We start from the raw sequence: 106,814 nt of genomic DNA, 5'->3' as shown, positions 1-106,814 counted from the left end.
CGACGGATGTCACCGTCACGCAAACCCGCACGTCACGACACGATCGTCGGCATGGTCACCATCAGCGAACGCCCCAAAGAAGCCGAGGATCGGGCGGTGCCCGGCTTCTGGGAAGGCGACCTCATCCTCGGCTCCGCCTGCAAATCCCAGATCCTGACGTTGGTGGAACGACAGACCCGGTTCGTGATGCTGCAACGCGTCCCCTACGACCGCGCCGCCGATCGGGTCGCGGCGTTGTTGACCCACCGCATGTCACATCTTCCGGGGTTCCTGAAGAACTCGATCACCTGGGACCAAGGCAGGGAAATGGCCGACCACGCGAAGTTCACCATCGCCACGGGGATGCCCGTCTACTTCTGTGACCCGCACTGGCCTTGGCAGCGAGGAACCAACGAGAACACCAACGGGCTCTTGCGTCAGTACTTTCCCAAGGGAACTGACCTGTCGGTCCACTCCCAAGCCCATCTCGACTTCGTCGCCCGACAACTCAACGGGCGACCCCGCATGACCCTCGACTGGGCGTCACCCACCGAGAAGATGAACGAACTACTGATCAACCACGGTGGCGCACCCATCACCTGAAACCAAGGCCCCGCGCAAAACAAGTTCGCCCCATCGAGCCGACCGCACTGCCGCGGATCGGGCCCGATTTTGCCGCTAGGCAACGAGGCGTCCGATCCGGCTCGCGATGCCGCAGGCGAGCCGAGCCGCTCCCCCGCCCTCACCCCTTCAGCGCAGCAACCTGCCGCTCATGCACCCCACCCACCCACTCCCACCCAGCCTTAGCCCCCGGCCCCACCCGAGAATCCTCCACTGCCCCATCCCGAACCCCATCCCGAACCCCCACCACATAAGCCCGATCCCGCTCAACCCGCTCAACCACCGCCCCACCAACACCCCCATGCCCCGGCACAACAACCCCCACCCCCTCAACACCCTCAAGCGCAACCAACGCAGCGAGATAATCCCCCACCGGATCCTCAGCCCCGCTCAAATCAAGCATCGGCACCAACACATCCGACAACATGTCCCCCGCGACCAGCACCCCCCGCTCCTCGATCACCAACGCGGCATGCCCCGCAGCGTGCGCATCATGCTCAATGATCCGCACCGCAGGCCCATCCCACGGCACATGCGTGGCCCCCGCGGGCAACCCCGTGATGTCCCCCAACAGATCCCACGCCAACCGCTCCACGATGTCCGCGGGCACCACCCCGCGCACGCGGTCCTGCCACCCCGGCCCCGACAACCGCGCCCGAGCAGTCGCCGCGCAGCGCGCGGTCCCGTACCGAGGCGCCGCGCCAAGATCGGCGTGCCAGAGCAGGTGGTCCCAATGCGGGTGCGTCGAGAACCCCGCCACAACCGGCTGACCCAGTTCGCGGAGGTCGCGCGCCAACGCGACCAACTCGTGCTCGTGCACCCCCGGGTCGATGAGCAGCACCCCGTCCCGCCCCTGCACCACGACCGCGTTGCTCTGGAGGAACTCGCTCTCGTGGACCAGCACACCCTCGGCGACCTGAGTCAGCATCGGCGTTCCTATCGCTAGTGGTTGCGACCGCTCGTACCCGTCGGGGCCGCTCACCAGCGCGAACATGATCAACTGGATGAAGAGCCCCCGATCGCAGAGCCTAGGGGCGGGCACCGACAATCCGGCTGGGTGAAAAGTCGGGGTGTGGACAGTCGGGGGCATTGTGGACAAACAGACCAGCGGGGCTCAGGCGCCGCGGAGTTCTTGATCCGCGACCCACCGGGCCAGTTGCGCGCGCCTGCGCAGGCCCAGTTTCGGTAATAGCCGCCGCACGTGCGTCTCCACCGTGCGGACCCCGATCCGCAGCAGCTCGGCGATCTCCCGGTTGCTCAACCCCTGTGCGGCCAACTCCGCGACCTCCCGTTCGCGCGCCGTCACCTCCACCCAGGGGTCGTCCACACCGGACGATTCGCCCAGTGCCGCCCGCTGCCCGGCGGCCAACGTCAGGGCGGCGCCCGCCTCGAAGGCCGCGCGGTACCCGGCGGACCCCAGTGCCCGCAAGCACACCCGCTCGACCTCGGCGTGCACCTCGCCGAACGGGATCATCCCGATGATCTGCACGCCCGTGGCCGCGCGCGAGGTGTGGCTCACGCCCAGGACCCGCACGGCCAGCGCGTGCTCCCCGGCGGCGGCCAGTGACCAGGCGATGCCGTGCACGCTCCACACCGCACCCCACCGCTCGTCCCAGGAGCGCTGTTCGACGAGGGACTGGCGGAACAGCGCCACGGCGCGGGTGGGTGAGCCGTGCCGGAGTTCGGTCAGGGCCTGGACCCAGCGGGTCCAGCTGGTGGCCCAAGCGGCGCCGTGCGCGCGGGCCTCGGTGTGGATCTCGGTGCTGACCGCGCGGGCCTCGGCAGGGGAGCCCAGGAACGCGGTGGCCATGCCCCAGAAGAGGCCAGCCATGTGGGCGGCGCCGGTGCGACCCGCGGCCGCGAGTTCGGCGCGGGCGCGGGCGAGTTGGTGGATGGCCGCGGCGTCGCCCGCGATCACCAGGCGGTGGGTGCCCTCGGCGAAGGCGGTGGCCGGGTCGCGCGGCGCCATGGCCTGACACCGGGCCAGGGCGGCGTCGGCGCGGGCCTTGTCCCCCATGCACACGGCGATCCAGCAGGCGTTGACGGCCGCCTCGATCCGGGGCAGCAACGGGGAGGACGGGGGTTGCACGGCCAGGAGTTGGTTGAGCCAGTGGTAGCCCTCGCGGATCGTGCCCCGGAAGAACCAGACGCGCAGGCCAGCCAACCCGGCAGCGATGCCGAGGCCCGCGACCGCGGTCTCGCCACCGGTGTCGCTGGCGTACTGCATGGCGGCGCGCAGGTTCGCGAACTCGGCGACCGCGCGGGTCACCCAGCTCAGCTCGCGCTCCCCGGGGGCGAACCACTTGCGGGCCGCCGTTGTCGCGAAGTCGTGGTAGTGGCGCAGGTGCCGGTCGCGCACGGCCGCGGTCTCGCCGCGTTCGGCGAGCCGGTCGGCGGCGTACTGCCGGGTCGTCTCGAGCATCCGGTACCTGGCGACCCCGCCGTCGCCGCACCGGTCCAGGACGGACTTCTGGATCAGACCGTCGACCAGGTCGAGCACCCGGTCGCGGGTGATCACCGTGCCGTCCGCGCAGACCGCCTCGGCGGCGTCGAGGTCGAAGCCCGCTTCGAACACCGACAGCCGGTCCCAGGCGAGCCGCTCGGCCTCGTCGCAGAGCTGGTGGGTCCAGTCGAGCACCCCGGTGAGCGCGCGGTGCTGCGGGGCGATGTCGCGCCGACGGGAGGCCAGGACCGAGAACGCGCGCTCCAACCGCAACGCCAACTGGCTCACCGTCAGCGTCCGCAACCGGGCCGCCGCCAGCGTTATCGCCAGCGGGAGACCGTCGAGCCTGCGGACCAGGTGCACCACGTCGACCAGGTTCGCGTCGGTGACGGTGAAGTCCGGGGTGGCCTCGCACGCCCGGTCGACCAGTAGCCGCACCGAGTCGGTCGCCAGCACCTCGTCGAGCCGCGCCCCCACCGCGGGCAGGGCGAGCGGTTCCAAGCGGTACAGGCGCTCCCCCGGCACGTGCAGCGGCGCGATCCGGCTGGTGGCGATCACCCGCAGCGCGGGCGCGCCCGCCAGCAGTGCCGCGGCCAGGTCGGCCACGTCGGCGGCGATGTGCTCGCAGTTGTCCAGCACCAGCAGCGCGGCGTGCGCCCCGAAGTGCTCCAGCAGCGCGGTCAGCGGCGGACGGGCGGAGTGGTCGCGCACCCCGACCGAGTCGGCGAGGACGGTCGGGAGCAGGCGCGGATCGGTGACCTGGGTCAGGTCGGCGAAGTGCACCGGCACCGGGTACTCGCGGACCATCCGCTGCACCAGCGCGGTCTTGCCGACCCCGCCGGGGCCGTGCACGGTCAGCATCCTGGTCGCGCGCACCCGGTCGGCGAGCGCGCGCAGATCGCGGTCCCGGCCGACGAACGTCGAGACCGGAACGCGCCGCGCCGCGGTCAGCTCGTCCCCAGTGGCCACCCGGCCACCCTAAGCCGAGCACCGGGCGGGCCGCCCGACGCCGCAGCCCACCCCCATGTGCGCACAACGGGCTGGGAGCGGGCGACCCGCACTTCCGCACCCGACATCGGGATGTCTACTCCGCACCTGAGACCCACTCCACCGCCGCGACCGCGCGCATCCGGCGCCACCCCCGCTGTCCTGCGGTTTCCGCGGGCGCTGGGAGGCACATCACGTCGCGCGTACGTAGTTTCCCGGACACGGCCGCACCCCACCGCCCCCGTGATCGTCCCGGGGGTGGTGGGGTGCGGACCGGCAGTTTGCCCTAGCGCAGCACGACCAGCAGGTCGCCGCCCTCGACCTGCTGCACCGCGCCGATCGCGAGGCGACCGACGGTGCCCGCCTTGGGGGCGGTGATCGCGGCCTCCATCTTCATCGCCTCGATGGTGGCGACCGTGGCGCCCGCCTCGACCGCGTCGCCCTCGGCCACCGCGAGGGTGACCACGCCCGCGAACGGGGCGGCGACGTGGTTGGCGTTGGACCGGTCGGCCTTCTCGGCGGCGGGCAGGTCGGCGGCCACCGAGCGGTCGCGGACCTGGATCGGCCGCAGCTGCCCGTTGAGGGTGGCCAGCACGGTGCGCATGCCGCGCTCGTCGGCCTCGGCGACCGCCTCCAGCTCCAGCAGCAGGGTCACGCCGCGGTCGAGGTGCACCGCGTACTCCTTGCCCTGCTCCAGCCCGTAGAAGAAGTCCTTGCTGGCCAGCACGCTGGTGTCGCCGTACTGGTCGCGGTGGGCCAGGTACTCCTTGGTCGGGCCGGGGAACAGCAGCCGGTTGAGGGTGCCGCGGCGGTCCTCGGCGAGCCCGGTGCGGTCGGCCTCGGTGAGCTCGGCGACGCCCTTGGGCGCCGGGCGCCCCTTGAGCGCCTTGCTGCGGAACGGTTCCGGCCAGCCACCGGCCGGGTCGCCCAGCTCGCCGTGCAGGAAACCGACGACCGAGTCCGGGATGTCGAAGCGGCCCGGGTCGGCCTCGAACTCCTTGGGGTCGACGTTCGCGCCGACCAGGTGCAGCGCGAGGTCGCCGACGACCTTCGAGGACGGGGTGACCTTCACCAGGCGCCCGAGCATCCGGTCCGCGGCGGCGTAGATCGTCTCGATGTCCTCGAACCGGTCGCCGAGGCCCAGCGCGACGGCCTGGGTGCGCAGGTTCGAGAGCTGACCGCCGGGGATCTCGTGGTGGTAGACGCGCCCGGTCGGCGAGGGCAGGCCCGCCTCGAACGGCGCGTACACCCGGCGCACCATCTCCCAGTACGGCTCCAGGTCCGACACCGCCTGCAGCGACAGCCCGGTCTCGCGGTCGCTGTGGTCGGTGGCGGCCACGATCGCCGAGAGCGAGGGCTGCGAGGTGGTACCGGACATGGACGCGACCGCGCCGTCCACGGCGTCCACACCGGACTGGATGGCGGCCAGGTAGGTCGCCAGCTGCCCACCGGCGGTGTCGTGGGTGTGCAGGTGGACCGGGAGGTCGAACTCCTTGCGCAGCGCGGTGATCAGCCGGGCCGCGGCTGGCGGGCGCAGCAGGCCAGCCATGTCCTTGACGGCCAGCACGTGCGCGCCCGCGCCGACGATCTGCTCGGCCAGCTTGAGGTAGTAGTCCAGCGTGTAGAGCTGCTCGGCCGGGTCGGACAGGTCGGCGGTGTAGCAGAGGGCGACCTCGGCGATGGCGGTGCCGGTCTCGCGGACCGCCTCGATCGCCGGGCGCATCTGCTCGACGTCGTTGAGGGCGTCGAAGATGCGGAAGATGTCGATGCCGGTGTCGGTCGCCTCGCGGACGAACGCGTCGGTCACCTCGGTGGGGTACGGGGTGTAGCCGACGGTGTTGCGCCCGCGCAGCAGCATCTGCAGGCAGATGTTGGGCACGGCCTCGCGCAGCGCGGCCAGCCGCTCCCACGGGTCCTCGGCGAGGAAGCGCAGCGCCACGTCGTAGGTCGCGCCGCCCCAGCACTCCACCGAGAACAGCTCCGGGGTGCTGCGGGCCACGTGCGGGGCCACCGCGAGCAGGTCCTTGGTGCGGACCCGGGTGGCCAGCAGCGACTGGTGCGCGTCGCGGAAGGTGGTGTCGGTGACCCCGACCCGCTTGTTGTCGCGCATCCAGCGGGCGAAGCCCTCCGGGCCGAGCTCGACCAGCTTCTGCTTGGTGCCCGCGGGCGGTGCCGCGGTGAGGTCGACCGCGGGCAGCTTCTCCCTGGGGTCGATCACCTTGGGGCGCGCGCCGTGCGGCTTGTTGACGGTGACGTCGGCGAGGTAGGTCAGCAGCCGGGTGCCGCGGTCGGCGGAGCTGCGCGCGGTGAGCAGGTGCGGGCGCTGCTCGATGAACGCGGTGGTGACCCGGCCCGCGACGAAGTCCGGGTCGTCCAGCACGGCCTGCAGGAACGGGATGTTGGAGGCCACGCCGCGGATGCGGAACTCGGCGACCGCGCGCTTGGCCCGGCGCACCGCGGCGGCGAAGTCGCGGCCGCGGCAGGTGAGCTTGACCAGCATCGAGTCGAAGTGCGCGCTGACCTCGGCGCCCGCGGCGGTGCCGCCGTCGAGGCGGATGCCGCTGCCGCCGGGCGAGCGGTAGGCGCTGATCATGCCGGTGTCCGGGCGGAAGCCCTTGGACGGGTCCTCGGTGGTGATCCGGCACTGCAGCGCGGCGCCGCGCAGGTAGATGTCGTCCTGGGTGAGGCCGAGGTCGGTCAGCGTCTCGCCCGAGGCGATGCGCAGCTGCGACTGCACCAGGTCGACGTCGGTGACCTCCTCGGTGACCGTGTGCTCGACCTGGATGCGCGGGTTCATCTCGATGAAGACGTGGTTGCCCCGGGTGTCGAGCAGGAACTCGACGGTGCCCGCGTTCTGGTAGCCGATGTGGCGGGCGAAGGCCACGGCGTCGGCGCAGATGCGGTCGCGCAGCTCGGGGGCGAGGTTGGGCGCGGGCGCGATCTCGATGACCTTCTGGTGGCGCCGCTGCAGCGAGCAGTCGCGCTCGTAGAGGTGGATCACGTTGCCCGCGCCGTCGGCGAGGATCTGCACCTCGATGTGGCGCGGGTCGAGCACGGCCTGCTCGAGGAACACCGTGGCATCGCCGAAGGCGGACTCGGCCTCGCGCATCGCGGCCTCGAGCGACTCGCGCAGCGCCTTGGCCTCCTCGACCCGGCGCATGCCGCGGCCGCCACCACCGGCGACGGCCTTGACGAAGATCGGGAAGCCGATCTCCTCGGCCGCCACGAGCAGCGCCTCGACGTCGGTGGAGGGCGCCGTGGAGCGCAGCACCGGCAGACCTGCCTCCCTGGCGGCGGCGATCGCGCGGGCCTTGTTCCCGGTGAGCTCCAGGATGGCGGCGTTCGGGCCGACGAAGGTGATGCCCGCCTCGGCGCACGCCCCGGCCAGCTCCGGGTTCTCCGACAGGAAGCCGTACCCGGGGTAGATGGCGTCGGCCCCGGCCTTCTGGGCGGCCTTGATGATCTCCTCGACCGACAGGTAAGCGCGCACCGGATGGCCGGGCTCACCGATCTCGTAGGCCTCGTCGGCCTTCATCCGGTGCGGGGAATTGCGGTCCTCGTAGGGGAAGACCGCGACTGTCCCAGCGCCGAGTTCATACCCGGCTCGGAACGCCCGGATGGCGATCTCGCCTCGGTTGGCGACGAGCACCTTGCGGAACATGCCCGGTTACCTCCTGCTACCTGGAGAAGTCGGTCGCCGGAGAATATCGTGGATGTCCCACGCGTCGGGAGCGTTGTCCCACGTGACGGGCGCCATCCTGATCGATCAGCATTCTAGGTTTTGCGCCCAGGACGCGCGCCGCTGGGAAGATTTCCGGTTCCCGCGCACACCGCGGCGGCGAAAGCTCGACGGCGTCGATTAACGAGCGTTCACCTCGCGGGCCGGACCACGATCTCACGAACCGCGGTCCCCGTCGAGTCGGCGCCGAATTGCACGCGCACCTGCTCGGCCACCAGCCCGCGCGCGGCGACGTCGGTGTACTGCCCGGCGATCCGCCCCACGGTCCGCCAGGTGCCCGCCGGGTCGCGGACCTGGATCGGGGTGCCGGGGCGGGTGCCCGCGTCGGCGAGCACGACGATCCGCTCGACCGGCTGGGCGGCGCCCAGGTTGACCACCAGCGGCTCGCCGGTGACCCGGTAGGCGGTGGTGGCGTCGCCGTCGGTGGCGACGTCGGTCGGGCCGGGCAGCACCGACACCTCGCGCACCGCCAGCCAGTGCCGCTGGCCCGCCGTGGCGCGCAGCCGCAGGTAACGAACATCACGCGGGTCCGGCCCGAGGGTGGCGGTCACGGTGGCCCGCCCGGGCAGCTGCCGGACGGTGACCCAGTCGACGCCGTCGACCGAGCCCTCCAGCACCCCGGCGCGCAGGAAGTCCTTCGGCCTGCTCGAGGTGCCCATGGCGACCGCGACGCCCTCGACCGGGCGGACCCGGCCGAGGTCGAGCACGAACTGGGTGCCCGGCCGGGGCGCGCCGCCGGACCAGTAGAAGGTCGCGGTGTCGCCGTCGGCCATCCTGGCGGGCACGTGGTCGGCGTAGGCGGCGGTCGGCGCCGTCGACACCGGTTCGGGCTTGGCCAGGCCGAACGCGCGGTCGGACGCGGTGAGCGCGGCGGCGACGAACGCGGCGTGGCGGGGCGGGACCGGCACGCCGAGCAGCAGGAGCCGCTCGCACCAGGCGCGCCGCTGGTCGCCGACCGCGTGCGCGACGAGCACCCGCACGGCCCGGCGCACCGGGTCGGCGGGCGGGCCCTCCACGCGCAGCAGGGCGTCGACGATCGCGGCGCTCTTGCGGATGTCGCCGCGGCCCGCGTAGGCGGCCCAGAAGCGGGCCACGGCGCCGGGCAGTTCCGCGGGTGCCTCCCGTGCGGACCGCCGGGGGGCCATGCGGTCGGGTTCCGGGTCGGCCGAGGCGGGGACCGGGGTGGCGCCTAGCGCGGCGCCGACCACGGTGGTCAGCGCGGCGATGGCGAGGGGCACGGCGACGCGGGGCCGTCTGCCACCTGGGGGCACGGTGGGTCCTCTCGGTCGGGACGGCTCTCGTCCCGGGTCTGGCGGTGCGGCGGGCGGTGGACGCGTCCGCGGCTCGGCCCCCAGGCCGGACGCGCCCGCGGGGATGCTGCCGGCACCGACGCGGCCGCGCCAGGGGCCTCACCCGGACGGCCGTGTCGGTGCCGACGACTGGCTCAGTCCCGCGACGGTCCGGTGTAGAGGATCCGATCCGCTGTGTTCGCGGGGAGTTCGCACACCCCGGGGCTCGCGGACCGCACGAGCGCCGCCTGCACCTGCGCGGGCGTGAGGGTCGGCTGCTGCCCCAACCGCAGCGCCGCGGCACCGCTGGTGTGGGCGGCCGCGAAGGACGTGCCGCTCAGGGTGGCCTTGGCGTCGTTGGCGGTGATCCACGGCCCGACGATGTTGACGCCGGGGGCGTAGAGGTCGACGGCGGGGCCGGAGTTGGAACTGCGGTAGGCGCAGTCGGACTGGTTGATGCTCGCCGAGGTGATGGCCTCGGTGACCCGGGCGGGCGAGACGTTGCCCGCCTGGCCACCGGAGGACCCGGCCGGGACGGAGTAGGTGGTGCCCGCGGCGATGGAGCCGCGCACCGCAGCGTCGAGCGCGGCGTTCGCGGGGCCGCCGAGGCTCATGTTCACCACGGACGGGCCGTGCGCGTTGGCGGTGATCCAGTCGATCCCCGCGATCACACCGGAAACGCTGCCGGAGCCGTTCTTGTCCAGCACCCGCACCGGGACGATGGTGACTCCCTTGGCCAAGCCGTACTCCTTGCCGCCGATGATCCCGGCGAGGAAGGTGCCGTGGCCGTGCTGGTCGTCGGGGTTGTCGTCGTTGTCGACGAAGTCGCGGCCACCGCGGACGCGGCCACCGAAGTCGACGTGGGTGGCGCGGACACCGGTGTCGAGGATGAACGCGGTGACGTTCGGGGCGGGGGTCGCGTAGCGGTAGTGCTTGTCCAGCGGGAGCTTGCGCTGGTCGACCCGGTCCAGGCCCCAGGACGGCGGGTTGAGCTGGTCGCCGTACGCCCGCACGGGGCTGTCGGGGACGACGTGGGCGACCGACGGGTCGGCGGCGAGCGCCTTGGCGCCGGACTTGGTCAGGCGCGCGGAGAAACCCGACAGGGCGGCGGTGTAGTGGCGGTCGACCTGGGCGCCGTAGCGGCCCGCGAGGGCGGTGACCCGGGTGCCGTGGTCGGCGGTCGCGGTGGGGTGGAGGACGACGACGTAACCATCGGTGGAAGCGGCGCTACCGGCGGCGGGTGTGGCGACGGCAACTGTGGCGACGACAGCTGTAGTGACGAGAGAAGTGGTGATGACGGCGGCGAGGCAGGCGACGGATAAACCGGCCTTCGTGAACCGCCCGGGAACGCGGTGGAACCGTTCTCGCTGGGAGATGTCCATTTCGAATTCGGTACTGGGGCCGCGCCCGGGCGGCAAGGTTCACCAGTTGCCGGCCCCCGGTCAGCGCGCCAACGGCCACACCCTGGTCCAGACGACCGCGCGGACCAGGTCGCGGTCGGCCCACCCCCAGGTGCGGGAATCGTCGGACCCGCCGGGGTTGTCGCCGAGCAGGAACAGCTTCCCGTTGGGCACCAAGGCTTCCGCCGCGGTGGTGGCCATGCCGTCCGGACCGCAGCAGGCGACCGGTTTCGCGCCCCAGTCGGCGGCGGTCGGCACGACGCGCCACTCGGTCTCACCCGCGGGCAGGACGCGCACCACCGGGCCGGGATCGATGCGCACGCGGTCGCCCTCGGTGGCGATCACGCGCTTGATGACCAGCGGGCCGTTCGCGGTGAAGCGGGTCTCGACGACGTCACCACGTTCGACGTCGTCGGGGCCGAGGAACGGGGCGGGCAGCAGGCGGTCGCCGTCGAGGTAGGTCGGGGCCATGCTGCCGCCGGACACCGGCACGGCGAGCACCGCGACGGCGACGACAGCGACCACGACGAGCGCGGCGAGCACCCCCGCGGCCACGCCGACCACCCGCCAGACCCGGACCCGCATGCGCCGAGACATTACCTGACGGTAGTACTTATCAAAACGTTACATAAACACACACGGTCACACCCGCCGTGATCGTCACGTTCGCCCCGACCTGCCCGCGCGGCGCTGACCATTGAGATCGCTCGCAATCTTTGTCAACCGATCTCACGCACCGTAGCTGTTACGTCGAAGTAACAGTGACCCGAGGTCACGTTGTAGTGCGAACGGCCCCTTGTCGCTGCCCCCCGGCGTTTGCCATGGTGTCCCGACCACCGGGGCCGACGCGTTCCCGCGCAGGTCAGCGCGGGTCTTGGGCCACGGCCAGCCACCACAGTCGGGAGCGCCGATGGCCCACCCCCAGCACCGCCTGTCCGCCGTGCGCGGTTGGAACGACCGGATGCGCGCGGCGGCGGCCGGGCCGCGGTCGGGCACCCGCTGGGGCCGCAGCACCGCCGTGGCGCTGCCCGCGGCGGCGGTCGCGGCGGCACTGGGGGTCGCGATGGCCCAGGGCGCGCTAGCGGCGAACTTCTTCGTGTCCGGGCAGCCGTTCACGCTGCGCTCCGACCAGGTCAACGGCAGCGGGTTCGCCGCGTTCCTGCACAGCAGGCAACTCGCGGACGGCACCCAGGCGGGCAAGGGCGAGGCGATGGCCCGCGCGGGCTTCCAGTCGGCCAAGCTCGACGGCCTGTGCGCGGTGATCCACCAGACGATCCTCGGGCTGCCTTACACGCTCAAGCTCAACGCGGGCTCACCTGTCGACGGCACGCCTAACGGTGGACCGGACGTAATCGATGCCTACAACCTGATCCTTGAGGCGAAAGCGGTGCAGGGCACGCAGAGCCAATTCTCGGAGATGGTGCTGGGCAAGACCGCGCACCAAGTGCAGATGGGTGGCCAACCGCTCGACGGCGGCACTGTCGGCGCGTTCGGACTGGAAGCGGGCGTGGTGCAGGTGACCGGGTTGACCGCCGACGCCTACACCGCCGAGATCAGCGGCAACATCACGCTGCCGAAGCTGAACCTGGGGATCGTGCCCGGCACGGTCAACTGCTGAGGGAGCTGAGATGACGACTCTTAAAGCGGTCTGGCCCGCGGTCGGGTCCGGGTGGCGTTGGTTCACCGACTTCCGGCGCACCCGCCCGTTCTGGGGCGGTCTGTGGATGCTGCTGGGTGGGTGGGCGATCATGTCGCTGACCTTCGCGCCGATCTCGGTGGTGCTGGGGGCCGGGTTCGGCGGCATCGCCGGGTACCTGCTCGGCGGCGGGCTGGTCCTGTTCGGACTGTGCGCGTGGTTCGCGCCGCGGTCGCGGCACCTGGCGGGGTTCCTCGGGGTGCTGTTCGCGCTGGCGTCGCTGGTGGCGTCGAACCTGGGCGGGTTCCTGGTCGGGATGCTGCTGGGCATCCTCGGCGGGTCGATGACCTTCGGGTGGGGTCCCAAGCGGGTCAAGCGGTCCGAAGAGGACGTGTCGGATGTCGAGGCCGTCGCGTGAAGCGGGCGCTGGCGTTCGGCACGGCACTCGCGTTGATCGCCGGTAGCGCTGTCGTACCCGATTTGCCCTATCTGCGCGCCGAGGCCGCTCTTGTCGCCGCGCCCGCACCCGCGCCTCAGATCGGATTCCTGACCACGCCCAAGGACAAACCGCTCAAGGTCACCGCGCGCGCCGGGTACGCGGCATCGATCCAGTACAAGGGCACCGAGACGATCGTGGACGCCAATGGCGTCTCGTTCCAGGCCGCGCACTACACCTTCCGCGCGCTCACCCTCGACGACCTGACGATCTCCGACGGTAGCCGCACCAACTACGCGCTCACCCTCGGCTCGAGCGGCACGACCCAACTCGGTGGCACCAACTCGGCCGGGCAGCAGATGCAGACCGACCTCTGGGCGAACAACCTCTACGCGTCGAGCCCGCTGCTGCTGTGCGTGCTGCCCGCGGCGTGGCTGCTGAGCCTCGGTATTTCGTTAAGCGTGCACCTGTGCGACGTGCGGATGGATCTCTACGCGTTGAAAGCGTTCAACCCGTCCCCCACCTCGGGTAGGGACAATCCGGTACGGCTGCCCGGTGCGTCATTGTCCGTCACCAGCAAGGGCACCTCGTGAGGGGCCGCACGCACTGGCGCAAAGCGGCGGTGTTGGCGCTACCGGCGTTGGCCGTCGCGGGCGTGCTCGGGGTACGTGTGGCCGAAGGCGCGCTCGCCGCGGAGGTGGTGGTCCAAGGCGGCGCTTTGTCACTTTCCACCAGTGGCTTGTATGGGACTGACTTCGGGCTGTCGGTCGGCGACGTCACGCGGCAGAACGCCGACGGCAGCACGACCGCGGTGCGGGTCGGGCGGCTCGGGTTCGCCGAGGGCAGGCTCAACGAACTGTGCTTGTCCTTCCAGCAACAGGTCCTCGGCACCTGGTTCACCGTCTACATCACCGGCGGCGACGGCAACCGGTCCACTTGGGAGATCCAGACCGAGAACGTCGAACTGGACGTGGTGTCGGCGACCGGCGCGCTGGACATGGACGGCGTGGTGAAAATCGGCGTGCCAGGCGAGGACGTCACAACGATCAAGGACGGGGCGGGGAATTCCGTACCGAATCCGCTTCGCGTTCCGGCTGGCGAACACCGGATCGGGATCGATGCGACATTCGCGGAATTCCGCCAGGTGCAAGGACAGATCGCGGTGATGTCGATCCCGCGGCCGTTGCGCATCCCCAACCTGGCGTTGCGGATGGAGCGTGGCAGGGCGCAATGTGGCGCACCGGTGGCACCGCAGGGCAATCCGTAACCGCTGTCCCCCGGCGTGGTGGTCAGCCGGGGGCGTCTCTTACGCTGAGAATTAACTACTCCGGCGGGTTCACTCCCGAGGCGGTCATACTAAAGTGGGGCAATGCCCTCTGGTGACGCCGAGTCCACCGACCGACTTCCGCACTTCGACACCGTTCTGCGCGGGTACAACCCCCGGCAGGTCAACGAACGGGTCACCCGCCTCACCTACGACCTGCGCCACGCGGCCAAGGGCCGCGACGACGCCGCGTCGAAGGTCGCCGAGCTGACCAAGTCGCTCGGCTCGCTGCAGCAGCAACTGCTGGAGACCACGACCCGGCTCAACCGGATCAGCGCCAACCCCAACAGCACCGAGGGCATGACCGAGCGGGTGCGGTTGATGATGCAGCTGGCCGAGGAGGAGATCGCCGAGTTCAAGCGGCAGGCGGACGACTACGGCGCGGCGACCCGCGCCGAGGCCGAGGGCTACGGGGCCAACACCCGCAAGGAGGCTGACGGGTACTCGGCGGCCACGCGCACCGCCGCCGACGACTACGCGGCCCAGACCCGGCTCAACGCCGAGGCGTACGCGGGCAAGACCGCCAAGCAGGCCGACGCGGCCGCCGCCAAGACCCGCGGCGAGGCCGACGCCTACGCCAAGGACCTCAGGGCCAAGCACGACAAGCTGATCGCCGACCTCGAGGAGCGGCGCAAGCAGCTCGAGGCCGACTACACCCGCAACCACGCCGAGCTCGACGCCGAGTACGAGTCGATGCGGGCCACCCTCGCGGGCGAGCACAAGAAGCTCATGGCCGACGCCCGCGCCGAGATCGAGCAGCAGGCCAAGGCGAACGAGGCGCGCATCGCGCAGCTCTACGACGAGGCCGCCGCGCACCGCGACAAGCTCGACACCGAGGCGCTGGCCGCCCGCGAGGCGCTCGACACCGAGTCCGCCGGTCGCCGCGCCGCCGCCGAGGAGCAGGCCGAGCGCGAGCTCACCGCGACCCGCGCCGCCGCGGAGGCCGCGCTGGCGAAGCGGACCGAGGAGGTCGAGCAGACGCTGGCCGCCCGCACGACCGAGGTCGAGACCAACCTGGCCGAGCAGACCGCCGCGATCGAGGCCGCGCTGCTGGCGCAGACCGAGGAGACCGAGCAGGCCCTCGCCGACCAGCGCGCCAGCGCCGAGGCCGCCATCAAGACCCAGCGCGACGCCGCGGAGAAGGCGGCCGCCCGCCTGGTCGCCGACACCGAGAAGCAGAAGGCCGACACCGAGAAGGCCCTCGCCGAGGCGCGCACCAAGGCCGACACCGACATCAAGACCCAGCGCGACGCGGCCGAGAAGGCCGCCGCCAAGCTGGTGGCCGACGCCGAGCGGCAGAAGGCCGACACCGAGAAGACCCTCGCCGACGCGCGCACCAAGGCGGACGCGGAGATCAAGGCCAACCGCGAGAGCGCCGAGAAGCACGCGGGCGACCTGGTCGCCAATGCCGAGGCCAAGCTCGCCGACGCCACCACCCGCCACGAGCAGGCCGACGCCTTCGAGCGCCGGGTGTCCGAGCAGGTCGCCAGCACCTTCGCGGTGCTGGAGGAGGCGCGGCAGCACTTCACCGAGAGCCTCGGCGCCAAGACCGCGGCCGCCAAGAACGGCACCCCCGCCAAGGCGGGCGCCCGCTAACACGCGGACACACCAGTGGGGCGGCACCGGGTACAGGTGCCGCCCCACTGCCATGCCAGAGGCCCGGCACCGGATCGCCGGTGCTGAGTCAGACAGCCACAAGCTGGGCGCAACACCCACCGAGGTGGGCGCCCGTCAGAAGACCAACATGGCTGCCACTGGCGGCAACCGTGGCGCCGCCTGTTGGCGCGCCGCGGCTTAGGCGCGGCGTCGACCTGGGAATGCCGGTGAGGCCGGTCCCCTGGGAAGGGGACCGGCCTCACCGGTGAACTGTGGTGACTCGCCGAACGTCAGCCGCGGACGACCTTGCCCGCCTTGAGGCAGGAGGTGCACACGTTGAGGCGCTTGCGCTGGGAGATGCCCAGGCGAGCGTGCACGGTCTGGATGTTCGGGTTCCAGCGGCGGTTGGTCCGCCGGTTCGAGTGCGAGACCGACTTGCCGAAGCCTGGCCCCTTGCCACAGACGTCGCACACGGCAGCCACGTCAGACACTCCTTCACGTTTGGTAATACCCGCGTCGATCCCGTTCGCCTGACGAACAACCGCTCGCGGACGCACGTACGAGAGCCCAGGCGTGCCCAGGCGCTCGGGACAGGGTAACCGGTGCGCCTGTGCGCCTCCAAACCGGGGCGAGCCTGCGGGCTACCCTCGCGGGAACCGTTGGAGGTGGACGTGCTCGAGGCGTTGGACGCGGCGGAGGTGCGCCGGTGGGTGGCGGCCTGCGCGCAGTCGCTCGACGCGCACCGGGCGGGCATCGACCGGATCAACGTCTTCCCGGTGGCCGACGGGGACACCGGGTCGAACCTGCTGGACACGCTGCGCGCGGCGCTGGAGGCCCTGCTGCGGGCCCCCGCCGAGCAGCGCGCCGACGCCGGGGCCGCGGTGGGGGTCGCGGCGCGGGGGGCACTGGCCGGGGCGCGGGGCAACTCCGGGGTGATCGCCTCGCAGGTGCTGCGCGGGATGGCCGAGGCGCTGCGCGGGCGGGCCGTGATCACCGGGCCCGACCTCGCGCGGGCTCTGCGCTCGGGTGCGGAGCGGGCGGGGGCGGCGGTCTCCGACCCGGTCCCGGGGACCATGCTCACCGTGCTGGACGCCGCCGCGGCCGCCGACGGCGGGCCTGACCTGCACGGAGTCGCCGCGGCGGCGGCCAAGGCGGCGGCGGCCGCGCTGGAGCGGACTCCCGACCAACTGCCCGCGCTGGCCGAGGCCGGGGTGGTGGACGCGGGCGGTCGCGGGGTCGTCGTGCTGCTGGACGCCCTGGTGGCGGTGATCGCCGAGCAGCCCGCGGCGCTGGTGGCCGCGGTGCGCGCGCGGGCCACCGAACCGGTGGGCGCCTCCCTGGTCACGGCCAGGGAAGGCGGGTCGGAGCTGTACGCCTACGAGGTCATGTACCTGCTGCGCGACATCGACGACGCGGCGGCCGACGGGCTGCGCGACGAGCTCGACCACCTCGGCGACTGCGTGTCGGTGGTCGGCGACGGCGACGGGCTGTGGACCGTGCACGTGCACTGCAACGACATCGGCGCAGCCATCGAGGCGGGCATCGAGGCGGGGCGGCCGACGCGGATCCGGGTGGCCCGCTTCGCCGACGCCCCGGCGAGCGCGCCGGAGCGCTTCGCCAGGGACCGCGCCGTGGTCGCCGCCGTGCGGGACGCGGACCTGGCGGAGCTGCTGCTGGCCGAGGGGGTCGCGGTCCTGCGGTCGGCGGACCCGGACCCGTACGCGCTGCTCGAGGTGATCACCGGGACCACCGCGGCGCACGTGACGGTGCTGCCCGGCGACGCTGGCCTGATGGCGGTCGCCGACGAGGCCGCGATCCGGGCGGTGGCGGCGGGGCAGGACGTGGTGGTGGTGCCGTGCGCGTCACCGGTGCAGGTGCTGGCCGCGATCGCGGTGCACGACCCGCGCAGGCGCGCTGGCGACGACGTGGTGGCGATGGCCGAGGCGGCCGCGGCGACCAGGCGCGGCGAGGTCCTCATCGCCGCCGAGGACGGCATCACCTGGGTGGGGCCGTGCCGGGCCCAGGACGTGCTCGGGTTCGCCGACGGGGAGGTCGTGCTCATCGAGCCGGGCCCGCCCGAGCCCGCGGTGCTGGCCAGGGCCGCGATCGGGGTCGTCGAGCGGATGCTGGCCGCCGGTGGTGAGCTGGTGACCGCGCTGGTCGGCCGGGACGCCCCGGACGGCGTGGCCGCCGCGGTGGCCGAGCACCTGCGCCGCGAACGCCCGGACGCCGACCTGACCGTGCACCGGGGCGGCCAGCGCGAGCCGGTGGTGATCTTCGGTGTTGAGTGACGGGCTGTCGGTGGGTGACGACAGAATGCACCCGGCAGGTGGGTGGACGGAGCGGGCTGGAGCGCGATGACTGGGCTTGGCGAGCGGCTGGACCGGCTGGTGGGCAAGAAGTCGGCGGACGCGCTGGCCGCGGCGTACGCGCTGGGGACGGCGGGCGACCTGCTGCGCCACTACCCGCGCCGCTACGCCGAGCGCGGCCAGCTGACCGACATCGCGGGCCTGGAGGTCGGCGAGCACGTCACGGTCATGGCCAAGGTCGTGTCGGTGAACAAGCGGCAGATGAAGACCAAGCGCGGCACGCTGGTCGAGGTGTCGCTGACCGACGGCAAGCGGACGCTGGACTGCGCGTTCTTCAACCAGCCCTGGCACATGGAGAAGCTCAAGCCGGGGATCAGCGCGCTGTTCGCGGGCAAGGTCACCGCGTTCCGGCAGAAGCTGCAGCTGGCCAACCCGGACTACCAACTGCTCGACGGCGATGTCGACGGGGACGGTGACGGCGATGGGGACGGTGCGGCCGGGCCCGGGGCGGTCGAGGAGTTCGCCGGCGGGCTGATCCCGGTCTACCCGGCGTCGGCGAAGATCCAGTCCTGGCAGATCGCGCAATGCGTGCAGCAGACGCTGGCGGTGCTCGACGAGATCGAGGACCCGTTCCCGGACGCGTTGCGCGACAAACTCGGTCTGCCGCCGTACGAACAGGCGGTGCGCTCGATCCACCGGCCCGCGGAATGGGCGGACCTGGAACTGGCGCGCACCCGGCTCAAATGGGACGAGGCGTTGTCGGTGCAGTTGGCGCTGGCCCAGCGGCGCCAAGCCGCGGGCGCCCGCCCGGCCCCGGCCTGCCCCCCGATCGCGGGCGGCCTGCACGACGAGTTCGACAAGCGGTTGCCGTTCACCCTCACCGCGGGCCAGGTCGAGGTGGGGTCCGCGATCGCACAAGACCTGTCCGGCGCGCACCCGATGAACCGGCTCCTGCAAGGCGAGGTCGGCTCCGGCAAAACGATCGTCGCCCTGCGCGCCATGCTCCAGGTCGTCGATTCCGGCCGCCAAGCGGCGATGTTGGCGCCGACCGAGGTCCTGGCCGCACAACACGCCCGCTCCCTGCGCGAATTGCTCGGCGACCTCGGCCAAGGCGGCGAACTCGGCGCGGCGGACAACGCCACCCGGGTCACCCTCCTCACCGGCTCGTTGACGGCGCCGCAACGCAAACAGGCCATGCTGGACGCCGCGAGCGGTGCCGCCGGGATCATCGTCGGCACGCACGCGCTGATCCAGGACAAGGTGTCCTTCGCCGCCCTGGGCCTGGTGGTCGTGGACGAACAGCACCGCTTCGGCGTCGAACAGCGCGACGCCCTGCGCGGCAGGGCGGGCGAGAACCAGAGCCCGCACGTCCTGGTGATGACCGCGACCCCGATCCCCCGCACCGTGGCGATGACGGTCTACGGGGACCTGGAAACCTCGTCGCTGCGCGAACTCCCGGCGGGCCGCTCCCCCATCTCCACCACGGTCGTCCCGGTGTCGGAGAAACCCTCGTGGCTGGACCGGGTGTGGCAGCGGGTCCGCGAGGAAGTCGCGGGCGGACACCAGGCCTACATCGTCTGCCCCCGCATCGGCGACGAGGAAGACGGCCCCGGCGGCAACGACGACGGCCGCCGGCCACCGCTGGCCGTGGTGGAGGTCGCGGAGATGCTGGCTGGCGGACCGCTTTCCGGCCTGCGGGTGGGAATCCTGCACGGCCGGATGGCCGCCGACGACAAAGACGCGGTGATGCGCGGCTTCGCCGCCGCCGAGATCGACGTCCTCGTGGCGACAACGGTGGTCGAAGTCGGCGTGAACGTCCCCAACGCCACAGCCATGGTCATCATGGACGCGGACCGCTTCGGGGTCAGCCAGCTGCACCAGCTACGCGGGCGGGTCGGGCGCGGGTCCGCCCCGGGGGTATGCCTCCTGGTCACCGAGATGATCGGCGGAACGTCCACAAGAGACCGACTGGACGCGGTGGCGGCGACGCTGGACGGGTTCGAACTGGCGCGGATGGACCTGGAGTTGCGGCGGGAGGGCGACATCCTGGGGGCCAGCCAGTCGGGGGCGAAGTCCGGGTTGAAGATGTTGTCGCTGATCCGGGACGAGCAGGTGATCGCGGATGCACGGGTGGTGGCGCAGGCGCTGATCGCGGACGATCCGGAGCTGGGGGCGTATCCGGGGTTGGCGGGGATGGTGCGGCAGGTGGTGGCAGCGGACCGGGCGGAGTACTTGGAGAAGGCCTGACGCCGGCGCTCTCGGGCTATCCACAATGCCTTCCGCTGTCCACAGGGGAACTTTTGCGCTCCCGGTGTGTGTGACCGCTTCGGTAGGCTGTATATCGGGGGCTCTTGTGGTGGATGATCTTGTGGATGCGTTCTGTGGTGATGAGTTGTCCACAACGGGCTCTGCTGTCCACAGGCTGCTGCTTGACGCTCCCGGTTTGTCGGGCTGCGGCGGTAAGCTGTGTATTTGGGGGCTTTGATCAGGTTGATCTTGGCGTAGGCCGTGGCTGGGAGTGCGGGGCAAGGGATTCGGGCCTCCGCCTTCGGCTCCGGTAAACGGCTCGCCTTCGGCATTGCATCTGATCCGCGATTTTCGAGCTTTGCTCGATGCGGTGGACCTGTTTTGCGCGGGGCCCCTACGACACCCGACGCAGAACCGCAAAGCAGGGGCCCAAAAGCAGGCCCTGCCGCGCGAACAACGCTACGGGTGCCGTCCCCCCACACAAAACAGGTCCACCCCATCGAGCACCTGGCACCAGCGAGTCCGACTGTCCAGGCGCTGGGAAGGTGGGCTGACGAGAGCGGGCTGAGATGGCACCGCCAAGTCCGAGTGTCCAGGCGCTGAGTAGGTGGGCTGGGGCAGACCTGACGGCAGCTGGAATGGCACGGTTGGGTTCGAGGCCAGTGGCTGACTAGGCGGGTCGGGGCGGACCTGATGGGGGCTGGGTTAGTGGGTAGGCGCCGGGCCTGGCAGGGGGGCTTGGTGCCGAGTGTCCAGTGGGCGCAGAATCGCGTCCGGTTGCTCCAGCGACCAGGGCAGAGGGCAATCGGATTTGCCCGATCACCAGCTCAAAGGCTATTTCCACCCAGCGGGAACACCACCCGGCCGGACGGCAGACCCCACCCACCCGGGGGGCCACCCACATCCAGCCTAGCTGAATCCGAGGGCTGTCAAGGGGGTCCGGCTGAACCTGTGGATGGGCAGGCAGGTTGTGGACAAACCAAACCGAAGCGAGCGGCGGCCGCGTGGCGAAAAGCACGCGGCCGCAGGTGACCTAAGGGAGTTTCCAGTCCACGGGCTCCGCGCCCTGTTCCACCAAGAGTGCGTTGGCTCGGCTGAAGGGCTTCGAGCCGAAGAAGCCCGCGTGGGCCGAGAGCGGGCTCGGGTGGGCTGACTCGATGGCCGGGAGGGAACCGAGCATCGGGCGGAGGTTGCGGGCGTTGCGGCCCCACAGGATCGCGACCAGCGGGCCGCCTCGGGCGGCGAGGGCGCGGATGGCCTGTTCGGTGACCTCTTCCCAGCCCTTGCCCTGGTGCGAGTTCGACTTCCCCGGTTCCACGGTCAGCGCTCGGTTGAGCAGCAGGACGCCGTGTTCGGTCCACGGGGTGAGGTCACCGTTGGTCGGGGTGGGGTGGCCGAGGTCTTCGACGTATTCCTTGTAGATGTTGATGAGGCTCTTGGGGATCGGGCGGACCTCGGGGGCCACTGAGAACGAAAGGCCCACGGCGTGGCCGGGGGTGGGGTAGGGATCCTGGCCGACGATGAGGATTCGGACGTTGTCGAAGGGTTGTTGGAAGGCGCGCAGGACGTTCTCACCGGCGGGCAGGTAGGTGCGCCCGGCCGCGATCTCGGCGCGCAGGAAGTCGCCCATGACGGCGATCTTGTCGGCTACGGGTTCCAGTGCCCGGGCCCAGCCCGGTTCGACGATCTCGCTCAGCGGTCGTGCCACGGCGGCAGACCATACTCACCCCGACGAGTGGACTTCGTCACGGGGTGAGGATCTTGCCGAGGTGGCGGGCGTTCGGCGAGTCGGCGTAGTGGCCGAACGGGGGGATGGGGGCGTAGCCGCTGGTGAGGTAGAGCTCGATCGCCTCCGGCTGCTTGGTGCCGGTCTCCAGGATGAGCCTGCGCAACCCGCGTTCCACCGCCGTGCGCTCCAGTTCGGCGAGGACCGCGCGGGCGAGACCGCGGCCGCGCGCGGTGGGGTTGACGTAGAGCCGCTTCATCTCGGCGGTCTGCTCGTCGTGCACGCGCCACCCACCGGAGGCGACGGGGACGTCGTCGAGGTAGCCGACGAGGAACAGGCCCGACGGCGGGGTGAACTCGGCGGGGTCGACCGGGGTCTCGTCGACGCCGCCGTAGCGGATGACGTACTCCTGCTGGACCTCGGCGATGAGCTTGACCGCGTCCGGGTGGGCGTAGTCGCGGATGTCGATGCGCACGCCCGCGATTGTCGCTCACCCGCGCGGGAAACCAACCGGCCGGCGGTGCAGAACACAACAGAACACAGCAGAACGCCAGCGGCACAGGGACACAGGGGAAAAGGACAGCGATCAGCGCCAGTGCTGCCAGCCCCCGGCCCCGGCGTAGACGGCGCCGTCGACGGTGACGCCCTGGCCGCGGCCGACGGTGCCGATGACCCGCCAGCCCTCCGGGACCCCGTGCGGGTCGGGGAAGGTCGCGGCCAGCGCGTGGTCCTCGCCGCCGGTGAGCACCCAGTGCCGGGGGTCGCCGCCGAGCGCGGAGGCGACGTCGACCAGGCGCTGGTGCACCTCGATGAGGTCGGAGCGCACGTCGATGGCCACAGTGGAGGCCGCGCAGAGGTGCCCGAGGTCGGCGAGCAGGCCGTCGGAGACGTCGATCATGGCGGTGGCGCCCGCGTCGGCGGCGGCCGGACCCGCGGCGTACGGGGGTTCCGGCGCGCGGTGGGCGCCGACGACGCTGACCGGGGACCGGAAACCGCGGCCGAGGACGGCGAGCCCGGCCGCGCTCCAGCCGAGCTTGCCCGCCACCGCGAGGACGTCGCCCGGGCGCGCTCCGGCCCGGGTCACCGGCGCCCGACCGCGCAGATCACCCAATGCGGTGAGGGAAATCACAAGGGTGGCGGACTGGGTCATGTCGCCGCCGACGATGCCGACGCCCGCCCTGGCCGCTTCCTGCCACATGCCCGCGGTGAGCTCCTCGATCACCGCGGCCGGGGTCCCCGGTGGACACGCGATGCCCACCAGCACCGCGGTCGGCTCGGCGCCCATGGCGGCGATGTCGGCGAGGTTCACCGCGACCGCCTTGCGCCCCACGTGCTGCGGGGTGGACCAGTCGAAACGGAAGTGCACCCCTTCGACGAGCACGTCGTTGCCCGCCACCACCCGCCCGTCCGGGGCGGCCACCACCGCCGCGTCGTCGCCGGGACCCAACAGGGTGGTCCTCGGCTGCGCTCTGCCCCTGGTTACCCGTTCGATGAGTCCGAACTCACCCACCTCGGCAACGGTTTCCGCGCCATCAGGCGTGTTCGGACTCACTGCTTCCTCCGATCACCGACATTCGGAATCCCCAACGAAAGGCAACTGGGGTACGTTGCTGGACACGTTCCTACCTCTAGGGGACTCATAACCGCGAAGGGGCGCGCCGTGGTCCACGCATACATCCTGATCCAGACCGAGGTCGGCAAGGCCGCTGCGGTGGCGGCGGAGATCGCGGGCATCGCGGGCGTCACCACGGCCGAGGACGTGACCGGCCCCTACGACGTGATCGTGCGGGCGGAGGCGGACAACGTCGACCTGCTCGGCCAGCTGGTCGTGGCCAGGATCCAGAACGTCGACGGCATCACCCGCACGCTGACCTGCCCGGTGGTCCACCTCTGAGCCGTGGTCTAGTGGGTCGGTGAGCACCGAGCACGCCGACCCGGGCCAAGCAGGCCTGTCCCGCACCGCCATCGCCGCCGGAGCGGCCTTGGCGGTGCTGCTCGTGGTGGGCGTCGTGGTCGCCAGCCGGTTCCTGCCGGACGAGCCCGCGCAGGCCGCGCCCGCGTCACTGGCCCCCGCACCGCGGACCGGACCGGTGGGCCTGGTGCCGGTCGACGCGCCCGCCGCGGGTGCACCGGAGTGCGCGACCCTCACCGCGGCGCTGCCCGCCGCACTGCCCAACGGCGACAAGACCCTGCCCCGCCTCGCCGTCGCCGACCCGGCCCCGGTCGGCGCCGCCGCCTGGGGCGACCAGGTCGGTGACCCGGTCGTGTTGCGCTGCGGCCTGGGCAAGCCGCCGGAGCTGACGCCGACCGCGGGCCTGCGCGAGGTGTCGAAGGTGCGGTGGCTCGTCGTCGAGGGGGACGGCGCGTCCACCTGGTTCGCGGTCGACCGACCGGTGTACGTGGCGCTCACCCTGCCGTCGGGTCTCGGTACCGGGCCGCTGCAAACAGTGTCCGAAGTGGTCGGTCAGGCGCTCGCCGCGCAAGAGGTGCGGCCATGACCGGTGCGGGTGGGGACCACCCCGATCCCCTTACCGCAGACCGGTTCCCCTGGCCAGCGCGGTGTCGATCAGCACGGTGAGCAGGGTCGGGTAGTCGACCCCGCTGACCTCCCACATCTGCGGGAAGGCCGAGGTGGGGGTGAAGCCGGGCATGGTGTTGACCTCGTTGACGGTCAGCTCACCGTCCTCGCCGACGAAGAAGTCCACCCGGGCCAGGCCCTGGCAGTCCAGCGCGCGGAACGCGGCGATGGCGGTCTCGCGCAGCCGCTCGGCGACCTCGTCGGGCAGCTTCGCCGGGATGTCGAGTTCGCAGACGTCGTCGAGGTACTTGGCGTCGAAGTCGTACCAGTCGATGCCCTCGGCGAGGCGGACCTCGGCGGGCAGCGACGCGCGCACGGAGCCGTCGGGGAACTCCAGCACGCCGCACTCGACCTCGCGGCCGACGACCGCGCCCTCGACCAGCACTTTGGGGTCGATGGCGCGCGCGGTGGCGATCGCGGCGTCCAAATGGTCCCAGGAGGTGACCTTGCTGATGCCGGTGGACGAGCCCGCGCGCGAGGGCTTGACGAACACCGGCAGGCCCAGGTGCTCGCGCTCGTCCTCGGTCAGCGTCGCGCGGTCGCGGCGCAGTTCCACAAAGCGACCGACCGACAGGCCCTCGGCGGCGAGCAGTCTCTTGGTGAAACCCTTGTCCATCGCGACCGCGCTGGCGAGCACGCCGGGGCCGACGTAGGGGACGCCGACCATCTCCAGCAACCCCTGGATGGTGCCGTCCTCGCCGTAGGCGCCGTGCAGCACCGGGAACACGAGGTCCACACCGCTGACGACCTCGCCCTCGCGGCCGGGCTCCAGCACGACCAGACCGGCGGCGGTCGGGTCGGCGGGCAGGGTCAGCGCGGTGCCGTCGGTGATGGTCGGCAGGGCGCGGTCCTGGATGCGCAGCACGGCCGGGTCCGACGGGCCGAGCACCCAGGCGCCCTCGCGGGTGACGCCGACCGGCACGACCTCGAACCGCTCGGGGTCCAGGTTGCTCAGCACGCTGCCCGCCGAGACGCAGGAGATGGTGTGCTCGGTGCTGCGACCGCCGAAGACGACCGCGACCCGCAGCTTCGGCCGCGGCGCGGCCACCACGGCGGGTGACTCGTCGGGGGACAGCGCGTCGGGGGTGGGCACGTCGGTCGGCATGGTGGACGAGACTACCCGGATGGCGTACCCACGGGGTCGCTCGACCGGGACAGCAGCGACAGCAGGTCAGGGATCGCGGCGCGCAGCTGGGGACGCGAACACGCCGCGTAACCGACCGCGATCCCGAACCAGGCGGGCGGCCCGAAGTGGTGACGGGCGAGGCCGTCGAGGGTGATGCCGCGGGCCCTGGCCGCCTCGATCACCGCGCGCTCGACCTCGGCGGAGGCCAGCGGCACCACCAGGTGCGCGCCCGCGTCGTCGCCCAGGAAGCGCACGTCGGCGGCGGTGAGCGCGTCGACGAGCATGCCGCGCCGCTCGGAGAGCTCGCGGCGCAGCTTGCGCAGGTGCCTGCCCAGGTCGCCGTTGCGGGCCAGCTCCACCACCACGATCTGCCCCGCCGCCGACGGGCTGGTGCCGGTGCTGTCGCGGTGGTGCAGCACGGCGGCGATGACCGGGGGCGGCGCGACCATCCACCCGACGCCGAGCGCGGGGGTCAGGATCTTGCTGGTGGTGCCCAGGTGCACCACGACGTCGGGCGCGAGCGCGGCCAGCAGCGGCAGCGGGGCCACGTCGTAGCGCAGTTCGCCGTCGTAGTCGTCCTCGATGACCAGCCAGCCGTCGCGGCGGGCCCGGTCCACCAGGGCCACCCGGCGCGCGGCCGACATCCGCCTGCCGAGCGGGTACTGGTGCGCGGGCGAGCAGTAGACCGCGCGGGCGCCGTCGGGGATCGCCTCGAGCAGCAGGCCGTCCGCGTCGACCGGGGCGGGCACGACGACCAACCCGGCGGCCACCATGGTCTGGACCGCGCGCTGGTAACCGGGTTCCTCCACCGCCACGACGTCGCCCGGGCTCAGCACCGAGGCGGCCAGCTCGGCGACCGCGGCTGTCGTCCCCGCGGTCGCCAGCACCGACTCGCCCCCGTCCCCGCCGTGGTCACCGCCGACCCGCAAACCGCGGTGGCGCAACAGGTGTTCGGCCACCGTGGCGCGGTAGGCGGGCACGCCTGCGCGGGTGGGCCTGGGCAGTGGCGCCACGTCCGCGGCGCCGCGCCAGGCCCGCCGCCACGCGGACCGGTCGATCCCGCTTGCCCACGGCGACCCCGGCCGCAGGTCCACCTCGGCCACCTCGGTCGGCTCGGCGGGCCGCGGCTTGGGCCGCGCGGACGGCGACCCGGGTGGCGCGGTGGTGACGTAGGTGCCGGAGCCGTGCTTGCCGGTGATCCACCCCTCGGCGTGCAGCTGCTCGTAGGCGGCGGCGGTTACCGTGCGGCTGACGCCGAGCTGCGCGGCGAGGGCGCGGGTGGAGGGCAGCCGGTCGCCGCTGCGCAGCCTGCCGTCCCCGGCGGCCGCGCGCAGCTCCTCGGCGAGCTGCACCGCCAGCGGTGTGGGGGACGCCCGGTCGAGGGTCACCGGCAGGGCTGGACTCTCCGACACCAGTGGCCTCCTGAAATCACCGAGCTGTGGCCCTGTCAGGATGCCACTCGGCTGGTGCAGCGTAAACGGTGTGACCGAGACCAGCCCCCCACCGCACGCGGACCTGCCCCCGCTCTCGCCGACCCCGCGCAGCACCGTCAAGCGCGGCGCGCACCGCGCCGCGGCCGACCGGGCCACGCTGTACGCGGTGCTCGACGCGGGCCTGATCTGCCACCTGTCCACGGTGGTCGACGGGTCCCCGATCGTGCTGCCCACCGGCTACGGCCGCGACGGCGACACCCTCTACCTGCACGGCTCGACCGGCGCGCGCAGCCTGCGGGCCGCGATGGCGGGCATCGAGGTGTGCGTCGCGGTGACCCTGCTCGACGGGGTCGTCTACGCCCGGTCGGTGTTCCACCACTCGATGAACTACCGGTCGGCGGTCGTGCACGGCACCGCGACGCAGATCACCGACCCCGAGGAGAAGCTGCGCGGCCTGCGCGTGCTGACCGAGCACATGGCGCCCGGCTCGTGGGACCACGCGCGGCCGCCGAGCACCAAGGAGTTGGCCGCCACGGCGGTGCTGGCCCTCGACCTCGCCGAGGCCGCGGTGAAGACCCGCGACGGCGCGCCCGGCGACGACGAGGAGGACGTGGTCGCGAACGTGGCGTGGGCGGGTGTGCTGCCGATCCGGCAGGTGTGGGGCGACCCGGTGTCGGACTCCGACCTCGAGCAGCCCGCGCACATCACCGCTCGGGCAGCCTCTGGAGCCCGGTGACCGGGTCGATCCGGTAGTTGCGCATGGCCGGGCGGGTGGACCGGTAGACGTGGATGCTCACCGCGGGGTCGGCCGTGTCGTTGCCGACCTGGTGCACGTAGCCGGGGCCGAACACCCGCGACTGCCCCTCGACCAGCGTGTGCAGCACCTCGGCTGGCCGGTGCGCGGCGGCGACCCGCTCGGTGAGGGTGCCGGAGACCACGGTGAACGCGCCGGTGGCGGTGCTGTGGTCGTGCAGGTCGGTGTGCTGGCCGGGCAGCCAGCTCATCAGCCAGATCTCCTGCCCGTCGACCCGCTCGACCAGGGCGGCGAAGCGCCGGGCCGGGTCGTAGCGCAGCAGCGGCGCCCAGCGGGCGCGGTCCTGGGCGTACTGGCGGGCGATGAGCACGGGGTGCGCGGTGGCCGGGGTGGCGGCGAGCGCGATGGTGTTGGGCGGAACGGCGAACATGGCCGGGGGTGTCCTTCGGTGGCGGTGAACACAGCTGGGACGGCCCGGTGACCCGGGTCGGCGGATGGGCTGGATCAACGACACGGACAGAGCGCGCTCGCGACAAGACCGAGGTCGACGTGACCCCGGCGGTCGGCGATGGCGCGCAGCAACACGCGGCACAGCGTGGCAGCGCCCCCCGGGCGGGCGCAACCCACCGCGAAGCGGTCCTACTCCGTGGGACAGTGCCCCACCGGGTGCGGCGGTGCCCCACCGGCGGCGCCCGACCAGCGGTGTTGCGGGTGTCGCCGCCGGTGGGGGCGGTGCCGTCGGCCAATCCGGCGGGGCCGGTGCCCCGAATGACCGGCGACGTGTGGACGCGGGTCCCGCGGGGGTTTGGTCGACGAGAGCGGGTGTTCATGGCCGAGCGGGTTCGGCGGATCGCGGGCGGTGGTGCCTCCGGTGAGGCGCGCCCACCGGAGGCGGAAACGTTGTTGCAGCAGGTGGCCCGGGGCGACGAGGGTGCCTTCGAGCAGCTCTACGACCAGGTGTCGGCCCCGGTGTTCGGCCTGGTCCGGCGGATCGTGCGGGACCCGGCGCAGTCGGAGGAGGTGACCCAGGAGGTGCTGCTGGAGCTGTGGCGCACCGCGGCGCGGTTCAGCCCCGAGCGGGGCAGCGCGATGACCTGGGTGATGACCCTGGCGCACCGGCGGGCGGTGGACCGGGTGCGCTCCTCGCAGTCGGCGACCGACCGGGAGGACCGCGCCTACCGGCGGGAGACCAGCAGGCCGTTCGACGAGGTGGCCGAGCAGGTCAGCACCCGGCTCGAGCACGAGCAGGTGCGCCGCTGCCTGTCCTCGCTGACCGACCTGCAACGCGAGTCGGTGGAACTGGCCTACTACCGCGGGTTGACCTACCGCGAGGTGGCGGAACTGCTCGACACGCCGCTGGGGACGATCAAGACTCGACTGCGCGACGGTCTCATCCGCCTGCGCGACTGCCTGGGGGTGGCCCGATGACCGCAGACATCCACGCGCTGACCGGCGCCTACGCCCTCGACGCGATCCCGGAGATCGAGCGCGCAGCGTTCGAGCGGCACCTCGCCGACTGCGACGCGTGCGCCCAAGAGGTGCGCGAGTTGCAGGCCACCGCCGCCCGCGTCGGGGACGCGGTGTCGGAGGTGCCACCACCGGAGCTGAAGGCGCGGGTGCTCGCCCGCGTCGCCCAGGTCCGCCAACTGCCGCCGCTGGAGCACCACGCCACCGGGCAGGCGCGCCGCCCCCGTTCGGCGTGGGCGCTGCGGTTGACCGGAATCGCGGCCGCCGCGCTGCTGGTCGTGTCGGTGTCGCTCGGTGTCCTGCTGGTGCGCAGCCAGGAGGAGCTCGACACCCAGAAGTCGCAGTCGGTGGCCATGGTGGAGTTGCTCTCGGCCGACGACGCCCGGTTCGTCAGCGGGTCGACGACCTCGGGCCTCAACGGCACCGTTGTCGTGTCCCGCGCGCAGGGCAAGGTCATGCTGCTGGCAGCGAACCTGCCGCCCGCCCCGGTGGGCAAGACCTACCAGGCGTGGCTGATGCAGGACGACGGCAGCCCGCGCTCGGTGGGCCTGCTGACCCCGGACAACACCGGTCGGGCGTCCATCGTGGACAGCTCGGGGATCGGCTCGGCCAACCAGGTCGGTGTCAGCATCGAGGCCGCGGGCGGGTCGGACACCCCGCACGGCGACGTCGTGATGAAGATGGCCCTGCCGGTCTAGGCACCCGGGGCACTAGCCCAGCGCTGTGAGGACATCGGCGACCAGGTCGCGGGTGTCCTCACAGCCGCAGGAGAAGCGCAGCAACCCCGCCGGGACCTGGTCGCCCCAGCGCGCGCGGCGGTCGGCGCTGGAGTGCAGGCCGCCGAAACTGGTGGCCGAGGACACCAGCCGGGACGCGGCCAGGAAATCGGCCACCGCCGCGGCGGGATCCCGGTCAGTGAGATCCGGTCCGGCGGGGCCCAGTTCGAAGGTGATCACCCCGCCGAAGCGGCGCATCTGCCGCGACGCCACCGGGTGCGCCGGGTCGTGCGGGGAACCCGGCCAGCGCACCGACCGGATCCGTGGGTGACCCCGCAACGCCTCGTACAGCGCGGCGGCGTTCTCCGCCTGGCGGGCCAACCTCAGGTCCAGCGTGCCGAGACCGCGGTGCGCCAACCACACCTCGAACGGTCCGGGCACCGCCCCGCTCGCCGTGCGCTCGGACCGCAGCCGGGCGGCCAACTCCGGGTCGGCGGCGGTGACGTGGCCGAGCACGATGTCGCTGTGCCCGGCCAGGGCCTTCGTGTCGCTGGCGAGGGTGAGGTCGGCGCCGAGCTCCAACGGCCGCTGCCCCAACGGGGTCGCCGTCGTGTTGTCGACCGCGACCAGCGCGCCCGCCGCGTGCGACAACCGCGCGATCTCGGCGATGTCGCACACGTCGAGGCCGGGGTTGGACGGGGTCTCCAGCAGCACCAAGCGGGCGCCCGCGACCGTGTCGGCCGTCCACTCCCCCGCTGTCGGGACTTCCCGCACCACCAAGCCATTCATGTGCTCGCGCACGTAAGACCGGGCCAGGTAGTAGCCGTCGGACGGCAGAACCACCGTGTCACCAGGCTTAAGAAGCACCCTCAGCACCGACGACACCGCCGCCATGCCGGAGGCGTAGGCGATGCAGGACCCGCCGTCGAGCTCACCGATCGCTGACTCCAACGCGCGCCACGTCGGATTGCCCGCGCGGCCATAGAAGTCGTCGGCAGGATCATCGGACAAGTGGAACTGCGCGGCCAAGACCGGCTGCGGCGCAACGGCGGCACCCGGCGCGGCAGGAGCGAGTCCCGCGTGCACGCAGCGGGTCCCGTCCCCGAACGGCGCGCTCACCGTTCCGGCCTGGTCTTGCGGCCGATGAGCTGACCGGCCATCTCGTTCGGGTCGAACCCGTCGTGGCAGACCCGGTGCACCACCTCGGTGATCGGCATCTCCACCCCGTGCCGCAGCGCCAACTCGCGGATCGAGGAGCAGGACTTCACGCCCTCGGCGACCTGCCCGCCCACCGCGGCCTGCGCCTGCGCCATGGTCTCGCCGCGACCGAGCCGCGCGCCGAAGGTCCGGTTGCGCGACAGCGGCGAGGAGCAGGACGCCACCAGGTCGCCGAGCCCGGCCAGTCCGGCGAAGGTCATCGGGTCCGCGCCCAGCGCCGCGCCGAGCCTGCTGGTCTCGGCGAGGCCGCGGGTCATCAGCGTGGCCAAGGTGTTGGCGCCGAAGCCGAGCCCGTCGGCCATGCCGCAGGACAGTGCGATGACGTTCTTGCAGGCGCCGCCGAGCTCGCAGCCGATGACGTCGGTGATCGTGTACGGCCGGAAGTAGCCGGTGGTGCAGGCCCGCTGCAGCGCCACCGCGCGGTCGTGGTCGCGGCAGGCGATGACCGTCGCGGTCGGCTGCTCCTCGGCGATCTCCTTGGCCAGGTTGGGCCCGGACACCACCGCGACCTGGTCCTCGGGCACCCCGGCCACGTCGACGACGACCTCGCTCATCCGCTTGAGGGTGCCCAACTCCACCCCCTTGGCCAGGCTCACCAGCGTCGCCCCGCGCGGCAGCAACGCCCGCCACGCGGTCAGGTTGTGCCGCAGGGTCTGGCTGGGCACGGCGAGCACCACCGTGCCAGCGCCCTCGAGCGCCGCCCGCGGGTCCGAAGTGGACGTCAACGGGTCCGGCAGCACCACCCCCGGGAGGTAGTCCCGGTTCTGCCTGGTCGCGGCGATGCCCTCGGCGACGTCGCGCCGCCGCGCCCACAGGACCACCTCGGTCCCCGCGTCGGCCAGCACCTTGGCGAAGGTGGTCCCCCAGGACCCCGCGCCCATGACCGTGATCTTGCCCGCCATGGCTGCGCCCGCCTCAGCCCTCTGCGGCGTCGCGCTTGCCGCCCGCGCGGAAGAAGCCCGCGGGCTCCGGCTCCTCGCGGATCTCGGCCAGCAGCGCGCGCACCCGGCTCATGAGCAGGTCGGTCACCTCGCGCAGCAACTGGTTGGTCACCGGCTTGCCGCGGTAGGCCGACAGGTCGACCGGGTCGCCGACGATGGTCACCACCTGCTTGCGCGGGAACGGCCGGAACTTCTTGTCGTAGCCGTTCCAGATCCGCTGGGTGCCCCACCGCGCCGCCGGGATCACCGGGACGTCGTTGTCCAGCGCCAGCCGCGCCACGCCGGTGCGCGACCACATCGGCCAGCCAGCCGGGTCCTTGGTGATGGTGCCCTCGGGGTAGATGAGCACGAGCTTGCCGTCGCGCAGCGCCTCGTGCGCGGCGCTGAGGCTGTTGCGGGCGTCGGAGGAACCGCGGTAGACGGGGATGCCGCCGGAGCCCGCGAGCATCTTGCCGAACACCGGGATCCGGAACAGGCTGTCCTTGGCCATGAACCGCGGCACCCGCCCGTTGCGGTGCACGAAGACCGCGTCGCTGGCCGGGTCCAGGTGCGAGACGTGGTTCATCACCAGCAGGGCGGCGCCCTCGGTCGGCAGCTTGTCCGCGTGCCGGTAGTCCCGCTTGCCCAACCAGCTCACCGGGTAGAACACGGCCGCGGACAGCCCCACCCAGAACCCGCCCTTCTCACGCTTGCCCAACGCCGCTCCTCCGCATCAACCCCGGCCGGCGAACAACCGGCAGGCCCGCACCCGCACGTGACCCGTGAGTCTCCCTGCCGGACCCGGCCGGGGTCCACACGGGTCCACTAGCGGGTGGGTCGCCGCCCACCGCGGTCGCGGCCGGCAGGATCGGTGCCGTGGTCGACATCGTGGTGCCGGTGAAGAACCTGGACCGGGCCAAGTCCCGGTTGCGCGGTGCGGTGCCCGGCGGGGCCGGGGAGCACCGCAAACTGGTGCTCGCTGTGGTGTTGGACACGGTGGGCGCCGCGCTCGCGGCGCCGGGGGTGCGCAGGCTGCTGGTGGTGTGCGAGGACGCGCGGGTGGTCGCGGCGCTCGCCGGGACCGGCGCCGAGGTCGTGGACGAGCGCGGCCTGCCCGGGCTCAACGCGGCGCTGGACTTCGGCGCCGCGGTGCTGCGCCGCGCGGACCCGCGCACCGCGGTGGCCGCCATGCAGGCCGACCTGCCCGCGCTGCGCCCGGCCGACCTCGCGGCCGCGGTGGCCGAGGCGGACGGGCGGCGGGCGTTCGTCGCCGACCGACCGGGCACCGGCACCACGCTGCTGCTCGCCGCGGCGGGCGCCGCGCTGGACCCCAGGTTCGGGCCGGGGTCGGCGTCGGCGCACGGTGACGGCGCGGTCCGCGTCGGTGAGTCGCTGCCACACCTGCGTTGCGATGTGGACACCCCCGGTGACCTGCGCCTGGCGCTCGAGCTCGGCCTCGGGCCGCGCACCGCCCGGCTGGCCCACGCGGGCTGCCGGGTGCGGTGACCGCCCCGGGGTGGATGTGGCGAGAATTCACGTCCGCGTACCGGCCACGGGTGCGCCAACGGGTACCCCGTACCTGACAATGGGGCCGTGAGCACCGAGAGCACCCCGGACCAGGCCCCGACGACCAGCGGCGAGAGCACCGTTGCCGTGCCGCCGCCCGCGACCGACGGTGTGGAACCGCGGGGTGTGCCCTCGGCACCGCCCGCGGTCACCCCGGCGACCGCGCCGACCGACCTGCCCGACGACCGCTACCTGAACCGGGAACTGTCCTGGTTGGACTTCAACGGGCGGGTGCTCGCGCTGGCCGAGGACGCCTCGCAGCCGCTGCTGGAGCGGGCCAAGTTCCTGGCCATCTTCGCCTCCAACCTCGACGAGTTCTACATGGTGCGGGTCGCGGGCCTCAAGCGCAGGAACGAGACCGGGCTCTCGGTGCGCAGCGCGGACGGGCTGACCCCGCGCGAGCAGTTGGGCTACATCTCCAAGCGCAACCAGGACCTGGTCGAGCGGCACTCGCGGGCCTTCGCCGAGCAGGTGCGCCCGGCGTTGCGCGAGCGCGGGATCAGCATCGCGGGCTGGGCCGAGCTCACCGACGACGAGCACAAGCGGTTGGCGGCGTACTACCGCGACCAGGTGTTCCCGGTGCTGACCCCGCTCGCGTTCGACCCGGCGCACCCGTTCCCCTACATCTCCGGGCTCTCGCTCAACCTCGCCGTGACGGTGCGCAACCCGGAGACCGGGCGGGAGAGCTTCGCCAGGGTCAAGGTGCCCGACAACGTGCCGCGGCTGGTGCCGATCGACCGCAGCGCCGACGAGCAGGTGGCGGTGTTCCTGCCGCTGGAGGAGCTCATCGCCGCGCACCTGCCGACGCTGTTCACCGGCATGGACGTCATCGAGCAGCACGCGTTCCGGGTGACCCGCAACGCCGACCTGGAGGTCGAGGAGGACCGCGACGAGGACCTGCTCAAGGCCCTGGAACGGGAACTGGCGCAGCGCCGCTTCGGTCCCTCGGTGCGCCTCGAGGTCGCCGACGACATGACCGAGCACATGCTCGAACTGCTGCTGCGCGAGTTGGAGGTGCACCCCAACGACGTCGTGGTGGTGCGCGGGCTGCTCGACCTGTCGTGCCTGTGGCAGCTCTACGGCGTGGACCGCAAGGAGCTCAAGGACCCGCCGTTCCGGCCCGCGACGCACCCGGCGTTCGGTGAGCGGGAGACCCCGCGCAGCATCTTCGCGACGCTGCGCGAGGGCGATGTGCTGGTGCACCACCCGTACGACTCGTTCTCCACCAGCGTGCAGCGGTTCGTGGAGCAGGCGGCCAGCGACCCGCACGTGCTGGCGATCAAGCAGACCCTGTACCGCACCTCGGGCGACTCGCCCATCGTGGACGCGCTCATCGACGCGGCCGAGGCGGGCAAGCAGGTCGTGGCGCTGGTGGAGCTGAAGGCGCGCTTCGACGAGCAGGCCAACATCAAGTGGGCGCGGCAGCTGGAGAAGGCGGGCGTGCACGTGGTGTACGGCCTGGTCGGTCTCAAGACGCACTGCAAGACCTCGCTGGTGGTGCGCCAGGAGGGTTCCACGATCCGCCGCTACTGCCACATCGGGACCGGCAACTACAACCCCAAGACCGCGCGGCTCTACGAGGACGTCGGCCTGCTCACCGCGGAGCCCTCGATCGGCGCGGACCTCACCGACCTGTTCAACGTCCTCACCGGCTACGCCCGCCAGGACCAGTACCGCAGCCTGCTCGTGGCGCCCTACGGCGTGCGCCGCGGCATCGTCGAGCGCATCGAGCGCGAGGTGGCGCACCTGCGCGACGGCAAGCCCGCGGGCATCCGGATCAAGATGAACTCCCTGGTGGACGAACAGGTCATCGACGCGCTGTACCGGGCGTCGCAGGCCGGTGTGCCGATCGATGTGGTGGTGCGCGGGATCTGCGCGCTCAAGCCGGGCATCCCCGGGCTGAGCGAGAACATCCGCGTCCGCTCGATCCTGGGCCGGTTCCTGGAGCACTCGCGGATCTTCCACTTCGCGGGCTCCGACGAGCACTGGATCGGCAGCGCGGACATGATGCACCGCAACCTGGACCGCCGGGTCGAGGTGCAGGTCCGGGTGACCGACCCGAGTCTCACCGCGCAACTGGACGCCATCTTCGACTCCGCGCTGGACCCCTCGACCCGCTGCTGGCTGCTGACCCCCGGCGGCGAGTGGGTCCCCGCGCCCGAAGAGGGCAGTTCGGTGCGCGACCACCAAGCCGAACTGCTGGCCCGCCACCGCGCGCTGGGCTGAGCCGTGCTGGTGCGCGCCGCGGGCGCGGTGCTGTGGCGGCCCGCGGCCGCCCCCGGCGGTGTCGAGGTCGCCGTGGTGCACCGGGACGGCTACGACGACTGGAGCCTGCCCAAGGGAAAGCTGGACCGGGGTGAGACCGTCCACGCCGCGGCGGTGCGGGAGGTGGCCGAGGAGACCGGTTCCACGGCGGTCCTCGGCCGCCACCTCGGTCAGGTCGGCTACCCCGTCGTGGGCGGCGACAAGCTGGTCGACTACTTCGCCGCCCGCGCCACCGCGGGCGGTTTCACCGCCAACGACGAGGTCGACCGGCTGCGCTGGCTCCCGGTCGAGGACGCGGCGGCGCTGCTGAGCTACCCGCACGACCGGGTGGTGCTGGAGCGCTTCACCGCAGCGCCAGCCGACACCACGACGGTCCTGCTGGTGCGGCACGCGCACGCGGGCCGCAAGCGGGACTGGCCGGGCCCCGACGACCAGCGGCCGCTCTCGGCGCAGGGGCAGCGGCAAACCGGGGCGCTGACGCGGCTGCTGCCGCTGTTCGGACCGGACAGGGTGGTGGCGGTCCCGAAGGTGCGCTGCCGGGCCACTGTGGCCCCACTGGCCGCGGCGCTGGGGGTCGCGGTCGAGGCCGCGCCGGAACTGGCCGAGCACCACGACCCGGGCACCGCGGTGGCCCACCTGCGCGGGCTCGCCGCCGACGGCGGCACCCCGGTCGTCTGCAGCCAGGGCGGCGTCATCCCGGCCCTGGTGGCCGAGCTGACCGGGCTGGCCGATCCGCAGGCGCGCAAGGGCAGCGTGTGGGTCCTCTCGTTCGCCGGGGACAAGGTCGTGGCAGCCGACCACATCCCACCCGGCTGACCCGACGACCACACCGGACCACCGACGGCGCCACCCCACCCCGGGGTCGGCGCCGTCGTGATCTCGGCGGTCGACCGGACGCACCGCGGTCGCGGCTCTCGTGGATCACCGCACCTGGACAGCGCGCCCACCCGCCGATCCGCAGGCGCACAAGGGCAGCACCGGGATCACCCCCGCGCGAGCGACAACCGACCACATCCCACCCGCACCAGCCACAGCCGACGGCAGCACACATCCGGGCTCGCGGCCGCGGCAACACCCACCCCCACCAGGGCGTCCACCCTCCCACCCAGCCGATCCACCAGCACACAAGGGACCTCGCCACCACCGGCGACCAACCCGCGGCGACAGACCACATCCCATCCCCGGGTGAACCAGCCCAATAGGCCGATCGGGGAGCTGACGCCCGGCCAGCCATTGCCCAGGCACACAAGGGGCGCTTCCTCGCCACCCGGCACAAACCCGGCGCGGCCAGCCCACCCACCCCGTAGTAGCCCGACGAGAGCACGACCCTCAGCAGTGAGCCGACGCTGTCCCAGACCGGCCAGCCCGCAGGTACAAGAGGCCCTTCCGTTCAGCGGGAACAAACCCCCGGCAGGGCCACGAACCCAGCACTGAGGAACCTGCAGGCGAGCGCGAGCGACCAGCGGCCAAGGCGTCTCCCGAACCTGCCCGAACACGCGGGCGCGCAAGGGTGGCACGGGGCGCGCCAGGAGTGCAGTGTCCCAGGTCAGGCGGATCGCCGTGCCCCCACGGGATCCGGGGCCGAGGGCGGCGGAAGCCTGGCTGCCGTAGTCGGAACGAGCTGATTCGCGGGCCTGCAAAGGCCGGGTTGGGCCGCCGCGGGGAAACCATTCGGGCGCGGATCGAACTCCCCGTCCGGCGGTCCTGTTCCGTTCGGCCGCGCACCGACCAGTTCGCCCGGCGGTGCTCAACGCATACCGGCGAGCTCTCTCGACCGTCGTCGAATCCTTACCCGGACACCCGGAACCGGGCCGTTCGCGCACCACCCCGAACGGGTGGAATGGATTGCCGGGAGGCGCCGTCGAGAACCCCGGCGCGGGGCGGGAATCCGACTCGGGAGAAGGTGAAAGCGTTGTGCGCCGCCAGGGCCGGGCGGCCCGGTGCGAAAGACAACGGAGCAGGTCAGCGCCGTGGTGGTGTCGCACTGAGAGGGTTGGCGGCGGGAGTTGGCGGTGTCGTTGGCTGGGGGTTGGCGCGGACACGCGAGAGCCCCGCACGGGGGAAGCGTGCGGGGCTCTCGCGATGTGCTCAGACCGTCATGGACGAAACCTGAACCGCCCTACCGGGTCGGTTCAGGCGCCGGTGGCCGTCGTTACTTCTTGGTGGCCTTGGCGGTCGCCCGAGGCGTGGTGCTCTTGGCGGCCGTCGTCTTCTTGGCCGCGGTGGTCTTCGCCGCCGCGGTCGTGGTCTTCTTTGCCGCGGTGGTCTTCGCCGCGGTGGCCTTGGGCGCTGCCGCCGCCTTCGGTGCCGCCGCCGCGGGCTTCGCCGCGGTGGCGCGGGTCCGCGTGGTCTTCGCCGCGGTCGTGGTCGCCGCTACCGCTGCCGGCTTCGCAGCCGCCGCGCGCGTACGCGTGGTGGTGCTGCGAGTGGTCGCCGCCGCGGGCTTGGCCGCCGCCGCGCGCGTACGCGTGGTGGTGGTCGCCGCGGCGGTGCCGCGGGTCGCGGTGGTGCGAGCGGTTCCCGCGGTGGTCTTGGTGGCCGCGACCTTGGGCAGCTTCTTGGCCCCGCTCACGACCTCCTTGAACATCGTGCCCGCGCGGAAGGCGGGAACGTTGGTCTTCTTGACCTTCACCGTCTCACCGGTGCGCGGGTTGCGAGCGGTGCGGGCGGCACGCGCGCGCTTCTCGAACACACCGAAGCCGGTGATGTTGACCTTCTCGCCCTTGTTGACCGTGCGAACGATCACGTCGACGAGACCGTCGACCGCAGCGCCTGCGGCCTTCTTGTCGCCAAGGCGCTCGGTCAACGCCTCGATGAGTTGGGCCTTGTTCACCCTTCAGTCCTCCGTAAGAGAGCCACACTGCCGTTCACGGCCGATTCAGGCCGACTTCTGGCAAAGATAGGCCTAAAGGCGCGCGATTTCCACGCGACGCGCCCGATTTTTCCTTGCCGCGTGCGGCCTCCACCCCCTGAGGGGGGTGGAATCGGAGGTTTTCGGGCGTCGCGGGGGGCCGTCGACGGGGTCTTGGAGGTTGGGTTGTCCGGCCGCCGAAGGGCCGGGCCGGGCCGGAACCCCGGTGTGCGAAGGGGATTCCGACCCGGGTCGATCAGGCGCCCGCGATGGGCGTTGTGACGGGCAGGTAATCGGCCCTGGCCTGCTCGAACTCGTCGATCACGGCCGCGTGGCGCAGGGTCAGGCCGATGTCGTCGAGGCCCTCGAGCAGCCGCCAGCGGGTGTAGTCGTCCACCGCGAACGGCGCGGTGAACTCCTTGGCGCGGACGGTCTTCTCCCGGAGGTCGACCGTGACCTCCGTCCCAGGCTCGGTTTCGAGCAACTTCCACAACAGTTCGATGTCGGACTGCTCCAGTTGGGCGGCCAGCAGGCCCGCCTTGCCCGCGTTGCCGCGGAAGATGTCGGCGAAGCGGGCCGAGAGCACGGTCCGGAACCCGTAGTCCGACAGCGCCCAGACGGCGTGCTCGCGGGAGGACCCGGTGCCGAAGTCCGGGCCCGCGACCAGCACGCTGCCCGCCCGGTAGGGCTCCTGGTTGAGCACGAAGTGCTCGTCAGAGCGCCAGGCGGCGAACAGCCCGTCCTCGAACCCGGTGCGGGTGACCCGCTTGAGGTAGACCGCCGGGATGATCTGGTCGGTGTCCACGTTGGACCGGCGCAGCGGCACCCCGACCCCGGTGTGGGTGGTGAACGGCTCCATCTGTGCTCCCCCTCAGTTCTGCGCGCTTGCCGCGGTGTTGGTACCTCCGGCGGAGGCGGTGACCAGGTCTTCCGGCGACGACAGGGTGCCGCGCACCGCGGTCGCGGCCGCGACCAGCGGCGACACCAGGTGGGTCCGCCCGCCCTTGCCCTGCCTGCCCTCGAAGTTGCGGTTCGATGTGGACGCGCTGCGCTCCCCGGGGGCGAGCTGGTCGGGGTTCATGCCCAGGCACATCGAGCAGCCCGCCTGCCGCCACTCGGCGCCCGCGGCCAGGAACACCTCGTGCAGGCCCTCGGCCTCGGCCTGCGCCTTGACCCGCATCGACCCGGGCACCACGAGCATCCGCACGCCGTCGGCGACCTGGCGCCCGGCGATGACGGCGGCGGCGGCGCGCAGGTCCTCGATGCGGCCGTTGGTGCAGGAGCCGAGGAAGACGGTGTCGACGCTGATCTCGCGCAGCGGGGTGCCCGGGACGAGGTCCATGTACGACAGGGCCTTCTCGGCGGCCACGCGCTCGTTCTCGTCGGCGATCCGCTCCGGGTCGGGCACGGTGGCCGACAGCGGGAGGCCCTGGCCGGGGTTGGTACCCCAGGTGACGAACGGGGTCAGCTCGTCGGCGTCGAGCACGACCTCGGCGTCGAAGACCGCGCCGTCGTCGGTGCGCAGCCCGCGCCAGTCGGCGACCGCGTTGTCCCACAACTCACCCGCGGGGGCGTGCGGGCGGCCCTTCAAGTAGGCGAAGGTGGTCTCGTCGGGGGCGATCATCCCGGCGCGGGCGCCCGCCTCGATGGACATGTTGCACACGGTCATCCGCGCCTCCATCGACAGCTTCTCGATGGCCGGGCCGCGGTACTCCAGCACGTAGCCCTGCCCGCCGCCGGTGCCGATGCGGGCGATGACGGCGAGGATGACGTCCTTGGCGGTGACCCCCGGGCGCAGCTCGCCGGTGATGGTGACCGCCATGGTCTTGAAGGGCCGCAACGGCAGCGTCTGGGTCGCCATCACGTGCTCGACCTCGGAGGTGCCGATCCCGAACGCCAGCGCGCCGAACGCGCCGTGGGTGGAGGTGTGGCTGTCGCCGCACACCACCGTCATCCCCGGCTGGGTCAGGCCGAGCTGCGGGCCGACCACGTGCACGATGCCCTGCTCCGCGTCGCCCATCGGGTGCAGCCGGACGCCGAACTCCGCGCAGTTGCGGCGCAACGTCTCCACCTGGGTCCGCGACACCGGGTCAGCGATCGGGAGATCGATCCCAACTGTCGGGACGTTGTGGTCCTCGGTCGCTATCGTCAGGTCCGGCCTGCGCACAGGACGTCCGGCGAGCCGGAGGCCGTCGAAGGCCTGCGGACTGGTCACCTCGTGCACGAGGTGCAGGTCGATGTAGAGCAGATCGGGTTCGGCACCACTGCCCCTGCGCACGACGTGCCGGTCCCACACCTTCTCGGCGAGCGTTTTGGCCACCGCTGATCACCACTGCTTCCCACGGACTGGACTTCCCACATAACGGGAAAGTAGTATCGAGACGTGGGACAGCATAGCGGCATCGGAGTTCTGGACAAGGCAATGGCCGTACTGCAGGCGGTCGCGAAGGAGCCGTGCGGTCTGGCGGAGCTGTGCACCAAGACCGGCCTGCCCCGGGCGACCGCGCACCGGCTCGCGGTCGGCCTCGAGGTGCATCGCCTGCTGCGCAGGGGAAGCGACGGCAGGTGGCGGCCGGGTGCGGCGCTGGCCGAGTTGGCGGGCGGCGCGACCGACCCGCTGCTGGACGCGGCGACGGCGGTGCTGCCCCGGTTGCGCGACCGCACCGGCGAGAGCGTGCAGCTCTACCGCCGCGATGGTCTACACCGGATCTGCGTCTGCTCGGCCGAACCCCCCAGCGGTCTGCGCGACACGGTCCCGGTCGGCGCGCGGCTGCCGATGACCGCGGGCTCCGGCGCGAAGGTCCTTGCCGCCTGGGCCGATCCGGCGACGCAGCGCAGCCTGCTGGCGGACGCGGTGTTCGGCGAGCGGGCGCTGCTCGAGGTGCGCAGGCGGGGCTGGGCGCAGAGCGTGGCGGAGCGCGAGCCGGGGGTCGCGAGCGTGTCGGCACCGGTGCGCGACGCCTCGGGGGTGGTGGTGGCAGCGGTATCGGTGTCCGGCCCGATAGATCGCATGGGCCGCCGCCCCGGCGCCCGCTGGGCCGCCGACCTGCTGGCCGCAGCCGACGCCCTCCAAAACCGGCTCTAGCCCACCAATCCACGCTTAGCCCCCGAACCCGCGCCCGCTTCACTTCAGCAGGCGCGGGTTCGCGTCACTCCAGCCAGCGCGGGTTCACGGATCGCTCCGGTGCACGTGAGTCTCGGACTCCGGTCCAGTGCACGTGGGTCTCGGACTCCGGTCCAGTGGACGCATGCCGTTGCTGGGGATGCGGGGCAAGGGATTCGGGCCTCCGCCTTCGGCTCCGGTAGCCGCCTCGTCGCCTAGCGGCAACATCGGCGGAGATCCGCGATTTTCGAGCTCTGCTCGATGCGGTGGACCTGTTTTGCGCGGGGCCCCTACGACACCCGACGCAGGACCGCAAAGCAGGGGCCCAAAAGCAGGCCCTGCCGCGCGGAAACGCTACGGGTGCCGCTCCCCCACACAAACCAGGTCCACCCCATCGAGCACCTGGCACCAGCGACTCCGACTGTCCAGGCGCTGGGCTGGCAGGGCAGCCGAGAGCGGGCTGAGATGGCACCGGACCTTCCGAGTGTCCAGGCGCTGGGTAGATGGGCCGGGGCGGACCTGACGGGGGTTGGTTGGCACCATCGCTTCCGGTCCTACCGCAGCCCCAACTCCAGACAATCAATGCGATGAGAGGGCTAAGCGCCCAACAGAAACCCGCCCCCAGCGCGCTGGCGCACTCCGCCGCTTCGCAACCACCGCACCGTGGGCGACAGCCCCATTGGCTACATACCTTGATGCGACGACCGAAGGTCGAGCGAACCCCGCTGGTTCCGGCGCCTGCCGCACCGTGGGGGTCTGGGGGGTCGCCCCCCAGGTGTAATAGCGAAAGAGGCCTGCGAAGGTGCACTAGCACCGAGCAAGCCTCTTCCACCTCTGTAGCCCCGACGGGATTCGAACCCGCGCTACCGCCTTGAGAGGGCGGCGTCCTAGGCCGCTAGACGACGGGGCCAGGAACTTTTCATTACTTTGTGTGGTGTTGTATTGCTGGTGTTGCGGTCTTGCGGGAGAGACTCTAGCAGGTGGTGATTGTGTCTCTCTGGCTGGGGTACCAGGACTCGAACCTAGACTAACTGAACCAGAATCAGTCGTGCTGCCAATTACACCATACCCCAATGGCGTGAGTTGATCACCGCTGCGGCTTGGGAGTCGCAGTGGTGTTCCTCGGTGCCGGAGAAGATGTTAGACCACACGGGCGCTGATCGAGAAATCGGGCCCTAGGTGCGGGGGGTGGGGAGGGTGGAAGCGCTGGTCACCGTGGGTGTGCGGTAGTCGGTGACGAGGAGGGCTGGCAGGTCGGCGAGGGTGTCGACGACGGGGATGGTGGGGGGTAGGGGTGGGGTTGGGCGGCGGGTGCGGTTGAGCCAGATGCCGTGCAGGCCCGCGTCGTTGGCGCCGTGGGCGTCGTGGTCGAGGCGGTCGCCGATGTGGGCGGTGCGCTCCGGGGGGACGCCGAGGTGGGCGCAGGCGGTGTGGAAGATCACGGGGTCCGGCTTGGCCGAGCCGAGTTCGCCCGCGCTGACGACGACGTCGAAGAAGCGGTTGAGGCCGAGGGTGGTGAGGCGGTCGCGCTGGCGGGGGCCGGAGGCGTTGGTGACTGCGGCCAGGCGCAGGCCCGCGGCGCGCAGCCAGTCCAGGCAGGGCAGCACGTCGGGGAACAGCCGCCAGGTGCGGCTCACCTGGGCCAGGCGGCGGTCCTCGAGCGCGGCGACGGCGGCGTCGTCGAGGTCGCGGCCCAGGCCCGCCAGGAACGCCTTGGTGCGGGCGTGGCGCATGGCGTCGTAGTCGAGTTCGCCCGCCACGACCATGGCGCTGTGCGCCTCGGTGACGCGCTGCCAGGTGGGCCACAGGTCGCCGCGGCCGAGCGGGACCGAGCCGATGACCACCGACAGCGCTGATCTGGCCGAGCCGGTGAAGTCGATCAGGGTGTCGTCGATGTCCAGGCAGATCGCGTCGATGGTTGGCGGTTCGTGCCCGTTGTTGGCCACCACCCGCCCGGGAGTGGCTGATGTGGACGGTGCGGGCACGAGCGCGGAAGTCATCCAGCGAGGCTAGATCTCGCACCGGGTCCGCCGATTCGTCTGCCCAGGTGATGTTTCGGCTTCTGACACGGTCAAGCGGGAAGGCAAGACACAGAGCGAAAACCTGGTCTATCGCGGCGCTACCGGAACTCGTTACCCGGGCCGTCTCCCGCATTCGGGTGAGAGTGCGGTCACGCCGCGGCACCGGCGGCGGAGGGGACACTGTACGGCGCGCGGCGCGGTCGCGTACAGGGCCGAAAGCCTTGCACCACTTGGTTCTCGGCGCCCGGATCGGCCGCGTTCCGCCCTCGGTGGGGGTTCGCCCCTGGTCACACAAAGGAAGCGCGTGGTGGCGCGGCGCGTCCGCGATTGTCCACTGTGGTCCCATCGGGTCGCGGCTGTCGCGGTCCTGTCGCCCGGCTGTCGTCTCGGCGGTCGAGACGACAGCCGGATTCGTCGCGGGTGGACGGTTTGCGACCGCCCGGCGCAATCCGGCGCGGTTGCCCCGAACAGCGCAGCCCGCTTGACCGCGCGGCCCGCCGGGTGCATCCTGAGTTTATTCAACTACCGTTGAAATTGGGGAGGGGATCATGGCAACCACTCGGACGACCGCGTGCGTGGTCGGTGGCGGCCCGGCGGGGATGGTCTTGGGCCTGCTGCTGGCGCGGGCCGGGGTCGAGGTGGTGGTGCTGGAGAAGCACGCGGACTTCCTGCGCGACTTCCGCGGCGACACGGTGCACCCGCCGACGCTGGACCTGCTCGACGACCTCGGCCTCGGCGAGGCGTTCCGCACGCTGCCGCACCGGCGGGTGGAGCAGGTGCAGGTGCCCTTCCGCGGCGGGGCGTTCAAGGTCGCCGACCTCACGGCGCTGCCGGGGCCGAACAACTACATCGCGATGGTCCCGCAGTGGGACCTGCTGGACCTGCTCGCCACCGCGGCGGCCGCCGAGCCCACCTTCACCCTGCGGAGGAACACCGAGGCCGTGGCGCTGCGCTGGACGGGCCGCCGGGTCACCGGTGTCGACTACCGCACCGCGGCCGGGGAGACCGGCGCGGTCGAGGCCACCCTGGTGATCGCCTGCGACGGCCGGGGTTCGCGGCTGCGCGCCGAGGCGCACCTGGTGCCCAAGTCCTACCCCACGCCGATGGACGTGTGGTGGTACCGGGTGCCGCGCCACGACAGCGACCCGGCGGGCCTGCTGCCGGTGCTGAGCAAGCGGCGCGCGGGCGTGCTGATCGACCGGGGCGACTACTGGCAGATCGCGACGATGATCCCCAAGGGGTCGGACCCGGTGGAACGCACCAAACCGGTCACCGACCTGCTGCGGGACCTGGCCGCGGTGCTGCCGTGGATCGCCGACCGGACCGGCGCGGTGACCTCGTGGGACGAGGTGAAGACGCTGCAGGTCAAGCTGGACCGGCTGCCGCGCTGGCACGTCGACGGGCTGCTCTGCCTTGGCGACGCGGCGCACGCGATGTCGCCCGCGGGCGGGGTCGGGATCAACCTGGCGGTGCAGGACGCGGTGGCCGCCGCCCGGCTGCTGGCCGGGCCGCTGCGCACCGGTTCGCTGTCCACTTCGGACTTGGCGCGGGTGCGGCGCAGGCGGCTGCTGCCGACGGTCGTGGTGCAGGCGGTGCAGCGGGTGATGCACGCCAAGGCGCTCGGCCCGGCCCTGGCCGGTGAGATCGACATCGCGGGCGCGGGCAAGCCGCCGCTGGCCCTGCGCCTGATGGCCAAGCTGCGGCTGCTGCAGTGGATCCCGGCGCAGGTCATCGGGCGCGGCGTGATCACCGAGCCGACCCCGGACTTCGCCCGCCGCTGAGCGCGGAGTCCACCCAGTCGGGTGACCGAACCCGGTCACCCGACCCGGGGCTCAGCGGGTGACGACCGGGTTGGTGAGCGTGCCGAGGCCGTCGATGGTGACCGACACCTGCTGGCCCGCGGTGATCGGCCCGACACCAGCCGGGGTGCCGGTGAGGATCACGTCACCGGGCAGCAGGGTCATGACCCGCGACACCCACTCGATGAGCGTCGGCACGTCGTGCAGCAGCAGCGAGGTCGTCGAGTCCTGCTTGAGCTCCCCGTCGACGCTGGTGCGCAGGGCGAGGTCGGCCGGGTCGACCCCGGTGGTGATCCACGGCCCGAGCGGGCAGAACGTGTCGTGCCCCTTCGCCCTGGTCCACTGCCCGTCGGCCTGCTGCTGGTCGCGCGCGGTCACGTCGTTGGCGATGGTGTACCCCAGCACGACGTCCTTGGCCTTGGCCCTGGGCACGTCCCGGCAGGGCATCCCGATGACGACGGCCAACTCGCCCTCGAAGTCCACTCTGGACGAATCGGCGGGCAGCCGGATGGCCGCGCCCGGCCCGATGACCGTGGTGGAGGGCTTCATGAAGATGACCGGGTTGGCGGGCGCCTCGCCCCCCATCTCCTTGGCGTGGTCGGCGTAGTTCTTGCCGACGCAGATGACCTTGCTCGGCAGGATCGGCGCCAACAACCGGGTGTCGGCCAGCGGCCACTTCCGACCGGTGAACGTCGGGTTCCCGAACGGGTGCTCAGCGACCTCGGCCGCGACCTCCGCCCCCTCATCACCCTCAACGGTGACGAACGCGACGCCTTCTGGATGGGCAATTCGAGCGATACGCACCCGCCCACCCTAGGCCCCCACCACCGAAACCTCCGCCGCCCACCCACCCGACCACGGTCTCTACTCGATGGGCGGCCTTTGTTGTGCGTGGCTTGCTCCGGTGGCCATACCCGACCACCGGAGCAGCGGATCAGCCGCCGACGGCCGTCCGCACCCGCATCGCCTTGTGCGCGAGCGCGTCGCACAACGCCAACCAGCTCGCCTCGACGATGTTCCCGTGCACCCCCACCGTCGTCCACTCCCGTTCCCGGTCCGACGACTGCACCAGCACCCGCGTCACCGCGTCCGTGCCGTGGTCCCCGCCCGCGGTGAGGATGCGGACCTTGTAGTCGGTCAGCTCCACGTCGTCGAGCCACGGCAGGTGCGGTGAGAGCGCCTTGCGCAGCGCCGCGTCCAGCGCGTGCACCGGCCCGTTGCCCTCGGCGGTCGCGATGACCCGCTGCCCGTTGACCCGCACCTTGACGGTGGCCTCGGACACCACCGAGCCGTCGCGGTCGTGGTCGAGGATGACCCGGTAGGACTCCAGTTCGAACGGGGTGACCGGCTCGGTCTCGGTGGGGTCGATGCCCGCGATCTCCTCGCGCAGCAGCAGTTCGAACGAGGCGTCCGCCGCCTCGAAAGACCATCCGCGCGCTTCCAGGTCCTTGACCTTGCGCAGCGCGTTGGTGATGGCCTCAGGCCTGCCGGCCAGGTCAACACCGAGCTCGTGTCCCTTGAGCTCGAGGCTGGCCCGACCGGCCATCTCGGTGACCAAGACCCGCATGTCGTTGCCGACGGTGCCCGGATCGATGTGGTTGTAGAGCTCCGGGTCGACCTTGATCGCGCTCGCGTGCAGCCCCGCCTTGTGGGCGAAGGCCGATGACCCGACGTAGGCCTGGTGGGTGTCGGGTGCGATGTTGGCGATCTCGGCAAGGGCATGGGAGACCCGGGTCAGCTCGGCCCGCGCCCCGGTGGGCAGCGCTTCGAGGCCGAGCTTGGTCACGAGATTGCCGATCACGGCGAACAGGTCGGCGTTGCCAGCCCGCTCCCCGTAACCGTTCGCGGTGCACTGGACGTGGCTCGCGCCAGCCTGCACAGCCGCGACGCTGTTGGCCACGGCGCAGGACGTGTCGTCCTGGCAGTGGATGCCCACCCGGAAACCGGTGCGGGCGATGACCTCGCCGACGGTCTCGGCGAGACCGAGCGGCAACTGGCCGCCGTTGGTGTCGCACAGCACGGCCACGTCCGCGCCGGACTCCATCGCGGCGGTGAGCACCCGCAGCGAGCAGTCGGGGTCGAAGGCGTAGCCGTCGAAGAAGTGCTCGGCGTCGAGGAAGACCCGGCGGCCCTGGCCGACGAGGAAGGACACCGTGTCGCGCACCATCTCCGCCGCCTCGGCCACGTCGGTGCGCAGCGCGCGCTCGATGTGCCTGCGGTCGGACTTGGCCACCAGCGTGATGACCGGCGCCTGGGAGTCCAGCAGCGCCTGGACCTGCGGGTCCCGCGCGGCGGTGGTGCCCGCGCGCCGGGTCGAGCCGAACGCGACCAGCGCGGCGTGCCGCAGCGGCAACTCCCCCGCCGCGGCGCGGGCGAAGAACTCGGTGTCCTTGGGCAGCGCGCCCGGCCAACCGCCCTCGATGAACCCGACGCCGAGACCGTCCAGCAGCCGCGCCACGGCCAGCTTGTCGGCGACCGAGTAGGAGATGCCCTCCCGCTGGGCGCCGTCGCGCAGGGTCGTGTCGTAGACGTGGAAGGCGTCCCCGAGTGGGGTGCCCGCGGGGACCGATCGGGCTGTGCTGGTCACGGGATTCGCTCCTAGGTGGTGCCGGGTTCTGGTCGCCGGTGGGGTTCCGGGCAAACAAAAAGACCCCCCGCGGAAGGTGCGAGAGGTCTGCGCGCTGGGCTCGGAAGAGGAGCTACCCAGCGCGCCTGTCAATAATGATGACGACGGAAGCCATGCCGGGATCGTGGCACAGTGGACCGCTCCAGGTCCACTCCACGGACCCCCGGTCCCAGGGACTGGGAGCGGTTAGTGGCCGCAAACGCCGACGGCCGCCCCGGGTGGGGGCGGCCGTCGGGCGGAACGGGTGCCTGGTCAGGCGGTCTTGGCGTTCGAGGAGACCAGCGCGGCCAACCGGTCGCCGATGGCGAAAGTGCCACCGGGCGAACTGTGGTCGCGGGTGGCCAGGTCGAAGGCGACCGAGGCCTCGATGCGCCTGGCCGCCTCCACCTCGCCGAGGTGGTCGAGCAGCAGCGCCACCGACAGCACCGCTGCCGTCGGGTCGGCGATGCCCTGGCCCGCGATGTCCGGCGCGCTGCCGTGCACCGGCTCGAACATGCTCGGGTTGCGCCGGGTGATGTCGAGGTTGCCGCTGGCGGCGAGCCCGATGCCACCGGTCACGGCCGCGGCGAGGTCGGTCAGGATGTCGCCGAACAGGTTGTCGGTGACGATCACGTCGAACCTGGTCGGGTCGGTCACCATGTGGATGGTCGTGGCGTCCACGTGCTGGTAGGCCACCGTCACGTCCGGGTGCTGCAGGGACACCTCCTCCACCACGCGCGACCACAACGAGCCAGCGTGGGTGAGCACGTTGGTCTTGTGGACCAGCGTGAGGTGCTTGCGCGGACGCGCCGAGGCGCGGGTGAACGCGTCGCGCACGACCCGCTCCACACCGAACGAGGTGTTGACGCTCACCTCGGTCGCGATCTCGTGCGGAGTGTCCTTTCGCAACAGTCCACCGTTGCCCGCGTAGAGGCCCTCGGTGCCCTCCCTGACCACGATCATGTCGATCTCGCCAGGATCGGCGATCGGGCTCTTCACGCCCGGGTACAGCCGCGCCGGGCGCAGGTTCACGTGGTGGTCGAGTTCGAAGCGCAGCCGCAGCAGCAGCCCGCGCTCGAGGATGCCGCTGGGCACCGACGGGTCACCGACCGCGCCGAGCAGGATCGCGTCGTGCTCGCGCAACTCGGCGAGCACTGACTCCGGCAGGAGTTCCCCCGTCGCGTGCCACCGGGCAGCGCCGAGGTCGTATCGGGTGATCTCCGCGGTCGGAACGACCTCACCGAGCACCTTCAGTGCCTCGGCGATCACTTCCGGCCCGATCCCGTCACCTGGGATCACCGCGAGCCGCATGCACACACCTCCCGGGTATCGGCCCGAACTGTCAGGGCCTGGTAGTCGAGGGAAGGCTACCGGGAAGTCGTCCGGTCGCCGCATCTCGCCACCCCTCTGGGTGGCGATTCGTGGTCACAACGGCCCACGGGTAACACGAACGGTGCCCGGATCGGTTGTCGACCAACCGATCCGGGCACCAACGGGGCGCACGCCGCGTCCCAGCCCGTGGACCGGGTGGCCGCGTCGGGGCCCGTTGTCGAGGGTCGCTCAGCCGAAGTCGACCGAGCGGACGATGGTGGCGCCGATCGAGGCGCCGATCGACTCCAGCACGGACTGGTCGACCGCGCGGTCCACCCGCAGCAGCATCACCGCGTCGCCGTCGGCGGTCTGGCTGATCTGGGCGGCGTCCACGTTCACCCCGGCCTCGCCGAGCAGGGTGCCCACGGTGCCCATCACGCCGGGGCGCTCCGGGTACTCCAGCAGCACCACGTCGCCCTCGGCGCGCAGGTCGAAGGAGCGGCCGTGCACCTCGACCAGCTTCTGCACCTGGCCGAGGCCGGACAGGGTGCCGCTGACGGTCACCGCGGTGCCGTCCGGGTAGACCCCGCGCAGGGTCACCAAGCTGCGGTGGTTGAGGCTCTCGCTCTCCTTGGCCACCTCGACGGTCACGCCGAGGGTCTCGGCGAGGCGGGGGGCGTTGACGAAGGTCACCTGGTCCTCGACGATGCCTGCGAACACCCCGCGCAGCGCCGCGAGCGGCAGGATCGAGACGTCCTCAGTGGACAGTTCGCCGCGGACGAGCACGGTGATCGAGGTGGGCGCCTTGCCGCCGAGCGCGGAGAGCACGGTGCCCAGCTTCTGGGTCAGCGGCAGGTACGGGCGGACCTCCTCGCCGACCACGCCACCGGCCACGTTGACCGCGTCGGGCACGAAGTCGCCGCGCAGCGCGAGGCGGACCGAGTGCGCCACGTCGGTGCCCGCGCGGTCCTGCGCCTCACCGGTGGAGGCGCCCAGGTGCGGGGTGACGATGATGCCGGGGACGCCGAACAGCACGCTCTCGGTGGTGGGCTCCTTGGTGAACACGTCCACCCCGGCCCCGCCCACCTGGCCGCTGCGCACCGCGTCCACCAGCGCCTGCTCGTCGATGAGGCCACCGCGGGCGGCGTTGACGATGAGCACGCCCTTCTTGGTCTTGGCCAGCGCCTCGGCGTTGATCAGGCCCTTGGTCTCCGGCGTCTTGGGCAGGTGCACGGAGATGACGTCGGCGCGGGCGAGCAGCTCGTCGAGCTCGACCAGCTCGATGCCCAGCTGCGCGGCGCGCGCGGCCGAGGCGTAGGGGTCGTAGGCGATCAGCGTGGTGCCGAAACCGGCCAGGCGCTGGGCGAACAGCTGCCCGATCTTGCCGAGCCCGACCACGCCGACGGTCTTGCCGAGCAGCTCGACCCCGGAGAACGCGCTGCGCTTCCACTGCCCCTCCTGCAGCGTCTGGTGCGCCGCGGGGATCTGGCGGGCGACCGCGAGCAGCAGCGCGACGGCGTGCTCGGCGGCGGAGACGATGTTGGAGGTGGGCGCGTTGACCACCAGCACACCCCGGTCGGTGGCGGAGGGCACGTCGACGTTGTCGAGGCCGACGCCCGCGCGGGCCACGACCTTGAGCGTGTCGGTCGCCTTGAGCACCTCGGCGTCGACCTGGGTGGCCGAGCGCACCAGCAGCGCGTCCGCGCCGGACACCGCGGACAGCAACGCCGGGCGGTCGGTGCCGTCGACCTGGCGGACCTCGAACTCGTCGCCGAACACCTCCAGCACGGACGGCGCGAGCTTCTCAGCGATGAGGACGACGGGGCGGCTCGTAGTGGTCACGCTGCTACTCCTGGGCTGGCTCTGCGGAGGGACGCGGTTACGGCGCTGTAACCCAAGGCCCCGAGTCTAGGCCGGTCTCTGAACCGTTCAACCGCAGGGTGAGCCAGGTGACATGGCAGTGTTGCGACACCGGAGATCACTCCCCCAACACCGGCGGCGCGGTGAACTCCGCATTCCCGAACACCTCGTCGTCATCCCCCTCCACCAGGTACGCGGGCCGCTTGCGCTCAACCGCCTTCGCAATGGGCAGATCGTCCGGTTCGGTCACCCGGACGGGCACGGGGGTGCTGCCGGTGACATAACCACCGGATCCAGTGGGACCGAAGGACATGTCAGCCGAGAACTCGAGCGGTGGGGGTCCGGGGTGGTGCGGGGGCGGGAACGCGGCCATGTCTGCGCGCGGGGCGACGGGGCGGAACGCAGGACTGGATCTGTCCGGCCCCGGCGGCGGGGTGGACATCTCCGGACGCGGGGCAACAGGGTGGAACGCCGGACTCGACCTATTCGGCCCCGGCGGCGGGGTGGACACCTCCGGGTGCGGCGCCACGGGATGGAACGCGGGACCGGACATCTCCGGGCGCGGCACGGGACGCCCAACCGGGCCCGGCACCTCCGGCGGTCGCGGCACGACGGGTTGCTGCCCGGTCTGGTGCGGGCCCGGCAGCGGCCCGGCCCGATTCGGAACGGGCTGCGGACCAGTCGGCCACGGGCCGCCCTGCGGCTGACCAGCCTGCTGGACACCCTGTCGCACAACGGGCTGCGGGCCGGTTTTGTGCGGGAGAGGGTGCTGCGGGAGAGGGTGCTGCGGGAGAGGGTGCTGCGGGAGAGGGTGCTGCGGAAGCGGTTGCGGGCCCGCTTGGCGCACCACGGGCTGCGGCCCGGTGTGGTGCGGCACCGGCTGACCAGCTTCGTGCGCGGCGGACTGTTGGCCGGTCTCGTGCGGGCCCGGCAGGTGGCCGAACTGGCGTCCTGCGGGGTCCGAGTCGCGCTGGGACTCGCTGGGCTGCTGAACGCCCTGGTGCGAGGCGGGTTGCTGCAGGGGCGGTTGCGGGCCTGCTTGGCGCACCACCGGCTGTGGCCCCGTCTGGGACGGCGGCGACTGGGGCCCAGTCCAGTGCTGGCCCACCTGGTGCGAGCCGGGAAGGTTCGGGACCGGCTGCTGTCCGGTCGCCCGCACCTCGCCTTGGTGCGCGGCGGACTGGTGCGGGGGTAGCTGCGAACCGGGCTGTTGCGGAGTGGCCTGGCGCACCGCTGGGTGCACGCCCGGCTGATACGGCACCGGTTGCGGACCGGACTCCTGCGCGACGGTCTGCTGGCCGACCTGGCGCACCACGGGCTGCGGTCCGGTCTGGTGCGGGATCGACTGCCAGCCGGTCGGTGGCACCACGGGATTCGGCTCGCTTTGGGGCGCGACAGGCCGCGGCCCGGTCTGGTGCGAAAGGGGCGGCGGACCGGGGTGGGGTGGGTGCATGCCTGCCTGGCCCACCACAGGCTGCGCCCCAGTCTGGTGCGACCCCGGCTGCGCCCCAAGCTGACCCACCACCGACCGCGGCCCCGTCTGGTGCACAACCGGCTGCGGCCCAGTGTGGTGCGACGGGGATTGCGGGCCAGAAGGATGCGGGGGCGGGTGCACGCCCGCCTGACCCACCACCGGCTGCGGCCCGGCCTGATGCACCACCAATTGCGGCCCAGTCTCACCCACCACCGACTGCGCCCCGGTCGGGCCCACCACCGGCCGCGGCCCGAGCTGGTGCGCGGCTGGCTGCGGCCCGGGCTGGTGTGCAGGGGGCTGGGGGTCGCGCGGTGGAAGCGCCGCGGGCCGCCAGCCAGGGGGTTGTTGTCGGGCGGCCGGGTTGGCTGGGGGATGAGGGGCGCGCTCGGCTGCGGGGGGTTGCCACCCGCCGGGCTGGGTGGGTGGGGCCGTCGCGGGGTGGGCGATGGCCTCGGTGCGGGTCGACTCCTCGGGGGCGGCGAGGGCTTCCGGGGGGATCCAGACCGGGGCGCCGGGTTGGTCGGGGTCCGCGCCGGGTGGGGTCACCACGGCTCGTCGAACTCCCCGGCCTTGGCGCCCTCGACGAAGGCGTCCCACTCCGACTCGGTGAACACCAGCACCGTGTCCTGCGGGCCCGTGAAGCGGGAGTTGCGCATCGCGATGTAGGTCTTGCCGTCGGAGTGCGGGACGAACGCGATCTCCACGTACTCGCCGTCGGGGTCGGCGTCGGGTTCGGCGGCGCGCTGCCACTCGGCCTTGGACAGGTCCAGGTTGCCGCGGACCTCGGCCTTGTCGTCGTAGATGGGTGCGCTTTCCATCTCGTCTCCTCGCTCGGTAGCGGAGTCGGGGTGTGCCGGGGATCAGGTATACCGCAGGCGGCCAGGGCACCCGCGCGCACCGTGTCGCGGACGACTCGCGCGGTCGCGGTGAGTAACGTGACCCCGGTGAGCTCGTACTTCCAGCGCTACCTGCGCGGCGAGCGGGTCGCGGTGTGGGCGGAACTGCGCGCGCTGGGCCCGATCCCCGACGCGCTGGTCGAGGACGTCGCCGCGGTGGCGGACGAGACGATGTTCCGGGCCGGGCAGGACGTGGCCCGGATCGCGGCCGCGTTGCCGGAGCTGGGCTGGGTCTCGGCGAACGGACTCGAACCGCACGAACCGCCCACCGAGGGCGCGCTCGCCCGCATCGACGCGCTGACCGACAAGGTGGCCCTGCCGTTCGCGTTGGAGGCCTGCCTACGCCAAGTGGGTCGAGTGTGGTTCGCCGGTGACAGCGAGGCATTGCTCTTGTCCTACCACCTGGAACCGGTCCCCCGGGGCGAGCCACCCGGCCCGGAGTACCCCGACCCGTTGTGCCTGCCGGGCATCTACAACCTCGCCGCCGAGTGGGACGAGCACGGCACCGAACCGGACTTCTCCTTCCCGCTGGCCCCTGACGAACGGCGGAAGGCGAATGTGCCGGGCGGCACCCAGGACTTGGACCTACCGTCGTCACTGGCCGATCCCGTGGTGCGCGGCATAGCGGGCCGCGAGGGCATCACCTTGGTCGAGTACTTGCGCGAGTCCATTCGCTGGGGCGGTTTCCCCGGGTATTCCTTCGCCCCCGAACTCGCGCCCGCGGTCTTGATAACCCTGTGCATGGAACCGGACTTCTAACGCGAGAAGAGGGGACCGGTGCGCGGTCCCCTCTTCCGGCGAACAGCGTCAGGCGGTCTCGGTGATCGGGCGGTCGACCCACGACATCAGGCCGCGCAGCTTCGCGCCGGTCTCCTCGATCGGGTGCTTCGCGCCCTCTTCCTGGAGCCGGTGGTAGTTCGCCCGGCCGCTCTCGTCCTCGGCCACCCACTCGCGGGCGAAGGTGCCGTCCTGGATCTCGCCCAGGATCTTCTTCATCTCCGCCTTGACCGCGGGGGTGATCACGCGCGGACCGCGGGTGAGGTCGCCGTACTCGGCGGTGTCGGACACCGAGTAGCGCTGCCGGGCGATGCCGCCCTCGTACATCAGGTCGACGATCAGCTTGAGCTCGTGCAGCACCTCGAAGTAGGCGATCTCCGGGGCGTAACCCGCCTCGGTCAGCACCTCGAACCCGGTCTGCACCAGCGCCGAGGCACCGCCGCAGAGCACGGCCTGCTCACCGAACAGGTCGGTCTCGGTCTCCTCGGTGAAGGTCGTCTTGATCACGCCTGCCCGCGCGCCGCCGATCGCGGCCGCGTAGGACAGGGCGAGCGCCTGCGCGCCGCCGGTGGCGTCCTGGTGCACGGCGATGAGCGCGGGAACGCCCTTGCCGTCGACGAACTGGCGGCGCACGAGGTGGCCGGGGCCCTTGGGGGCGACCATGGCGACGTCGACGTTGGCCGGGGGCTTGATCAGGTCGTAGCGGATGTTGAAGCCGTGCCCGAAGAAGATGGCGTCGCCGTCGTTGAGGTTGGGCTCGATGTCCTCGGCGTAGATGAAGCGCTGCTTGGTGTCCGGCGCGAGGATCATGATGAGGTCCGCCTCGGCGGAGGCCTCGGCCGGGGTGAGCACGCGCAGGCCCTGCTCCTCGGCCTTGGCGCGGGACTTGGACCCCTCGGGCAGTCCGATGCGGACGTCCACACCGGAATCGCGCAGGCTCAGCGCGTGCGCGTGGCCCTGGCTGCCGTAGCCGATGACGGCCACCTTGCGGCCCTGGATGATGCCGAGGTCGGCGTCGGCGTCATAGAAGATCTCGACGGACATGGGAGTTGTGTCTGCCTTTCTGGCGGTACCTGGCGGGAAACCAGCGAAACTCGGGGAATCGGTCAGCGGACGGCGGTCGCGGTGATCGAGCGGGGGCCGCGGCCGATGGCGACCATGCCGGACTGCACCATCTCGCGCACGCCGTAGGGCTCCAGCATGCGCAGCAGCGCCTCGATCTTGTCGGCGGTGCCGGTGGCCTCGATGGTCAGCGCCTCCGGGGAGACGTCGACCACCTTGGCGCGGAACAGCTGCACGGTCTCCAGGACCTGGCTGCGCACGGTGGCGTCGGCGCGGACCTTGACCAGCAGCAGTTCCCGGCGCACCGCGGCGGTGGCCTCGAGCTCGACGATCTTGATCACGTTGATCAGCTTGTTGAGCTGCTTGGTGACCTGTTCGAGCGGCAGGTCCTCGACGGCGACCACGATGGTCATCCTGGACACGTCGGGGTGCTCGGTCGGACCGACGGCAAGGGAGTCGATGTTGAACCCGCGCCGGGAGAACAACCCGGCGACCCGGGCCAGCACGCCCGGCTTGTTCTCCACCAGCACGCTGAGGGTGTGTTTGGTCATGGGCTCAGTCCTGTCTGGTCCGCCGGGTCACGCTTCGTCGAACAGCGGCCGGATGCCGCGGGCGGCCATGATGTGGTCGTTGCCGGTCCCGGCGGCGACCATCGGCCAGACCTGGGCGTCCTTGCCGACCACGAAGTCCACCACCACCGGGCGGTCGTTGATGGCCATCGCGCGGTGGATCACCGAGTCCACCTCCTCCTTGGTCTCGCAGCGCAGCCCGGCGCACCCGAGCGCCTCGGCCAGCAGCGTGAAGTCGGGGATGCGGTGCTTGTGGGTGCCCAGGTCGGTCTGCGAGTAGCGCTCGCTGTAGAACAGGTTCTGCCACTGCCGGACCATGCCGAGGTTGCCGTTGTTGATGACCGCGACCTTGATCGGCGCGCCCTCGATGGCGCAGGTGGCCAGTTCCTGGTTGGTCATCTGGAAGCAGCCGTCGCCGTCGATGGCCCAGACCACGGCCTCGGGCCTGCCGAACTTGGCGCCCATGGCGGCGGGCACGGCGTAACCCATGGTGCCCAGGCCACCGGAGTTGAGCCAGGTGCGCGGGTTCTCGTAGCGGACGTGCTGCGCGGCCCACATCTGGTGCTGGCCGACACCGGCGGTGTAAACGGCCTCGGGACCGGCGATGCGGCCGATGCGCTCGATGACGTACTGCGGGGACAGGGTTCCGTCGCTGGGCCACTCGTAGCCCAGCGGGAAGGTGCCGCGCCACTCGTCGAGGGTGCGCCACCACGGGGTCAGGTCGGTGTGCCCGTTGGCCCGCTCCGCCTTCACCGCGGCGATCAGCTCGACCAGGATCTCCTTGCAGTCGCCCACGATCGGCACGTCGGCGCGGCGGTTCTTGGAGATCTCGGCGGGGTCGATGTCGGCGTGCACGATCGCGGCGTCGGGGGCGAAGCTGCTCAGCTGCCCGGTGACCCGGTCGTCGAAGCGCGCGCCGAGGGCGACCAGCAGGTCGCTGCGCTGCATCGCGCCGACGGCGGGGACGGTGCCGTGCATGCCGGGCATGCCCAGGTGCTGCTTGTGCGAGTCGGGGAACGCGCCGCGCGCCATCAGCGTGGTGACGACCGGGATGCCGGTCAGCTCGGCCAGTTCCAGCAGTTCGGCCGAGGCGTCGGCCTTGATGACACCGCCGCCGACGTAGAGGACCGGGCGCTTGGCGCCGCAGATCAGCTTCGCCGCCTCGCGCACCTGCTTGCCGTGCGGGCGGGTGGTCGGCCGGTAGCCGGGCAACCGCAGCTCCGGCGGCCAGGTGAAGGAGGTGGTCTCCTGCAGCACGTCCTTGGGGATGTCCACCAGGACCGGGCCGGGGCGGCCGGTCTTGGCCAGGTGGAACGCCTCGGCGATGGTGCGCGGGATGTCGGCGGGGTCGGTGACCAGGAAGTTGTGCTTGGTGATCGGCAGCGTGATGCCGCAGATGTCGGCTTCCTGGAAGGCGTCGGTGCCGATCAGGCCGCGCGACTGCTGGCCGGTGATGGCCACCACGGGGACCGAGTCCATGTTCGCGTCGGCGAGCGGGGTGACCAGGTTCGTCGCGCCGGGGCCCGAGGTGGCCATGCACACGCCGACCTTGCCGGTGGCCTGCGCGTACCCGGTCGCGGCGTGCCCGGCGCCCTGCTCGTGGCGCACCAGCACGTGCCGCAGCCGGGTCGAGTCGAGCAGCGGGTCGTAGGCGGGCAGGATGGTGCCCCCCGGGATGCCGAACACGATCTCGACGCCCACCGCCTCCAACGACCGGACGAGCGACTGCGCCCCGGTCACCCGGACGGGTGTTCCGGAGGGCGGCGCGGGCTTGGGCCGGGCAGGGTGCGGGGTGGCCGTCCCGTGGTTCGCTGCGGCCGGGGTGGGCCGCGATGTTGCGCTGGTCATCGGTCTGCCTCGTGGGTCGAAGTGTTCTCGTGGCTCTACTGGGGATCCGGGGCGATTGCTGGGAAGTCGGACTATCGGTGGTGCGAGTACGGGCCTGGACACGAAAAAACCCCCGTCGACCACGGAGGTCGAGCGAGGGTCGCGCGTTCGATGCGTCAGGACTCCCGTCAGCGTCGAACGCGCGGCGGAAGTACGAGAATCAGGTGGGCTGGCACCCGTCAGACGCTAGTGCGTTCGGGGTAGAGCGTCAACTCTGCGGGACGGTGCTCCCGGATGCTGGACTGTGATTCGGGACCCGGGGGCGGCCGGTGGTGGGCCGCGGTGCACCATCTAAGGGTGTCTGAGCAGCAGCAAGTGCCGTCCCGGCTGGTCTTCCGGATCCCGGGTGTCGCCGTCCTCGCCGCACTGTTGTTCGCGGTCTGCGCGACACCGTTCGCCTTCGCCGCACCGGGGCTGTTCCTGGTGTACGTGATTCCCATCGCCGCGGTCGTGTGGGTGTTACGCGTGCGCACCGTCGCCGACGCGGACGGACTGGTCGTGCGCGAGGTCACCTCGTCGCGGCCGCTGCCGTGGGACCGGCTCAAGGGGCTGCGGCTGAGCGAGCGCGGGAAGGTGTCCGCGGTGCTCTACGACGACACCGAGGTCGCGCTGCCGCAGGTGCGGGTGCGCCACCTGCCCGCGTTGGCGCTGGTCAGCGGCGGGCGGCTGGACGACCCGACCGAGCCTCCCACGCCCGAGGCCAGGGACACCGACGACGCCGACGACTCTGTCGGTACCGGGGACTCGACCGCCCCCACCGCGGGAGCGGCGGCCGACCCGGGCGTCGAACCCGACACAGAGCCCGCGACCGAGCCCGCGACCGAACCCGGCCCAGAACCCGCCGCCGGATCCGGGGCCGAGGACACGGCACGCCGCGCACCCGCACCGGAGTAACCTGGGCGGCACCGCTCCCCGCACTGGTCGGCGCCGCACCCCGGGCGCCGCGGTTAGTACGTCATCGCAGTTCGACCCGCACACATTGGAGGAGCCGTGCCCGCGCTGCGCTCCCGCACCACCACCCACGGCCGCAACGCCGCAGGGGCCCGCTCGCTGTGGCGCGCCACCGGCATGACCGACAGCGACTTCGGCAAGCCGATCATCGCGATCGCCAACTCCTACACCCAGTTCGTGCCGGGGCACGTGCACCTGCGCGACCTCGGCGACATCGTGGCAGAGGCCATCACCGCGGCCGGTGGCGTCGCGCGCGAGTTCCACACCATCGCCGTCGACGACGGCATCGCCATGGGCCACAGCGGGATGCTGTACTCGCTGCCGTCGCGCGAGATCATCGCCGACTCGGTGGAGTACATGGTCAACGCGCACCAGGCCGACGCGATCGTGTGCATCTCCAACTGCGACAAGATCACCCCCGGCATGCTCAACGCGGCCATGCGGATCAACATCCCGGTGGTGTTCGTCTCCGGTGGACCGATGGAGGCGGGCAAGGCGGTCGTGGTCGGCGGTGTCGCGCACCCGTCGTCGGACCTGATCACCACGATCTCCGCCTCGGCCAACAGCGCCGTCGACGAGACCGCGCTCGACGAGGTCGAGCGCTCGGCCTGCCCGACGTGCGGGTCCTGCTCCGGCATGTTCACCGCCAATTCGATGAACTGCCTCACCGAGGCGCTCGGGTTGGCGCTGCCGGGCAACGGGTCCACGCTGGCCACGCACGCCGCGCGCCGGGACCTGTTCTCCCGCGCCGGGACCGCGGTCGTCGAGCTGTGCAAGCGCTGGTACGAGCAGGACGACGAGTCCGCGCTGCCGCGCTCGATCGCCAACCGGGCCGCGTTCGAGAACGCGATGGCGCTGGACATGGCGATGGGCGGGTCGACCAACACCGTGCTGCACGTGCTCGCCGCCGCGCAGGAGGGCGAGGTCGACTTCACGCTGGCCGACATCGACGCGATCTCGCGCAAGGTGCCGTGCCTGTCGAAGGTGTCGCCGAACTCCGACTACCACATGGAGGACGTGCACCGGGCGGGCGGCATCCCGGCGATCCTCGGTGAGCTGTGGCGGGCGGGACTGCTCAACGAGGACGTGTTCTCGGTGCACAGCCCGTCGCTGTCGCAGTGGCTGTCCGATTGGGACATCCGCGCGGCGAACCCGACCGAGGAGGCGGTGGAGCTGTTCCACGCCGCGCCCGGTGGGGTCCGCACCACGAAGGCGTTCTCGACTGCGAACCGGTGGTCGTCGCTGGACACCGACGCGGCGGGCGGCTGCATCCGCGACTTCGAGCACAAGTACACCGCCGACGGCGGTCTCGCCGTGCTGCACGGGAACCTGGCCGAGCGCGGCGCGGTCATCAAGTCGGCCGGTATCGACGAGGACCTGTTCGTCTTCCAGGGCCCCGCGCGGGTCGTGGAGAGCCAGGAGCAGGCGGTGTCGGTGATCCTGGGCAAGAAGATCCAGCCGGGCGAGGTGCTCGTGGTGCGCTATGAGGGCCCGGCCGGTGGGCCGGGCATGCAGGAGATGCTGCACCCGACCGCGTTCCTCAAGGGCGCGGGCCTGGGCAAGAAGTGCGCGCTGATCACCGACGGGCGCTTCTCCGGTGGTTCCTCGGGCCTGTCGGTCGGCCACATCTCACCGGAGGCGGCGGGCGGCGGCCTGATCGCGCTGGTGGAGGACGGCGACCAGATCCGCATCGACGTGCACACCCGGTCGCTCGACCTGCTGGTGGAGCCGGAGGTGCTCGCGGAGCGGCGGGCGAAGATGGACGCGCGGGAGCGGCCGTGGCAGCCGGTGGACCGGGTGCGCCCGGTGACCAACGCGCTGCGCGCCTACGCGCGGATGGCGACCGACGCCTCGACCGGCGCGGTGCGCGACCCGAGTCGCTGATCGAACGCCGATGGCCCCCGCCGGAGTGCTCCGGTGGGGGCCATCTCGCTGTTCGGTGCCGGTGCTGTTCGGTGCCGGTGCTGTTCGGTGCCGGTGCTGTTCGTCCGGTGTCGGTTTCGCGTGGTCGCCTGCGGGGTCAGCGCAGGACGACGAGGGTGACCACGCTCAGGCCCGCGGCCAGGATCAGGAAGATGAAGCCGAACGCGGGGGCGCGCCGGAACCACGGGGTGTTGCGGTCGAGCGAGATCCGCCCGGCCCCGGCGAACAGCAGCGCGAACGCCGCCGCCGCGTAGATGGCCTCGAGCTCGACGCCCCCGGCGAACAGGTCGATGTCGACCCGCACCCAGATGGCGTTGGCCATCACCCCGAGCACGGCCGCCGCGGCGGCCGGGGTGAACAGGCCGAGGATGAGCAGGGCACCGGCACCGAGCTCGGTGACACCGGTGACCCAGGACAGCAGGGTCGTCTGCTGGAAGCCGAACCCGGCGAGCACCTGGGCGAACCCGCCGATGCCCGGGCCCTCCAACAGGCCGAAGACCTTCTGCAGCCCGTGGCCGACGAACAGCGCGCCGAGGGTGACCCGCAGCACGAACAGGCCGAGGTCGGCACCGAAGTGCCAGGCGTGCGGCTCCGGGTCGAGCACCTCCTCCCGGTCCGATCGCCCGCCGTCGAGGTCGCTGCCGGTGGGACGCGGCAGGGCGGTGGTCGTGCCGCTGCCGTAGGTGTCGTCACCGCTGGTGGGGGTCGCCGGGTACTTGCTCTCCGACGGCGTGAAATAGCCGCTGTCCGCGTATCCGCCACTCTGCCGTGGGCGGTCGTCTTCGGTACTCACGCCCGCACAGTAAGCGATGGGTCAACCCCCTGCCGATCAACTCAGTAGTCGCCGCGGACCAGGTTGCTCGGTTCCTCACCCCGCGCGAACTGGGCGATCTGCTCGGCGATGACCCGGTAGGCGCGCGCGTGCACCCCGGTGCAACTGCCCGCGACGTGCGGGGTGAGCAGCAGGCCGGGAGCCGTCCACAGCGGGTGGCCGGGCGGCAGCGGCTCGGGGTCGGTCACGTCGAGCGCGGCCCTGATGCGCCCGGCGGACAGCTCGCGGACCAGCGCGTCGGTGTCGACCACCGGTCCCCTTGCCGCGTTCACCAGCACGGCGCCGTCGGGCATCCGGCTGAGGAAGTCCGCGTTCGCCAGGTGCCGGGTCTTGGGCGTCATCGGCACCATGAGCGCGACGACGTCGTGGTGCGGCAGCAGCTCGGGCAGCTCGTCGACGCCGCGCACGCCCTCGCGCGCGGTGTTGGCCACCATCGTGACCTCGGCGTCGAAGGCGTCCAGCCTGCGCTTGAGCTGCTTGCCCAGGTCGCCGGAGCCGATCACCAGGACCCGCTTGCCCTGCAGCGTCTCGGTCTGCTGCATCTGCCAGGTCTGGGTCCGGCGGTCGTCCTCGAACTCGCGCATGGTGCGGAACATGGTGAGCAACGCCGCGACGACCCACTCCGCGGTGCTGCCGCCGTGCGCCCCGCTGCAGGTGGACAACATGACGTGTTCGGGCAGCGTGCCCACCCAGGCCTCGGCGCCCGCGGTCAGCAGCTGCACCAGCCGCAGCTTCGGCACACCGGCCACCAGGCTGCCCTTGTCGGCGGTGAGGAACCCGGGCACGAGGACCTCGGCCTCCGCGGCCTCGTCCGGCAGTGCCCCCGGCTCGTAGCGGACCGCGCGCACGCCGTCGATCCCCGCCAAGGCGGCCACACCGTGCTCATCGGGCACCAGAACTGTGATCGTCACAGGTCACACCCTACGTGCCGGGCCCGGTCCGGCCCCAGTCCCGATGCTTTTAATCTCCATCGGTAGACGTAAACGGAGTGGTCGGCCACCCGCCGGTGCTGCGGTGATCGCGCCGAAACCGGTCGCCGGGCCCGGCCGGTGGGGCACACTGGCCGGTGATGCGCGAACACGACGTGCGCGCGGCCGACGGCACCCGGCTGCGCGGCTGGTGCACCGAGTCCGAGGGCCCGGTGGTGCTGCTGTGCCCGGGGCTGGGGACCATCCCCGAGGCCTGGCCCGCGCTCGTGCTGCCGTCCTCGGGTGTCCGGGTGATCAGCTGGTACCACCGGGGCACGATGGGCTCGGACCGCCCGGCCGACCCGGGCCGGATCGCGCTCGAGGACCACGTGGACGACGCCGTCGCGGTCATGGACGCGGCCGGTGTGCGGCGGTGCGTGGTGATGGGCTGGTCGGTGGGGGTGATGGTCGCCGCCGAGCTCGCCCGCAGGCACCCGGAGCGGGTGTCCGGGCTGCTGTTCGCCGCCGGGGTGCCCGGTGACCTGTTCGGCGGGGTGCTCGGGGTGCTGGGCATCCCGGCCGCGGTGCGCAGGCCGCTGGTGCGCGGCGGCGCGCGGGCGGTGCGGGCGGCCGGGGGGTTGGTGGACGCGGTGCTGCACCGGCTGCCGGTGAACCGGCTCACCGCGACGCTGCTGCAGCACAGCGGCTTCATGCTGCCCGGTGCCGACCCGGCGGACGTGGCCAAGGCGGTCCGCCGGTTCCTCGGGCACGACTGGCGCTGGTACGTGACCCTCGCGCTGGCCCTCGCGGAGGTGCCGGGGCGGGACCTGACCGGGATCGGGTGCCCGGTGACGCTGCTGGCCGCCCGGTTCGACGTGGTCGCCGACCCGGGGCTGGCCACCAGGGCGGTGGCGTGCCTGCCGCAGGCGCGGGTGCGGGTGGTGCCGACGAGCCACTTCCTGCCGCTGGAGGCGCCGGAGGTGATCGCGGAGGAGTTGCACCTGCTGGTGGCGCGGGTCGCGGTGGTCGAGCGGGCGGGCCGGTAGCGCTCACCGGGGGTTCACCCCACTGGTCGTAAAGTGGGGAATCATGGCTGGTGGAACCGCGTTGCGCCTGGTCACGGCAGCGGTCGTGGCCCTGTCGGCGTCCTCGTGCGCGACCTTCCCCGAACAGCCCCCCGCGGCGAGCTGGCAGCCGAACGTGCCGCTGACCCCGCAGGCCGCGCCCGAACCGGACACCGGTGGCGGCGGCCAGGCGGAGAGCTCCGCCGAGGGCGGGCAGCCCAGCAAGGTGCCGCCACCGGACGGGTGCACCGACTTCCACCCCGCGGTCCTGGCCACCTGCCTGGACACCGTCGTCGCGGTGGCCGCACTCCCCGGCGACGGCTCCAACCCGACGGCACTGGTCGCCGAGCGCACGACCGGCCGCGTCCTGCTGGTCCGCAAGGGCACCGCCCCCACGGTCTACGCCACCATCCCGGTCGACGCCACCACCGACGGCGGTCTCACCGGGCTGGCCCTCTCACCCACGTACGAAGAGGACCAACTGGTCTTCGCCTACATCACCACAGCCACCGACAACCGCGTCGTGCGCATCGCCCCGGGCGACAAGCCGAAACCGGTGCTCACCGGCATCCCACGCGGCACCTCCGGCAACCGCGGCTCCCTCGCCCGCGACCACCGCGGCGCCCTAGTCCTAGCCACCGGCGACGCGGGCACACCAGCCGACCCAGCCTCCCTCGCAGGCAAAGTCCTCCGCTTCACCGGCGACGGCAAACCCGCCCCCGGCAACCCGACCGCAGGCAGCCTCGTGCTGGCCTCAGGCCTACACGCCCCCGGCGGCATCTGCTCCTCCCTCGACGGCACGCAGACGTGGGTGACGGACCGCACCGCAGCTGCGGACGTGCTTTATCGGGTAAACCCAGGCAAGCCGCTGAGCACGCCCGCGTGGACGTGGCCAGACCGCCCGGGCGTGGCTGGCTGCGCGGCCACTCCCCAGCTGGTGTGGGTGGCGATGGCGACGGCTGGCCATCTGCAGAATCTTCCGCAAGCTCCGGATGGCACTTTTACTGGGAAGCCGCAAATCGCGTTGGCCGCGCCGGATGGCTTCGGCAAGGTGGACGGGCTGGATTTGATGACCGACCAGATCGCTATCGGCGGAACGGTGAACAAGCGATCGACGGCAGCTGTGTCTAGTGACGACCGGGTGGTGGCGATTCTCGTCCAGCCGCAGGGTGGGGGCGGAGGCGCGGACTAGCCGCTCGTTGTCCACAGGGCGCTGTCCGCTGCTGCCTTTTTGTCGAGGCTCGTTGGTAGGCTGTATACCGGGGGCTTCTCAATCAGTTGATCTTGTGGGCGTGGATTGCGGGGGTGGTTGTCCACAATGCGTTCTGTTGTCCACAGGCTGCCGCTCGCCGCTCCCGTTGTGGCGGGCTTCCTCGGTAGGCTGTATATCGGGGGCTCTTGTGGCAGATGATCTTGCGAGGCTGGTTGTGGTGGGTGGTTGTCCACAATGCGCTCGCTTGTCCACAGGGCGTTGTTCGGCGCTCCCGTTGTGTCGGTGCTGCGCGGTAAGCTGTGTATTTGGGGGCTTTCGATCAGGTTGATCTTGACGTCGGCCGTTGCTGGGGGTGCGGGGCAAGGGATTCGGGCCTCCGCCTTCGGCTCCGGGAAACGCCTCGTCGCCTGGCGGCAACATCGGCGGGAAACGCGACAATGCGACAAGCTCGATGGGGCGAACTTATTTTGCGCGGGGCCCCTACAACACCCGACGCAGAACCGCAAAGCAGGGGCCCAAAAGCAGGCCCTGCCGCGCTGAAACGCTACGGGTGTTGTCCCCCCACGCAAAACAAGTCCGCCCCATCGAGCCGGCTTGGCACCAGCGAGTCCGACTGTCCAGGTGCTGGGTTGGCAGGGCCGACGAGAGCGGGCTGGGCTGACACCGCCAGGTCCGAGTGTCCAGGCGCTGAGTAGGTGGGCTGGGGGCGGACCTGACTGGGGGCAGGTTGGCACCGACGGATCCGAGTGGCCAGGGGCCGAGCAGCCGGGCCGAGGCGGACCTGACGGCAGCCGAGTTGGCACCGCTGCTTCCGAGTGGCCAAGGGCTGACGAGGTGGGCTGGGGCGGATCTGGCGGGGGCAGGTTGGCACCGCTAGGTCCGACTGCCCAGGGGGCTGGGTTGGCAGGGCTGGCTCGGCTGGGCTGGGGTGGCACCAACCGTTCCGAGTGTCCAAGTTGGGGCGGAGGCAGTTGGGATGGCACCAGTGGCTTCCGAGTGGCCAGGGGCTGGCATTGCCGTCGGGGTGGAAGGCGTCGGCGACTTTCTGCGGCTCAGTTAGGGAGTACCGCTGCCGGAGGCTGCTGGTGGGCTAAAGCAGGTTGCGTTAGCGCAGCTAGCGCGTGCCTGTCGTCGACACGAGTGGGTGTGACCAGACGGCGAAGGCTGGGTTGTCTAGAAGCGCCATAAAAGCGGCCAAGTCGGCTTCGGTTACGCCGTCGGTGAGTAGGGGGGCGGTCAGTTGGGCCACGTTCACGCGATAGAGCTGTACCTGTCCCGGGCCGCCGTGCCAGAGGGGGGTGTGGGTTCGTGTGCGGACGTCGCGGAGGCCTCTGGTGATGAACTCCTCCGGGGTCGCGCGGGCCCAGCCGAGGTCTACGTCGCGGGCCATGAGCACTCGGAGGAAGGCCTCGTGGACCGCGTCGAACACGGCGCGGTGGTGAGGGGTGGTGGTGCGCGGCAGCAGTGGCTGCTCGAGGTCGTACTCCTCCAGCACCAGCCGCCCGCCGGGTTTCAGGCTGGACACCAGGCGGTCGAGGACGGTGGCTCGTTGGGGGAGGTGCAGGAGCACCAGGCGGGCGTGGATGAGGTCGAAGTCGTGGCCCGGTGGGTCGTCGCGGGTGACGTCGTGGCGCAGGACGGTGGTGCCGTCGTGGGCGGGGATCCACCTGGGGTCGATGTCGGTGATCACCACGGAGCCGGTGGGGCCCACCTGGCCGGCCAGCCAGTGCCCGATCCCGCCGTCGCCGCCGCCGACCTCCCAGCACCGCAGGCCGGGGCCGACACCAGCGGCGGTGAGCTCGCCGTGCGTGGTCGGGTCGAGGGCCGCGCCGAGGACGTCGAACCGGGTGCGGTTGCGGGTGTCGGCGTTGTCGAACACGTAGCGGGTCACGGGCCCTCCTCGGCGCTGAGGCGGCGAGCCTGGCACGGCAGAACGGCGGGTGTCACCGGAGACCACCCGGACGGGCCAGAACGCCTGTGCCGCCCGACCGGGTGGGTCGGGCGGCACAGGCAAAGGCACCCGGTCTGGCTCAGGCGCCGCAGCGCTGCAGGATCAGCTCGCGGACCCGCTTGGCGTCCGCCTGTCCCTTGGTGGCCTTCATGACCGCGCCGACGATGGCACCCGCGGCGGCGTGCTTGCCCTCGCGGATCTTGCCCGCCACGTCCGGCTGGGCGGCCAGGGCCTCGTCGACCGCCGCGAAGAGGGCCGAGTCGTCGGACACCACCTTGAGGCCGCGGGTCTCGACGACGGTGTCGGGCTCCCCCTCCCCCGCGAGCACGCCGTCGACCACGTCGCGGGCGAGCTTGTTGGTGAGGGCGCCGTCGGCGACCAGGGCGATCACGCGGGCCACCTGGGCGGGCGTGATGGCGAGTTCACCCAGCTCGACGCCCTGGTTGTTGGCCTGCTGGGAGAGGTAAGAAACCCACCAGGAGCGGGCCTCGGCAGGCGGGGCGCCCGCGTCGGCGGTGGCGGCGACGAGGTCGATGGCGCCCGCGTTGATGAGGTCCCGCAGTTCCAGGTCGGTGAGGGCCCACTCGGCCTGGATGCGCTTGCGGCGCTCGGCGGGCATCTCCGGCAGGGTTCCGCGCAGCTGCTCCACCCACTCGCGCGAGGGCGCGATGGGGACGAGGTCGGGCTCCGGGAAGTACCGGTAGTCCTCCGAGGTCTCCTTGCGCCGCCCGGCGCGGGTAGTGCCAGAGGCCTCTTCGAAGTGACGGGTCTCCTGCAGGATGGACCCGCCGTCAGCCAGCAACGCCGCCTGACGGGTCATCTCGTAGCGGACGGCGCGTTCGACGCTGCGCAGCGAGTTGACGTTCTTGGTCTCGGTGCGGGTGCCGAACTCGGTGGCGCCGCGCTCCATAAGAGAGACGTTGGCGTCGCAGCGCAGCGAGCCCTGGTCCATACGCACGTCGGACACGTCCAACGCCTTGAGCAGGTCTCGCAGCGTCGACACGTAGGCGCGAGCGACCTCAGGAGCACGCTCGCCGGTGCCCTCGATCGTCTTGGTGACGATCTCAATAAGCGGCACGCCTGCCCGGTTGTAGTCCAGCAGCGAGTGCTCCGCGCCGTGGATACGCCCGGTAGCGCCACCGACGTGCAGGGACTTGCCGGTGTCCTCCTCCATGTGCGCGCGCTCGATCTCGACGCGCACAACCGTGCCGTCGTCGAGGGTCACGTCGAGCCAGCCGTTGAACGCGATCGGCTCGTCGTATTGCGACGTCTGGAAGTTCTTCGGCATGTCCGGGTAGAAGTAGTTCTTCCGCGCGAAGCGGCACCACTCGGCGATCTCGCAGTTGAGCGCCAGCCCGATCCGGATCGCGGACTCGATGGCGACGGCGTTGACCACGGGCAGCGACCCGGGCAGACCGAGGCAGGTCGGGCACACGTTGGTGTTGGGCTCGCCGCCGAACTGGTTCGAGCAGCCGCAGAACATCTTGGTCGCGGTGGACAGCTCCACGTGGACCTCGAGGCCCAGCACCGGGTCGAACCGGGTGACGACCTCGGCGTAGTCCATCAGCTCGGCGGTGGTCACTTGGCCCTCCGGTAGGCGCGCACGGCGATGAGCACGCCGGTGATGGCGACGACGACGCTGCCGATGGCGTTGGCCAGCACCAGCTTGTCCTTGTCGGCGCGGGCCGCGGCGAAACCGCGGGCCGCGCTGGTGGCGGAGGTGACCGCGCTGACGATCCCGAACACGCCCTTGTACTTCGATCCGGCCATCAGTGCACGACCTCCAACTCCGGGACACGGTTGATCAGCGGACCGCCCTGGGCGGCGTCGCGGGCGAGCTCGTAAGCGGCCGCCACCCGGTAGCCGCGGTGGTCCTGCAGCGCGGGCGACATGATCTGCAGGCCGACCGGCAGCCCGTCGGACAGTCCACACGGGACGCTGAGCGCGGCGTTGCCCGCCAGGTTCGACGGGATGGTGCACAGGTCGGCCCGGTACATCGCCATCGGGTCCGCGGTGCGCTCGCCGATCTTGAACGCGGTGGTCGGCGTCGTCGGCGACACCAGCACGTCCACCTTGGCGAACGCGGCGTCGAAGTCGCGCATGATGAGCGTGCGGACCTTCTGCGCGGAGCCGTAGTAAGCGTCGTAGTACCCGGCGGAGAGCGCGTAGGTGCCGAGCATGATGCGCCGCTTCACCTCGGCGCCGAAGCCCGCCGCGCGGGTCAGCGACATGACCTCCTCGGCGCTGCGGGTGCCGTCGTCGCCGACGCGCAGGCCGTAGCGCATCGCGTCGAAGCGCGCCAGGTTGGACGAGGCCTCGCTCGGCGCGATCAGGTAGTACGCGGGCAGCGCCAGGTCGAAGCTCGGGCAGGAGACCTCGATGATCTCGGCGCCCAGCTCGCGCAACTGCTCGACGGCGGCGGTGAAGGCGGCGGCGACACCGGTCTCGTAGCCGTCGCCCGCGAACTCGGTGACCACACCGACCCGCACGCCCTTGAGGTCACCGGTGGCACCTTCGCGCACGGCCGCCACCACGGGCGGGACGGGCGCGTCGATGGACGTGGAGTCGAGCGGGTCGTGCCCGGCGATCACCTCGTGCAGCAGCGCCGCGTCGAGCACGGTCCGCGCACATGGCCCTGCCTGGTCCAAAGAGGAGGAGAAGGCGACCAGGCCGAAGCGGGACACGGTGCCATAGGTGGGCTTCACACCGACGGTGCCGGTAACCGCACCGGGCTGGCGGATGGAGCCACCGGTGTCGGTGCCGATCGCTAGAGGCGCCTCGAAGGCCGCGAGCGCGGCAGAGGAACCGCCGCCGGATCCACCCGGGATCCGATCCAGGTCCCACGGGTTGCGGGTGGGCCCGTAGGCGGAGTTCTCGGTGGACGAACCCATCGCGAACTCGTCCATGTTGGTCTTACCGAGGATGACAACGCCAGCCTCAAGCAACCGCCGCGTCACAGTGGCGTCGTAAGGCGGCTGCCAGTTCTCCAGGATCTTCGAACCGCAGGTCGTCGGTGCGCCCTGCATCGTGAGCACGTCCTTGAGCGCCAGAGGCACCCCGGCCAACGGCGAGGCTGCCGGGCGACCGGCGGCCACATCGTCGTCGACGGCCTTGGCGGCCGCTAGAGCGCGCTCGGTGTCAACGTGCAAGAAGGCGTGCACGGCGTGGTCGACCGCGGCGATGCGGTCCAGGTGTGCCTGGGTGACCTCGACCGCGGAGACCTCCTTCGCGGCGACCTTGGCCGCGATGTCGGCCGCGGTGAGGCGAGTCAACTCGGTCATGCTTCCTCCCCGAGGATCCTCGGCACGCGGAACCGGCCGTCCTCCACCGCGGGCGCGGCGGCGGTGGCCTGCTGCTGGTTGAGCCCCGGGCGGACGACGTCGGCGCGGAAGACGTTGGTCAGCGGCACCGAGTGCGACGTGGGCGGGATGTCCTGGTCGGCCACCTGGCCGACCTGCGCGACCGCGGCCACGATCTGGTCGAGCTGACCTGCGAACAGGTCGAGTTCTGCTTCGGTGACGGCCAACCTGGCCAGGCGAGCGAGGTGGGCCACCTCGTCGCGGGAGATGCTGGGCACTCGACGAACCCCCGGGGTTGTCTGTGATAGGACCCCGCGAGTCTATTTCGCGCGGTCCCGCGACCCCGAACGGGTTGTTCCGGGCGCGTCGCGGTGCTAAACCGGTGGCCGGTGGCAGCCCGCGCAGCGCGGCCCGGGTCTGCGACAATCAGCGGTCGAGGAAATCCGCGCGTCCGCGCGGGGTCGCCAAGCACGGGAGGCGTTCGCCTTGTCGTTCCTGATCCGGGTCCAGCTCCCGGACAGCCCAGGCACCCTGGGCGCGGTCGCGACCGCGCTGGGGGCCATCGGGGCCGACATCCTCAGCGTCGACGTGGTGGAGCGGGCGGGCGGGGTCGCCATCGACGACCTGGTGGTCGAACTGCCCGGCGGCAGGCTGCCGGACGTGCTGATCACCGCGGCCGAGTCGATCGAGGGGGTCGAGGTGGACGCGGTGCGCCCGTACGCGGGCCTGCTCGACACCCACCGCGAACTGGAACTGGTCGAGGACGTCGCCGCCGAGCCAGCCGACGGGCTGGCGATCTTCGCCGCGGGCGTCCCGAAGATCATCCGAGCGGGCTGGGCGCTGATCGTCGCCGCGACCGGCGAGGGCGCGCACCGGCTGGCGGCGAGCACCGCGGCCCCCGACATCCAGACCATCGAGCTGCCCTGGCTCCCGCTGGCCAGGGCCACCGTCCTCGACGGCGAGGAGTCCTGGGTCCCGGCGACCTGGCGCGAACTGGGCACCGAACTGGCGGCCACGCCGCTGGGCAAGCCGGACCGGGTCCTGCTGGTCGGCCGCCCCGGCGGGCCGATGTTCCGCGCCGCCGAGGTCGCCCGGTTGGCCCACCTGGCGGGCATCGTGGCGGTAGTCCTACCGGACTGAGGTTCACTCCTGCGGGTCCCCCGAACCACTGGGCAGGCCTATAGGTCGACCCGGAAGCACTGGCAAGCACATTCACAGCCACCCAAAGTTCGCTCTATCGCGGCGGGGTTAGCCAGCTAGACAGTCCTAAGCACCGGGTGTCGGCCCCAGTCGTCGTCCCGGGCTGGAGTCCACTCCTCCCGCGGGCTCCCGCACCGGGCAAGCACAGCGCCTGCCCGGCCGCCGTTCTGTCGGGCCGAAGGTTCGGCGGCCAGCACGTCCGCCCAGAGGTGTCCGACCAGGCGGCTCGCCCCCGACCCACGGGCTCCACGCCCCGCCGATCACGCCCACCGGCCGACACCCAGCCCCCACCTCACCGGGGGGCGACCCCGGTGCCAGTCTACCAGTTCTGAGCTGCGGAAACGGGGTCGCCGAAAATCTGTGGACAACTCCGGCGTTGTGGACAACTCGGCGCGGGCGCTGGGGTGGGGGGCTAGGTCGACTTCGCGGTGATCAATGTGGCGAGGCCGTCGAGGAAGCGGTCGGGGGACCAGGCGAACTCGACGTCACGTCGGTGTCGAGGATGGCGAGCAGGTGCGGGAACTCGTCCTGCGGTAGCAGTCCGCCGCGTCCCCTGCCTGCCGTCAGGCAGGCGCCATACCTGACCACCAGCCAGGACCGGTGGGCTGGTTGCGCGTCCCGGAGCGTCGAGCCCTATCCGGCCCCGGCCGCGAAGACCGCCCTACGGCGGCTCGCGGCTACCGCAGGACCGCGCGGACCAGGTCGGCGTTGCTCAGCGCCCGGGTGCCGTCGGGGAGGTGGAGGGTGTCTTCCAGACCGATGCGAGTCGGGAGGCCGCGCCGGAGCGCCTCGCGGAGAACCGGCCAGGCGGAGTCGTCCTCGCCGTGCAGCAGTACCGGGAGCGGCGACCAGGTGAGTGCGTCGAGCAGCGGCTCGGCCTCGGCGTCCGGCTGGACCTCGGCCAGCACCCGGACCGCGCCCACCGGGATGCCGCGGGCGCGCAGCGCGTGGGCGGCGGGGACGTCGAACACGCCGAGTTCGACATCGACGCCGCAGGCGTGCAGGGCGGCGCAGACCTCCCACCAGCCGTCCTCGTGGACGTTGACCGAGGCGAAGTCCGGCCGCCCCGTCGACAGCCCCACCCACGCCGCGACCGCCGCCACCCGGCGGGCCGGGTCCGGTTGGGCCCACTCGCCGGTGGTGACGCCGATGGCCGTGCCCGGCGCCGCGGCGCGGATGGCGGCGACGGTGGGGGCCAGTTCGGGGCCGAGCAGCGTTGTCACGCCGGTGGCGTCACGGGGGTGCACGTGCACCGCGGTCACCCCCAGCGCTGCGACCTCGGCCGCGGCCGCCGCGAGTTGGGCCGCGGTCACCGGGGCTCGGTCAGCCGAGCGTTCGCCGTTGAGGCACGCCTGCGGGAGCACGGCTCCAGTGAAGCAGAGTTTCGGTCTCCATTCGTTGTCGCACCGGCACTGTCGCGCCCGCGCGGTAGCCCAGCCAGCTGAGCCGGATGAGCCGTTCGGTGTGGACGGCCTACACGTCCAGGGTGTAGGCGATCAGCAGGACATCCGGACCCGGGTGCCAGTCCCGGTCCGGCAAGCGGGTGAACCCGAGCCGCTCGTAGAGCCGGTGCGCGGCATCGAGCGCGGCCGGGCTGCACAGCACCACCCGGTGCAGGCCCAGTTCCCGCGCCCGGGCGATCACCGCGCGCACCAGCAGCTCACCGACCCCCCTGCCGCGCGCGGGGGCGGCGACGGCGAGCATCCGCAGTTCCAGTTCGCCAGCGCGGGAGATCTCGGCGAACGGCGTACCGGGCAGCGCGATGGTGACCGTACCGACCAGACACCCCGCCCGGTCCGCGGCGACCAGCAGCTCGGCCGAGCGCAGCCGCGACTCGGCATCGGCGAGCAGGGTGGCGTACCCGGACCCGCCCCCCTCGCCCGGGTACCCGACCGCCCGGTAGGCCTCGACGGTCAGCACCCCGACCCGCCGCACCTCGTCCGACCGCGCCTGGCGCACCACCAGGTCAGCCACCTCAGCCACGCCTCGTCCTCCCACGTTCGTCGTGTCGTCGGCGGTGCCGCGGCGCCGTCCGGGCGCAGCGACCCCCACCGGACTCCTGCGACGCCCCAGCGCGCTCCCGGTTGCCTGTCCCGGGCGCGTCTCCGGTCACCGGATCCGGTTGGGCGGCACCGACGACGTCCTCATCGCCGAAGGTCGACCGCTCGTCCCACCCCGGACCGCCAACCGCGGCCATCATCCACAGCGCCCCCTCGCCCGGCCGACCCCGCACCGACCACCCGCCACCCGTGCCACCCCCACCCTGCCAAGGGATCGCGACGCTGCCAACCACCCGGCACAGCGGATTCGCGACGCGTTGCGGCGCGGCGCTGCGCAACCGGCGGGTCGGACTCACACGGATGGCCCAGCACGGGAGCGTTCCCCGTATCCGTCCGACCGAGAAGGTTGACGACACAACCCTTCCGCCGGGGGCGGGTGGATCAGTCCTCGGTGGACACGACAGTCTCCCCGGCCTCCCCGGTCGACTCGGTGTCCGTCGCCACGGCCGCGTCCGGGTCGCCGACCGTGGCGACCTCGGCGGCCGCCGCCGGGCCCTCGGCGAGCAGCACGGCGAAGCCGTCCTCGTCCAGGACGGGGACCTTGAGCTGGACGGCCTTGTCGTACTTGGTACCGGGGGCGTCGCCGACGACGACGAACGCGGTCTTCTTCGACACCGAGCCGGACGCCTTGCCGCCTCTGGCCACGATGGACTCCTTGGCCTCGTCGCGCGAGTGCGTCGACAGGCTGCCGGTGACCACGATCGAGAGGCCCTCCAGCGTGCGCGGGATGCCCTCATCGCGTTCCTCCACCGTGGTGACCCCGGCGGCGCGCCACTTGTCGACCACGTCGCGGTGCCAGTCGACCTCGAACCACTCGAGCACCGCGGCGGCGATGGTCGGGCCGACGCCCTCGGTGTCGGCGAGCTGCTGCTCGTCGGCGGCCTCGATCGCCTCGAGGGAGCCGAACTCGCGGGCCAGCGCCTGCGCCGCGGTGGGGCCGACGTGCCGGATCGACAGCGCCACCAGGACCTTCCACAGTGGACGGTCCTTGGCGGTGTCGAGGTTGACCAGCAACTTGCGCCCGTTGGCGGAGAGCTCGCCCGCCTTGGTGCGGAACAGGTCGACCTCGATCAGGTCGTCCTCGGTGAGGGAGAACACATCGCCCTCGTCGGCGAGCGCGCCGGAGGCCAGCAGGGCCCCCGCGGCCTCGTAGCCGAGGACCTCGATGTCGAAGCCGCCGCGCCCGGCGAGGTGGAATAGCCGCTCGCGCAGCTGCGCGGGGCAGCTGCGCGCGTTGGGGCAGCGGATGTCGGCGTCGCCCTCCTTCTCGTAGCGCAGGGTCGTCCCGCAGACCGGGCAGTCGGTGGGCATGACGAACTCGCGCGCGTCGTCGGGTCTGGCGTCGATGACCGGGCCGAGGACCTCGGGGATGACGTCGCCCGCCTTGCGGATGACCACGCGGTCGCCGATGAGCACGCCCTTGCGCTTGACCTCGCTGGCGTTGTGCAGGGTGGCCATCTCGACCGTGGAGCCCGCGACCTTGACCGGTTCCATCACCGCGTACGGGGTGACCCTGCCGGTGCGACCTACGTTCACCCGGATGTCGAGCAGCGTGGTGGTGGCTTCCTCCGGCGGGTACTTATAGGCGATCGCCCAGCGCGGGGCGCGGGACGTGCTACCCATCCTGCGCTGCAGGGACACCTCGTCGACCTTGATGACGATGCCGTCGATCTCGTGCAGCGCGTCGTGGCGGTGCTCGCCCCAGTACTTGACGTGCTCGGCGAGCTGGTCGGCGGACTGGAGCAGCTTGGTGTGCTCGGACACCGGGAGGCCCCACGCGGCCAACGCGCGGTACGCCTCCGATTGCGCGGTGGGCTCGAACCCGACCCGTCTGCCCAGGCCGTGGCAGATCATCCGCAGCGGTCGGCTCGCGGTGATCTTGGGGTCCTTCTGCCGCAGCGAGCCCGCCGCGGTGTTGCGCGGGTTCGCGAACGGCGGTTTGCCCGCCTCGACCAAGCGGGCGTTGAGCTCGAGGAAGTCCTCCACGCGGAAGAAGACCTCGCCGCGGATCTCGACGAGCTCGGGGATCGGGAACTCGTCGCTGGCGGTGAGCCGTTCCGGGACGTCGCGCATGGTGCGGACGTTGAGCGTGACGTCCTCGCCGGTGCGGCCGTCGCCCCGGGTGAGGGCGCGGGTGAGCCTGCCGTGCTCGTAGAGCAGGTTGATGGCGAGGCCATCGATCTTGAGTTCGCACAGGTAGTGCGCGGCGTCGCCGACGTCCTTGGTGACCCGGTCGACCCAGGAGCCGAGCTCGTCGACGTCGAAGGCGTTGTCCAGGCTGAGCATCCGCTCCAGGTGGTCGACGGCGGCGAACTCGGTGGAGAACGTGCCGCCGACGCGCTGGGTCGGCGACTCGGGGGTGACCAGCGCGGGGTGGCGCTCCTCGAGGTCGGCCAGCTCGCGCAGCAGCGCGTCGAACTCGCCGTCGGAGATCGTCGGCGAGTCGAGCACGTAGTAGCGGAACTGGTGGCCGAGCAGCTCCTCGGCGAGCGCGGAGTGCCGCTCGCGGACGTCGGCGGGCACGTCCTCGACACCCTCGGCCGCGGTCGCGGTCGGCTGGTGCGGCAGGTCCTGGTCAGCACTGGTCACACGAGCAGACTAGCGAGGGGGACCGACAGCCCGCGTCGTCAACCCGCCAGCCTGTGGACGAGTTCGCGCAGCTCAAGCAGGCTGATGGTCTCGGCGGGGGCCTCTTCGGCCGCTTCGACGCGGCGCAGTCGGCGACCGGCCAGTCGCTCACCCAGCGTGGCGTCCAGGGGCAGGAAAGTCATCGCTGAGCGAGCGGCCGGATCGAGCTCCCGCAGCAGCGGGTGGTGCACGGCGACATCGACCACGCCGGCGTCTTCGTCTACCTGGACGTGCACGCGAACGTCGGCGAGACGGATGCGGTGGGGGCCGAGGTTGACGGTCACCTCGGTCGGGTCGGGGACGGGTGGCACGGAGTCGTGGAACTCCCACATGGCGTCATCGGGTGGCGCGGCGGCCTTCCACGCGTCGGTGAAGGGGCGCAGCCGCGGGTCCTCTTGCCCGGAGACGACCAAGGCGTAGATGGACCTACCGCCGCGCTCTAGAGCGAAGTGGAGGTCTGGGTGAAGGTCGGCAACGAGGTCGCAAAGCTGGTTCTCGACGCGCTGCGGTTCACCCTCGCCTAGAGCTACCGCGATCTCCGGCAGCAGTTGGAACCACCCGGCCCAGAACTGCTCCGCGAGCGCAGCTGGCTCTTGGGGTTCAGGTTGAGGTTTGCGGCGCAACCAACTCATCCGCCCATGATGACCTAAGCGCTGCGCATGGCATCTGACAGCACGTCGCGATTAAGGCGGGCGATGGCGGTAAGAGGGATGCCCTTGGGGCAGACGGCGGTGCATTCTCCGGTGAGGGTGCACCCGCCGAACCCGAGGTCGTCTTGCGCCTCGACCATGTTGCGCGCGCGGGTGTACCGCTCGGGTTGTCCTTGGGGCAGGACGCCGAGGTGGGTGGCTTTAGCGGCGGTGAACAGCATGGAGGACCCGTTGGGGCAGGCGGCCACGCACGCGCCGCAGCCGATGCAAGCAGCGGCTTCGAAGGCGGTGTCGGCGTCGAGTTTGGGGACCGGCAGTGCGTGGGCGTCTGGAGCCGCGCCCGCGCGGGTGGAGATGTAGCCGCCCGACTCGATGACGCGGTCTAGCGCGGAGCGGTCGACGACCAGGTCCCGGACGACGGGGAAGGGCGCGGCCCGCCACGGTTCGACGACGATCGGGTCAGCCGGGTCGAACTGGCGCATGTGCAATTGGCAGGTCGTGGTGGCCTTGCCAGGACCGTGGGCGACGCCGTCGATCATGACCCCGCAGGCGCCGCAGATGCCTTCGCGGCAGTCGTGGTCGAACGCGACGGGGTCTTCCCCGGCGAGTTGGAGCCGTTCGTTGAGGACGTCCAGCATCTCCAGGAACGACATGTCGGCGGTGACGTCGTCGATTTCGTACTCGACAAGGCGACCGGGCGCTGTTGGGCCTGCCTGCCGCCACACCCGCACTCGATACTTCACTTGTAGCTCCTCACGGTGGGGCGGACGGCCTCGAAGCTGAGTTCCTCGCGGTGCAGGACCGGGGGCTCACCGACTCCGGTGAACTCCCATGCGGCGACGTAAGAGAACCGCTCGTCGTCGCGGCGCGCGTCGCCTTCAGGGGTTTGGCTCTCTACGCGGAAGTGGCCGCCGCAGGACTCGGTGCGGTGAAGAGCGTCGACGCACATCAACTCGGCCAGTTCGAGGAAGTCCGCTACTCGTCCCGCCTTCTCCAGGGCTTGGTTCAGTTCGCTGCCGGTGCCGGTCACCTTCACCCGTCGCCAGAACTCCTCGCGCAGCGATGGGATGAGTTCGAGCGCCTTACGAAGGCCTTCTTCTGAGCGCTCCATGCCGCACAGGTCCCACATGAGCCTGCCTAGTTCGCGGTGGAAGGACTCAGCGGTGCGGTCGCCGTCGATGGACAGGAGCGTGTCGATCATTTCTCGCACGCCATCTTCGGCTTCGTCGACAGCGTTAGCGTCAACAGCGTCAAACGGACCGTCGGCGAGGTAGTCGCCGATGACCGCGGGTAGCACGAAGTAGCCGTCCGCGAGTCCTTGCATGAGCGCACTTGCCCCGAGCCGGTTGGCGCCGTGGTCGGAGAAGTTGGCTTCACCGATGACGAAAAGACCCGGGATGGTGCTGCGCAGGTCGTAGTCCACCCAGAGGCCGCCCATGGTGTAGTGCACAGCCGGGTAGATGCGCATCGGGACCTGGTAGGGATCTTCGTCGGTGATGCGCTGGTACATCTCGAAGAGGTTCCCGTAGCGCGCGGCAACGGCGTCCCTGCCGAGTCGCGAAATCGCGTCGGCGAAGTCAAGGTAGACGCCGAGTCCACCGGGCCCGACTCCCCTACCGGCGTCGCACACGGCCTTCGCGGCGCGGGAGGCGATGTCGCGAGGAACCAGGTTGCCGAAGCTCGGGTACATCCGCTCCAGGTAGTAGTCCCGTTCCGCTTCCGGGATCTGGCTAGCTGCCCGACCATCTCCGGCCTGTAGCGGCACCCACACCCGGCCGTCGTTGCGCAGCGACTCGCTCATCAGAGTCAGCTTCGATTGGTGGTCGCCGCTGACCGGGATGCACGTGGGGTGGATCTGGGTGTAGCAGGGGTTCGCGAAGAGGGCACCGCGTTTGTGGGCGCGCCAGATGGCGGTCGTGTTGCACCCTTTGGCGTTGGTGGAGAGGTGGAAGACGTTGCCGTACCCGCCCGTCGCCAAGACCACGGCGTCAGCGAGGTGCGTGGTGATCTCGCCGGTGACGAGGTCACGCACTACGACGCCGCGGGCGCGGCCATCGGAGATGACCAGGTCGAGCATCTCTGTTCGCGGGTGGGACCGGACCGTACCTGCGTGAATCTGGCGCGCAAGCGCTTGATAGGCGCCGAGGAGGAGTTGTTGGCCGGTCTGCCCGCGCGCGTAGAAGGTCCTGGACACCTGCGCGCCGCCGAAGGACCTCGTGTCGAGCAGGCCGCCGTATTCGCGCGCGAAAGGCACGCCTTGGGCCACGCACTGATCGATGATGCTCGTGCTGACTTCCGCGAGCCGGTGGACGTTGGACTCACGGGAACGGAAGTCGCCGCCCTTGATGGTGTCGTGGAAGAGGCGGTGAACGCTGTCACCGTCGCCCGCGTAGTTCTTGGCGGCGTTGATGCCACCTTGCGCGGCAATGCTGTGTGCGCGCCTTGGGCTGTCCTGGTAGCAGAACGACAGCACGTTGTAGCCGAGTTCACCCAAGGTCGCTGCGGCAGACCCGCCTGCCAAGCCGGTGCCGACCACAGCGACCGTCAGCTTGCGCCGGTTGGCCGGGTTGACCAGGCGGGACGAGAAGCGTCGGCGCTCCCAGCGAGTTTCGAGCGGGCCTTGCGGGGCACGGGTGTCGGCGATCGGGTCGCCGTCGCGGTAGAGCACTGGGTTACCTCACGATTCCGAAGAGGACTGCGTAGGGCACGGCGAGGAATCCGACGGTGATGCCAACGGCGACGATTAGGGCTGCCGCGCTGGAGGCGCCGGGAGCTTTGCCCAGGCTGCGCAACGCGCTCCACATGCCGTGCCGTAGGTGGAAGCCGAGGGCGACGACGGCCAGTGTGTAGGCGGCCACGACGTACCAGTGCTGGAAGTCGGCGACGACGTTCGCGTGGATCCGTCCCTCGACGCCGTGCGGGTTGAGCACGCCCGCGGTCAGGTCGAGCAGGTGGTAGACCACGAAGAGGGCGAGGATGACCCCACCCCAGCGCATGGTCCGCGCCGCGTAGCCGCCCTGGACCTTCGGCCTGCGCGCGTACCCCACCGGCCGGGCGCGGGCGGCGCGGCGGGCGAGCTGCACCGCAGCGGTCATGTGCAGGACGACGGCGAGCAGCAGGACCACGCGGACGACCCAGACGAACCCGCCGTAGCCCAGGACCGGCGAGAGCAGCTCGCGCAGGAAGACGCCGTAGCCGTCGATGTCGCCGAAGAAGATCGTCAGGTTGCCGACCATGTGCGCGACCACGTAGCCGAGCAGGATCCCGCCGGTGACCGCCATCACGACCTTCTTGCCGACCGAGGATGCCCACAGCCGGCACGGGAACCCTTGTCTGCCAAGTGATCCGCGCTGCAACGTCAGTGCCATGCCCGCCACGCTAGGAGCCGCCGCGACAAGTCGTCCAATACATGAATCGGCTCATCTCGATAGCCTGTGGCTATGACGCTGCAGCAGCTCGTGTATTTCCTGGCCGTCGCGGAGACCCGGCACTTCACCCGCGCCGCCCAGCGGGCGCATGTGGCGCAGCCCTCACTGAGCAAGCAGATCCACAGCCTGGAGACCGAACTCGGCGCGTCCCTGTTCACCCGGGCCCGTGGCAACGTCGCTCTTACCGCCGCCGGTGAGGCTCTCCTGCCGATCGCCAAGCGCATCTTGTCCGATGTGGACTCGGCGAGGCTTGAGGTGGCGGAACTGGTCGGACTGCGGCGCGGCCGGGTCCGCTTGGGCGCGACCCCGAGCGTGTGCGTGGGTGTCCTCGCCGACGTGCTCAAGCGCTACCACGAGCGCTACCCGGGTATTCGACTACAGGTCGAGGAGAGCGGATCTCGCGACCTGACGGCGGCGCTACTAGGTGGCGAGTTGGACCTAGCGCTGCTGATTGTGCCGCCGCAGGCAGTTGAGTCCGCCCTCACGATGACGCCTGTCTTGCGCGAACACCTGATGGTCGCGTCGTCGTCCAGCGCGCCAGCTCTACCGGAGAGTGTCCGACTGGAATCGTTGCGCGATGAGCCAATGGTCATGTTCCGCCGCGGGTACGACCTGCGCGAAACGACGCTGCACGCCTGCCGGGAAGCCGGGTTCGAACCGACACTGGCAGTCGAAGGGGGCGAAATGGACGCGGTGCTGCGCTTTGTAGAGGCCGGGCTGGGCGTGGCACTGGTGCCGAGTCTTGTCCTACCGGGTCGTCCTGGGTTGCGCGCGACCCCATTGGCAGGCACGAGCATCCGCCGCACGATCGCCTTGGCCCACCGCACAGACACCCCACCAACGGCGGCAGCGCGAGCGTTCCGGTCAACGCTGTTCGGCCACATCGACGGACTGGTCGCCGCCAACGCGCTGCCACCGGGCGTAGAGCCCCTGCGGTAGCTACCACCCCTCGGGGGGCTCCACGAAAGACTTGCCCACGTCACGCACGAGAGACATGGCCCGGCGAGCCCAAGTGTCCGTAGCGCCCGCCATCCCGCAGGTTGGGGTCGCGACCGCGCGCTCAGCCAGGATCGAGCGGTTGAACCCGAGCCGGTCGACCAGTCGGAACGCCGGACTCGCCGCCTCGCGGAGGGTCAGCGGCTTGCCCGGGTCGGTGCTCGGGACCACGCCGAGGAACAGGGTCGCCCCGGCGTCCCACACCTCCCCCACGGCGTCCCAGGCGGCCGCTCCAGCCTTGGCGAGCAACCCGACGTCGAACGCGAGCGCACCGGCGCCAGCGGACCGCAGGAGGGCGAATGGCGGCCTGGGAGCGCAGCAGTGGACCACCACGGGCTGCCCGCTCGCCGACCCGGCGGCGTCGATCACGGCAGCCAGCACGTCGCGCGCCTCCGGCTCGCCGACCGCGCGCACCGTGCCGTAACCCGATGGGGTGGACAGCTCACCCGCGAGGACCGTGGGCAGGGTCGGTTCGTCGAGCTGCACGACCACCGGCGCGCCGATCCGCCGCCGCACCTCGGCCACGTGCCTGGCCAGCCCCTCCCCCAGCGACTCGGTGAACTCGCGCAGGGCGCCGTGGTCGGTCAACACCCGGTGCCCGCGCGGCAACTCCAGCCCCGCCATGAGCGTCCACGGTCCGGCTACCTGCACCTTGACCGCGGGAGGTGGGCTCCCCAAGCGCTCCACGGCCTCCTCGACGGCGTCCAGGTCCCGCCGGATGAGGTCGATCGCGCGCCGGTGGTCCAGCCCCGGCCGGGCGGTCACCCGGTACCCGGATGGCACCAGTTCGACGGCCAGGTCGACCAGCAGGGCCGCGGAGCGACCGATGATGTCGGCCCCGAGCCCGCGGGCGGGCAACTCGGGCAGGTGCGGCAGGTCGGGGAGCTCACCGAGAACGGTGGTGGCGGCTTCGAAGGGGTCGGTCCCGGGCAACGAGCCGATCCCGGTGGCGGTACCGGACGGCCAGGGTGTGGTGCTCACAGCGTGCAGTCTGGTCGATCGGCTCAGAGCGCCGCACACCCACCGCCGCGGTTAGCATCGGCGCTCGTGGACCACACCGACGTCGCCGCCGCGGCGGCCCGCATCGCACCCCACGCCAGGCGCACCCCGCACCTCCGCACGGAGGTGAACGGTCGGCCTGTGGTGCTGAAGCTGGAGCACCTGCAGCGCACGGGCTCCTTCAAGTTCCGCGGCGCCCTCAACTCGCTCCTAGGTGGCCCCCACCCCACCCACGTCGTGACGGCCTCCGGCGGTAACCACGGGGTAGCTGTCGCGACTGCCGCGCAGGTGTTGGGCCTACCGGCGACTGTTTATGTCCCCGAGCGCGCACCGGAATCCAAGACCCGCCGAATCGAGGCAGCGGGAGCCAAACTGGTACGCCACGGTGCCACCTACGCGGAGGCATCAGCGGCAGCGTTGACGGAGGCTTCGGAGAGCGGGGCGCGGTATGTGCCTGCCTACGACGACCCGCTGGTGATCGCGGGGCAGGGGACGTGCGCGGCCGAGGTGGTGGCGGATGTGCCCGAGGTGGACACGTTCGTGGTCGCCGTCGGCGGAGGTGGGCTGGCAGCGGGAACAGTCCTCGGCGGCCGCGGGCGATCGGTGGCTTTGGTCGAGCCCGTCGACTGCCAGGCGATGCACGACGCACTTGCCGCCGGGACGCCGGTGGACGCGGTGGTGAACTCAGTCGCGGCCTCGGCGTTGGGCGCTTCGCGGGTGGGTGCCTTGCCGTTTGAAGTGGTGCGGCAGGGGAATGTGCACTCGGTACTAGTGAGTGACGGGGAGTTGTTGGCGGCTCGGGACCTGCTGTGGGACGAGTTCCGGGTAGCAGTGGAACCGGCGGCAGCCGTGCCGTTGGCGGGATGGCTGGGCGGGCAGATAGAGGGGAAACTGCCCTGCCTGGTGATCTGTGGGGCTAATAGCGACTGGGTGCCTGCGTAGGTAGCCCGGGCGGCTGGGCGGGTGGGGTGGATCCACCACCCGCCCAGCCCGGGGGTTAGGCCCGCATCACAGTGGCAATGGGGATCCGTGCTGCGCGGATCGCGGGGAACAGTCCACCGAGGATTCCTGCGACAAGACCCGCGATGACACCCGCCACGCCCGCCTCCCAAGGGAACGCGACGTTCTGGAGGCTGGGGCGCTTGTCGCCGAAGAAGTACCCGGCGGCTTGTAGACCGACTATGCCGGTCACTACGGCTGCGGCCGCTGTTAGAAGACCGGTTAAGAGTGTTTCCGCTAGGACGATGCCTGCCAACAGGAGACGAGGTGTGCCTACCGCTCGGCGGAGGGCCAACTCCTCCACTCGTTCGCCGATGGTTGCCAGGCCCACGTTGAGGATGCCCGCCACGCCGATAAGAAGCACCAAGGCGGCCATGCCGTAGAAGATCCAGCGCATGAGATCCAGTTGGCCGCCAATGCGCTCGCGGGAGTCGACGGTACGGAAGTAGAGCTGGTTACCCAGCTCAGGGCCCAGTTTGGCGCGCAGCGTCGGCCCCACCGTCACTGCGGCGGGAGACATGATGATGGTCATGCTCTGCGAGCCCATGGCCGAAGCGGAGAGCCAGTTGAGCAACTCGTCCGCGCGGACGTAAGCGGTGGGCTGTTGGTTGCCGTCGTTGATGGCGCCGATGACGCGTGGCGTCGGGTGCGGAGAGCCAGCGTCAGCGGAGCCGCTATAGGCCGACCCAATACGCATCTCGGCCGGGAGTTGGTACTGGGTGAAAGCCAAGGCCGCTTCTCGGTTGAGCACCAGCCGGGGTGACATCGACGGCTCGCCCGCGAAGTCGAGCCAGTTGCCCGCCTCGGTGTGGAACGGGCGGAACTGCCGGATGTCGCCGGTGATCCCCACCAACTGCAGTTCGATGGCCATACCGCGCGGCGGCGGACTCTCCTGGGGTTCGGCGTAGCAGACCCCCTGCGGTGTGCAGGTCATCGTCACCGGTGGGCCGCCTTGGTCCGCGTAGCGCAGCGGCACGCCGCCCGGGTTGATGGGCGTCAGGTTGGGCTCGCCGATGATGGCGGAGGTGGACATCATGGCGATGGCGTCGGGCCTACCGCGCACGGTGTCCAGCACCGCCGCGGGGGCGCGGTCCCCCGAGGGGACACCGACGACCACCGTGCCGTCCTTGCCCTCGACCATCTCGATGTCGGCCAGCAGCGCCCGGTTCGCGAGCACCGACCCGGCCTGCACGGCGATCACGGCGAGCACCCCGAGGAACAGGCTGATCATCGACAGGAAGGTGCGCAGCTTGCGCGCGCGGATGCCCTGGCCACCGATGACCAGCGCGGAGCGGAACCGTCCGGAGAGGCCCATCAGCTGAACACCCCCGCCCGCTCCGGCACCAGCAGACCGTCACTGAGCCGCACCACGCGGCCCATCCGGTTGGCGTGCGCGTGGTCGTGGGTCACCAGGATCAGCCCGCAGCCGCGGTCGGTCGCCGCGTGCAGCACGTCGATGACCAGCGCGCCGGTCTCGGTGTCCAGTGCCCCGGTCGGCTCGTCGGCGAGCAGCACCCTGGGCTCGCGGACCAGCGCCCTGGCGATCGCCACGCGCTGCTGCTCGCCGCCGGAGAGCCGCGCGGGCCGGTGCTTGGCCAGGTGCGCGATGCCGACCTGCTCCAGCGCGGTCATCACCTTCGCGCGGCGCTTGCGGCGCGGCAACCAGCCTTGGCCGTTGACCAACGCCATCGCGACGTTCTGCATCGCGGTGAGGTGCTTAAGCAGAAAGAACCGCTGGAACACGAATCCGAACTCCTGGCTGCGCAGCCGGGCGGCGCGCCGTTCCGGGATACGGCTGATGTCACGGCCGTGCAGCAGGTACTGCCCACCGTCCGGGCGGTCGAACAGGCCGATGAGGCTAAGAAGGGTGCTCTTGCCGGAACCGGAGCGGCCGAGGATCGCGACGCTCTCCCCCGCGCGGACGGTCAGGTCCACACCGGACAAGATGGGCCTGGGCTCACCTTGCCCCTTCAACGTCTTGGTCACGCCGCTGAGTTGGATCAGCGGCGGCTGGATCGGGATCGCGGTCACTTGCCCGGCGCCCCGTTCTCCGCGGGTGGGGGCAGGTCCGGGCCGGGCACAGCGAGGGTCTCGGTGCCCGTAAGACCGGATTTGATCTCGATGACCTCGCCGTCAGTAAGGCCGAGTCCGACGTCCTTGCGCTGCCGGGCACCGTTGGGGTCAAGCACGTCGACCTTGCCCGTGCCCTGCTTGCCCGCGACTGCCTCGACCGGGGCCACCAGTACCTGCTTGGCTTGCGCGGTAACGACTTCTAGCACTACCTCGGCGCCGTTGATCAGCCGGATGTCGGTAGGCGGAATGCACACCAGGCGCATGCCAGTCGATTCCGAAGGAGTGCGTGAGTCCTTCTCCGGCTCCGGTTGCGCTACCGGAGCGGGGATGGGCTGCGCAGGATTGGCGGGATTCGGCGCCGGTGGCGCTGCCGGGGCGGGCGGGTCGGGAATCGTGCCCGGCGGAAGCGCGGCGGTAGTGCCGAGCACGGCGCAGTCGAACGGCCCGGGGCCGCTCTTGATCTGCGCACGGACCGCGCCAAGGCCGTCCGCGAGCGCGTAAGCCTGAGCACCATCGATGTCGGCGACGATGCCGTAGCCACCGTACTTAGCGGACACCACAGGCATACCGGCTGTGACATTGACCTTGTCGTCGACGAGCCTGCCCGCGAACGTTGAGCCTGCCGGGACCTCGATGTGCGTGGGCTTGCCGCTCACCCACACCGCGCCGACGCGGGTCGGCTTGGTTGGCGTGCCCTTCTGGTCCTTGACGTCCAGGTAGCGGATCTGGCCGTCGGACGGCGCCACCAGTCCGAAGACCGGGTTGAGCGTGACCTTGCCCTTGAGGCTCACCTTGGTGGTGAGGTCCTTGCGGGACAGCGTCGCCGTGGTCATCGTGCTGCCCCGCTCGGCGAGACCGGGCACGGACGGCCCCGCTGCCGAGGTGGAGCAACCCGCGATGACAGCGGTGACGGCGAGCGTGGCGATGATGAGCCGTGGGTTCACCGGTACCCCCAAATCCCCATGTCGTGACCGGTACTGAGCGCACTATACACACGGTGAATAGTGCGCTCGCGCGGCCCCGCCGACCACCTGGGCGTCGCGCACCCCCACTGGGAAGACTCCAAAACCGGCGCCGGGGTTGCACGATGTGCGGTGTTCGCGACGAAACCGCCGGTTACCGCCGGACTCGCTTAGCGACCGGCCGGGGAGACCAGACCGGTGCGGACCGCGTAGAGGGCGGCCTGGGTGCGGTCGTGCAAACCGAGCTTGCCCAGGATCGCCGTCATGTGGGACTTCACCGTCTTCTCCGACAGCGTCAACACGCGGGCGATCTCCCGGTTGGAGTTGCCCTGTGCCACCTGGGTGAGAACCTCTCGTTCGCGGGCGGTCAAGGCAGACCCGCCTGGCCTGCTCTCCCCCTCCGCGAGCAAGCGCGCCACGTCGGGGTGCAGCAGCACGTGGCCCGCGTGCACAGACCTGATCGCGGCGGCTAGCGCCAACGGGTCGACGTCTTTGAAGACGTACCCGGCAGCACCCGCGCGCACAGCCGGGACTATTCCGACCGGCTCGGTGAAGCTGGTGATGACGAGCACCCGCGCTTTGTTGCCCGCCGCGCGCAGCGCGTTGAGGGCGTAGACCCCGTCGGTGCCGGGCATGCGCAGGTCGAGCAGCACCACATCGGGTCTGAGCTGCTCGGCGGCGGCGAAGCAGGACGCGCCGTCGGCGGCCTCGCCGATGACGGTGATGTCGTCCTGCAGGTCCAGGAAGGTGCGCAGCCCCTGGCGCACCACAGGGTGGTCGTCGACCACGAGCACCCTGATCCGCTCATCCCCCAACGGGCACCTCCAGCCGTACCGTCGTCCCCCCGGGGCTGGTCGAGGTGACCCGCAACCGGCCCCCCGCGGTGCGGGCCCGGTCCCGCATCGAGGTCAACCCCAACTTGCGCTCGCGGCTTCCCGCCACGTCGAACCCGACACCGTCGTCGGCGACCTCCAGCACCACGACCCCGGAGTGCACCCGCAGGTCGACCCGGATGCGCTGGGCGCGGGCGTGGCGCAGCGCGTTGTGCAGCGCCTCCTGCAGCACCCGGTAGACGGCCTCCTCCCTGGTCGTGGTGAGCCGGGGGATCTCCCCGCCCCGGTAGACGATGTCCACCCCGTGCACCCGGTTGAGCAGGTCCGCCTGCTTGCCGATGGCGCTGTCGAGCCCGTCACCGGCCAGGTCCGGCGGGCGCAGCCCCACGACCGCGGCGCGCAGCTCGTCGCTGACCTCGGCGGCCAGCGCGCGCACCAGGTCGAGCTGGTCGGCCGAGCGCGCGGCGTCGCGCCTGGCGAGCGCGGCGGCCGACTCCGCGGCCAGCCGCAGGCTGAACAGCTTCTGGGTGACCGCGTCGTGCAGCTCGCGGGCGATCCTGGTGCGCTCCTGGACGATGGACAGCTCCCTCGCGCGCTCGTGCAGCCGCGCGTTGACGATCGCGATGGCCGCGTGCGCCGCGAGGAGCTCGAGCAGTTCCTCGTCCTGGTCGGTGAACCCGCCGTCGGCGGTCTTGTTCGCCACGAAGATCTCGCCGAGGACCTCGTCCCCGTCGGTGATGGGCATGCCGAGGAAGTCGGTGAGCACGGGGTGCGCCTTCGGCCACCACTCGAACCGGGGGTGGGCGCGGACGTCGTCGATGCGGACCGGGTTCGGGTCGTGCAGCAGCGCGCCGAGCAGGCCGTGCTGGCGCGGTACCGGGCCGATCGCCGCCCACTGCTCGTCGGTGACGCCGTCGGCGAGGAACTCGGCGAAGCCGCCCGCGTCGTCCGGCACGCCGAGCGCGGCGTAGCGGGCGCCGACGAGCCTGCGCGCGCAGGTGAGGATCGTGCGCAGGACGTCGTGCACCGACAGGTGCGTCGCGACCGCCAGCACGGCGGCGCTGACGGCGCGCAGTTCGTTGCTCCCGATCCCGGTCACGGGTTCACGGTACCGAGGTGGGCCGACGAAACCGCTGGTCCTAGGACCAAAGTCGGAGGGAAGTCCCGTCTCGGGTCTGATGGCAGGTCCGGTGGCGGTGCCTACCGTTGGCGGTGGGCCGTTCGGCCGGTTCTTTCGTTGGAGGGAAGGGGAAATCCCGTGCACCAGTTGGCCATCGTCACCGGCGCCTCCCGGGGGTTGGGGCGCGCCATCGCCACCGGTCTCGCCGAGGCGGGGTGGGACCTCGTGCTCGACGCCAGGGGCGCGACCGCGCTCACCACCGTCGCGACCGCACTGCCCGGCCGGGTCGAGGCGGTACCGGGCGACATCACCGATCCCGACCACCGCGAGCGGCTGGTGGCCGCGGCCGACGCGCTGGGCGGCGCGACCCTGGTGGTCAACAACGCTGGCGCGCTGGGCCCAAGTCCCCTGCCCGGCCTGGCCGAGTACCCGGTCGACGCGCTGCGCGAGGTGTTCGAGGCCAATGTGGTCGCCCTGCTCGGCCTCACCCAGGTAGCCCTGCCGGGCTTGCGCAGAAGAGGAGGTGCCGTCCTCAACATCACCTCCGACGCGGCCGTCGAACCATACGAGGGCTGGGGTGGTTACGGCGCCTCAAAGGCAGCGGTCGAACTGCTCAGCAACGTCCTGTCCATAGAGGAACCCGCCATCAGAGTCTGGTGGGCCGACCCGGGCGACCTCCGCACCCAGATGCACCAAGAAGCCTTCCCCGGCGAGGACATCAGCGACCGCCCACTACCGGAGACAGTTGTCCCTGCCGTCCTGCACCTGGTCTCAACCCGCCCAGAGTCCGGCCGGTTCCGCCTGCCGGAGGTAGCGCTATGACGGTCGACTACACCCTGCCTGGCGGGTTGGACGCCCATGAACCCCCAGAAGCCCGCGGCCTCGCCCGAGACCGCGTGCGGCTTCTAGTCAGCGACGGCGGGGATATCAGCCACCACCGCTTCAGCGACCTGCCGTCGGTCTTACGCGCGGGGGACGTGCTAGTGGTGAACACCTCGGGAACGCTGCCAGCCGCTGTCGCGGTAGCCGGTGGGGCACTGCGAGTGCACCTGTCCACGGAGAATCCGGACGGCACCTGGCTGGTGGAACTCCGTTCTTGGACGAAGCCCTACGCACTAGGCACCGCCGGAGACCGGTTAGACCTACGCGGCGGAGCATCCGTTGTGCTGTTGCGGCGGTACTCCCGGGACCGGCTGTGGGAGGCGACCGTCCGACCCGGCCCGTTCTCAACGGTCAGCGCTTACCTGGGCGCGTTCGGGGAACCGATCCGATACGGGTACGTCCCCCGCGCATGGCCACTGCGCTACTACCAAACGGTGTTCGGGGTAGAACCAGGCAGCGCCGAAATGCCCAGCGCCAGCCGCCCGTTCACCGATCGCCTGGTGACCCGACTGGTGGCGGCGGGGGTGCAGTTCGCGCCGGTACTGCTGCACACGGGGGTGGCTTCGCCGGAGGCACACGAACGGCCCTATCCGGAGCGGTTCCGGGTGTCCACCGAGAGCGCGGGGGTAGTGAACGCAGCTCGCGCGGAGGGGCGCCGGGTGATCGGGGTAGGGACAACGGCGGTGCGCGCGGTGGAGTCGGCGGTGCGGGATGGGGTGGTACGGGGGGCTTCGGGGTGGACGGAGCTGGTGATTACGCCGGAGCGGGGGGTGGAGGTGGTTGACGGGTTGTTGACAGGATTCCACGAGGCGGGGGCGTCGCATGTGGACATGTTGGTGGCGGTGGCGGGGAGGAGCGCGGTGGAGAGGTGTTATGGGGAGGCTGTGGGTGGGGAGTATCTGTGGCATGAGTTCGGGGATGTGAACTTGTTGCTGCGGTGAGGGGGCGGTGGCTTGAGGGGGCGGTCTCGGGTAGTGGTGGGTCTCGGGTTGCGTGACCTGGGGTGCGGCGGGCTGGTTGTCCACAATGGCCGTGGTTGTCCACAGGCTCCGGTCGCGGCTCCTCTTTTGTCGGCGCTGCTCGGTAGGCTGTATATCGGGGGCTCTTGATTCAGTTGATCTTGTGGGCGGTAGTTGGCTGTCCACAACGGGTTTGGCTGTCCACAGGGCGTTGGTTGCTGCTGCCGGTTTGTCGGTGCTGCGCGGTAAGCTGTGTATTTGGGGGCTTTCGATCAGGTTGATCTTGGCGTAGGCCGTGGCTGGGGATGCGGGGCAAGGGATTCGGGCCTCCGCCTTCGGCTCCGGTGGACGGCCTCGTCGCCTGGCGGCGACCTCGGCGCCCGATCCGCGATTTTCGAGCTTTGCTCGATGGGGTGGACCTGTTTTGCGCGGGGCCCCTACGACACCCGTGGCAGGACCGCAAAGCAGGGGCCGAAAAGCATGGCCCTGCCGCTGAACGACGCTACGGCTGCCGCTCCCCCACACAAAACAGGTCCACCCCATCGAGCATTTGGCACCAGCGACTCCGACTGTCCAGGCGCTGAGTAGGTGGGCTGGGGCGGACCTGACGGCAGTTGGGATGGCACCGCAGGGTCCGAGAGTCCAGGGGCTGGGTTGGCAGGGCCGACGAGAGCGGGCTGGGCTGACACCGCCAAGTCCGAGTGTCCACGCGCCGAGCAGGTGGGCTGAGGCGGACCTGACGGGGGGCGAGTTGGCAGGGCCGACGAGGGCGGGCTGGGATGGCACCGGCTGTTCCGAGTGTCCAGGGGCTGAGCAGGTGGGCTGGGGCGGACCTGACGGCAGTTGGGATGGCACCGCAGGGTCCGAGTGTCCACGGGCTGGGAAGGTGGGCTGAGGCAGACCTGACGGCAGCCGGGTTGGCACCGACGGATCCGAGCGTCCAGGGGCTGTTTCGGTGGGTGGGGCGGACCTGACGGAGGCTGGGTCGGCAGGGTTGGCTCGGTGGGCGGTTGGTGCTGCTAAGCCGAGGTCGCCAGGTTGATGGTTTCGGGGGTGGGGGTTTCGGAGTAGAGGTCGGTGATGGCGGTCGCGTACTTGTCGGCGATGGGTTTGCGGCGGAGTTTTAGGGTGGGGGTTAGTTCGTCGCCGCCGGGGTGCCAGTAGGTGGGGAGGATGCGGAAGCGTTTGATCTGTTCTACGCGGGACAGGTGTTGATTGCCTTCGCGGACCGCCTTCGCTACGAGGGCGCGGACTTCTGGAGATGCGGCCAGGGCGTCTGGGGTGGTGGGCAGGTTGTGTCTGGCGGCAAGGGCAACGGCGGCGTCTTGGTCTAAGACGATGAGGGCGGAGATGTAGGGGCGGTTGTCGCCGATGGCTACTACTTGGCTGATGGCCGAGTTGGCTGCCTTGATGGCGTTCTCGATGTTCGTAGGCGACATGTTCTTGCCGGAGGAGGTGATGATGAGTTCTTTCTTGCGGTCCACGATGGACACGAACCCGTCCTCGTCGATCTCGCCGATGTCGCCGGTGTGGACCCAGCCGTCGGGGTCGATGGTGGCGGCCGTGCGGATCGGGTCGTTGCGGTAGCGGAGCATGACCGATGCGCCTCGGATGAGGAGTTCGCCGTCGTCGGCCAGGCGGACTTCGGTGCCGTGGACCGGGGTGCCGACGGTGCCGCGCTTGTTGAGGCCGATGCGGCCGGAGGTGCCGAGGCCGCAGGTCTCGGACATGCCCCAGATCTCGTAGACCGGGATGCCGATGGCCCAGAAGAACTCCAGGGTCGGAACCGGGATGGCGGCCGCGCCGGAGGCGGGGACCTTGGCCTCGGCGAGACCGAGGCGCGCCCGCAAGCGGCGCAGTACCACGCGGTCGGCCAGGGCGTGCTGGAGCGCCAGCGGCACCGAGCGGGGATTGCGCAAGCGGCGCTGGGCGACGTCGAGTGCCCAGGTGGCGATGGCGCGTTTGACCGGGCTCGGCTCGGCGGCGACGGCCGATTCGATGGCGAGTTTGAACTTCTGCCACACCCGGGGCACCGCGAAGAACAGGTGTGGTCGGGCGTCCGGCAGCGCGGTCGCCAGGTCGCGGGGGTCGGCCACCGAGGTGACCTGGGTGCCGAACAGGATCGAGGCGTAGTGCGAGGCGACCCGGTCGGCGATGTGGGCCGAGGGCAGGAAGGACAGCACGCGGTCGCCGGGCAGGAGTTCGAAGGCCTGTTTGACCGCCTGGGCGACGGCCATGACGTTGGCGTGGGTGAGTTCGACGCCCTTGGGCGGGCCGGTTGTGCCGGAGGTGTAGATGATGGTGGCGACGTCGTCGGGGGCGACCGCGCGCCAGGAGGCGTCGAAGTCGAAGTCCGGGGAGCCGTTGGCCTCGACCTCGGCCAGCGCCTCGGCGCCCGCGACCGCGCCGTCCACGCACACCAGGCGCAGGTCCGGGGCGGCGGCGCGGAGTATCGGCACGAACGACCGTTCGGTCACCACGACCTTGTTGCCCGCGTTGGCGAAGACGTGCGCCAACTGCTCGGGGGCGGAGGTGTTGTAGACCGAGAACGGCAGGGCGCCCAGGTGCAGGACGGCGGTGTCGACCAGGTGGAACTCGGGGCGGTTGGTCAGCATCAGCCCGACCGGCTCCCCCCTGGCCACCCCGAGCGCGGACAGTCCCGCCGCGATCGCGCGGACCCGCTGCGCGTACTCGCGCCAGGTGATCGCGACAACGCCACCGGGCGTGCGCAGCGCCACCTGGGCCGGGTTGATCCGCGCGATGTCTTGGAAGGCCGCGCACAGGGTCGGGTACTCATCCACGGCGACCGCCTCTCACCACTGTGGTCTGCGACACAGGTGAGCGGATCGTAGGTTCGGCGACCCGGCGTGTCTAGCCTGCGCCGAGGCAGATGAACGGCCTGCGGAAGGGATCCTCGGCGATGGACTCCGCCAGCGCGCGGGCGGGCGTGAGCCCGGCGGTGAGCCGCTGGTGGTAGGTGACCATCGCGGTGGCGGCGGCCTCGTCGCCGACCCGGCTGGTCGCCGCGACGACCGTGCGGACCCCGCTGGCCAGCAGCGCCCCCGCGTACCCGAGCGCCTCGTCGCCGGGGCGCACGTAGTTGAGCGCCAGCTCGCAGGCCGCGAGCACGACCTGCCGGGGCGGTTGCCGCAGCCGCGCGACCTCGTAGGCGAACAGCGGGCCGTCGGCGAGTTCCAACCGGGAGAACAGGGCGTTCGTCGGCTCGTGCTCGCCGTGCGCGGCGATGTGGGCGAGCTCGGCGCCGTCGTGCTCGGCCAGCCACAGCGCGGCGTCGAGCACGGCGTGGTGCTCCACGGCGGAGACCAGCACCCGGTTGCGCGCGGGGTCGGCGGCGCGGCGGGCCCAGTAGATCCCCTTGATGGCCAGGTTGTCGCTCTCGGTCCCGCCCGAGGTGAACACCACCTCCGAGGGCCGGGCGCCGAGCGCGGCGGCGATCGATTCGCGCGCCTCCTCGACGGCGCGGCGGGCGCGGCGGCCGGAGGAATGCAGCGAAGAGGCGTTGCCATGGCTGGACAACGCCCCGGTCAGGGCCGCGACCGCCTCCGGCAGGATGGGCGTGGTGGCCGCGTGGTCGAGGTAGGTCATCGCGCATCCAGGGTAGACCGAACCCCGCCCGCCCCGGCACCGGGCCAGGTCACACCCGGTCGTCGGTCGAGCGCCGGAACGCGAACGCGCCCAGCAGCGCCACGGCCGCCATCACCAGGTCGATCGGCACGACCGCCCCCGTCGGCGCCGCCGCGGAGGCCAGCGCGGCCAGCAGGACGCCGCCGAGCCCGACCAGGGTCGCCGAGAAGAGGGTGTCGCTGACCTGCAGCGCCGAGGAGGTGAACCCGCGTTCACCGGCCGGGGACAGCCCCAGCGCGAGGACGTTGATGGACGGGAAGCCCAGCCCCATCCCGGCCCCGCAGGCCGTCCACACCACCGCCGCGACCCACGGCGACCCCCACGGCACGGCGACGAACACCATCGCCGCCAACCCGGCGGCGAGCACCCCGAACCCCACCCGGATCAACGTCGTCCGCGGGATGTCCGGCCGCCTGCCCTGCCACGCGGACGCGAAGGACCAGCCGAGAGCGCCAACGGTCAGCGGTAGCCCTGCCAACGCGGGCGAGAGCCCATGCACGCTCGTCAGGGTCAGGGGGACGAACGCCTCGACCCCGAAGAAGGCACCCGCGAAGAGGCCACGGGCAAGGATGACTTTGGGGAGTCCGGGGCGGCCGCGCAGGGTGCCTTGGGGCAAGAGGGTGCGGAGGGCCGGGATGAGGAGGGCTAGGCCGCCTAGCCCTAGCCAGAGGGTGGCTAGAGAGGGGTGTTGTGCGGCCCAACTGATCGCGGGGATGCCTACTGCCGCCGCTAGCGCCGCCAGAGGGAGGCCCTTACGCATAGGACTGTCGGACTTGTCGGGTTTAGGTAGGCCGCGCAGGCTCGGGATGAGCAGGACCACACCGAGGACGGCTAGGGGGACCAGGCCGAGGAAGACCCATCGCCAGCCAAACCGCTCGGTGACGATGCCAGCCAAGGTAGGGCCAACGATGGAGGGCACCACCCAGGCAGCAGCAAGCAACCCGAAGGCGGCTGGGCGTACCCGCTCTGGGTAGACGAGCGCGACCAGTACGTAGATGGCGACTACCTCGCCGCCTAGGCCTAGGCCTTGGAGGACGCGTGCCGCGAGCAGGACGGGCATGGACTCGGCGGCGCCTCCGACGAGCAGCCCCGCGAGGAAGAGGGCGGGGGCGACCATGAGCACCGCCCGGGCGCCGACGCGGTCGCAAACCCAGCCACTGACGACGGTGGCGACCACGTTGGCGGAGAGGAAGGCGGTGAAGGGCCAGGAGTAGAGGTGCTGCCCTTCGAGTTCGGCGAGCATCTTGGGGAGGGCGGTGGAGACGCCCAGGTGCTCGAAGGCGCCGATCGTGATGAGCAGGAGGATCCCGAAGGTCGTGGCTCGGGTGCTGGCGCCCCACAGGTGTGCCCGGGGGGCGGACTGATCGGCGGTCTCGGTGGCGGTCACCCGCTCATCTTGTGACCTCGACCTGGGTGGAGGTCCAGCCCCTTCTCTCACCAGAACACCGCTCACAGTCGAGATCAGTGCTCACAATCAAGAGCACTGCTCCTCCTCTGGAGCGCCGCTCCCCTTTGAGAGCACCGCTCCCGCCGCCACAGCATCCCCTGTTGCGACCAGCGCTCTTGAACAAGAGCACCGCCCACAAGAGAGAGCAGTGCTCTCGGTTGTGGGCGGTGCTCTGGTCAGGGGTGAGCGGGCTTCTTGGCCGCGAGTGCTCAGGCGGCGGGGAGGGTGACCCGGCGGCGGCGGGGGCGTTGGGTGGGGATGGGGGTCACCCGGTCCAGGGCGGAGTTGATGGCGGCCTCCGCGAGCGCGGCGAGTTCCTTGCGGTTGGCGGCGCGGCCGGGGGCGAGTTCGTCCAGGACCGTCAGCTCCAGGACCAGGCCGCGCAGGCGGGCGACGCGGCGGACGGAGTCGATGATGGTTTCGGTGCCGATGAAGGCGGGCGTCGTGGTTTCGCGACCGTCGGCCAGGTGGAAGCGCAGGGCGATGGGGCGGACCGGGACGCCGCCGTCGATGGCGGCCTGGAACAGGGCGGGGCGGAACTTGCCCATGCCCTGCCCGCACCAGGTCGTGCCCTCGGGGCAGACGTACACCAGCGAGCCCGAGCGCAACGACGCCGACAGGTCCGCGACCGTGGAAGGCAGTGAGCGCAGGCTTTCCCGGTCCACGAACAGCGTCCCCGCCGCCGCGACCACGCGACCGAGGACCGGCCAGGTGCGGATGTCGACCTTGGCGAGGGCGCGCATCGGGCGCACGGCGTTGACCGCGGCGATGTCGAGCCAGGAGATGTGGTTGGTGGCCACGAGCGCGCCCCGGCTACTGCCCGCGCGCAGCGCCTCGCCGCCGCGGACCACCAGGCGGACCCCGAAGGACCGCAGCACCGCGCGGAAGATGCGCTTGGCGAGCAGCTCCCGCCCCGCGCGGCCGATCAGCGGCATCACCGGGACCGACAGCGCCGCCACCAGCAGCACCCCGACCGCCCCCGCCAGCCGCGCGGCCACGCGGGCCCGGCTGACGGTGGGTTCGTCGTCGGTGAAGCAGGACGGGCCGCAGGGCGAGGTGGGCATCCAGTCGTGCGCCATGGCTCTACTCCCCCAGGAAGAACTTCAGGTAGCGCTGGTCGACGTTGGCCAGGTCGAGCAGGACGAAGAAGTCGGCGACACCGAAGTCGGCGTCGAGGGCGGGCGGGCCGCAGACCTTGGCGCCCAGCCGCAGGTATCCCTTGAGCAGCGGCGGCATCACCGCGCGCGCCGGTGCTTCGACGCTCGAGAAGTCCCAGGGGGTGCGGGGGCTGACGCGCTGGTGGTCGTCGCTGTAGTGCTTGGCGCGCACCGATTGCCACACCCCGGCGGCGAGCGAACCGCCGTCGCCGAGCGGGACGGAGGCGCACCCGGCGAGGAAACTGTGGCCGGACAACAACATGTAGCGCGCGATGCCCGCCCACACCAGGCTGACGACCGAGCCGTTGCGGTGGTCGGGGTGCACGCACGAGCGGCCGGTCTCGACCAGCGCGCCGCGGATCCCGGCCAGCGCGGTGAGGTCGAACTCGGTGTCGGAGTAGAGCGACCCGGCCTCGGCGGCGCGCTCGGGCGGCAGCATCCGGTAGGTGCCGACGATCTCGCCGGTGGCGTCCGCGCGCACCACCAGGTGGTCGCAGAACGGGTCGAAGTGGTCGATGTCCAGGCCGGGGACCGAGGTGTGCAGGGTGGCGCCCATCTCCTCGGCGAACACCTGGTAGCGCAGTCTCTGAGCGGCCTCGACCTCGGAGCCGTCGTGCGCGACGAGCAGTGAGTAGGTGGGTGCGTCGATTCCGGGCTTCGCAGTGCTGACCAGCACCTGGGCCTGCGTCATACCAGGAGATTAGGGCGATGTCGGCATCGGGTGTGTGTTCTTTGCCGTGACGCGACAGTGGCAACTGAGTGAATTGCCGGTTCCGCGGTCCGGTTGAAGCGAATCCCGCTCGGGAACGGCGAAAGGGGCGGCCCGTCGCGGACCGCCCCCCACCGCGCACCAGACGATCAGCCCTTGCGCTTGGCGACCTCGTCGGTCAGCTGCGGCGCGACGGCGAACAGGTCGCCGACGACGCCGAAGTCGGCGATCTCGAAGATCGGCGCCTCGGCGTCCTTGTTCACCGCGACGATCGTCTTCGAGGTCTGCATGCCCGCGCGGTGCTGGATCGCCCCGGAGATGCCGAGGGCGACGTAGAGCTGCGGGGACACCGTCTTGCCGGTCTGGCCGACCTGGAACTGCGCCGGGTAGTACCCGGAGTCGACCGCGGCGCGGGAGGCGCCGACAGCGGCACCGAGGGCGTCGGCGAGCTTCTCGACGACCTCGAACTTCTCCGCCGAACCGACGCCGCGGCCGCCGGAGACCACGATGGAGGCCTCGGTCAGCTCGGGGCGGTCGCCGCCGACGATCGGCTCGCGGCCGGTGATCGCGGTGGCCCTGGCCGCCTCGACCGAGGGGACCTCGACGGTCTCCTCCGCCGCGGCACCGGCGGCCTCGACCGCGTCGACGCCGCCGGGGCGGACGGTGACGATCGGGGTGCCCCGGTTCGTCTTGGCCTTGACCGTGAACGCGCCGCCGAAGATCGACTGCACGCCGACCACGTCGCCACCGGCGTTCTCCAGGCCGATGGCCTCGATGAGCAGACCGGAGTCGGTCCGCACGGCGAGCCGACCGGCGATCTCCTTGCCGTCGGCGGTCGCCGAGATGAGCACCGCGGCGGGCGACTTGGCCGCGACCAGGGCGGCGAGCACGTCGACGGCCGGGGTGAGCAGGTAGTTGGCGACGTCGTCGGACTCGGCGACGTAGACCTTGGCCGCGCCGTAGGCGGCCAGCGACTCGCGCACCTTCGCGGCGGTGCCGGGGGCGGCGACCACGACGGCGGCGGGCTCGCCGATCTCGCGGGCCGCGGTGAGCAGCTCGAAGGTGACCTTCTTGACCTCGCCGTCGACCTCGTCAACGAGGACCAGTACCTCAGACATGGGGGTTCCTCCTCGTTGTTTCTAGATGAGCTTCTGGCCGATGAGGTACTCGGCGATCTTGGCGCCGCCGTCCCCGCCGTCCTCGACCCGCTGACCGGCCGAGCGCGGCGGCTTCGGGGTGGCCTCCAGGACGGTGGTGCTCGCCGCGGCCAGACCCACCTCGCCCGCGTCGATGCCCAGGTCGGCGACCGTGTAGGTCTCGACGGGCTTCTTCTTCGCGGCCATGATCCCCTTGAACGAGGGGTAGCGCGGCTCGTTGATCTTCTCGCCGACGCTGACCACCGCGGGCAGCGTCGCCGACAGGTGGGTCAGCCCGGTGTCGGTCTCGCGGGTGACGGTGATCGTGGTGCCGTCAATGGCGACCTTGCGGGCGTGGGTGAGCTGCGGGAAGCCCAGGACCTCGGCCAGCATCGCGGGCACCGCGCCACCGCGGCCGTCGGTGGCCTCGTTGCCCGCGATCACAAGGTCGACGCCGTCGACCTTGCCGATCGCGGCGGCCAGGACCTTGGTGGTCTGCAGCAGGCAGGACCCGTGCAGCGCGGGGTCGGACACGTGCACGGCCTTGTCCGCGCCCATCGACAGGGCCTTGCGGATGGCCTCGGTGGCCCGCTGCGGGCCGACGCTGAGCACGGTGACCTCGCCGCCCTGCGCCTCCTTGATCAGCAGCGCCTCCTCGACGGCGCGCTCGTTGATCTCGTCGAGCACCGCGTCGGCGGACTCGCGGTCCAGGGTGTGGTCGGCGTCGGCGAGCCTGCGTTCGGAATACGTGTCAGGCACCTGCTTGACCAGGACAACGATGTTTGGCATGGGTCTTGTTCGACCTCCTGGGACGAGCACCGTGTGGTGGACGGCGGGTGTGCCGGTCGGCGCGATGTGCGTGCGGTTCGGCTGACCTTGCCATGCCGTGGCCGTGCCGGGCACGGTGGGCTTTACCACCGCGATGTTACTAGTCAGTAGCGCCGAGCGCGATCGCGGCGGCACCGTGACGGTCCCCACAGGACGGGCGCCCAGCACCGGGAACGACCGAAAGGCCACCCCCGGCGACGGGGGTGGCCTTTCGGATCAGGTGGTCGACCAGGGCGCGCTGGTCGCACCGCTCCCGGTCGGGCTAACCGCTCACGCGGAGGCGGGCAACCAGCGCGACCGCCCCGGGGACGTGGGGACCCAGCAGCCGTTGCCGACGGCGGTCAAGCCCTCGCGCAACTGGCCGAGTGCCCCGGGGGTGCGGTCGTCCGGGAGGTCGATCATCTGCCGCAGCACCTCGGCCGCCCAGCCCTCGCGGTGCCAGAGCACCACGCTGGGGTTGAGCACGTCGTCGGTGTCGGCGGGCAGCCGGGTCGCGATGACCTCGTCCTCGGCGTGCAGCCGGACGACGTCGATCACGTTGTGGTGCGCGCGCACCCCGACGACGGCGGCGATCTCACCGCTGGCGTCGCGCGGGTGCAGGAACTCGAACCCGCGCGAGACGAGCATGCGCAGGTACGCCTCAGCGGCGTGGGAGGCATCGGTGGTCGCGACGTGTCCGTTCTTCACCGCACGGGTGAACGACGCGATGACCGAACCGGGGAACAGGAGTGCGGGACCCGAGGGGTTCTTCGAGTCACGGACCGCGGTGCGCGCGTCGTCGACCGGCGACAGTTCGACGCAGTTGCCCACCGCGCCGCTGCGGGAGCTCTTGCGCCACCGCGCTCCGGGCACCCCGTCAGCCGCCATTCCGTTGCGAAACTCAGACACTGGACCTCGCCTTCGGCCGTCACTGTGTGCAGGTGCACGTGCGTTGATCGTGACGACGGTAACACGACTGAGCGGTCCAGCAAATGCACGTGCATCCGAAAGGGGCAGTCGCACGAGAAGATTGTCGGCGCAACGGTGTCGGTTCCCCGCACGCGAAAGCGCCCACCAGCTGAAATGGCCGGTGGGCGCGGAAAACAGACTTCAGATCTCCTCGCGGCGCTTGCTCAACAATTGTCGGGAACGGCTCGGCGTCTCCGCGTCGACGGTCAGCCGGTCGACGACCCGGCTGTAGCGCTCGATCTCGTCGACCCGGTCGAGGAAGATCGCGCCGCCGAGGTGCTCGATGTAGACGATGTCGGGCAGTTCGGCCTCGGTGAAGCGCAACATGGTGAACGAGCCCTCAGCCGCGTAGCCGCTGAGCGGGTAGGGCATGACCTGCAGCGTGATGTTGGGCAGCCGGGTCATCTCCAGCAGGTGCTCGATCTGCTCGCGCAGCACCCTGGCGCCGCCGATCGGCCGGTGCAGCACCGACTCGTCGATGACCACCCACAACTTGGGCGCGTCCAGCCGCTGCAACACCTTCTGCCGCGACATGCGCAGCGCCACGCGGCGGTCGACCTCTTCCTCGCGCAGATCGGGTCTGGCGTGGTGGGTCAGCATCCTGGCGTATTCAGGGGTCTGCAGCAGACCGGGCACGAACTGCAGCTCGTAGGTCTGGATCCGCGCCGCGGACTCCTCCAAGCCGACGAAGTCGTGGAACCAGGTGGGCATCAGGTCGCTGTAGCGGTGCCACCAGCCCGGTTCGTTGGACTGCTTGACCATGTCGAGGAACTGGGTCCGCTCGGTCTGGTCGTGCACGCCGTAGAGCGTCAGCAGGTCGGTGACGTCGCGCTCCTTGAACCCGACCCGGCCCAGCTCCATCCGGCTGATCTTCGACTCGGAGCCCCGGATGTGGTACCCGGCGTCGGCGCGGGTGATCTCGGCCTGTTCCCGCAGTCTGCGCAACTGCGAGCCGAGCACGATCCTGCGCGCCGTGGGACCAGAACTCTGCCCAGCGTCTCCACGAACCTCGGCCACAACCTCGTCCCTCCCGCCAATGGCCCACCACCGCGTGTCACGGCGGCAGAACCCAGCGTGGCATCGACCCCACGGGTACCCCTAGGGTGAGCGTACTCCTTGAGTGCGCAACGTCCACGATCTACGACGTTCTGTGAGGAACGATGGTCCCCCGCGAGCCGGTTCGCATTGACACGACCAAGGCGAGCATCGCCCGGGTCTACGACGCGTTCCTCAACGGCAAGGACAACTACGAGATCGACCGCGAGGTCCTGCGCCGGGTGCAGCAGGTCGCCCCGGAGGCCGCGCAACTGGCGTTCGACAACCGGGAGTTCCTGATCCGCGCGACCCGGTTCATCGCACTGCAGACCGGCATCCGCCAATACCTGGACTGCGGCTCCGGCCTCCCCACCGCGGAGAACACCCACCAGGTAGCCCAACGCATCCGCCCCGACTCCACAGTCGTGTACGTCGACAACGACCCGGTAGTCCTAGCCCACGGACGGGCGTTGCTGGAGGAGAACGACCGAACGCACTTCATCGCCGAGGACATCTTCGAACCCGAGCAGGTCCTGGCGAACGAGACCGTGCAGCGCAACCTCGACTTCTCCGAGCCGATCGCGCTGTTCCAGATGGGAACGATCCATCACTACGACGGCGCGCGTTCCCCTGCCGACATCATGGCCACTTATGTGGACGCGTTACCCCCGGGCTCGATCGTGGGGATCTCACACTTCTTCGACCCGGAGACGACGGAGTACTCACCGTTGGCCCGGCGGATGGAGGACGTGTTCTTGCACAGCCCCATGGGAACGGGCCTGTTCCGAACGCGGCCGGTTATCGAGGGGATGTTCGTGGGGCTCGAGATGATCGAGCCGGGGGTCGCGCTGTGCGCGGAGTGGTGGCCAGACGGACCACGGCTGAAGCCGTTGGATGAGGTGCAGTACTGCATTGTGGGCGGGCTGGGGATCAAGCGCTGAGGTCTTACGTTGCGAGTTCCGGTTGGCGGTGGGTCCTGTGCGGTTGAGGCGGAGTTGTCCACACCGGGAATGTTGCGCACAGGTCGTTGTTCCGAAGATCTCGATGCGGCGAACGCAAGATCAAACCGCGCCCAGCAGCCCCCGAACCCAGCCTACTCAGGCGAATTGCCGAGACGGAAGTGGCGAGAGGCGGCCGTGGATGACTGACGGGGTTGTGGACAACTAGACGTCGCTGGCAACTCTTGCTTTCCGCGTTAGCTCGATTCGGGGATGCCCCCGTCGCGGCATCCCCGACCAAGGGCAGGACCGAGCGCATCGATTAGCGTTGGCCGCCATGACGTCCATGTGGGGTTCCCCGGTGGCGAACCGCCTGCGGTACTGGTCTCGCCGCGATCCCGAACAGGCGCGTTTCCTCACCGCGGACTCGCTCCGCTGGGTCCTGCGCCACCGCGCCTACACGCCCTGGTACCTGGTGCGCTACTGGCGCCTGCTCAAGTTCCGCCTGGCGAACCCGCACATCGTCCTGCGCGGCATGGTCTTCCTCGGCAAGGACGTCGAGATCCACGCCCGCCCCGGATTCGGTCGCCTGGAGATCGGGCGCTGGGTGCACATCGGCGACGGCAACGCCATCCGGTGCCACGAGGGGTCCCTGCGCATCGGGGACAAGGCCGTGTTCGGGCGCCAGAACGTCGTCAACTGCTACCTGGACATCGAGATCGGATCGGCCGCACTCGTCGCCGACTGGGTCTACATCTGCGACTTCGACCACGTCACCGCCGACATCCACCAGCCGATCAAGGACCAGGGCATCGTGAAGTCGCCCGTGCGCATCGGCCCCGACACCTGGCTGTGCACCAAGGTCACCGTCACCAAGGGCACCCGGATCGGTCGCGGTAGCGTCATCGGCGCTCACGCGGTCGTCCGCGGCGAGATCCCCGATTACGCCATCGCGGCCGGCATCCCCGCCAAGCTCGTGCGTGACCGCCGGACCGCCTACGACGCTGATGCCGAGCGACGGGCCGCGGTTGAGGACATGGCGCGTAAGGCAGCCAAGGCGCTGCGTAAGACGCTGGAGTCGTAACGACCCCGAACGTTTACCCGCCAGTAGCCTCGGTTACCGTGCCACAGTGCCTACAGGTCCCACGCTCCCGCTGACCGGCGAACGTACCGTCCCCGGCATCGCGGAAGAGAACTACTGGTTCCGTAGGCATGAGATCGCGTATCTCCACCTAGCCCCCCATTGCGCGGGTAAGACCGTCCTTGAAGCTGGCTGTGGCGAGGGCTATGGCGCCGCCCTCTTGGCCGAGCAGGCGACGGTGGTGGGCCTCGACTACGACCAGTTGGCGATCGCCCACGTGGGTAAGAAGTACCCGGCCGTGCACGCCACTAGAGGGAACCTGGCACGCCTACCTGTGCGCGACGGCGGTGTTGACGTTGTCGCGAACCTCCAGGTGATCGAACACCTCTGGGACCAAGAGGGATTCCTGCGGGAATGCCACCGCGTCCTGCGACCGGGTGGGCACCTGCTCGTCACCACACCCAACCGGATCACCTTCTCGCCCGGCCGCGACACCCCGCTCAACCCGTTCCACACCCGCGAGCTCGCACCGTCCGAATTGGACGAGCTGGTCCGCGCGGCCGGGTTCACCACCGAGTACCTCGGCGGCGTCCACCACGGTCCCCGGCTGCGCGAACTTGATGCCCGGTTCGGCGGATCGATCATCGACGCGCAGGTCGAGGTGGTCGTCGCTGGCGCGGGCTGGCCGGAGGAGCTGCTGACCGCCGTCGCGGGTGTCGAGGTGGACGACTTCGAGGTGACCGAGCGGGATCTGGACGCCAGCCTCGACATCGTCCTGGTCGCGCGCAGATGAGCGAGGTCGGTGGGTTCGCCCTCGTGCTGCACAGCCACCTGCCGTGGTTGCCGCATCACGGGACGTGGCCGGTAGGCGAAGAGTGGCTCTACCAGGCGTGGGCGCACTCATACCTGCCGCTGGTGGACCTCTTGCGCCGCCTTGGCGATGAAGGCGCGCGCGACGTGCTCACCCTCGGCGTCACCCCCGTCCTCGCTGCCCAACTCGACGATCCTTACGCGCTGCGCGCCATGCACGATTGGCTCGGCAACTGGAACCTGCGCGCCCAGTACGCAGGTGTTCGTTGGCAAGGCGACGACCCCAGGCTGCGAACCGTCGCTGCCAACGAGTTCCAGGCGTCGGCGTCGGCGCTTGCGGAGTTCGAGTCCCGCTGGCGTCACGGGTTCTCCCCGGTACTGCGGCCACTGGTCGACAGTGGGGTCATAGAGCTGATCGGCGGGCCTGCCACCCACCCCTTCCAACCGCTGCTGCACCCTCGCTTGCGCGCGTTTGCCCTAAGAGTTGGCCTTGACGACACCAAGCTTCGGATCGGTCACGCCCCCGAAGGCATCTGGGCGCCAGAGTGCGGCTACGCGCCAGGCATGGAAACCGGGTACGCGTCCGCGGGCGTCCGCCGCTTCTTAGTAGATGGCCCAGCTCTCCACGGCGACACTGCCTTTGCTCGCACAGTGGGCAACTCCGATGTCCTCTGCTTCGGCCGCGACCTAGAGGTCACCTACCGCGTCTGGTCTCCTAAAGCGGGCTACCCCGGCGACAGTGCCTACCGCGACTTCCACACCTACGACCACCCCACCGGTCTTAAGCCCTCACGCGTGACCGGCCGACAGGTAGCGCCTCACGACAAGAAGCCCTACGAACCCGCTCTTGCCGCTGAAGCCCTTCAGCATCATGTCCACGACTTCGTCGACACGGTTGTTAGGCGGCTCAAGGAACTTCGCGACCGGCACGGCCGCCCGGGCCTTGTTGTCTCTGCCTACGACACCGAACTCTTCGGTCACTGGTGGCACGAAGGACCGGCCTGGCTCGAAGCTGTACTACGCGAGTTAATCCAGGCAGGCGTCAACGTGACGACCCTGCGCGGCGCGGTTGAAGCCGGATACGTCGCAGGCCCGGTAGATCTACCGGCGTCGTCTTGGGGCTCCGGGAAAGACTGGCGGGTCTGGGATGGCGCGCAGGTAGCCGACCTCGTCGACGCGGGAGCCGCGCTCCAAAGCGACCTCCTCGACCTCATCGACACGACCCCGGCGTCCACCGGTCGCGACCCGGCCCTCGACCAGACCGTTCGCGAAGCCCTCCTCGCCCTCTCCAGCGACTGGGCGTTCATGGTCACCAAGGACTCCGCCGCCGACTACGCCCGCCGCCGCGCGCGGGTGCACGGTGATCACTACGCTGAGCTGTCCGCGCTGGTCAGAGCCGGGTCCGGGCCACGCGCGGTGGCCAGGGCCGAGCAACTGCGCCGCGCCGACGGCCTGTTCGGCGGCCTCGACGCACGCGCGCTGCGTACCCACAAGTAGGGTCGTGCCACCATGCGCGTGCTGATGTTGTCCTGGGAGTACCCGCCGGTGGTCGTCGGCGGCCTCGGCAGGCACGTGCACGCCGTCGCCCGGCACCTCGCCGCGCTCGGCCACGAGGTCGTCGTGCTGTGCAGGCACGAGGCGGGCACCGACGCGCACACCCACCCCACCGAGGACGTCGTGCACGACGGCGTCCGCATCGTGCGGGTCGCCGAGGACCCCACGCACCTGGTGTTCGAGCAGGACCTGGTCGCCTGGACGCTGGCCATGGGGCACGCCATGATCCGCGCGGGCCTGGCCCTGCTGGCGCACTGGCGCCCGGACGTGGTGCACGCGCACGACTGGCTGGTCACGCACCCGGCCATCGCCCTGGCCGAGCAGGCGGGCGCCCCGCTGGTGGCGACCCTGCACGCGACCGAGGCGGGCAGGCACAGCGGCTGGCTCTCCCAACCCCTCAACCAGCAGGTCCACTCCGTCGAGTGGTGGCTGGCCAACCGCGCCGACGCCCTGATCACCTGCTCGTCGGCCATGCGCGCCGAAGCCGCCCACCTGTTCGAGGTCGACCCGGACACGATCACCGTGATCCACAACGGCATCGAACCCCGCGACTGGCGCATCCCGACCAAGTCCGTCCGCGCCGCCCGGGCCAGGCACACGCCCGAGGATGCCCCGCTGCTGGTGTTCTTCGGCAGGCTGGAATGGGAGAAGGGCGGCCACGACCTGATCGCCGCCCTCGCCAAGGTCCGCCGATCCCACCCCGGGACCCGCTTGGTGATCGCGGGCAAGGGATCCCAGGCTGCGGCTCTAGAGGAACTGTCCCGCAAACTCCGCGTGCGCCGAGCCATCGACTTCGTAGGCCACCTGTCCGACCGAGAGTTGGTAGCCACCCTCTCCGCCGCCGACGCGGTAGTCCTACCGAGCCGCTACGAACCTTTCGGCATCGTCGCCCTAGAAGCCGCTGCCGCAGGCGCCCCTCTTGTGGCCTCTACCGCCGGTGGCCTAGGCGAAGTAGTCCTAGAAAACCAAACCGGCCTTTCTTTCGCTCCTGGCGACACCGACGCCCTAGCCACAGCCATCCGCCGAGTCCTCAACGACCCGGTCGCGGCCCGCAAACGCGCCCGTGCGGCCAAAGCCCGCCTCCCCGAAGCCTTCGACTGGACCCGCATCGCCGAACAAACGACGCAGGTCTACCGCGCGGCCCAGCCCCACCCCCACACCCCCCTCGGCCGCCCCAAAATAGCCACCGGCAACGCCTTCGCCTGACGCTCGCCTTTGCCACCCTCTTAGGCACGCCTCACTCCGATCGCACCGCCACCCCTCGCAAACCGGGAAGTGGCCGCCCTTCCTCTGACACGGTGTCGCCACCCGCGCCCCCTCGGGAGCTCCGGGCCAGCCCCCTTCCCCGGCCGCTGGTGCCAACTCACCTCCGCCAGGCCCAGCCCCGCCCCCGACCGTGGGAAGCCGCTGGCGTCAACCCCAGCCTCCGTCAGGTAAGCCCCAGCCCACCCACTCAGCCCCTGGACACTCGGACTCGCCGGTGCCAGGCCAACTCCCGTCAGGACCGGCCCCAACCCGCAGCGCCAGCCCCTGGACACTCCGACTCGACGGTGCCAACTGGCCTTCCGTCAGGTCCGCCTCAGCCCACCTGCTCAGCGCGTGGACA

At 71.2% G+C, this 106,814-nt stretch carries 92 protein-coding genes and 2 tRNA genes; 34 read left to right on the top strand and 60 right to left on the bottom strand.

The features are described from left to right. A partial coding sequence (locus LV75_RS32815; RefSeq protein WP_253891297.1) for an IS30 family transposase occupies window positions 1–582 on the top strand: 582 nt, incomplete at its 5' end. A 139-nt stretch (window positions 583–721) separates the two neighbouring features. On the opposite strand, the gene LV75_RS32810 is transcribed toward LV75_RS32815, so the two are convergent. From LV75_RS32810 to lepB, 6 genes are all read right to left on the bottom strand, one after another. Next, the gene (locus tag LV75_RS32810; RefSeq protein WP_253891295.1) at window positions 722–1,528 is read right to left on the bottom strand and encodes an MBL fold metallo-hydrolase; all 807 of its coding nucleotides are present in this window, start codon (window positions 1,526–1,528) and stop codon (window positions 722–724) included. Window positions 1,529–1,714: 186 nt separating this feature from the next. Further along, window positions 1,715–4,012 (bottom strand): ATP-binding protein, encoded by a 2,298-nt coding sequence (locus LV75_RS32805; protein ID WP_253891294.1) that lies wholly within the window; start codon window positions 4,010–4,012, stop codon window positions 1,715–1,717. A gap of 304 nt (window positions 4,013–4,316) precedes the next feature. Beyond that, window positions 4,317–7,691 carry a pyruvate carboxylase gene (locus LV75_RS32800; protein ID WP_253891292.1) on the bottom strand — a complete coding sequence of 1,125 codons (3,375 nt, stop codon included), beginning with the start codon at window positions 7,689–7,691 and terminating at the stop codon, window positions 4,317–4,319. A gap of 209 nt (window positions 7,692–7,900) precedes the next feature. Continuing rightward, the gene (locus tag LV75_RS32795; RefSeq protein ID WP_253891291.1) at window positions 7,901–9,040 is read right to left on the bottom strand and encodes a discoidin domain-containing protein; all 1,140 of its coding nucleotides are present in this window, start codon (window positions 9,038–9,040) and stop codon (window positions 7,901–7,903) included. A 173-nt stretch (window positions 9,041–9,213) separates the two neighbouring features. Next, window positions 9,214–10,440 (bottom strand): S8 family peptidase, encoded by a 1,227-nt coding sequence (locus LV75_RS32790; RefSeq protein WP_253891289.1) that lies wholly within the window; start codon window positions 10,438–10,440, stop codon window positions 9,214–9,216. Between the two features lie 60 nt (window positions 10,441–10,500). Beyond that, the gene (gene lepB / locus LV75_RS32785; RefSeq protein ID WP_253891287.1) at window positions 10,501–11,055 is read right to left on the bottom strand and encodes a signal peptidase I; all 555 of its coding nucleotides are present in this window, start codon (window positions 11,053–11,055) and stop codon (window positions 10,501–10,503) included. A 313-nt stretch (window positions 11,056–11,368) separates the two neighbouring features. Here lepB and LV75_RS32780 point away from each other — a divergent pair, with 313 nt between their 5' ends. The 5 genes from LV75_RS32780 (at window position 11,369) to LV75_RS32760 (ending at window position 15,450) form a co-directional block, all read left to right on the top strand. Then, window positions 11,369–12,076, top strand: a complete 708-nt coding sequence (locus LV75_RS32780) for a DUF6230 family protein (RefSeq protein WP_253891285.1) — start codon at window positions 11,369–11,371, stop codon at window positions 12,074–12,076. A gap of 10 nt (window positions 12,077–12,086) precedes the next feature. After that, window positions 12,087–12,512 carry a DUF6114 domain-containing protein gene (locus LV75_RS32775; protein ID WP_253891283.1) on the top strand — a complete coding sequence of 142 codons (426 nt, stop codon included), beginning with the start codon at window positions 12,087–12,089 and terminating at the stop codon, window positions 12,510–12,512. Beyond that, the gene (locus LV75_RS32770) at window positions 12,509–13,123 is read left to right on the top strand and encodes a hypothetical protein (RefSeq protein ID WP_253891282.1); all 615 of its coding nucleotides are present in this window, start codon (window positions 12,509–12,511) and stop codon (window positions 13,121–13,123) included. Before LV75_RS32775 ends, LV75_RS32770 begins: the two co-directional genes overlap by 4 nt. 47 nt (window positions 13,124–13,170) lie before the next feature. Then, window positions 13,171–13,797, top strand: coding sequence for a DUF6230 family protein (locus LV75_RS32765; protein WP_253891280.1), 627 nt, complete (start codon window positions 13,171–13,173; stop codon window positions 13,795–13,797). 102 nt (window positions 13,798–13,899) lie between these two features. Then, the gene (locus tag LV75_RS32760; protein WP_253891279.1) at window positions 13,900–15,450 is read left to right on the top strand and encodes a coiled-coil domain-containing protein; all 1,551 of its coding nucleotides are present in this window, start codon (window positions 13,900–13,902) and stop codon (window positions 15,448–15,450) included. 290 nt (window positions 15,451–15,740) lie between these two features. Here LV75_RS32760 and rpmB read toward each other — a convergent pair whose 3' ends face one another. Continuing rightward, entirely contained in the window at window positions 15,741–15,932 is a 192-nt protein-coding gene (gene rpmB, locus LV75_RS32755) for a 50S ribosomal protein L28 (RefSeq protein WP_018682090.1), read from the bottom strand. Between the two features lie 189 nt (window positions 15,933–16,121). Here rpmB and LV75_RS32750 point away from each other — a divergent pair, with 189 nt between their 5' ends. Both LV75_RS32750 and recG read left to right on the top strand, forming a co-directional pair. Further along, a complete protein-coding gene (locus LV75_RS32750) occupies window positions 16,122–17,741 on the top strand; it encodes a DAK2 domain-containing protein (protein WP_253891278.1) in 1,620 nt (539 codons plus the stop codon). A 66-nt stretch (window positions 17,742–17,807) separates the two neighbouring features. Beyond that, complete coding sequence (gene recG / locus LV75_RS32745; RefSeq protein WP_253891276.1) at window positions 17,808–20,006, top strand: ATP-dependent DNA helicase RecG; 2,199 nt, start codon at window positions 17,808–17,810, stop codon at window positions 20,004–20,006. Window positions 20,007–21,039: 1,033 nt separating this feature from the next. Here recG and LV75_RS32740 read toward each other — a convergent pair. The 3 genes from LV75_RS32740 to LV75_RS32730 all read right to left on the bottom strand — a co-directional run bounded on the left by LV75_RS32740 (window position 21,040) and on the right by LV75_RS32730 (window position 23,284). Continuing rightward, window positions 21,040–21,714: a uracil-DNA glycosylase gene (locus LV75_RS32740; protein ID WP_253891274.1), complete on the bottom strand. Its 675-nt coding sequence runs from the start codon at window positions 21,712–21,714 to the stop codon at window positions 21,040–21,042. 37 nt (window positions 21,715–21,751) lie between these two features. Then, entirely contained in the window at window positions 21,752–22,201 is a 450-nt protein-coding gene (locus LV75_RS32735) for a GNAT family N-acetyltransferase (RefSeq protein WP_253891314.1), read from the bottom strand. A gap of 117 nt (window positions 22,202–22,318) precedes the next feature. Next, window positions 22,319–23,284, bottom strand: coding sequence for a thiamine-phosphate kinase (locus LV75_RS32730; protein ID WP_253891273.1), 966 nt, complete (start codon window positions 23,282–23,284; stop codon window positions 22,319–22,321). Between the two features lie 108 nt (window positions 23,285–23,392). Between LV75_RS32730 and LV75_RS32725 the strand changes: the two genes are divergently transcribed. Continuing rightward, on the top strand, window positions 23,393–23,626 hold the full coding sequence (locus tag LV75_RS32725) for an Lrp/AsnC ligand binding domain-containing protein (RefSeq protein ID WP_204451150.1): 234 nt from the start codon (window positions 23,393–23,395) through the stop codon (window positions 23,624–23,626). Between the two features lie 19 nt (window positions 23,627–23,645). Then, window positions 23,646–24,230 (top strand): DUF3515 domain-containing protein, encoded by a 585-nt coding sequence (locus LV75_RS32720; protein WP_253891271.1) that lies wholly within the window; start codon window positions 23,646–23,648, stop codon window positions 24,228–24,230. A 30-nt stretch (window positions 24,231–24,260) separates the two neighbouring features. Here LV75_RS32720 and LV75_RS32715 read toward each other — a convergent pair whose 3' ends face one another. Further along, on the bottom strand, window positions 24,261–25,415 hold the full coding sequence (locus tag LV75_RS32715) for a D-alanine--D-alanine ligase family protein (RefSeq protein ID WP_253891269.1): 1,155 nt from the start codon (window positions 25,413–25,415) through the stop codon (window positions 24,261–24,263). Window positions 25,416–25,426: 11 nt separating this feature from the next. Next, window positions 25,427–26,851, bottom strand: a complete 1,425-nt coding sequence (gene pdxR / locus LV75_RS32710; RefSeq protein WP_253891312.1) for a MocR-like pyridoxine biosynthesis transcription factor PdxR — start codon at window positions 26,849–26,851, stop codon at window positions 25,427–25,429. A 67-nt stretch (window positions 26,852–26,918) separates the two neighbouring features. On the opposite strand from pdxR, the gene LV75_RS32705 reads away from it, so the two are divergent. Beyond that, window positions 26,919–27,605: a pyridoxamine 5'-phosphate oxidase family protein gene (locus LV75_RS32705; protein ID WP_253891267.1), complete on the top strand. Its 687-nt coding sequence runs from the start codon at window positions 26,919–26,921 to the stop codon at window positions 27,603–27,605. On the opposite strand, the gene LV75_RS32700 is transcribed toward LV75_RS32705, so the two are convergent. After that, a complete protein-coding gene (locus LV75_RS32700; RefSeq protein ID WP_253891266.1) occupies window positions 27,574–28,053 on the bottom strand; it encodes a cysteine dioxygenase in 480 nt (159 codons plus the stop codon). The genes LV75_RS32705 and LV75_RS32700 overlap by 32 nt on opposite strands. Window positions 28,054–28,451: 398 nt before the next feature. On the opposite strand from LV75_RS32700, the gene LV75_RS32695 reads away from it, so the two are divergent. Both LV75_RS32695 and LV75_RS32690 read left to right on the top strand, forming a co-directional pair. Next, a complete protein-coding gene (locus LV75_RS32695; RefSeq protein WP_253891310.1) occupies window positions 28,452–29,051 on the top strand; it encodes a sigma-70 family RNA polymerase sigma factor in 600 nt (199 codons plus the stop codon). Next, window positions 29,048–29,788 (top strand): anti-sigma factor, encoded by a 741-nt coding sequence (locus LV75_RS32690; RefSeq protein WP_253891264.1) that lies wholly within the window; start codon window positions 29,048–29,050, stop codon window positions 29,786–29,788. Before LV75_RS32695 ends, LV75_RS32690 begins: the two co-directional genes overlap by 4 nt. Before the next feature lie 12 nt (window positions 29,789–29,800). Here the strand turns inward: LV75_RS32690 and LV75_RS32685 are convergent, their stop codons facing one another. From LV75_RS32685 to LV75_RS32675, 3 genes are read right to left on the bottom strand one after another with little or no spacing between them, the layout of a single operon-like run. After that, window positions 29,801–30,925: a cystathionine gamma-lyase gene (locus LV75_RS32685; protein WP_253891262.1), complete on the bottom strand. Its 1,125-nt coding sequence runs from the start codon at window positions 30,923–30,925 to the stop codon at window positions 29,801–29,803. Further along, window positions 30,922–31,926 (bottom strand): NAD(P)H-dependent glycerol-3-phosphate dehydrogenase, encoded by a 1,005-nt coding sequence (locus tag LV75_RS32680; protein WP_253891261.1) that lies wholly within the window; start codon window positions 31,924–31,926, stop codon window positions 30,922–30,924. The genes LV75_RS32685 and LV75_RS32680 overlap by 4 nt, the downstream gene beginning before the upstream one ends. A 13-nt stretch (window positions 31,927–31,939) precedes the next feature. Further along, window positions 31,940–32,662 carry a lysophospholipid acyltransferase family protein gene (locus LV75_RS32675; RefSeq protein WP_253891259.1) on the bottom strand — a complete coding sequence of 241 codons (723 nt, stop codon included), beginning with the start codon at window positions 32,660–32,662 and terminating at the stop codon, window positions 31,940–31,942. A 158-nt stretch (window positions 32,663–32,820) separates the two neighbouring features. Between LV75_RS32675 and cofC the strand changes: the two genes are divergently transcribed. The 3 genes from cofC (at window position 32,821) to LV75_RS32660 (ending at window position 36,591) form a co-directional block, all read left to right on the top strand. After that, complete coding sequence (gene cofC, locus LV75_RS32670) at window positions 32,821–33,450, top strand: 2-phospho-L-lactate guanylyltransferase (RefSeq protein WP_372504284.1); 630 nt, start codon at window positions 32,821–32,823, stop codon at window positions 33,448–33,450. Window positions 33,451–33,597: 147 nt separating this feature from the next. Beyond that, on the top strand, window positions 33,598–35,736 hold the full coding sequence (locus LV75_RS32665; RefSeq protein WP_253891306.1) for an RNA degradosome polyphosphate kinase: 2,139 nt from the start codon (window positions 33,598–33,600) through the stop codon (window positions 35,734–35,736). A 3-nt stretch (window positions 35,737–35,739) separates the two neighbouring features. Then, complete coding sequence (locus tag LV75_RS32660) at window positions 35,740–36,591, top strand: NUDIX hydrolase (RefSeq protein WP_253891258.1); 852 nt, start codon at window positions 35,740–35,742, stop codon at window positions 36,589–36,591. A gap of 1,336 nt (window positions 36,592–37,927) precedes the next feature. On the opposite strand, the gene LV75_RS32655 is transcribed toward LV75_RS32660, so the two are convergent. The 3 genes from LV75_RS32655 to leuC form a co-directional block, all read right to left on the bottom strand. Continuing rightward, window positions 37,928–38,608: an HU family DNA-binding protein gene (locus LV75_RS32655; RefSeq protein ID WP_253891256.1), complete on the bottom strand. Its 681-nt coding sequence runs from the start codon at window positions 38,606–38,608 to the stop codon at window positions 37,928–37,930. Window positions 38,609–38,882: 274 nt separating this feature from the next. Further along, window positions 38,883–39,485 (bottom strand): 3-isopropylmalate dehydratase small subunit, encoded by a 603-nt coding sequence (leuD, locus tag LV75_RS32650; RefSeq protein WP_253891255.1) that lies wholly within the window; start codon window positions 39,483–39,485, stop codon window positions 38,883–38,885. Window positions 39,486–39,497: 12 nt separating this feature from the next. Then, window positions 39,498–40,946, bottom strand: a complete 1,449-nt coding sequence (leuC, locus tag LV75_RS32645) for a 3-isopropylmalate dehydratase large subunit (RefSeq protein ID WP_253891253.1) — start codon at window positions 40,944–40,946, stop codon at window positions 39,498–39,500. 63 nt (window positions 40,947–41,009) lie between these two features. Between leuC and LV75_RS32640 the strand changes: the two genes are divergently transcribed. Next, on the top strand, window positions 41,010–41,711 hold the full coding sequence (locus LV75_RS32640; protein WP_204451137.1) for an IclR family transcriptional regulator: 702 nt from the start codon (window positions 41,010–41,012) through the stop codon (window positions 41,709–41,711). An 855-nt stretch (window positions 41,712–42,566) separates the two neighbouring features. Here LV75_RS32640 and LV75_RS32635 read toward each other — a convergent pair. From LV75_RS32635 to LV75_RS32625, 3 genes are all read right to left on the bottom strand, one after another. Continuing rightward, window positions 42,567–42,639: transfer RNA gene (locus LV75_RS32635), tRNA-Glu, on the bottom strand. Window positions 42,640–42,727: 88 nt separating this feature from the next. Next, window positions 42,728–42,802: transfer RNA gene (locus LV75_RS32630), tRNA-Gln, on the bottom strand. 102 nt (window positions 42,803–42,904) lie between these two features. Beyond that, window positions 42,905–43,729, bottom strand: coding sequence for an HAD family hydrolase (locus LV75_RS32625; protein WP_253891252.1), 825 nt, complete (start codon window positions 43,727–43,729; stop codon window positions 42,905–42,907). 569 nt (window positions 43,730–44,298) lie between these two features. On the opposite strand from LV75_RS32625, the gene LV75_RS32620 reads away from it, so the two are divergent. Beyond that, window positions 44,299–45,531, top strand: a complete 1,233-nt coding sequence (locus tag LV75_RS32620) for an FAD-dependent oxidoreductase (RefSeq protein ID WP_253891251.1) — start codon at window positions 44,299–44,301, stop codon at window positions 45,529–45,531. A 51-nt stretch (window positions 45,532–45,582) separates the two neighbouring features. Here the strand turns inward: LV75_RS32620 and LV75_RS32615 are convergent, their stop codons facing one another. The 5 genes from LV75_RS32615 to LV75_RS32595 all read right to left on the bottom strand — a co-directional run bounded on the left by LV75_RS32615 (window position 45,583) and on the right by LV75_RS32595 (window position 51,638). Then, window positions 45,583–46,353, bottom strand: a complete 771-nt coding sequence (locus LV75_RS32615) for a fumarylacetoacetate hydrolase family protein (protein ID WP_253891250.1) — start codon at window positions 46,351–46,353, stop codon at window positions 45,583–45,585. A 130-nt stretch (window positions 46,354–46,483) separates the two neighbouring features. Then, a complete protein-coding gene (cimA, locus tag LV75_RS32610; RefSeq protein WP_253891248.1) occupies window positions 46,484–48,136 on the bottom strand; it encodes a citramalate synthase in 1,653 nt (550 codons plus the stop codon). A 291-nt stretch (window positions 48,137–48,427) separates the two neighbouring features. Further along, complete coding sequence (locus LV75_RS32605; RefSeq protein WP_204451132.1) at window positions 48,428–49,465, bottom strand: 3-isopropylmalate dehydrogenase; 1,038 nt, start codon at window positions 49,463–49,465, stop codon at window positions 48,428–48,430. 249 nt (window positions 49,466–49,714) lie between these two features. Further along, complete coding sequence (gene serA, locus LV75_RS32600; RefSeq protein ID WP_253891246.1) at window positions 49,715–51,307, bottom strand: phosphoglycerate dehydrogenase; 1,593 nt, start codon at window positions 51,305–51,307, stop codon at window positions 49,715–49,717. A 136-nt stretch (window positions 51,308–51,443) separates the two neighbouring features. Then, the gene (locus LV75_RS32595; RefSeq protein ID WP_253891244.1) at window positions 51,444–51,638 is read right to left on the bottom strand and encodes a hypothetical protein; all 195 of its coding nucleotides are present in this window, start codon (window positions 51,636–51,638) and stop codon (window positions 51,444–51,446) included. Between the two features lie 204 nt (window positions 51,639–51,842). Here LV75_RS32595 and LV75_RS32590 point away from each other — a divergent pair, with 204 nt between their 5' ends. After that, window positions 51,843–52,520, top strand: coding sequence for a hypothetical protein (locus LV75_RS32590; protein ID WP_253891243.1), 678 nt, complete (start codon window positions 51,843–51,845; stop codon window positions 52,518–52,520). 821 nt (window positions 52,521–53,341) lie between these two features. Here the strand turns inward: LV75_RS32590 and LV75_RS32585 are convergent. Beyond that, a complete protein-coding gene (locus LV75_RS32585; RefSeq protein WP_253891241.1) occupies window positions 53,342–53,617 on the bottom strand; it encodes a DUF397 domain-containing protein in 276 nt (91 codons plus the stop codon). A gap of 126 nt (window positions 53,618–53,743) precedes the next feature. On the opposite strand from LV75_RS32585, the gene LV75_RS32580 reads away from it, so the two are divergent. Beyond that, window positions 53,744–54,454 (top strand): hypothetical protein, encoded by a 711-nt coding sequence (locus LV75_RS32580; protein ID WP_253891240.1) that lies wholly within the window; start codon window positions 53,744–53,746, stop codon window positions 54,452–54,454. Between the two features lie 48 nt (window positions 54,455–54,502). On the opposite strand, the gene ilvC is transcribed toward LV75_RS32580, so the two are convergent. The 3 genes from ilvC to LV75_RS32565 all read right to left on the bottom strand — a co-directional run bounded on the left by ilvC (window position 54,503) and on the right by LV75_RS32565 (window position 57,951). Continuing rightward, window positions 54,503–55,516, bottom strand: a complete 1,014-nt coding sequence (gene ilvC, locus LV75_RS32575; RefSeq protein WP_253891238.1) for a ketol-acid reductoisomerase — start codon at window positions 55,514–55,516, stop codon at window positions 54,503–54,505. Window positions 55,517–55,578: 62 nt separating this feature from the next. Then, complete coding sequence (ilvN, locus tag LV75_RS32570) at window positions 55,579–56,085, bottom strand: acetolactate synthase small subunit (protein ID WP_092776687.1); 507 nt, start codon at window positions 56,083–56,085, stop codon at window positions 55,579–55,581. Window positions 56,086–56,112: 27 nt separating this feature from the next. Next, complete coding sequence (locus LV75_RS32565) at window positions 56,113–57,951, bottom strand: acetolactate synthase large subunit (protein ID WP_253891237.1); 1,839 nt, start codon at window positions 57,949–57,951, stop codon at window positions 56,113–56,115. Between the two features lie 336 nt (window positions 57,952–58,287). On the opposite strand from LV75_RS32565, the gene LV75_RS32560 reads away from it, so the two are divergent. Beyond that, the gene (locus tag LV75_RS32560; RefSeq protein WP_253891235.1) at window positions 58,288–58,884 is read left to right on the top strand and encodes a PH domain-containing protein; all 597 of its coding nucleotides are present in this window, start codon (window positions 58,288–58,290) and stop codon (window positions 58,882–58,884) included. Between the two features lie 96 nt (window positions 58,885–58,980). Continuing rightward, on the top strand, window positions 58,981–60,825 hold the full coding sequence (ilvD, locus tag LV75_RS32555; RefSeq protein WP_253891234.1) for a dihydroxy-acid dehydratase: 1,845 nt from the start codon (window positions 58,981–58,983) through the stop codon (window positions 60,823–60,825). 136 nt (window positions 60,826–60,961) lie between these two features. Here ilvD and LV75_RS35715 read toward each other — a convergent pair whose 3' ends face one another. Continuing rightward, entirely contained in the window at window positions 60,962–61,657 is a 696-nt protein-coding gene (locus tag LV75_RS35715) for a DoxX family protein (protein ID WP_253891233.1), read from the bottom strand. Between the two features lie 41 nt (window positions 61,658–61,698). After that, window positions 61,699–62,607, bottom strand: coding sequence for a 2-hydroxyacid dehydrogenase (locus LV75_RS32545; RefSeq protein ID WP_253891231.1), 909 nt, complete (start codon window positions 62,605–62,607; stop codon window positions 61,699–61,701). Between the two features lie 158 nt (window positions 62,608–62,765). Between LV75_RS32545 and LV75_RS32540 the strand changes: the two genes are divergently transcribed. Together LV75_RS32540 and LV75_RS32535 are read left to right on the top strand one after the other, a co-directional pair. Then, window positions 62,766–63,650, top strand: a complete 885-nt coding sequence (locus LV75_RS32540) for an alpha/beta fold hydrolase (RefSeq protein ID WP_301320219.1) — start codon at window positions 62,766–62,768, stop codon at window positions 63,648–63,650. Window positions 63,651–63,693: 43 nt separating this feature from the next. Further along, on the top strand, window positions 63,694–64,860 hold the full coding sequence (locus LV75_RS32535; protein WP_253891230.1) for a PQQ-dependent sugar dehydrogenase: 1,167 nt from the start codon (window positions 63,694–63,696) through the stop codon (window positions 64,858–64,860). 1,135 nt (window positions 64,861–65,995) lie between these two features. Here LV75_RS32535 and LV75_RS32530 read toward each other — a convergent pair. From LV75_RS32530 to gatC, 5 genes are all read right to left on the bottom strand, one after another. Next, on the bottom strand, window positions 65,996–66,772 hold the full coding sequence (locus LV75_RS32530; protein ID WP_253891228.1) for a class I SAM-dependent methyltransferase: 777 nt from the start codon (window positions 66,770–66,772) through the stop codon (window positions 65,996–65,998). Between the two features lie 139 nt (window positions 66,773–66,911). Beyond that, window positions 66,912–68,414: an Asp-tRNA(Asn)/Glu-tRNA(Gln) amidotransferase subunit GatB gene (gatB, locus tag LV75_RS32525; protein WP_308211082.1), complete on the bottom strand. Its 1,503-nt coding sequence runs from the start codon at window positions 68,412–68,414 to the stop codon at window positions 66,912–66,914. Beyond that, the gene (locus LV75_RS32520) at window positions 68,411–68,602 is read right to left on the bottom strand and encodes a hypothetical protein (RefSeq protein ID WP_092776697.1); all 192 of its coding nucleotides are present in this window, start codon (window positions 68,600–68,602) and stop codon (window positions 68,411–68,413) included. Before LV75_RS32520 ends, gatB begins: the two co-directional genes overlap by 4 nt. Beyond that, on the bottom strand, window positions 68,602–70,113 hold the full coding sequence (gatA, locus tag LV75_RS32515; protein ID WP_253891226.1) for an Asp-tRNA(Asn)/Glu-tRNA(Gln) amidotransferase subunit GatA: 1,512 nt from the start codon (window positions 70,111–70,113) through the stop codon (window positions 68,602–68,604). The genes LV75_RS32520 and gatA overlap by 1 nt, the downstream gene beginning before the upstream one ends. Beyond that, window positions 70,110–70,409: an Asp-tRNA(Asn)/Glu-tRNA(Gln) amidotransferase subunit GatC gene (gene gatC, locus LV75_RS32510; protein WP_253891225.1), complete on the bottom strand. Its 300-nt coding sequence runs from the start codon at window positions 70,407–70,409 to the stop codon at window positions 70,110–70,112. The genes gatA and gatC overlap by 4 nt, the downstream gene beginning before the upstream one ends. Window positions 70,410–70,617: 208 nt before the next feature. On the opposite strand from gatC, the gene LV75_RS32505 reads away from it, so the two are divergent. Continuing rightward, the gene (locus LV75_RS32505) at window positions 70,618–71,271 is read left to right on the top strand and encodes an ACT domain-containing protein (protein ID WP_253891223.1); all 654 of its coding nucleotides are present in this window, start codon (window positions 70,618–70,620) and stop codon (window positions 71,269–71,271) included. A 737-nt stretch (window positions 71,272–72,008) separates the two neighbouring features. On the opposite strand, the gene LV75_RS32500 is transcribed toward LV75_RS32505, so the two are convergent. The 7 genes from LV75_RS32500 to LV75_RS32470 all read right to left on the bottom strand — a co-directional run bounded on the left by LV75_RS32500 (window position 72,009) and on the right by LV75_RS32470 (window position 80,037). Continuing rightward, a complete protein-coding gene (locus tag LV75_RS32500) occupies window positions 72,009–72,695 on the bottom strand; it encodes a 3-keto-5-aminohexanoate cleavage protein (protein ID WP_253891222.1) in 687 nt (228 codons plus the stop codon). 109 nt (window positions 72,696–72,804) lie between these two features. Next, on the bottom strand, window positions 72,805–73,305 hold the full coding sequence (locus tag LV75_RS32495; RefSeq protein WP_253891302.1) for a GNAT family N-acetyltransferase: 501 nt from the start codon (window positions 73,303–73,305) through the stop codon (window positions 72,805–72,807). A 467-nt stretch (window positions 73,306–73,772) separates the two neighbouring features. Continuing rightward, window positions 73,773–75,980, bottom strand: coding sequence for an NAD-dependent DNA ligase LigA (ligA, locus tag LV75_RS32490; protein WP_253891220.1), 2,208 nt, complete (start codon window positions 75,978–75,980; stop codon window positions 73,773–73,775). A 38-nt stretch (window positions 75,981–76,018) separates the two neighbouring features. After that, window positions 76,019–76,651, bottom strand: a complete 633-nt coding sequence (locus LV75_RS32485) for a hypothetical protein (RefSeq protein ID WP_253891219.1) — start codon at window positions 76,649–76,651, stop codon at window positions 76,019–76,021. 14 nt (window positions 76,652–76,665) lie between these two features. Then, window positions 76,666–77,412, bottom strand: coding sequence for a succinate dehydrogenase/fumarate reductase iron-sulfur subunit (locus tag LV75_RS32480; RefSeq protein ID WP_253891217.1), 747 nt, complete (start codon window positions 77,410–77,412; stop codon window positions 76,666–76,668). Further along, on the bottom strand, window positions 77,409–79,337 hold the full coding sequence (locus LV75_RS32475; RefSeq protein WP_253891215.1) for a fumarate reductase/succinate dehydrogenase flavoprotein subunit: 1,929 nt from the start codon (window positions 79,335–79,337) through the stop codon (window positions 77,409–77,411). The genes LV75_RS32480 and LV75_RS32475 overlap by 4 nt, the downstream gene beginning before the upstream one ends. 4 nt (window positions 79,338–79,341) lie before the next feature. Then, complete coding sequence (locus tag LV75_RS32470) at window positions 79,342–80,037, bottom strand: succinate dehydrogenase cytochrome b subunit (RefSeq protein WP_253891214.1); 696 nt, start codon at window positions 80,035–80,037, stop codon at window positions 79,342–79,344. A gap of 72 nt (window positions 80,038–80,109) precedes the next feature. On the opposite strand from LV75_RS32470, the gene LV75_RS32465 reads away from it, so the two are divergent. Further along, entirely contained in the window at window positions 80,110–81,036 is a 927-nt protein-coding gene (locus LV75_RS32465; RefSeq protein ID WP_253891212.1) for a LysR family transcriptional regulator, read from the top strand. Here the strand turns inward: LV75_RS32465 and LV75_RS32460 are convergent, their stop codons facing one another. Then, window positions 81,037–82,074 carry a methionine synthase gene (locus LV75_RS32460; protein WP_253891210.1) on the bottom strand — a complete coding sequence of 346 codons (1,038 nt, stop codon included), beginning with the start codon at window positions 82,072–82,074 and terminating at the stop codon, window positions 81,037–81,039. Window positions 82,075–82,140: 66 nt separating this feature from the next. Here LV75_RS32460 and LV75_RS32455 point away from each other — a divergent pair, with 66 nt between their 5' ends. Further along, the gene (locus LV75_RS32455; protein WP_253891209.1) at window positions 82,141–83,034 is read left to right on the top strand and encodes a serine/threonine dehydratase; all 894 of its coding nucleotides are present in this window, start codon (window positions 82,141–82,143) and stop codon (window positions 83,032–83,034) included. A gap of 55 nt (window positions 83,035–83,089) precedes the next feature. Here LV75_RS32455 and LV75_RS32450 read toward each other — a convergent pair whose 3' ends face one another. From LV75_RS32450 to LV75_RS32430, 5 genes are all read right to left on the bottom strand, one after another. Further along, window positions 83,090–84,406 carry an ABC transporter permease gene (locus LV75_RS32450; protein ID WP_253891207.1) on the bottom strand — a complete coding sequence of 439 codons (1,317 nt, stop codon included), beginning with the start codon at window positions 84,404–84,406 and terminating at the stop codon, window positions 83,090–83,092. Beyond that, entirely contained in the window at window positions 84,406–85,122 is a 717-nt protein-coding gene (locus LV75_RS32445) for an ABC transporter ATP-binding protein (protein WP_253891205.1), read from the bottom strand. The genes LV75_RS32450 and LV75_RS32445 overlap by 1 nt, the downstream gene beginning before the upstream one ends. Continuing rightward, entirely contained in the window at window positions 85,119–86,108 is a 990-nt protein-coding gene (locus tag LV75_RS32440; protein WP_253891204.1) for an efflux RND transporter periplasmic adaptor subunit, read from the bottom strand. Before LV75_RS32440 ends, LV75_RS32445 begins: the two co-directional genes overlap by 4 nt. A gap of 188 nt (window positions 86,109–86,296) precedes the next feature. Beyond that, a complete protein-coding gene (locus LV75_RS32435; RefSeq protein ID WP_253891202.1) occupies window positions 86,297–86,941 on the bottom strand; it encodes a response regulator in 645 nt (214 codons plus the stop codon). Next, complete coding sequence (locus LV75_RS32430; protein WP_253891201.1) at window positions 86,931–88,058, bottom strand: GAF domain-containing sensor histidine kinase; 1,128 nt, start codon at window positions 88,056–88,058, stop codon at window positions 86,931–86,933. Before LV75_RS32430 ends, LV75_RS32435 begins: the two co-directional genes overlap by 11 nt. A gap of 159 nt (window positions 88,059–88,217) precedes the next feature. Here LV75_RS32430 and LV75_RS32425 point away from each other — a divergent pair, with 159 nt between their 5' ends. Continuing rightward, window positions 88,218–88,901 (top strand): SDR family NAD(P)-dependent oxidoreductase, encoded by a 684-nt coding sequence (locus LV75_RS32425; protein WP_308211081.1) that lies wholly within the window; start codon window positions 88,218–88,220, stop codon window positions 88,899–88,901. Continuing rightward, a complete protein-coding gene (locus LV75_RS32420; protein WP_253891199.1) occupies window positions 88,898–89,902 on the top strand; it encodes an S-adenosylmethionine:tRNA ribosyltransferase-isomerase in 1,005 nt (334 codons plus the stop codon). The genes LV75_RS32425 and LV75_RS32420 overlap by 4 nt, the downstream gene beginning before the upstream one ends. A gap of 1,037 nt (window positions 89,903–90,939) precedes the next feature. Here the strand turns inward: LV75_RS32420 and LV75_RS32415 are convergent. From LV75_RS32415 to LV75_RS32375, 9 genes are all read right to left on the bottom strand, one after another. Further along, entirely contained in the window at window positions 90,940–92,721 is a 1,782-nt protein-coding gene (locus LV75_RS32415) for an AMP-dependent synthetase/ligase (RefSeq protein WP_253891198.1), read from the bottom strand. A 70-nt stretch (window positions 92,722–92,791) separates the two neighbouring features. Next, window positions 92,792–93,526 (bottom strand): aminotransferase class V-fold PLP-dependent enzyme, encoded by a 735-nt coding sequence (locus LV75_RS32410; protein WP_253891196.1) that lies wholly within the window; start codon window positions 93,524–93,526, stop codon window positions 92,792–92,794. A 49-nt stretch (window positions 93,527–93,575) separates the two neighbouring features. Next, entirely contained in the window at window positions 93,576–94,952 is a 1,377-nt protein-coding gene (locus LV75_RS32405; RefSeq protein ID WP_253891195.1) for an MFS transporter, read from the bottom strand. Window positions 94,953–95,221: 269 nt separating this feature from the next. Further along, window positions 95,222–96,091: a lysophospholipid acyltransferase family protein gene (locus tag LV75_RS32400; protein ID WP_253891194.1), complete on the bottom strand. Its 870-nt coding sequence runs from the start codon at window positions 96,089–96,091 to the stop codon at window positions 95,222–95,224. Between the two features lie 4 nt (window positions 96,092–96,095). Then, window positions 96,096–96,860 carry a GNAT family N-acetyltransferase gene (locus tag LV75_RS32395; RefSeq protein ID WP_253891192.1) on the bottom strand — a complete coding sequence of 255 codons (765 nt, stop codon included), beginning with the start codon at window positions 96,858–96,860 and terminating at the stop codon, window positions 96,096–96,098. A 167-nt stretch (window positions 96,861–97,027) separates the two neighbouring features. Next, window positions 97,028–97,996 (bottom strand): electron transfer flavoprotein subunit alpha/FixB family protein, encoded by a 969-nt coding sequence (locus LV75_RS32390; protein ID WP_253891191.1) that lies wholly within the window; start codon window positions 97,994–97,996, stop codon window positions 97,028–97,030. A gap of 21 nt (window positions 97,997–98,017) precedes the next feature. Further along, window positions 98,018–98,803 carry an electron transfer flavoprotein subunit beta/FixA family protein gene (locus LV75_RS32385; protein ID WP_253891190.1) on the bottom strand — a complete coding sequence of 262 codons (786 nt, stop codon included), beginning with the start codon at window positions 98,801–98,803 and terminating at the stop codon, window positions 98,018–98,020. Window positions 98,804–99,112: 309 nt separating this feature from the next. After that, entirely contained in the window at window positions 99,113–99,730 is a 618-nt protein-coding gene (locus tag LV75_RS32380; RefSeq protein ID WP_253891188.1) for a DUF397 domain-containing protein, read from the bottom strand. Between the two features lie 201 nt (window positions 99,731–99,931). After that, the gene (locus tag LV75_RS32375) at window positions 99,932–100,807 is read right to left on the bottom strand and encodes a Sco1979 family transcriptional regulator (protein WP_253891187.1); all 876 of its coding nucleotides are present in this window, start codon (window positions 100,805–100,807) and stop codon (window positions 99,932–99,934) included. 143 nt (window positions 100,808–100,950) lie between these two features. Between LV75_RS32375 and LV75_RS32370 the strand changes: the two genes are divergently transcribed. From LV75_RS32370 to LV75_RS32350, 5 genes are all read left to right on the top strand, one after another. Continuing rightward, window positions 100,951–101,766, top strand: a complete 816-nt coding sequence (locus tag LV75_RS32370) for an SAM-dependent methyltransferase (RefSeq protein ID WP_253891186.1) — start codon at window positions 100,951–100,953, stop codon at window positions 101,764–101,766. Window positions 101,767–102,100: 334 nt separating this feature from the next. Further along, window positions 102,101–102,847 carry an acyltransferase gene (locus tag LV75_RS32365; protein WP_253891185.1) on the top strand — a complete coding sequence of 249 codons (747 nt, stop codon included), beginning with the start codon at window positions 102,101–102,103 and terminating at the stop codon, window positions 102,845–102,847. A 46-nt stretch (window positions 102,848–102,893) separates the two neighbouring features. Continuing rightward, window positions 102,894–103,637: a class I SAM-dependent methyltransferase gene (locus LV75_RS32360; RefSeq protein ID WP_253891183.1), complete on the top strand. Its 744-nt coding sequence runs from the start codon at window positions 102,894–102,896 to the stop codon at window positions 103,635–103,637. Beyond that, a complete protein-coding gene (locus LV75_RS32355) occupies window positions 103,634–105,151 on the top strand; it encodes a glycoside hydrolase family 57 protein (RefSeq protein WP_253891182.1) in 1,518 nt (505 codons plus the stop codon). The genes LV75_RS32360 and LV75_RS32355 overlap by 4 nt, the downstream gene beginning before the upstream one ends. A gap of 12 nt (window positions 105,152–105,163) precedes the next feature. Then, complete coding sequence (locus tag LV75_RS32350; protein ID WP_253891180.1) at window positions 105,164–106,414, top strand: glycosyltransferase family 4 protein; 1,251 nt, start codon at window positions 105,164–105,166, stop codon at window positions 106,412–106,414. The last annotated feature ends 400 nt before the right edge of the window (window positions 106,415–106,814 follow it).

It is taken from the genome of Actinokineospora diospyrosa (genome assembly GCF_024171925.1).
GTDB lineage: Bacteria > Actinomycetota > Actinomycetes > Mycobacteriales > Pseudonocardiaceae > Actinokineospora > Actinokineospora diospyrosa.
Note: the sequence above shows the minus strand (reverse complement) of the source record. Positions and strands in the feature narration are given on the sequence as shown.

Coding starts and splice junctions, on each gene's coding strand:
- lepB (WP_253891287.1), bottom strand. CDS start 11,055: ATGTCTCGGCGCATGCGGGTCCGGGTCTGGCGGGTGGTCGGCGTGGCC.
- LV75_RS32585 (WP_253891241.1), bottom strand. CDS start 53,617: ATGGAAAGCGCACCCATCTACGACGACAAGGCCGAGGTCCGCGGCAAC.
- LV75_RS32760 (WP_253891279.1), top strand. CDS start 13,900: ATGCCCTCTGGTGACGCCGAGTCCACCGACCGACTTCCGCACTTCGAC.
- LV75_RS32370 (WP_253891186.1), top strand. CDS start 100,951: ATGGTCCCCCGCGAGCCGGTTCGCATTGACACGACCAAGGCGAGCATC.
- LV75_RS32365 (WP_253891185.1), top strand. CDS start 102,101: ATGACGTCCATGTGGGGTTCCCCGGTGGCGAACCGCCTGCGGTACTGG.
- LV75_RS32485 (WP_253891219.1), bottom strand. CDS start 76,651: ATGAGTTGGTTGCGCCGCAAACCTCAACCTGAACCCCAAGAGCCAGCT.
- LV75_RS32420 (WP_253891199.1), top strand. CDS start 88,898: ATGACGGTCGACTACACCCTGCCTGGCGGGTTGGACGCCCATGAACCC.
- LV75_RS32595 (WP_253891244.1), bottom strand. CDS start 51,638: ATGTCCTTCGGTCCCACTGGATCCGGTGGTTATGTCACCGGCAGCACC.
- LV75_RS32520 (WP_092776697.1), bottom strand. CDS start 68,602: ATGGCCGGATCGAAGTACAAGGGCGTGTTCGGGATCGTCAGCGCGGTC.
- LV75_RS32605 (WP_204451132.1), bottom strand. CDS start 49,465: ATGCGGCTCGCGGTGATCCCAGGTGACGGGATCGGGCCGGAAGTGATC.
- LV75_RS32695 (WP_253891310.1), top strand. CDS start 28,452: ATGGCCGAGCGGGTTCGGCGGATCGCGGGCGGTGGTGCCTCCGGTGAG.
- LV75_RS32450 (WP_253891207.1), bottom strand. CDS start 84,406: ATGGGCCTCTCCGGACGGTTCCGCTCCGCGCTGGTCATCGGTGGCCAG.
- LV75_RS32715 (WP_253891269.1), bottom strand. CDS start 25,415: ATGCCGACCGACGTGCCCACCCCCGACGCGCTGTCCCCCGACGAGTCA.
- LV75_RS32395 (WP_253891192.1), bottom strand. CDS start 96,860: ATGACGCAGGCCCAGGTGCTGGTCAGCACTGCGAAGCCCGGAATCGAC.
- LV75_RS32465 (WP_253891212.1), top strand. CDS start 80,110: ATGACGCTGCAGCAGCTCGTGTATTTCCTGGCCGTCGCGGAGACCCGG.
- LV75_RS32775 (WP_253891283.1), top strand. CDS start 12,087: ATGACGACTCTTAAAGCGGTCTGGCCCGCGGTCGGGTCCGGGTGGCGT.
- LV75_RS32350 (WP_253891180.1), top strand. CDS start 105,164: ATGCGCGTGCTGATGTTGTCCTGGGAGTACCCGCCGGTGGTCGTCGGC.
- LV75_RS32620 (WP_253891251.1), top strand. CDS start 44,299: ATGGCAACCACTCGGACGACCGCGTGCGTGGTCGGTGGCGGCCCGGCG.
- LV75_RS32400 (WP_253891194.1), bottom strand. CDS start 96,091: ATGGCGCACGACTGGATGCCCACCTCGCCCTGCGGCCCGTCCTGCTTC.
- LV75_RS32385 (WP_253891190.1), bottom strand. CDS start 98,803: ATGCCAAACATCGTTGTCCTGGTCAAGCAGGTGCCTGACACGTATTCC.
- LV75_RS32625 (WP_253891252.1), bottom strand. CDS start 43,729: ATGACTTCCGCGCTCGTGCCCGCACCGTCCACATCAGCCACTCCCGGG.
- LV75_RS32780 (WP_253891285.1), top strand. CDS start 11,369: ATGGCCCACCCCCAGCACCGCCTGTCCGCCGTGCGCGGTTGGAACGAC.
- LV75_RS32810 (WP_253891295.1), bottom strand. CDS start 1,528: ATGCTGACTCAGGTCGCCGAGGGTGTGCTGGTCCACGAGAGCGAGTTC.
- LV75_RS32680 (WP_253891261.1), bottom strand. CDS start 31,926: ATGGCGGGCAAGATCACGGTCATGGGCGCGGGGTCCTGGGGGACCACC.
- LV75_RS32800 (WP_253891292.1), bottom strand. CDS start 7,691: ATGTTCCGCAAGGTGCTCGTCGCCAACCGAGGCGAGATCGCCATCCGG.
- LV75_RS32390 (WP_253891191.1), bottom strand. CDS start 97,996: ATGTCTGAGGTACTGGTCCTCGTTGACGAGGTCGACGGCGAGGTCAAG.
- LV75_RS32540 (WP_301320219.1), top strand. CDS start 62,766: ATGCGCGAACACGACGTGCGCGCGGCCGACGGCACCCGGCTGCGCGGC.
- LV75_RS32790 (WP_253891289.1), bottom strand. CDS start 10,440: ATGGACATCTCCCAGCGAGAACGGTTCCACCGCGTTCCCGGGCGGTTC.
- LV75_RS32410 (WP_253891196.1), bottom strand. CDS start 93,526: ATGACCTACCTCGACCACGCGGCCACCACGCCCATCCTGCCGGAGGCG.
- LV75_RS32470 (WP_253891214.1), bottom strand. CDS start 80,037: ATGGCACTGACGTTGCAGCGCGGATCACTTGGCAGACAAGGGTTCCCG.
- LV75_RS32565 (WP_253891237.1), bottom strand. CDS start 57,951: ATGACCAGCGCAACATCGCGGCCCACCCCGGCCGCAGCGAACCACGGG.
- ilvC (WP_253891238.1), bottom strand. CDS start 55,516: ATGTCCGTCGAGATCTTCTATGACGCCGACGCCGACCTCGGCATCATC.
- LV75_RS32535 (WP_253891230.1), top strand. CDS start 63,694: ATGGCTGGTGGAACCGCGTTGCGCCTGGTCACGGCAGCGGTCGTGGCC.
- LV75_RS32690 (WP_253891264.1), top strand. CDS start 29,048: ATGACCGCAGACATCCACGCGCTGACCGGCGCCTACGCCCTCGACGCG.
- gatA (WP_253891226.1), bottom strand. CDS start 70,113: ATGACCGAGTTGACTCGCCTCACCGCGGCCGACATCGCGGCCAAGGTC.
- recG (WP_253891276.1), top strand. CDS start 17,808: ATGACTGGGCTTGGCGAGCGGCTGGACCGGCTGGTGGGCAAGAAGTCG.
- LV75_RS32700 (WP_253891266.1), bottom strand. CDS start 28,053: ATGTTCGCCGTTCCGCCCAACACCATCGCGCTCGCCGCCACCCCGGCC.
- ilvN (WP_092776687.1), bottom strand. CDS start 56,085: ATGACCAAACACACCCTCAGCGTGCTGGTGGAGAACAAGCCGGGCGTG.
- LV75_RS32355 (WP_253891182.1), top strand. CDS start 103,634: ATGAGCGAGGTCGGTGGGTTCGCCCTCGTGCTGCACAGCCACCTGCCG.
- leuD (WP_253891255.1), bottom strand. CDS start 39,485: ATGGAGCCGTTCACCACCCACACCGGGGTCGGGGTGCCGCTGCGCCGG.